Annotated in this window: 97 protein-coding genes, 1 riboswitch and 1 other annotated feature (1 of these 99 only partly in view); of the genes, 59 read left to right on the top strand and 38 right to left on the bottom strand. The window is 60.8% G+C overall.

What is annotated here, in order from left to right:
• Positions 1–232: 232 nt before the first annotated feature.
• The 5 genes from deoC to yjjJ all read left to right on the top strand — a co-directional run bounded on the left by deoC (position 233) and on the right by yjjJ (position 6,074).
• Positions 233–1,012 (top strand): deoxyribose-phosphate aldolase, encoded by a 780-nt coding sequence (gene deoC, locus REA38_RS24500; protein WP_033641793.1) that lies wholly within the window; start codon positions 233–235, stop codon positions 1,010–1,012.
• A gap of 66 nt (positions 1,013–1,078) precedes the next feature.
• Positions 1,079–2,401 carry a thymidine phosphorylase gene (deoA, locus tag REA38_RS24495; RefSeq protein WP_060388147.1) on the top strand — a complete coding sequence of 441 codons (1,323 nt, stop codon included), beginning with the start codon at positions 1,079–1,081 and terminating at the stop codon, positions 2,399–2,401.
• 70 nt (positions 2,402–2,471) lie between these two features.
• Complete coding sequence (gene deoB, locus REA38_RS24490) at positions 2,472–3,695, top strand: phosphopentomutase (RefSeq protein ID WP_308886790.1); 1,224 nt, start codon at positions 2,472–2,474, stop codon at positions 3,693–3,695.
• A 166-nt stretch (positions 3,696–3,861) separates the two neighbouring features.
• Positions 3,862–4,593, top strand: a complete 732-nt coding sequence (deoD, locus tag REA38_RS24485) for a purine-nucleoside phosphorylase (RefSeq protein WP_033652875.1) — start codon at positions 3,862–3,864, stop codon at positions 4,591–4,593.
• A gap of 137 nt (positions 4,594–4,730) precedes the next feature.
• Positions 4,731–6,074: a type II toxin-antitoxin system HipA family toxin YjjJ gene (gene yjjJ / locus REA38_RS24480; protein ID WP_308886789.1), complete on the top strand. Its 1,344-nt coding sequence runs from the start codon at positions 4,731–4,733 to the stop codon at positions 6,072–6,074.
• 1 nt (position 6,075) lies between these two features.
• Here yjjJ and REA38_RS24475 read toward each other — a convergent pair whose 3' ends face one another.
• On the bottom strand, positions 6,076–6,759 hold the full coding sequence (locus REA38_RS24475) for a YtjB family periplasmic protein (RefSeq protein WP_033637029.1): 684 nt from the start codon (positions 6,757–6,759) through the stop codon (positions 6,076–6,078).
• Positions 6,760–6,869: 110 nt separating this feature from the next.
• Between REA38_RS24475 and serB the strand changes: the two genes are divergently transcribed.
• The 4 genes from serB (at position 6,870) to REA38_RS24455 (ending at position 12,151) form a co-directional block, all read left to right on the top strand.
• Positions 6,870–7,847, top strand: a complete 978-nt coding sequence (gene serB / locus REA38_RS24470; RefSeq protein WP_016929162.1) for a phosphoserine phosphatase — start codon at positions 6,870–6,872, stop codon at positions 7,845–7,847.
• Between the two features lie 19 nt (positions 7,848–7,866).
• Positions 7,867–9,252: a DNA repair protein RadA gene (radA, locus tag REA38_RS24465; RefSeq protein ID WP_025159617.1), complete on the top strand. Its 1,386-nt coding sequence runs from the start codon at positions 7,867–7,869 to the stop codon at positions 9,250–9,252.
• A 58-nt stretch (positions 9,253–9,310) separates the two neighbouring features.
• Positions 9,311–10,585: a multifunctional transcriptional regulator/nicotinamide-nucleotide adenylyltransferase/ribosylnicotinamide kinase NadR gene (gene nadR, locus REA38_RS24460; protein ID WP_060422523.1), complete on the top strand. Its 1,275-nt coding sequence runs from the start codon at positions 9,311–9,313 to the stop codon at positions 10,583–10,585.
• 132 nt (positions 10,586–10,717) lie between these two features.
• On the top strand, positions 10,718–12,151 hold the full coding sequence (locus REA38_RS24455; protein WP_060439107.1) for a glycosyltransferase family 39 protein: 1,434 nt from the start codon (positions 10,718–10,720) through the stop codon (positions 12,149–12,151).
• Between the two features lie 31 nt (positions 12,152–12,182).
• Here REA38_RS24455 and REA38_RS24450 read toward each other — a convergent pair whose 3' ends face one another.
• Positions 12,183–13,184 (bottom strand): zinc-binding alcohol dehydrogenase family protein, encoded by a 1,002-nt coding sequence (locus tag REA38_RS24450; RefSeq protein WP_043148173.1) that lies wholly within the window; start codon positions 13,182–13,184, stop codon positions 12,183–12,185.
• Positions 13,185–13,281: 97 nt separating this feature from the next.
• Here REA38_RS24450 and REA38_RS24445 point away from each other — a divergent pair, with 97 nt between their 5' ends.
• On the top strand, positions 13,282–14,193 hold the full coding sequence (locus REA38_RS24445; RefSeq protein WP_033637033.1) for a LysR family transcriptional regulator: 912 nt from the start codon (positions 13,282–13,284) through the stop codon (positions 14,191–14,193).
• A 41-nt stretch (positions 14,194–14,234) separates the two neighbouring features.
• Here the strand turns inward: REA38_RS24445 and REA38_RS24440 are convergent, their stop codons facing one another.
• Positions 14,235–15,230: an NADP-dependent oxidoreductase gene (locus REA38_RS24440; protein ID WP_089187581.1), complete on the bottom strand. Its 996-nt coding sequence runs from the start codon at positions 15,228–15,230 to the stop codon at positions 14,235–14,237.
• A 13-nt stretch (positions 15,231–15,243) separates the two neighbouring features.
• Positions 15,244–16,212 carry an SDR family NAD(P)-dependent oxidoreductase gene (locus tag REA38_RS24435; protein WP_308886786.1) on the bottom strand — a complete coding sequence of 323 codons (969 nt, stop codon included), beginning with the start codon at positions 16,210–16,212 and terminating at the stop codon, positions 15,244–15,246.
• Positions 16,213–16,375: 163 nt separating this feature from the next.
• On the opposite strand from REA38_RS24435, the gene REA38_RS24430 reads away from it, so the two are divergent.
• Positions 16,376–17,281 carry an AraC family transcriptional regulator gene (locus REA38_RS24430; RefSeq protein WP_060419498.1) on the top strand — a complete coding sequence of 302 codons (906 nt, stop codon included), beginning with the start codon at positions 16,376–16,378 and terminating at the stop codon, positions 17,279–17,281.
• A gap of 29 nt (positions 17,282–17,310) precedes the next feature.
• Here the strand turns inward: REA38_RS24430 and ettA are convergent, their stop codons facing one another.
• The 4 genes from ettA to REA38_RS24410 all read right to left on the bottom strand — a co-directional run bounded on the left by ettA (position 17,311) and on the right by REA38_RS24410 (position 21,512).
• Positions 17,311–18,978 carry an energy-dependent translational throttle protein EttA gene (ettA, locus tag REA38_RS24425; RefSeq protein ID WP_025159620.1) on the bottom strand — a complete coding sequence of 556 codons (1,668 nt, stop codon included), beginning with the start codon at positions 18,976–18,978 and terminating at the stop codon, positions 17,311–17,313.
• A gap of 142 nt (positions 18,979–19,120) precedes the next feature.
• A complete protein-coding gene (locus REA38_RS24420) occupies positions 19,121–19,618 on the bottom strand; it encodes an OmpA family protein (RefSeq protein ID WP_033649136.1) in 498 nt (165 codons plus the stop codon).
• Positions 19,619–19,656: 38 nt separating this feature from the next.
• Complete coding sequence (locus REA38_RS24415; protein WP_033637037.1) at positions 19,657–20,904, bottom strand: diguanylate cyclase domain-containing protein; 1,248 nt, start codon at positions 20,902–20,904, stop codon at positions 19,657–19,659.
• Positions 20,901–21,512, bottom strand: a complete 612-nt coding sequence (locus REA38_RS24410) for a YfiR family protein (RefSeq protein ID WP_369783288.1) — start codon at positions 21,510–21,512, stop codon at positions 20,901–20,903. Before REA38_RS24410 ends, REA38_RS24415 begins: the two co-directional genes overlap by 4 nt.
• A 633-nt stretch (positions 21,513–22,145) precedes the next feature.
• Between REA38_RS24410 and sltY the strand changes: the two genes are divergently transcribed.
• Both sltY and trpR read left to right on the top strand, forming a co-directional pair.
• A complete protein-coding gene (gene sltY, locus REA38_RS24405) occupies positions 22,146–24,074 on the top strand; it encodes a murein transglycosylase (RefSeq protein ID WP_033637039.1) in 1,929 nt (642 codons plus the stop codon).
• A gap of 54 nt (positions 24,075–24,128) precedes the next feature.
• Positions 24,129–24,458, top strand: a complete 330-nt coding sequence (trpR, locus tag REA38_RS24400) for a trp operon repressor (RefSeq protein ID WP_004933017.1) — start codon at positions 24,129–24,131, stop codon at positions 24,456–24,458.
• Positions 24,459–24,469: 11 nt separating this feature from the next.
• Here the strand turns inward: trpR and yjjX are convergent, their stop codons facing one another.
• A complete protein-coding gene (yjjX, locus tag REA38_RS24395) occupies positions 24,470–24,988 on the bottom strand; it encodes an inosine/xanthosine triphosphatase (RefSeq protein ID WP_033637040.1) in 519 nt (172 codons plus the stop codon).
• A gap of 101 nt (positions 24,989–25,089) precedes the next feature.
• Between yjjX and gpmB the strand changes: the two genes are divergently transcribed.
• Positions 25,090–25,737, top strand: a complete 648-nt coding sequence (gene gpmB, locus REA38_RS24390) for a 2,3-diphosphoglycerate-dependent phosphoglycerate mutase GpmB (protein ID WP_025305227.1) — start codon at positions 25,090–25,092, stop codon at positions 25,735–25,737.
• On the opposite strand, the gene robA is transcribed toward gpmB, so the two are convergent.
• Entirely contained in the window at positions 25,734–26,603 is an 870-nt protein-coding gene (gene robA, locus REA38_RS24385) for an MDR efflux pump AcrAB transcriptional activator RobA (RefSeq protein WP_033637041.1), read from the bottom strand. The genes gpmB and robA overlap by 4 nt on opposite strands.
• Positions 26,604–26,945: 342 nt before the next feature.
• On the opposite strand from robA, the gene creA reads away from it, so the two are divergent.
• Complete coding sequence (creA, locus tag REA38_RS24380; protein ID WP_033637043.1) at positions 26,946–27,425, top strand: protein CreA; 480 nt, start codon at positions 26,946–26,948, stop codon at positions 27,423–27,425.
• A 51-nt stretch (positions 27,426–27,476) separates the two neighbouring features.
• On the opposite strand, the gene arcA is transcribed toward creA, so the two are convergent.
• Positions 27,477–28,193, bottom strand: coding sequence for a two-component system response regulator ArcA (arcA, locus tag REA38_RS24375; protein WP_004933003.1), 717 nt, complete (start codon positions 28,191–28,193; stop codon positions 27,477–27,479).
• Between the two features lie 629 nt (positions 28,194–28,822).
• Here arcA and REA38_RS24370 point away from each other — a divergent pair.
• From REA38_RS24370 to thrC, 5 genes are all read left to right on the top strand, one after another.
• The gene (locus tag REA38_RS24370) at positions 28,823–29,509 is read left to right on the top strand and encodes a tRNA/rRNA methyltransferase (protein WP_033637045.1); all 687 of its coding nucleotides are present in this window, start codon (positions 28,823–28,825) and stop codon (positions 29,507–29,509) included.
• 194 nt (positions 29,510–29,703) lie between these two features.
• Positions 29,704–29,790 carry a thr operon leader peptide gene (gene thrL, locus REA38_RS24365; protein ID WP_071525951.1) on the top strand — a complete coding sequence of 29 codons (87 nt, stop codon included), beginning with the start codon at positions 29,704–29,706 and terminating at the stop codon, positions 29,788–29,790.
• Positions 29,729–29,846 (top strand) — a sequence feature (Thr leader region). It overlaps the preceding gene by 62 nt.
• Before the next feature lie 24 nt (positions 29,847–29,870).
• The gene (gene thrA / locus REA38_RS24360) at positions 29,871–32,330 is read left to right on the top strand and encodes a bifunctional aspartate kinase/homoserine dehydrogenase I (RefSeq protein ID WP_033637046.1); all 2,460 of its coding nucleotides are present in this window, start codon (positions 29,871–29,873) and stop codon (positions 32,328–32,330) included.
• 1 nt (position 32,331) lies between these two features.
• Positions 32,332–33,261: a homoserine kinase gene (gene thrB / locus REA38_RS24355; RefSeq protein ID WP_049213070.1), complete on the top strand. Its 930-nt coding sequence runs from the start codon at positions 32,332–32,334 to the stop codon at positions 33,259–33,261.
• A 3-nt stretch (positions 33,262–33,264) separates the two neighbouring features.
• Entirely contained in the window at positions 33,265–34,554 is a 1,290-nt protein-coding gene (thrC, locus tag REA38_RS24350; protein WP_033649143.1) for a threonine synthase, read from the top strand.
• A 46-nt stretch (positions 34,555–34,600) separates the two neighbouring features.
• Here the strand turns inward: thrC and yaaA are convergent, their stop codons facing one another.
• Together yaaA and REA38_RS24340 are read right to left on the bottom strand one after the other, a co-directional pair.
• Positions 34,601–35,377: a peroxide stress protein YaaA gene (gene yaaA, locus REA38_RS24345; RefSeq protein ID WP_033638662.1), complete on the bottom strand. Its 777-nt coding sequence runs from the start codon at positions 35,375–35,377 to the stop codon at positions 34,601–34,603.
• 106 nt (positions 35,378–35,483) lie between these two features.
• Positions 35,484–36,920 (bottom strand): sodium:alanine symporter family protein, encoded by a 1,437-nt coding sequence (locus REA38_RS24340; protein ID WP_033637048.1) that lies wholly within the window; start codon positions 36,918–36,920, stop codon positions 35,484–35,486.
• Between the two features lie 383 nt (positions 36,921–37,303).
• On the opposite strand from REA38_RS24340, the gene tal reads away from it, so the two are divergent.
• The 3 genes from tal (at position 37,304) to REA38_RS24325 (ending at position 40,427) form a co-directional block, all read left to right on the top strand.
• Positions 37,304–38,257 (top strand): transaldolase, encoded by a 954-nt coding sequence (tal, locus tag REA38_RS24335; RefSeq protein ID WP_033637049.1) that lies wholly within the window; start codon positions 37,304–37,306, stop codon positions 38,255–38,257.
• Positions 38,258–38,407: 150 nt separating this feature from the next.
• Complete coding sequence (gene mog, locus REA38_RS24330; protein ID WP_004932980.1) at positions 38,408–38,995, top strand: molybdopterin adenylyltransferase; 588 nt, start codon at positions 38,408–38,410, stop codon at positions 38,993–38,995.
• A gap of 124 nt (positions 38,996–39,119) precedes the next feature.
• Complete coding sequence (locus REA38_RS24325; RefSeq protein WP_033637050.1) at positions 39,120–40,427, top strand: MFS transporter; 1,308 nt, start codon at positions 39,120–39,122, stop codon at positions 40,425–40,427.
• A gap of 44 nt (positions 40,428–40,471) precedes the next feature.
• Here the strand turns inward: REA38_RS24325 and satP are convergent, their stop codons facing one another.
• Entirely contained in the window at positions 40,472–41,071 is a 600-nt protein-coding gene (gene satP, locus REA38_RS24320; protein ID WP_033638663.1) for an acetate uptake transporter, read from the bottom strand.
• Between the two features lie 325 nt (positions 41,072–41,396).
• Between satP and dnaK the strand changes: the two genes are divergently transcribed.
• From dnaK to nhaR, 4 genes are all read left to right on the top strand, one after another.
• Positions 41,397–43,310 carry a molecular chaperone DnaK gene (gene dnaK, locus REA38_RS24315; protein ID WP_004932972.1) on the top strand — a complete coding sequence of 638 codons (1,914 nt, stop codon included), beginning with the start codon at positions 41,397–41,399 and terminating at the stop codon, positions 43,308–43,310.
• Positions 43,311–43,416: 106 nt separating this feature from the next.
• Positions 43,417–44,541, top strand: a complete 1,125-nt coding sequence (gene dnaJ, locus REA38_RS24310) for a molecular chaperone DnaJ (RefSeq protein ID WP_033637051.1) — start codon at positions 43,417–43,419, stop codon at positions 44,539–44,541.
• Between the two features lie 236 nt (positions 44,542–44,777).
• Positions 44,778–45,944 (top strand): Na+/H+ antiporter NhaA, encoded by a 1,167-nt coding sequence (gene nhaA, locus REA38_RS24305; RefSeq protein ID WP_308886783.1) that lies wholly within the window; start codon positions 44,778–44,780, stop codon positions 45,942–45,944.
• Between the two features lie 192 nt (positions 45,945–46,136).
• Positions 46,137–47,036, top strand: coding sequence for a transcriptional activator NhaR (gene nhaR / locus REA38_RS24300; RefSeq protein ID WP_004932962.1), 900 nt, complete (start codon positions 46,137–46,139; stop codon positions 47,034–47,036).
• 71 nt (positions 47,037–47,107) lie between these two features.
• Here the strand turns inward: nhaR and rpsT are convergent, their stop codons facing one another.
• Positions 47,108–47,371 carry a 30S ribosomal protein S20 gene (gene rpsT / locus REA38_RS24295; protein ID WP_004932960.1) on the bottom strand — a complete coding sequence of 88 codons (264 nt, stop codon included), beginning with the start codon at positions 47,369–47,371 and terminating at the stop codon, positions 47,108–47,110.
• Positions 47,372–47,761: 390 nt separating this feature from the next.
• On the opposite strand from rpsT, the gene ribF reads away from it, so the two are divergent.
• The 5 genes from ribF to ispH are packed head-to-tail and all read left to right on the top strand — an operon-like array spanning position 47,762 to position 53,478.
• Positions 47,762–48,700: a bifunctional riboflavin kinase/FAD synthetase gene (ribF, locus tag REA38_RS24290; protein ID WP_033649147.1), complete on the top strand. Its 939-nt coding sequence runs from the start codon at positions 47,762–47,764 to the stop codon at positions 48,698–48,700.
• A 32-nt stretch (positions 48,701–48,732) separates the two neighbouring features.
• Positions 48,733–51,549 carry an isoleucine--tRNA ligase gene (gene ileS, locus REA38_RS24285; protein WP_308886782.1) on the top strand — a complete coding sequence of 939 codons (2,817 nt, stop codon included), beginning with the start codon at positions 48,733–48,735 and terminating at the stop codon, positions 51,547–51,549.
• Between the two features lie 13 nt (positions 51,550–51,562).
• Positions 51,563–52,072, top strand: coding sequence for a signal peptidase II (gene lspA / locus REA38_RS24280; protein ID WP_041033196.1), 510 nt, complete (start codon positions 51,563–51,565; stop codon positions 52,070–52,072).
• 1 nt (position 52,073) lies between these two features.
• Positions 52,074–52,544 carry an FKBP-type peptidyl-prolyl cis-trans isomerase gene (fkpB, locus tag REA38_RS24275; RefSeq protein WP_033637057.1) on the top strand — a complete coding sequence of 157 codons (471 nt, stop codon included), beginning with the start codon at positions 52,074–52,076 and terminating at the stop codon, positions 52,542–52,544.
• Positions 52,525–53,478: a 4-hydroxy-3-methylbut-2-enyl diphosphate reductase gene (ispH, locus tag REA38_RS24270; RefSeq protein WP_308886781.1), complete on the top strand. Its 954-nt coding sequence runs from the start codon at positions 52,525–52,527 to the stop codon at positions 53,476–53,478. Before fkpB ends, ispH begins: the two co-directional genes overlap by 20 nt.
• Before the next feature lie 273 nt (positions 53,479–53,751).
• Here ispH and REA38_RS24265 read toward each other — a convergent pair whose 3' ends face one another.
• On the bottom strand, positions 53,752–54,657 hold the full coding sequence (locus REA38_RS24265; protein WP_230199958.1) for a LysR family transcriptional regulator: 906 nt from the start codon (positions 54,655–54,657) through the stop codon (positions 53,752–53,754).
• Between the two features lie 211 nt (positions 54,658–54,868).
• On the opposite strand from REA38_RS24265, the gene pvcA reads away from it, so the two are divergent.
• The 8 genes from pvcA to kefC all read left to right on the top strand — a co-directional run bounded on the left by pvcA (position 54,869) and on the right by kefC (position 66,604).
• Positions 54,869–55,834, top strand: a complete 966-nt coding sequence (gene pvcA, locus REA38_RS24260; RefSeq protein ID WP_033637062.1) for an L-tyrosine isonitrile synthase — start codon at positions 54,869–54,871, stop codon at positions 55,832–55,834.
• A gap of 96 nt (positions 55,835–55,930) precedes the next feature.
• Positions 55,931–56,794 (top strand): TauD/TfdA family dioxygenase, encoded by an 864-nt coding sequence (locus tag REA38_RS24255; protein ID WP_033649154.1) that lies wholly within the window; start codon positions 55,931–55,933, stop codon positions 56,792–56,794.
• 24 nt (positions 56,795–56,818) lie between these two features.
• On the top strand, positions 56,819–58,078 hold the full coding sequence (locus REA38_RS24250; protein WP_308886792.1) for a nucleotide disphospho-sugar-binding domain-containing protein: 1,260 nt from the start codon (positions 56,819–56,821) through the stop codon (positions 58,076–58,078).
• 263 nt (positions 58,079–58,341) lie between these two features.
• Positions 58,342–59,163: a 4-hydroxy-tetrahydrodipicolinate reductase gene (dapB, locus tag REA38_RS24245; RefSeq protein WP_060423323.1), complete on the top strand. Its 822-nt coding sequence runs from the start codon at positions 58,342–58,344 to the stop codon at positions 59,161–59,163.
• Between the two features lie 470 nt (positions 59,164–59,633).
• The gene (gene carA, locus REA38_RS24240; protein ID WP_071998166.1) at positions 59,634–60,782 is read left to right on the top strand and encodes a glutamine-hydrolyzing carbamoyl-phosphate synthase small subunit; all 1,149 of its coding nucleotides are present in this window, start codon (positions 59,634–59,636) and stop codon (positions 60,780–60,782) included.
• 17 nt (positions 60,783–60,799) lie between these two features.
• Positions 60,800–64,024: a carbamoyl-phosphate synthase large subunit gene (gene carB / locus REA38_RS24235; RefSeq protein ID WP_038873387.1), complete on the top strand. Its 3,225-nt coding sequence runs from the start codon at positions 60,800–60,802 to the stop codon at positions 64,022–64,024.
• A gap of 176 nt (positions 64,025–64,200) precedes the next feature.
• On the top strand, positions 64,201–64,758 hold the full coding sequence (kefF, locus tag REA38_RS24230; protein ID WP_033637069.1) for a glutathione-regulated potassium-efflux system oxidoreductase KefF: 558 nt from the start codon (positions 64,201–64,203) through the stop codon (positions 64,756–64,758).
• Entirely contained in the window at positions 64,751–66,604 is a 1,854-nt protein-coding gene (gene kefC / locus REA38_RS24225) for a glutathione-regulated potassium-efflux system protein KefC (protein WP_033637070.1), read from the top strand. The genes kefF and kefC overlap by 8 nt, the downstream gene beginning before the upstream one ends.
• 35 nt (positions 66,605–66,639) lie before the next feature.
• On the opposite strand, the gene REA38_RS24220 is transcribed toward kefC, so the two are convergent.
• Positions 66,640–67,254, bottom strand: a complete 615-nt coding sequence (locus REA38_RS24220; RefSeq protein WP_015376619.1) for a LysE family translocator — start codon at positions 67,252–67,254, stop codon at positions 66,640–66,642.
• Between the two features lie 127 nt (positions 67,255–67,381).
• On the opposite strand from REA38_RS24220, the gene REA38_RS24215 reads away from it, so the two are divergent.
• From REA38_RS24215 to REA38_RS24200, 4 genes are all read left to right on the top strand, one after another.
• On the top strand, positions 67,382–68,182 hold the full coding sequence (locus REA38_RS24215; protein WP_041033215.1) for a threonine/serine exporter ThrE family protein: 801 nt from the start codon (positions 67,382–67,384) through the stop codon (positions 68,180–68,182).
• Positions 68,179–68,643, top strand: a complete 465-nt coding sequence (locus tag REA38_RS24210) for a threonine/serine exporter (RefSeq protein WP_033649168.1) — start codon at positions 68,179–68,181, stop codon at positions 68,641–68,643. The genes REA38_RS24215 and REA38_RS24210 overlap by 4 nt, the downstream gene beginning before the upstream one ends.
• 143 nt (positions 68,644–68,786) lie before the next feature.
• Positions 68,787–69,269, top strand: a complete 483-nt coding sequence (folA, locus tag REA38_RS24205) for a type 3 dihydrofolate reductase (RefSeq protein WP_033637073.1) — start codon at positions 68,787–68,789, stop codon at positions 69,267–69,269.
• Between the two features lie 180 nt (positions 69,270–69,449).
• A complete protein-coding gene (locus REA38_RS24200; RefSeq protein ID WP_308886779.1) occupies positions 69,450–71,339 on the top strand; it encodes a PhoX family phosphatase in 1,890 nt (629 codons plus the stop codon).
• A 44-nt stretch (positions 71,340–71,383) separates the two neighbouring features.
• On the opposite strand, the gene apaH is transcribed toward REA38_RS24200, so the two are convergent.
• The 6 genes from apaH to lptD form a co-directional block, all read right to left on the bottom strand.
• Complete coding sequence (apaH, locus tag REA38_RS24195; protein ID WP_033637075.1) at positions 71,384–72,235, bottom strand: bis(5'-nucleosyl)-tetraphosphatase (symmetrical) ApaH; 852 nt, start codon at positions 72,233–72,235, stop codon at positions 71,384–71,386.
• Between the two features lie 2 nt (positions 72,236–72,237).
• Positions 72,238–72,615, bottom strand: a complete 378-nt coding sequence (gene apaG, locus REA38_RS24190; RefSeq protein ID WP_016929119.1) for a Co2+/Mg2+ efflux protein ApaG — start codon at positions 72,613–72,615, stop codon at positions 72,238–72,240.
• Positions 72,616–72,627: 12 nt separating this feature from the next.
• Positions 72,628–73,446 (bottom strand): 16S rRNA (adenine(1518)-N(6)/adenine(1519)-N(6))-dimethyltransferase RsmA, encoded by an 819-nt coding sequence (gene rsmA / locus REA38_RS24185; RefSeq protein ID WP_033637076.1) that lies wholly within the window; start codon positions 73,444–73,446, stop codon positions 72,628–72,630.
• Positions 73,439–74,431 (bottom strand): 4-hydroxythreonine-4-phosphate dehydrogenase PdxA, encoded by a 993-nt coding sequence (pdxA, locus tag REA38_RS24180; RefSeq protein ID WP_033649277.1) that lies wholly within the window; start codon positions 74,429–74,431, stop codon positions 73,439–73,441. Before pdxA ends, rsmA begins: the two co-directional genes overlap by 8 nt.
• Complete coding sequence (gene surA, locus REA38_RS24175) at positions 74,418–75,719, bottom strand: peptidylprolyl isomerase SurA (protein ID WP_033637077.1); 1,302 nt, start codon at positions 75,717–75,719, stop codon at positions 74,418–74,420. Before surA ends, pdxA begins: the two co-directional genes overlap by 14 nt.
• Before the next feature lie 65 nt (positions 75,720–75,784).
• Entirely contained in the window at positions 75,785–78,145 is a 2,361-nt protein-coding gene (gene lptD, locus REA38_RS24170) for an LPS assembly protein LptD (RefSeq protein ID WP_308886776.1), read from the bottom strand.
• Positions 78,146–78,372: 227 nt separating this feature from the next.
• On the opposite strand from lptD, the gene djlA reads away from it, so the two are divergent.
• On the top strand, positions 78,373–79,194 hold the full coding sequence (djlA, locus tag REA38_RS24165; RefSeq protein ID WP_033637079.1) for a co-chaperone DjlA: 822 nt from the start codon (positions 78,373–78,375) through the stop codon (positions 79,192–79,194).
• Positions 79,195–79,336: 142 nt separating this feature from the next.
• Here djlA and rluA read toward each other — a convergent pair whose 3' ends face one another.
• The 3 genes from rluA to REA38_RS24150 all read right to left on the bottom strand — a co-directional run bounded on the left by rluA (position 79,337) and on the right by REA38_RS24150 (position 85,564).
• The gene (gene rluA, locus REA38_RS24160) at positions 79,337–79,987 is read right to left on the bottom strand and encodes a bifunctional tRNA pseudouridine(32) synthase/23S rRNA pseudouridine(746) synthase RluA (protein WP_308886775.1); all 651 of its coding nucleotides are present in this window, start codon (positions 79,985–79,987) and stop codon (positions 79,337–79,339) included.
• 57 nt (positions 79,988–80,044) lie between these two features.
• Positions 80,045–82,951, bottom strand: a complete 2,907-nt coding sequence (gene rapA / locus REA38_RS24155) for an RNA polymerase-associated protein RapA (protein WP_070915012.1) — start codon at positions 82,949–82,951, stop codon at positions 80,045–80,047.
• Between the two features lie 246 nt (positions 82,952–83,197).
• Positions 83,198–85,564 (bottom strand): DNA polymerase II, encoded by a 2,367-nt coding sequence (locus REA38_RS24150; RefSeq protein WP_308886773.1) that lies wholly within the window; start codon positions 85,562–85,564, stop codon positions 83,198–83,200.
• 214 nt (positions 85,565–85,778) lie between these two features.
• Between REA38_RS24150 and REA38_RS24145 the strand changes: the two genes are divergently transcribed.
• Positions 85,779–86,549 carry a DedA family protein gene (locus tag REA38_RS24145; protein WP_033637083.1) on the top strand — a complete coding sequence of 257 codons (771 nt, stop codon included), beginning with the start codon at positions 85,779–85,781 and terminating at the stop codon, positions 86,547–86,549.
• A 26-nt stretch (positions 86,550–86,575) separates the two neighbouring features.
• On the opposite strand, the gene ilvN (REA38_RS24140) is transcribed toward REA38_RS24145, so the two are convergent.
• The 7 genes from ilvN (REA38_RS24140) to sgrR all read right to left on the bottom strand — a co-directional run bounded on the left by ilvN (REA38_RS24140) (position 86,576) and on the right by sgrR (position 94,016).
• Positions 86,576–86,869, bottom strand: a complete 294-nt coding sequence (ilvN, locus tag REA38_RS24140) for an acetolactate synthase small subunit (RefSeq protein WP_016929110.1) — start codon at positions 86,867–86,869, stop codon at positions 86,576–86,578.
• 3 nt (positions 86,870–86,872) lie between these two features.
• Positions 86,873–88,567, bottom strand: a complete 1,695-nt coding sequence (ilvB, locus tag REA38_RS24135) for an acetolactate synthase large subunit (protein ID WP_060388135.1) — start codon at positions 88,565–88,567, stop codon at positions 86,873–86,875.
• A 111-nt stretch (positions 88,568–88,678) separates the two neighbouring features.
• On the bottom strand, positions 88,679–88,792 hold the full coding sequence (gene ivbL, locus REA38_RS24130; RefSeq protein WP_154747116.1) for an ilvB operon leader peptide IvbL: 114 nt from the start codon (positions 88,790–88,792) through the stop codon (positions 88,679–88,681).
• Positions 88,793–88,880: 88 nt separating this feature from the next.
• Positions 88,881–89,585: a thiamine ABC transporter ATP-binding protein ThiQ gene (gene thiQ / locus REA38_RS24125; RefSeq protein WP_308886770.1), complete on the bottom strand. Its 705-nt coding sequence runs from the start codon at positions 89,583–89,585 to the stop codon at positions 88,881–88,883.
• Complete coding sequence (thiP, locus tag REA38_RS24120; RefSeq protein ID WP_308886768.1) at positions 89,572–91,179, bottom strand: thiamine/thiamine pyrophosphate ABC transporter permease ThiP; 1,608 nt, start codon at positions 91,177–91,179, stop codon at positions 89,572–89,574. The genes thiQ and thiP overlap by 14 nt, the downstream gene beginning before the upstream one ends.
• The gene (gene thiB, locus REA38_RS24115) at positions 91,155–92,141 is read right to left on the bottom strand and encodes a thiamine ABC transporter substrate binding subunit (protein ID WP_049196034.1); all 987 of its coding nucleotides are present in this window, start codon (positions 92,139–92,141) and stop codon (positions 91,155–91,157) included. Before thiB ends, thiP begins: the two co-directional genes overlap by 25 nt.
• 57 nt (positions 92,142–92,198) lie before the next feature.
• Positions 92,199–92,317, bottom strand: a riboswitch (TPP riboswitch).
• A 37-nt stretch (positions 92,318–92,354) separates the two neighbouring features.
• On the bottom strand, positions 92,355–94,016 hold the full coding sequence (sgrR, locus tag REA38_RS24110) for an HTH-type transcriptional regulator SgrR (RefSeq protein WP_308886767.1): 1,662 nt from the start codon (positions 94,014–94,016) through the stop codon (positions 92,355–92,357).
• Positions 94,017–94,104: 88 nt separating this feature from the next.
• Here sgrR and sgrT point away from each other — a divergent pair, with 88 nt between their 5' ends.
• From sgrT to REA38_RS24095, 3 genes are all read left to right on the top strand, one after another.
• Positions 94,105–94,281, top strand: coding sequence for a glucose uptake inhibitor SgrT (gene sgrT / locus REA38_RS24105; RefSeq protein ID WP_170310358.1), 177 nt, complete (start codon positions 94,105–94,107; stop codon positions 94,279–94,281).
• A gap of 154 nt (positions 94,282–94,435) precedes the next feature.
• On the top strand, positions 94,436–95,632 hold the full coding sequence (locus REA38_RS24100) for a sugar efflux transporter (RefSeq protein ID WP_033637091.1): 1,197 nt from the start codon (positions 94,436–94,438) through the stop codon (positions 95,630–95,632).
• A gap of 144 nt (positions 95,633–95,776) precedes the next feature.
• On the top strand, positions 95,777–97,249 hold the full coding sequence (locus REA38_RS24095; protein ID WP_033649188.1) for a DASS family sodium-coupled anion symporter: 1,473 nt from the start codon (positions 95,777–95,779) through the stop codon (positions 97,247–97,249).
• Positions 97,250–97,287: 38 nt separating this feature from the next.
• Here REA38_RS24095 and leuD read toward each other — a convergent pair whose 3' ends face one another.
• Genes leuD through leuA form a run of 4 tightly spaced genes read right to left on the bottom strand, consistent with a single transcriptional unit; the run spans position 97,288 to position 101,970 of the window.
• Positions 97,288–97,890 carry a 3-isopropylmalate dehydratase small subunit gene (leuD, locus tag REA38_RS24090; protein WP_308886764.1) on the bottom strand — a complete coding sequence of 201 codons (603 nt, stop codon included), beginning with the start codon at positions 97,888–97,890 and terminating at the stop codon, positions 97,288–97,290.
• A gap of 9 nt (positions 97,891–97,899) precedes the next feature.
• Entirely contained in the window at positions 97,900–99,300 is a 1,401-nt protein-coding gene (leuC, locus tag REA38_RS24085; protein ID WP_033637093.1) for a 3-isopropylmalate dehydratase large subunit, read from the bottom strand.
• Between the two features lies 1 nt (position 99,301).
• A complete protein-coding gene (leuB, locus tag REA38_RS24080; RefSeq protein ID WP_308886763.1) occupies positions 99,302–100,393 on the bottom strand; it encodes a 3-isopropylmalate dehydrogenase in 1,092 nt (363 codons plus the stop codon).
• Positions 100,394–100,395: 2 nt separating this feature from the next.
• Positions 100,396–101,970 carry a 2-isopropylmalate synthase gene (gene leuA, locus REA38_RS24075; protein WP_004932820.1) on the bottom strand — a complete coding sequence of 525 codons (1,575 nt, stop codon included), beginning with the start codon at positions 101,968–101,970 and terminating at the stop codon, positions 100,396–100,398.
• An 872-nt stretch (positions 101,971–102,842) separates the two neighbouring features.
• Here leuA and leuO point away from each other — a divergent pair.
• From leuO to cra, 5 genes are all read left to right on the top strand, one after another.
• Positions 102,843–103,790, top strand: a complete 948-nt coding sequence (gene leuO / locus REA38_RS24070) for a transcriptional regulator LeuO (protein WP_033649194.1) — start codon at positions 102,843–102,845, stop codon at positions 103,788–103,790.
• 466 nt (positions 103,791–104,256) lie between these two features.
• Positions 104,257–106,065, top strand: a complete 1,809-nt coding sequence (locus REA38_RS24065) for a long-chain fatty acid--CoA ligase (RefSeq protein ID WP_060439094.1) — start codon at positions 104,257–104,259, stop codon at positions 106,063–106,065.
• A 316-nt stretch (positions 106,066–106,381) separates the two neighbouring features.
• A complete protein-coding gene (gene ilvI, locus REA38_RS24060; RefSeq protein ID WP_041033253.1) occupies positions 106,382–108,100 on the top strand; it encodes an acetolactate synthase 3 large subunit in 1,719 nt (572 codons plus the stop codon).
• A 2-nt stretch (positions 108,101–108,102) separates the two neighbouring features.
• Positions 108,103–108,594, top strand: coding sequence for an acetolactate synthase small subunit (gene ilvN / locus REA38_RS24055; protein WP_004932806.1), 492 nt, complete (start codon positions 108,103–108,105; stop codon positions 108,592–108,594).
• Positions 108,595–108,812: 218 nt separating this feature from the next.
• Entirely contained in the window at positions 108,813–109,817 is a 1,005-nt protein-coding gene (cra, locus tag REA38_RS24050; RefSeq protein ID WP_004932801.1) for a catabolite repressor/activator, read from the top strand.
• Between the two features lie 37 nt (positions 109,818–109,854).
• On the opposite strand, the gene REA38_RS24045 is transcribed toward cra, so the two are convergent.
• The gene (locus tag REA38_RS24045; protein ID WP_033637098.1) at positions 109,855–110,295 is read right to left on the bottom strand and encodes an L-alanine exporter AlaE; all 441 of its coding nucleotides are present in this window, start codon (positions 110,293–110,295) and stop codon (positions 109,855–109,857) included.
• An 862-nt stretch (positions 110,296–111,157) separates the two neighbouring features.
• On the opposite strand from REA38_RS24045, the gene mraZ reads away from it, so the two are divergent.
• The 5 genes in view from mraZ to murE are tightly spaced (at most 42 nt apart) and all read left to right on the top strand, a layout consistent with a single transcriptional unit that may run on beyond the window.
• Positions 111,158–111,616, top strand: coding sequence for a division/cell wall cluster transcriptional repressor MraZ (mraZ, locus tag REA38_RS24040; RefSeq protein WP_025159638.1), 459 nt, complete (start codon positions 111,158–111,160; stop codon positions 111,614–111,616).
• A 2-nt stretch (positions 111,617–111,618) separates the two neighbouring features.
• Positions 111,619–112,560, top strand: coding sequence for a 16S rRNA (cytosine(1402)-N(4))-methyltransferase RsmH (rsmH, locus tag REA38_RS24035; protein ID WP_033637099.1), 942 nt, complete (start codon positions 111,619–111,621; stop codon positions 112,558–112,560).
• Positions 112,557–112,877, top strand: coding sequence for a cell division protein FtsL (gene ftsL / locus REA38_RS24030; protein ID WP_012005204.1), 321 nt, complete (start codon positions 112,557–112,559; stop codon positions 112,875–112,877). The genes rsmH and ftsL overlap by 4 nt, the downstream gene beginning before the upstream one ends.
• A gap of 42 nt (positions 112,878–112,919) precedes the next feature.
• A complete protein-coding gene (locus REA38_RS24025) occupies positions 112,920–114,683 on the top strand; it encodes a peptidoglycan glycosyltransferase FtsI (protein ID WP_004932790.1) in 1,764 nt (587 codons plus the stop codon).
• Positions 114,670–115,343, top strand: partial view of a UDP-N-acetylmuramoyl-L-alanyl-D-glutamate--2,6-diaminopimelate ligase gene (murE, locus tag REA38_RS24020; RefSeq protein WP_033652911.1) — the start only. The gene runs 814 nt beyond the window's last position; the window shows 674 of its 1,488 coding nt (coding positions 1–674); it begins with the start codon at positions 114,670–114,672; the stop codon falls past the right edge of the window. Before REA38_RS24025 ends, murE begins: the two co-directional genes overlap by 14 nt.

Below are 115,343 nucleotides of genomic sequence, written 5' to 3'. Positions count from 1 at the left end.
TTCTTCACATATAATTCCGGTCTGTTACAGTGCTATTTCATATAGTGTGACGATGAACGCGAATCGCCTCCGGCATTCGTGTTCAAATAGCTATTACTGGCCGGCCGCAAGGCGGGTGGCCATGTGCGGTGAGAAGGATCTCAGTTGCCGCCGCGGGAACGCCGTTCCCCAGCGCTATCTTCATGGAACCAAGTCCGCTCGCCAACACCCAGGTACTCAGTTGGAGAGTTTTATGACCGAATTAACCGCAGCAGCGCAACGTGCGCTGAACCTGATGGATTTAACCACGCTGAATGATGATGACACCGACGAGAAAGTGATCGCGCTCTGTCGTCAGGCCAACAGCCCGGCCGGCCACACGGCGGCCATCTGCATCTACCCGCGTTTTATCCCGGTGGCGCGCAAGGCCCTGCGCGAGCAAGGCACGCCGGACATCCGCATCGCCACCGTGACCAACTTCCCGCATGGCAACGACGATATCGACATCGCGCTGGCGGAAACCCGCGCGGCCATCGCCTATGGCGCGGATGAAGTGGACGTGGTGTTCCCTTACCGCGCGCTGATCGCCGGCAACGAACAGGTCGGCTTCGAGCTGGTGAAACAGTGCAAGCAGGCTTGCCAGGCGGCTAACGTGCTGCTGAAAGTGATCATCGAAACCGGTGAGCTGAAGCAGGCCGATCTGATCCGCAAGGCGTCCGAGATCGCCATCAAGGCCGGGGCGGACTTTATCAAGACCTCCACCGGCAAGGTGCCGGTCAACGCCACGCTGGAAAGCGCCGAGCTGATGATGTCGGTGATCCGCGATATGGGCGTGGCGAAGACGGTGGGCTTCAAGCCGGCCGGCGGCGTGCGCACCGCAGAGGATGCGCTGCATTATCTGCAGCTTGCCGATCGTATTCTGGGCGAAGGCTGGGCCGATGCGCGGCATTTCCGCTTTGGCGCTTCCAGCCTGCTGGCCAGCTTGCTGGCCGCGCTGGGCCACCAGACCCAGACCGCCGGCGGCGGCTACTGATCGATTTCGTTGGCGGGCGCCAGGCGCGCCCGCCTGCACCGACTCTCGGCGACACAGGGGGATGCCTTGTTCCTGGCTCAAGAAATTATTCGTAAGAAACGCGACGGCCAGCCGTTAAGCGAAGCGGAAATCCGCTTTTTCATCAACGGCATTCGCGACAACGTGGTGTCGGAAGGGCAGATCGCCGCGCTGGCGATGACCATTTATTTCCATGACATGAGCATGCCGGAGCGCGTGGCGCTCACTATGGCGATGCGCGATTCCGGCACCGTGCTGGACTGGAAAAGCCTGGCGCTGAACGGCCCGATCGTCGACAAGCATTCGACCGGCGGCGTGGGCGACGTGACCTCGCTGATGCTTGGCCCGATGGTGGCGGCCTGCGGCGGCTATGTGCCGATGATCTCCGGCCGCGGCCTGGGGCATACCGGCGGCACGCTGGACAAGCTGGAAGCCATTCCGGGCTTCAATATTTTCCCGGACGATAACGCCTTCCGCAAAATCATTCAGGACGTCGGCGTGGCGATCATCGGCCAGACCAGCTCGCTGGCGCCGGCGGACAAACGTTTTTACGCCACCCGCGACATCACCGCCACCGTGGATTCGATCCCGCTGATCACCGCCTCCATTCTGGCCAAGAAGCTGGCGGAAGGGCTGGATGCGCTGGTGATGGACGTGAAGGTCGGCTCCGGCGCCTTTATGCCGACCTATGCGCTGTCGCAAGATTTGGCGCAGGCGATCGTCGGCGTGGCCAACGGCGCGGGCTGCAAGACCACCGCGCTGCTGACCGACATGAACCAGGTGTTGGCCTCCAGCGCCGGCAACGCGGTGGAAGTGCGTGAAGCGGTGCGCTTCCTGACCGGCGAATACCGCAACCCGCGCCTGCTGGAAGTGACGCTGGCGCTGTGCGTGGAAATGCTGCTGTCCGGCGGCCTGGCGCAAGACGAGGCCGACGCGCGCGCCAAACTGCAGGCGGTGCTGGACAACGGCAAGGCGGCGGAGGTGTTTGGCCGCATGGTGGCGGCGCAGCAGGGGCCGATAGACTTCGTCGAACGCTACGATAGCTATCTGCCGGCGGCAACGCTGAGCAAGCCGGTGTATGCTGAAAAGCCGGGCATCGTCAGCGCCATGGATACCCGCGCGCTGGGCATGGCGGTGGTTGCGCTGGGCGGCGGCCGTCGCCGGGCGAGCGACGCCATCGATTACAGCGTTGGCCTGACCGAGGTGGCGCGCCTGGGCGAGAAAGTGGATGCCCAGCAGCCGCTGGCGATGATCCACGCCAACGATGAAGAGAGCTGGCAGCAGGCGGCCGATGCGGTGCGCAGCGCGATGATGCTGAGCGACAAGGCGCCGGAAGCGACGCCGGTGGTGTATAAGCGCATCACGGAATAACCCAAGAATCAGGAACGGCCGCGGCTTTTTCGCGGCCGTCCAAAGCGTGAGAACACGCAGGAGAGCACAGATGAAACGCACATTTATTATGGTATTGGACTCCTTCGGCATCGGCGCCAGCGAAGACGCCGAACGTTTTGGCGATCAGGGTTCCGACACCCTGGGCCACATCGCCGAGGTTTGCGCGCACGGTGAGGCCAACGTGGGCCGCCAGGGCCCGCTGACGCTGCCTAACCTGAGCCGTCTGGGCCTCGGCAAAGCGGCGGAAGAGTCCACCGGCAACTTCCCGCAGGGGTTGGATCGCAACGCCGACATCATCGGCGCTTACGCTTACGCCAGCGAACTCTCTTCCGGTAAAGATACGCCGTCGGGCCACTGGGAAATCGCCGGCGTGCCGGTGCTGTTCGACTGGGGCTATTTCAAGGACGAGCACAACAGCTTCCCGCAGGCACTGCTGGACAAACTGGTCGAACGCGCCAAGCTGCCGGGCTACCTGGGCAACTGCCACTCATCCGGCACCGTGATCCTCGATCAGCTGGGTGAAGAGCACATGAAAACCGGCAAGCCGATTTTCTACACCTCCGCCGACTCGGTATTCCAGATTGCCTGCCATGAAGAAACCTTCGGCCTGGATCGCCTGTACGAGCTGTGCGAAATCGCGCGTGAAGAGCTGACCGAAGGCGGGTATAACATCGGCCGCGTGATCGCGCGTCCGTTCGTCGGCGACAAGCCGGGCAACTTCCAGCGCACCGGCAACCGTCACGATCTGGCGGTAGAGCCGCCGGCGCCGACCGTGCTGAAAAAGCTGGTGGACGAGAAGGGCGGCGAAGTGGTGTCGATCGGTAAAATCGCCGACATCTACGCCAACGTCGGCATCACCAAGAAGGTGAAGGCGACCGGCATCGACGCGCTGTTCGACGCGACCCTGATCGAAATGGAAAAGGCCGGCGACAACACCATCGTGTTCACCAACTTCGTGGACTTCGACTCCTCCTATGGCCACCGCCGCGACGTGGCGGGCTACGCCGCCGCGCTGGAGCTGTTCGACCGCCGCCTGCCGGAGCTGCTGAAGCTGGTGAAAGACGAAGACATCATCATCTTCACCGCCGACCACGGCTGCGACCCGACCTGGCCGGGCACCGACCACACCCGCGAGCACATCCCGGTGCTGGTTTACGGCCCGAAAGTGAAACCGGGCTCGCTGGGCCACCGCGAGACCTTCGCCGACATCGGCCAGACCGTCGCCAATTACTTTGGCCTGTCGCCGATGGATTACGGTAAGAGCATGTTCTAAGCCCTGTCTTTCAAGCCGCAGCGTTGTTAGCTTCACGCGTGAACCCCAGTCACTTACTCAAGTAAGCTCCTGGGGATTCACCCGCTAGCTGCCTAGCTGCAACTCGAAATTCAAGGCTTAGATGTTTGACGTTTTTATTAAATAAGATTTCTAAAGGAAGAAAATTATGGCTACGCCGCACATTAATGCTGAGATGGGTGATTTCGCTGACGTAGTACTGATGCCGGGCGATCCGCTGCGTGCAAAATACATCGCCGAAACCTTCCTGGAAGGCGCGGTGGAAGTGAACAACGTGCGCGGCATGTTGGGCTTCACCGGCACCTACAAAGGCCGCCGCATCTCCGTAATGGGCCACGGCATGGGCATCCCGTCCTGCTCCATCTATGCGCGCGAGCTGATCGCAGAATTCGGCGTGAAGAAGATCATTCGTGTGGGCTCCTGCGGCGCGGTGCGTGACGATATCAAACTGCGTGACGTGGTGATCGGCATGGGCGCGTGCACCGACTCCAAGGTGAACCGTCTGCGCTTCAAGGACAACGACTACGCGGCGATCGCCGACTTCGACATGGTGCGCAACGCGGTCGACGCGGCGGCGGCGCAGGGCATCCCGGCGCGCGTGGGCAACATCTTCTCCGCCGATCTGTTCTACACCCCGGATCCGGACATGTTCCAGGTGATGAAGAAGTACGGCATCCTGGGCGTGGAAATGGAAGCGGCCGGCATCTACGGCGTGGCGGCAGAGCTGTACGAAGAGTTCGGCTGCAAGGCGCTGACCATCTGCACCGTGTCCGACCACATCCTGCGTCACGAAGCGACCACGGCGGCGGAACGCCAGACCACCTTTAACGACATGATCGTTATCGCGCTGGAATCCGTGCTGCTGGGCGACAAAGCGTAATACCCCGGCGGGCGTCATCCTGGCGCCCGCCCGTCAATCTATTCATTCCGCTTGGCCAGTTTTGGCTAACGCTTTACCTTTCTGCCATTTAACGCTATTACTTCCTTTATCAATCTATTCACCAATCTATTCATCCGATGCTCACCGTTGAACAAGTTTTGCGTCATGGGCCGGCTACGGCTCGTCAACTGACAGAAGCGTTAGGCATCAGCCAGCCGACGCTATCGCGCCGTCTCCGTGAACTGGCGGGCGCCGTATTGATCCTCGGTAAAGGTAAGGCGACGCGCTATGCGTTGCGGCGCGGGATCGACGGTGAGAGGCAGTTTCCGCTATATCGGGTTGATGAACGGGGTAAGGCGCACTTGTTTGCCACGCTTTGCCCGCTTTATCCTGCCGATAACTGTGTGGTGTGCGATGAGCGCAGCGGAGAGTGGCAGCTCTATGACGGCATGCCATGGTATTTGAACGACCTACGGCCGATTGGCTTTCTCGGGCGAGCCTGGGGAAAAGCAGCGGCGCGCGAGTTGAATTTGCCGGAGGATGTGCGGCGATGGGATGAAGGTCAACGCTTGTTGGCGCTCTGCCGTTATGGCGAAGACATGACCGGCGATCTGTTGCCTGGTGCCGACAGCTATCAGCGTTGGTTAATGCGGGATACTGCCGTCGCCATCACGATGGAAGATAAAATCGAGCGTTACGCCGCATTGTCTGTCCAGGCGCTGGCCGGGGAGCTGGTAGGCTCTTCCGCCGGTGGCGAGCAACCCAAGTTTGCCGCCTATGCTGAGCTGGCGCCAGGTCGCCGTGCGCATGTTTTGGTGAAGTTCAGCCTGGCGCCGACGCATGTCATTGCACAACGCTGGAGCGATTTGCTGATCGCCGAGTCGCTGGCGTTGCAGACGGTCGCCGCTGCGGGATTGCCTGCCGCATCGGCGCAAATCCTGTTCGGTGCTGACCGACAATGCTTTTTAGAGATCGAGCGCTTTGATCGCATCGGTGAAGAAGGGAGGGTAGCGATGGTGTCGCTGGAGGCGCTGGATGCCGAGTTCAGCGGCAGCGGCCACGCCAACTGGGTCGTGGCCGCTGAGCGGCTATTGCAGCTAGGGGTGATCGATCACTCAGTCTACCAACGGGTTGCCCTGTATTGGGCCTTTGGCCGGTTGATCGCCAACAGCGATATGCACCAAGGCAACCTGTCGTTCTTGCGGATAACCCAGCGGCCGGTCATGTTGGCGCCTTTGTATGATATGTTGCCGATGGCTTTTGCCCCGGCAAGCAGCGGTAATCTGCGCCACGACGCGCTGGAGATCCGTTTGAGCAACGAGGTGAGCGGCGCCGTCTGGCGGCAAGCGGAGCTATTGGCTCTCGAGTTCTGGCGGCGAACGGCGCAACATGACGACATCAGCGAGGCGTTCCGGGCGATTGCCGAGCAAATGTTGGTGCAACTGCAGAAGCTGCACGAGCGCATTCAGCGCCTGGCCTGAGTTACCCCTTCTTCGGCGCTTCCTGTTTTGCCTCAGGCGCATCCTCTTCGTCGTCTTCCACCGTATTTCCTTCTGCCAACGGCGTGTTGGCGGTCAACAGGTACGGCGACTGCTGCCAGCGGCTGCGGCGGTGTTGCAGCAGGGTGCGCGCCAGAATGATGCCGATCGCCAGCGCCAGCAGGATCATCAGGCGCAGCAGGTTGGTGGTGTTGTCCACCTGCTTGGATTCGGTCGCCAGCACGTGGGTGTCGAGGGTGATGCGGATAAAGCCGATCGGGCCGTCTTTGCCCTGAATGGATTCGACCAACTGGTGGTTGAAGTAGCTGCCGGCGCGCTTGCCGTCGAGCGACAGCCGATCGCGTATACTTATCTGCTCCCCGGCGTGGGAGACCAGCGTGCCGTCCAGCTGATACACGCTGACGTCGAGAATGCGGCTGTGATCGGTGAGCTGCTTGAGGATGGCGTCGATGCGCGGGTTGTTGCCGTCGTCGTCCAGCAGCGGCGCCAGGCTGTAGGCGACCTGTTTGGTCAGCGTCTGCGCCAGCTCTTCGACCTGTTCGGATCGCGCCATTTGGTGACTCAAGCTAAAATAAGAGGCACCCTGCATCAGAAGCACCAGCAAAGCCAGGCAAATCAGGATAATAGCGGTACGGTGCAGGCGAAATTTCAGTTTAGCGCGAGCCATGCAGGTTCCTTGGGCATCGGGGACACTTTATGTTGCCAGAACCGCTGGCGATAGGATAGCTTGATGCGTCGTTTTATCATGCAGCGTTTTTGTCCATTCAGGAGTCAATGATGTCAAACAGTCTGACCTATTGCGATCTTCCGGCGGAGATCTCTCAATGGCCGGGTCTTCCCCTTTCGCTCAGCGGCGACGAAGTGATGCCGCTGGACTACCGGGCGGGCAATACCGGGTGGCTGTTATACGGCAGAAAGCTGGACAAGGCGCGCATTACACAATTCCAACGCAAGCTGGGCGCGGCGATGGTGATCGTCACCGCCTGGGGCGTGGACGACTATCAGGTGGTGCGCCTGGCGGGCACCTTGACGCCGCGCGCCAAGCTGCTGGCGGCGGAGAGCGGGCTGGACGTGGCGCCGCTCGGCAAGATCCCGCACCTGCGCACGCCGGGGCTGCTGGTGATGGACATGGATTCGACGGCGATCGAGATCGAGTGCATCGACGAGATCGCCAAGCTGGCGGGCGTCGGCGAACAGGTGGCGGAAGTTACCGAACGCGCGATGCGCGGCGAGCTGGACTTTACCGCCAGCCTGCGCCAGCGCGTCGGCACGCTGAAAGGGGCCGACGCCAACATCCTCAAGCAGGTGCGCGACGAGCTGCCGCTGATGCCGGGGCTGACCAGCCTGGTGGGCAAGCTGCAGGCGATGGGCTGGCATGTGGCGATCGCCTCCGGCGGCTTCACCTACTACGCCGAATACCTGCGCAACCGGCTGCGGCTGGTGGCGGCGGCGGCTAATGAGCTGGAGATCCGTGACGGCAAGCTGACCGGCGAAGTGCTGGGGCCGGTGGTGGACGCGCAGTTCAAAGCCGATACGCTGCTGCGGCTGGCGGAGAAGCTGGAGATCCCGCTGGCGCAGACCGTAGCCATCGGCGACGGCGCCAACGATTTGAAAATGATGCAGGCGGCGGGGTTGGGCATCGCCTACCACGCCAAGCCGAAAGTGTATGAAAAAGCGCAGGTGGCGATCCGGCATGCGGATCTGATGGGCGTGCTGTGCATTCTCACCGGCAGCCTGAAACACGAAGTGCGATAACGAAAGATTGAGGTAAGACGTGGCAAAAGCGGCAAAACGGGCATTTGTGTGCAATGAGTGCGGGGCGGACTATCCGCGTTGGCAGGGGCAGTGCAGCGCCTGTCATGCCTGGAACACCATCACGGAAGTGCGTTTGGCCGCGTCGCCCGCAGCGGCGCGCAACGATCGCCTCAGCGGCTATGCCGGCGACGCCGGCGTCAGCAAGGTGCAGAAGCTGTCGGAAATCAGCCTTGAGGCGCTGCCGCGCTTCACCACCGGCTTTCTCGAGTTCGATCGCGTGCTGGGCGGCGGCGTGGTGCCCGGCAGCGCCATTCTGATCGGCGGCAACCCCGGCGCCGGCAAGAGCACCCTGTTGCTGCAGGTGCTGTGCAAACTGTCCGAACAGATGAAAACCCTGTACGTCACCGGCGAGGAGTCGCTGCAGCAGGTGGCGATGCGCGCTCATCGGCTGGGGCTGCCGACCGGCGGCCTGAACATGCTGTCGGAAACCAGCATCGAGCAGATCTGCCTGATCGCCGAGCAGGAACAGCCGAAGCTGATGGTGATCGACTCGATCCAGGTGATGCACATGGCGGACATTCAGTCTTCGCCGGGCAGCGTGGCCCAGGTGCGCGAAACCGCCGCCTACCTGACGCGCTTCGCCAAGACGCGCGGCGTGGCGATCGTCATGGTCGGCCACGTCACCAAAGACGGCTCGCTGGCCGGGCCGAAAGTGCTGGAACACTGCATCGACTGTTCGGTGCTGCTGGACGGCGACGCCGATTCCCGCTTCCGCACCCTGCGCAGCCACAAGAACCGCTTCGGCGCGGTCAACGAGCTGGGGGTGTTCGCCATGACCGAACAGGGGCTGCGCGAAGTCAGCAACCCTTCGGCGATCTTCCTCAGCCGCGGCGATGAAGTCACTTCCGGCAGTTCGGTGATGGTGGTGTGGGAAGGCACCCGGCCGCTGCTGGTGGAGATCCAGGCGCTGGTGGATCACTCGATGATGTCCAACCCGCGCCGCGTGGCGGTGGGCCTGGAGCAGAACCGGTTGGCGATCCTGCTGGCGGTGCTGCACCGGCACGGCGGGCTGCAGATGTCGGATCAGGACGTGTTCGTCAACGTGGTCGGCGGGGTGAAGGTCAGCGAGACCAGCGCCGATCTGGCGCTGCTGATGTCGTTGGTCTCGAGCCTGCGCGATCGGCCGCTGCCGAACGATCTGGTGGTGTTCGGCGAAGTGGGGCTGGCGGGAGAAATCCGTCCGGTGCCGAGCGGCCAGGAGCGCATCTCCGAAGCGGCCAAGCACGGTTTCAAGCGCGCCATCGTGCCGCACGGCAACATGCCGAAGAAGCCGCCGGCCAACATGCAGGTGTTTGGGGTCAAGAAGCTGGCGGACGCGCTCGACGTGCTGGAAGAGTTTTATTAATGTCGCCGACGGCGAGTAAGATATGCTATTTTGTTTAGCATACTAAACGGAGGTGGCCATGCCGCAATTTGATTACCTGAAGACGTCCATTAAGCAAAAGGGCTGTACTTTGCAGCAGGTGGCGGATGCCAGCGGCATGACCAAGGGCTATCTGAGCCAGCTGTTGAACGACAAAATCAAAAGCCCGAGCGCGCAAAAGCTCGAGGCGCTGCACCGTTTTCTCGGGCTGGAGTTCCCGCGTAAAGAGGTCAAAGTCGGCGTGGTGTTTGGTAAATTTTACCCGCTGCACACCGGCCACATCTATCTGATCCAGCGCGCCTGCAGCCAGGTGGACGAACTTCACGTTATCTTGTGCCACGATGAACCGCGCGACCGCGAGCTGTTCGAGAACAGTTCGATGTCGCAACAGCCAACGGTCAGCGATCGCCTGCGCTGGCTGCTGCAGACCTTCAAGTACCAGAAAAACATCCATATCCACTCGTTCGACGAGCAGGGCATCGAACCCTATCCGCACGGCTGGAACGTGTGGAGCGACGGCATGAAGGCCTTTATGGAACAGAAGGGCATCGTGCCGAGCTTCATCTATTCCAGCGAAGCGCAGGATGCGCCGCGCTACCGCGAGCATCTGGGCATCGAAACCATCTTGGTCGATCCCGAGCGTTCGTTCATGAACATCAGCGGCAATCAGATCCGCCAGGATCCGTTCCGCTATTGGGACTACATCCCGACCGAGGTGAAGCCGTTCTTCGTGCGCACCGTGGCGATCCTCGGCGGCGAGTCGAGCGGCAAGTCGACGCTGGTCAACAAGCTGGCCAACATCTTCAACACCACCAGCGCCTGGGAATATGGCCGCGATTACGTGTTTTCGCACCTGGGCGGCGACGAGATGGCGCTGCAGTACTCCGACTACGACAAAATCGCCCTCGGGCAGGCGCAATACGTGGATTTCGCGGTCAAGTACGCCAACAAGGTGGCGTTTATCGATACCGATTTCGTCACCACCCAGGCGTTTTGCAAAAAGTACGAGGGGCGTGAACACCCCTTCGTGCAGGCGCTGATCGACGAATACCGTTTCGATCTGGTGATCCTGTTGGAAAACAACACGCCGTGGGTGGCGGACGGCCTGCGCAGCCTTGGCAGCGCCGCCGATCGCCTGGCGTTCCAGCATTTGCTGGAGGAAATGTTGTGCGCCAACAACATCGAGTATGTGCACGTCGAGTCCAGCGATTACGAAGAGCGTTTCCTGCGCTGCGTCGAGCTGGTGCAGCAGCTGCTGGCGGCGGACGCCGGCCGGTTGGCGAATGCGCCCGCCCATCGCCACGCCGCAGGCTGAGAAAATTAGCGGAATGTGCGGTCGCGGCGGCAGAAACGCCTCTGTGGCGCACATTTAACGGCTTGTTTAAACATGGTTCATTCGGTAGCGACTAGGTTAAGATTTTCTTTACAATAACGCTCAGAAGAAGACATGTCTTATCGCTTACTCGCTCTCTGGTTGATCTGCTATGCCGCAGCCTGGACGCTGCTGACCGTTCATCTCGATCCCACCCTGCCTTACGACGCCGTCGAGGCGCTCAACTGGGGCCTCAACGCCGAGTGGGGCTCACCGAAAAATCCTTGGCTGGTCGGTGCGGCGATGCAGCCGGCGATCTGGCTCCCGTGGCTGCCGCTGAACCTGTACTGGTATGGCGGGCACTTCATCGCCATCGCCATCGGCATGTTGGGCGTCTGGCTATTGGCGCGCCGCCTGAGCGGCAGCACCTCGCTGGCCTGGATGGCGCTGCTGACGCTCAACCTGTCCGGCATCATCAATTTCGACATCATTCCCTACAACGACAATTACCTGTTGGTGATGCTGTGGCCGTGGATGGCGCTGTTCTTCCACCTGGCGATCTCGCGTTCGGCCAACTGGTGGCCGGCTTTCGCATTGGTGGCCGGTCTGGCGATGATGGCGAAATACTCGACCTTCGCCTTCGTCTATTTCGCGGCGCTGTCGACGCTGTTCGTACCGCAGATCCGCCGCTGCTATCGCCAGCCGCAGTTCTATCTGGCGGTGGCGATCTGGTTGGCGCTGGTGCTGCCGAACCTGTTCTGGCTGTGGAACCATGACTTCGCCGCCTTCAAGTGGGTGGATTCGCAGATCAAGATGCAGCTCAACCTCGATATGCTGCAGTCGCTGCTGCTGGTGTTCTATCCGTCGCTGGCGCTGTGGGTGATCCTGCGGCGCAGCGGGGCGGTGCTGGCCTGGCCAGCGGCGTTGCCGATGCGGGTGTTGCTGTGGGTCTACCTGTTGCCGCTCGGCATCATTACCTTCTGGTTCTCTTTCAACGTCGGCGGCCGGCTGACCGAGTGGCTGCAGCCGTTCTTCATGCTGGCGCCCGCGCTGCTGGTCGGCTGCGTGCGCCAGCCGCCGGTGCGTTCGCTGCGCGCGGCGACCATCGGGCTGATGTGCGCGGCGCTGGCGGTCTATCTGGGGTATGCCGCGGTGATGCTGGGCAACGTGCGCAACGCCGGCCAGAAAATGGTGGGTATCAAGGCGTTCAGCGTCGGAGTGGAGCGGCTGTGGCAGGAGCGGTATGGCGTCAGCCTGCGCTACGTCGGCGGCGAATACCTGTCGCAGTGGATGACGGTGTACGCCGGCTCCCGGCCGCAGACCATTACGCGCTGGTCCAATCATACGCGCCCGAATATCTACAACGTCAACATCAGCTATCCGCAGATTGCGCAGCACGGTGTCGCCCTGTTCGGGCGGTTGGGTGAAGACTGCGCGCACAGCGACTTCGGCGGCGAGCTGGCCCACTGGCCGAAGATGCGCCTCGATTGGCAGCAGACGCTGACGTTCCGCGCCGATCCGCATGCCGACGAGCAAGCGCTGTGCGTCGGCTTCGTTCGTCCGCAGTAACGGCGGCGCAAAACGCCGCCGCGATTCAGGCTTAGTAAGCGATAACCAGCTTGCCTTGCATATGGCCGCCGAGCAGCCGTTGATGCGCGGCGGTCAGCGTCTCTACCGACAGCCCGTGCAGGGTTTCGCTCAGCGTGGTGCTCAGCTTGCCCTCGTCCAGCAGCTGCGCCACCTGCTGCAGGATGCGCCCCTGCTGCGCGATGTCCGGGGTGGTGAACATGCTGCGGGTGAACATGAATTCCCAGTGCAGCGCGGCGCTTTTCAGCTTCAGCGCGTTTTGATCCAACGGCTGCGCGTTCTCGACGATGGTGCAGATATGGCCCAGCGGCGCGACCAGCTCGGCCATCGCCGGCCAGTGGCCGTCGGTATCGTTCAGGCACAGGATGTAATCCACCTGCTCGATGCCGTGCTGCGCCAGCTCGCCCTTCAGATCGCGGTAGTCCACCACCAGATCGGCGCCGCGCTCACGGCACCAGGCGGCGGATTCCGGCCTTGAGGCGGTGGCGATCACTTTCACCTTGCTGCGCAGCGCGGCCAGCGGAATGGCCAGCGAGCCGACGCCGCCGGCGCCGCCGATGATCAGCAGCGTCTTGTTCTCCGGCGCGTCCTGAATGTTCAGGTGTTCGAACAGCGCTTCCCAGGCGGTGAGGGCGGTGAGCGGCAGGGCGGCGGACTCGGCCCAGTTCAGGCTGCGCGGCTTGTGCGCGGCGATGCGTGAGTCGATCAACTGGTGGCTGCTGTTGCTGCCGGGGCGGGTGATGTCGCCGGCGTACCACACTTCATCGCCGGGCTTGAAGCCGCTGACGCCGCTGCCCACGTCTACCACCACGCCGCTGGCGTCCCAGCCGAGGATGCGCGGCTGCTGCAGGCCGCTCTTTTGCAGACCGGCGTGCACTTTGGTGTCCACTGGGTTGACCGACGCCGCTTTCACTGCCACCAGTAGATCGTACTGGCCGGGAACCGGCATTTCCGGTGAGATTTCGATGAAACCGGCGGGGTTCTGCGGGTCTACGGCAATGGCTTTTATCGACATGATTGTGCTCCTTTTAAATGATGCCCCCAGTGTAGACCCGCGGCAGTGGGGTGATAAGATGGACAATATCTAACGGAGTGTTCGTTTAAGGTGAACAATGGAATTCAAACAGCTGCAGGACATGGCGCTGTTCGCGCTGGTGGCGGAGTGCGGCAGCTTCACCGCCGCCGCGCAGCGCGTCGGGTTGCCGAAGTCCAGCGTCAGCCAGCGCATCAGCCAGCTCGAACAGACGCTGGGGCTGCGCTTGCTCAATCGCACCACGCGCCAACTGAACCTGACCTTCGCCGGTGAGCGCTATCTGGAACATTGTCAGGCGATGATGTCCGCCGCGGAACGCGCCGATCTGGCGTTGCAGCGGCTGCGCGATAACCCGAGCGGCCGCCTGCGCATTTCAACGCCCGCCGGGCTGGGGGCGACCCTGGTGGCGCGGCTGGCGGCGGATTTTCAGCGCCAATACCCGGACGTTTCGCTGGAGGTGTCGGTGTCCGATGCCATGGTGGATCTGGTACAGGAAGGCTTCGACGCCGCGCTGCGCACCGGCAAGCCGCAGGATTCTTCGCTGATCGGTCGCCGTCTCGGGTATGCGCCGCGCTATCTGTTGGCCGCGCCGTCTTATCTGGCGCAGCATCCGCCGATCGAACACCCGCAGCAGCTGCAACAGCATCGCTGCATTGCCCACCGCGCCTGGACGGCCTGGAACCTGCGCTGCGGCGATGACTATTACCGCTGGCAGCTGCCGCTGGCGCACACCACCGACAACCTGCTGTATGCGCGTGAATGCGCTATCGCCGGCGCGGGGATCACGCTGTTGCCGGCGTTTCTCAGCCGCGAGGTGGTGGCGCAGAAGCTGTTGGTGGAAGTCTTGCCGGCGTGGCGCGCGGAGGGCAACGAGCTGTATCTGGTTTACCCGAGCCGCAAGCTGAATTCCCCGGCGCTGGCCTGCTTCATAGATGTGGTGCTGCAGCATCCGGCGTTCGACGACTACGCCCGCGAGCTGCCGCGGGAATAAGAACCAAGGAAGCCCAGGCCACTCCTGGGTTAAACAAGATATTACGTCACTTGCACGATGCGCTTTCCTGTGTTTTCCCCCGCCAGCAGGCCAACCAGGGCCGCGGGCAGCAGCTCAAAACCGGCGATCAGATCTTCGATGACCGCTAATTTCTTCTCCGCGACCCAGGCCGTGAGCGCCGTCAGCGCCTGTTCTTGTCGGTGAAGGAAGTCGGCCAACAGGAACCCCCGCATCGTCAAGCTGTGGACGATCAGCAAACCGGGGATCCCGGCCGGCGCGGCCGGTGGGGAGGCCGTATCGTACTGCGACACCGCGCCGCAGCAAACAATGCGCCCCTGTTTCGCCATGTGCGGCAGGCAGGCCGCCAAAATATCGCCGCCGACGTTGTCGAACAGCACGTCAATGCCGTTGGGGCACGAGCGGCGCAGGCCGTCATGCAGATTCCCCGCCTTATAATCTATCGCCGCGTCGAAACCCAGCCTGTCCGTCAGCAGAGCCGTTTTGGCGGCGCCGCCGGCAATGCCCACCGTGCGGCAGCCGTGGAGCCGGGCGATTTGTCCGGCGAACATGCCTACCGCCCCTGCGGCGGCGGAAATGACGACGGTTTCACCGGCCTTGGGGCGTCCGCATTCCAGCAGGCCGAAGTAAGCGGTGAGTCCGGGCACGCCGTAAACGCTGAGCAAGTGCGTATGCGGAACGATGTCCGGCTGTTTGAGCGCCTCAGCCGCCGGCAGGGCCGTGAAGGTTTGCCAGCCGGTTTCCGCCAACACGATATCGCCGGCGGCCAGCAGGGAAGAGCGCGACGTGACGACTTCGGCCAGCGTCGTCGCGGCCATGATGTCTCCTGGCTGCAATCCGGAACGATAGGTGACGCCCTGCATCCAGGCTCTGCTGGCCGCATCCAAAGGCACGTAAAGCGTGCGCAACAGAACCTCTCCGGGGCCGGGGATCGGCATCGGGGTCTCGCGAGTCTGAAAACAATCGACGGTCAGCTTTCCCTGTGGGAGTTTACCGAGGATGATTTGGCGATTCTGCATAGGGGGCTCCTGTTTAAATCTTGCCGAAGATGTCGATGCCGGTGAGTTGCGCCGACAATTCCCACAGGCGTTGGGCCTGTTCAGGATCGACGGCGTAGCTTTTTACGCCGCTGAAGGAAAGGCCCTCGTCATCGTTGCGCCGGGCGATATCGCAGTCTTCGCAATACAATCCGCCAAGGCCATTGAGTTGAGGCGATGTCGCCGCCCACACCTGGGTTGCCGCACCCTGTTGCGGCGTTTTCAGCATTTCCGGGTGTGCGGGTTTGCCGTCGGCGTCGATCCAGTCCAATGCGAACATCTCTTCCTGCGAGAGGTAACGCTGCAGTGGCGTGGGGATCATGCCGGGATGCAGCGTGAAGGCGCGTACACCGGCGGCTCGTCCTCGTTTGTCGAGGTGCACGGCGAATAACGCATTAGCGGTTTTCGACTGGCCGTAGGCCCGCCACTTGTCATAGCCGCTGTGAAACTGCACGTCATTCCAGCGTATGGCGCTGGCATGGTGGCCGGAAGAGGAGATGACGACAACGCGGGCGCCGCCCGCCAATGCCGGCCAGAGGTGGTTCACCAGCGCGTAATGCCCCAGGTGGTTGATCGCGAATTGTGCCTCCCAGCCTGGGCCGATGCGGGTTTCAGGACAGGCCATGATGCCGGCGCCGCAGATCACCATATCGAGGTGGACGCCGGTCACCAGAAGATGTTGCGCGAACTCTCTGATGTTGCTCAGATCGGCCAAATCAAGCTTATAAATGTCGACGTTGCTGATACCGGCGAGGGCCAGACGAGTGCGGGCGATGACGGGATCGCGGGCGGCGACAATCACCTGTGCTCCCGCCTGCGTCAATGCGCGAGTCGTTTCCAACCCCAGGCCGGAATGGCCGCCGGTGACCAGCGCCGTCATGCCGGCCAGTTGACGATCTTTGAGCACGTCGGTGGCGGTGGTGGTGGCGTTGAAGCCAGAGCCGATGGGCGTTTGTTTGTTCATTGGGGATTCCTCGCTGTGGTTGGCTGTGACACAGGGAGTGTAAATCGGCGCTATCCGGCGGATGAATGCAACAAAAACCTAATTTCTGTCGCCATCGTCCTAAAGTCTTCGGCCAGCGCATCGCGCGGGTTATGCTCTTGCAAGATCTTTATGGGGAGAGGATATGGATCCTTTATCGGAAGTGCTGGCGCCACTGAACAGCCAGAATGCGTTTTTCGGCGGCCTGAAGGCCGGCGGCGACTGGGCCGTTCATTTTCCCGCTCCTCAAGGCGGGAAGTTCAACGCGGTGGTGCGCGGCGGCTGTTGGTTGGCGGCGGAAGGGCTGGCAGAACCGCTGTGGCTGGCGGCCGGCGACTGTTTACTGCTGACTCGCAGCCTGCCGCTGACCGTCGGCAGCGACTTGTCTCTTCCGGCGCTCGACGCCGACGCGCTTTATCTGCAGGCGCAAAACGGCGTGGCGCGCTGCGGCGAGGGGGACACGTGCCTGTTTATCGGCGGCCGTTTTAGCTTTGGCGAGGAGGTGGAGCGGCTGTTCGGCAGCCTGCCCGCGTTGATGGTGATCCGCGGGGGCACGGAAGAGGCAGCCGTGCTGCAATGGGCGCTGCAGCGGCTGGCGGATGAGCTGGTGAGGCCTTCGCCGGGCAGTACGTTGATGGCGCATCATCTGGGGCAAATCATGTTGACCCAGGCGCTGCGGATTTACCTGATGGGGGAGGAGAGTGCGGCGTCCGGCTGGCTACCCGCTTTGTTCGATCCGCGCATCGGCGCCGCGATGCAGGCGGTACATGCCGATCCGGCCCGGCGCTGGACGGTGGCGGCGTTGGCCGATGCGGCGAGCGTTTCCCGTTCGACGTTGGCGCTGCGCTTCAAGCAGAAAGCCGGCATGGCGCCGCTCGAGTACGTGTCGCGCTGGCGCATGCTGCTGGCGGCGCGGGCGCTGCGTACCGGCGGCGAACCGATCTCCGCTATCGCGCAGCGTTTGGGGTACGATTCCGACAGCGCTTTCAGCCACGCGTTCAAACGCGTGATGGCGTGCTCACCGCGCGACTATCGCCGGGCGCAGGCGTAAAAAAGGCGCCGCATGCGGCGCCTCGGGCATTACTTGGCGATCTTCTTGTACTTGATGCGGTGCGGCTCAAGCGCATCGGCGCCCAGCGTACGCTTTTTGTACTCTTCGTACTCGGTGAAGTTGCCTTCGAAGAATTCCACCTTGCCTTCATCCTGGTAGTCCAGAATGTGGGTGGCGATACGGTCGAGGAACCAACGGTCGTGCGAGATCACCATGGCGCAGCCAGGGAATTCCAGCAGGGCGTTTTCCAGCGCGCGCAGGGTTTCGATATCCAGGTCGTTGGTCGGTTCATCGAGCAGCAGCACGTTGCCGCCAACCTGCAGCAGCTTGGCCAGGTGCAGACGGCCACGCTCACCGCCGGACAGCTCGCCCACGCGTTTGCCCTGATCGACGCCCTTGAAGTTGAAGCGGCCGACATAGGCGCGGCTCGGCATCTCGGTGTTGCCGATGCGCATGATGTCCTGCCCGCCGGAGACTTCTTCCCACACGGTTTTCGAACCGTCCATGCTGTCGCGGAACTGATCGACGGACGCCAGCTTGACGGTGTCGCCCAGCACGATGCTGCCGGAATCAGGCTGTTCCTGGCCGGACATCATGCGGAACAGCGTGGATTTACCCGCGCCGTTCGGGCCGATGATGCCGACGATTGCCCCTTTCGGCACCGAGAACGACAGGTCGTCGATCAGCAGGCGGTCGCCGTAGGACTTGCGCAGGTTGCTGACTTCGACCACTTTGTCGCCCAGGCGTGCGCCAGGTGGAATGAACAGTTCGTTGGTTTCGTTACGTTTCTGGTATTCGGTGTTGTTCAGCTCTTCGAAGCGGGCCAAACGGGCCTTGCCTTTGGACTGACGGCCTTTGGCGCCCTGACGCACCCACTCCAGCTCTTTCTCGATCGACTTGCGGCGAGCGGCTTCGGCGGACGCTTCCTGCGCCAGACGCGCGTCTTTCTGCTCCAGCCAGGAAGAGTAGTTGCCTTCCCACGGGATGCCCTCGCCGCGGTCCAGTTCGAGGATCCAGCCGGCCACGTTATCCAGGAAGTAACGGTCGTGGGTAATCGCCACCACGGTGCCTTCGAAGTCGTGCAGGAAGCGTTCCAGCCAGGCCACGGACTCGGCGTCCAGGTGGTTGGTCGGTTCGTCCAGCAGCAGCATGTCCGGCTTTTCCAGCAGCAGGCGGCACAGCGCGACGCGGCGGCGTTCACCCCCGGACAGGTGGGCGATTTTGGCGTCCCAGTCCGGCAGGCGCAGCGCGTCGGCTGCGCGTTCCAGTTGGGCGTTGAGGTTGTGACCGTCGTGCGCCTGAATGATCTCTTCCAGGCGGCCCTGTTCGGCGGCCAGCTTGTCGAAGTCTGCGCCTTCTTCGGCGTACAGCGCGTACACTTCGTCCAGGCGTTTCAGCGCGCCGACCACTTCCGCCAGCGCTTCTTCCACCGACTCACGCACGGTGTGTTCGAGGTTAAGCTGCGGCTCCTGCGGCAGGTAACCGATCTTGATGCCCGGCTGCGGGCGCGCTTCCCCTTCGATATCGGTATCGATGCCGGCCATGATGCGCAGCAGGGTGGACTTACCGGCGCCGTTCAGGCCCAGTACGCCGATTTTGGCCCCGGGGAAGAAGCTCAGGGAGATGTTTTTCAAAATATGACGCTTCGGCGGTACCACCTTGCCGACGCGGTGCATGGTATAGACGTATTGAGCCACGTTGCTCTAAGCCTCTCTATATCAGTATTTATAGGATGTCTGGCGGCATGAGTGTAGCCCGTTTCGATCTCGGATCCCAGACATCGCTCAGCGATCGCTAAGTATAACCGTTTATGCGCCGATAAAGGCGCATATTGGTGGCTTATGGCGTGACGACGATCGCGACGCGGCGGTTTTCCGCGCGGCCGCTGGAGGTGCGGTTGTCGGCAACGGGATCGCGTTTGCCCATGCCGCGGGTTTCGATATTGGCGCGCGGAATGCCGACGCTGGCCAGCAGATCGGCCACCGCATCGGCGCGGCGCAGAGAGAGCTGGTCGTTATAGCTGTCTTCACCGTAGTTGTCGGTATGGCCGTCCAGGCGGAACTTGGTGATGCCGACGCTCAGCAGCGCGCGGCCCATCTTCTGCACCGTCTCGGTGCTTTCCGGGTTCAGCTTGCCGATGTTGTTGCCGAACAGCACTTTATCCGACAGGCCGAACTCCCAGCCGTTATCGGTCAGCTTGAAGCCCTGCGATTGCAGCAGCGCGATCTGCTCGGGCGTCAGGCCCTGCGGTTTGCTCTGGCAGCCGGCGAGCGCCAGCAGGGCGACGAACACCATCGTCAGCAGTGAAAAACGACCTTTAAACAGTTGCTGTATCATAGTCAAAATCCCTAGTTCAAGTGTTATAGCCGGGGCTCTTATTTATGTATAGCCAGCCGCCAGCCTCCGTTATAACGATGCTTTGCCTGATACATCGCATCGTCAGCTTCGTGCAAAAGACCCTGAGGCGTCGACGCGTGATCAGGGTACAGCGCAATACCGATACTCAGAGAGGTAATGACCGCCTCGTCGTTCGGCAAAATGACCGGTTGCGTCATGCAATCGATGATGTTGTCAGCGATCTGCAGGACATCTTCCGTGCCGTGTACCGGCGCCAGCAGCACGGCGAATTCATCCCCGCCCAGACGCGCGACCAGATCGGTCTCGCGCAGCTGCGCGCGAATGCGCCCGGCAATGGTGGTCAGCACCGCATCGCCTGCGGCGTGGCCGTAACTGTCGTTCACCTCCTTGAAGCGATCGCCGTCGATAAACAGCACCGCCAATTTCGCCGGCGGTTCGATATCGCCCAGCGCCCGGCTCAGCCGCCCTTCGAAGAAGGCGCGGTTCGGCAAGCCGGTCAGGCTGTCGTGCGTCGCCCGGTGAGCCAGCGAGTCGTTCTCCTGCTTCAGATGGGCCTGCCAGGCCTCCAGCTCGTCGAGCAAGCCGTTGAAATCGTTGCTGAGCTCATGCAGCTCGGCGATCGGCGCCGACGGCACCCGCAGGCCGAAGGTGCGATCGCGGCGCACCGCGTGCGCCACGTTGGCGATGTCGTCCAGCGAACTGACGATGCCGACCAGCATACGGCGCGACAACACCAGAGCGCACAGGGTGCTGAGCACCATGCAGGCGATCATGCCGACCAGGCCACGCAACAGGAAACGCAACAGGCTGCCGCCGTTGCCGCTCAACCAGACCTGGCCAACCTGTTTGCCCCCGTGAGAAATAGGCAGTATGACCGGTTCGGGCAGCGCCCAGTGCGCAACCATCTGCTCCAGACCGTGCAGCGGGCTGTCGGAGGGATGGCGCCAGCTGGCCAGCATCTTGCCTTTATTATCCAGAATGCGCGCCTCCAGGATCTCTTCGTTGGAGGCGATCAGCATCAGCGCCTCACGCGCGGCGACGCCGTCTTCAAACACCACGGCGGCCTCGACGGTATAGCTGATGGAGCGCGCGATCAGGTGCAGGTTGTGGTCGGCATAGGCGCGCAGCGCAAACAGCGCCACCAGCGTCAAAAAGATGCCGGCGGTGCCGACGGCGATCAGCGCCAGCCCAAGATGCACCCGCTGCAGCACTCGGCCCAGCGTCGGGCGCGCATTGCCGGCGCGGTTTCTGTGCAACAGCCTCATAGCGGCGGCGCCTGTTTGCGTGCCAGCTGCAGCACGTTGGGGTGAACGCGCACGCCGCTGCGCGCCAGAGCGTCCAGGTTGACCTTGAAACTGGCCTGGTCCCCATCGATCTGCAGGCAAAATGCGCTGCCGGCGGAGCATTCGCTATCGTTCTCGCTGATGCTGAGAATGGAGTTGCCGGAAATGCGCTGCATGAAATTTTGTCTCTGCGCGGCGGTGATGTTCCCTAAGTAGATGACATCGCAGCCGGTACTCAGCGTTGGGCTGTCGAACGGCACGCGCTCGGCTTTAATCGGACGCGGGGCGCTCAGCAGGATCGGATCGAACAGCCCTTCGGCATACTGGGTGGGTGCGGTCACGCACAAGCGGATCGGATTGGGTTCACGCGACCAGCGGGCGTAGCTGATGATGCCTACCACCACGGTCGTCACGGCGTGCGTGCGTTTTTGATAGGGATCATCGGCGGCGCGCGCAGGCCCGGACAACGTCAGCAGCACCAACAACACGATCAGCAGCAGGCGACCGATATTCAGACGTGCGCCAAGGAAGCCCGGCACGGGGCTTTTTGCGCAACGCATCGCTATCGCGGTCTTATTCGCCATCTTCACCCGCCATTCCGGCCTGATCCACCGCCCGCAGGCCGTGGCCTGACAAGGAAAAGTTCGGCCCGCTTGAAGGGACAATCGTTTTGCTGAAAGCTGTCAGTCGCACTGCCTAATGAACACTATCTCACCCATAATTGGCGCGGATTGTATTATAAGATGTCTTCGTTGGGCGCTTTATGTGCTGTTTTCTCGGAATTATCCTACTTATTTTTGATAGTATAAAAATGCCTACCCGGGTTTGCCACCGCTTTTCTGCAAAGTTGGCGCGTTTGGCCAGCTGTCAGGCGATTTGCGCAACGGCGGCGTCATCTCACAAATGCAATAATGTCATAGCTAATAATTAAAAATTATTTTACTTCTCTTATAAATGCCGGGGTGGCTAATAAAAATCCGGTGGCTGGAAATATCCCGTCGGCCTGATTTGTCAGCCAAAGTAAACGTTTTTTACCTGGCTCCCGTCATGGCGATACACTTCTTCTTCTACAGTATTGAATGGATGAGCGATTGCGCTGTCTATGGTAGATGTCTGCGTCCGGGCCGTGCGCCCGGCTTTATTTTGTCCCGCTGCGCCGTGGCGCGGCGGTCACCGGGGAGCTGGGCGGCTCCTGCGGTCCAACCAGTGAGGAAAGAGCGAGGATGGTCAAGGTGGACAAGCGACGGCTGTTGGCAATGGGCCTGTGCCTGACGGCGTTTTCAGGCGCGGCGCTGGCGGATTCTCTGGATGCGCAACGTCAGCGCTACCAGCAGATCAAACAGGCATGGGACGGCAATCAGATGGGCGTGGTGGCGCAGCTGATGCCGACGCTGCGCGATTATCCGCTTTATCCTTACCTGGAATACCGCGAGCTGACACAGGATCTGAGCCAGGCGGGGTTCTCCGAGGTGAACGACTTTATCAAACGCAACCCGACGCTGCCGCCGGCGAAATCACTGGCCCCGCGCTTCGTCAATGAGCTGGCGCGGCGCGAAGACTGGCGCACCCTGTTGGCCTTCAGCCCGCAGCCGCCCAAACCGGTGGCGGCGCGCTGCAACTATTACTACGCCAAATGGGCCACCGGCGATCAGCAGGCGGCCTGGAGCGGCGCCGACGAACTGTGGCTGAACGGCAAAACGCTGCCGGGCGCCTGCGATCGGCTGTTCAGCGTCTGGCGCGGCGCAGGCAAGCAGACGCCGCTGGATATTCTGGCGCGCATGAAGCTGGCGTTGAAGGAGGGCAACAGTTCGCTGGTCAGCAACCTCTACAGCCAGCTGCCGGCCGACTACCAGACCATGGGCAACGCCCTGGTGCGCTTGCAAAACGATCCGACCACCGTGGAAGCCTTCGCCCGCAGCGTGGGGCCGACCGACTTTACCCGCGCCGCCACCGGCATCGCCTTTGAGCGCCTGGCGCGGCAGGATGTGGAAAACGCGCGGGCGATGATCCCGACGCTCGCGCGGCTGCAGAAAATGAGCGACGACGAGCGGCTAGGGCTGGAAGAGGCGGTGGCCTGGCGCCTGATGGGCAGCGATGCCACCTATGAACAGGCGCAGTGGCGCGATCGGGTGATTCTGCGCAGCCGTTCGCCTTCGCTGCTGGAGCGCCGGGTGCGCATGGCGTTGGGCAACGGCGATCGGCAGGGCGTGGCGACCTGGCTGGCCCGCCTGCCGGAAGCGTCGCGCAACAAGGATGAGTGGCGCTACTGGCGCGCCAGTCAGTTGATGGACGAAGGCAAACGCGCCGAAGGCGAGGAGATATTGCGTAACCTGATGACCGAACGCGGCTTCTATCCGATGGCGGCGGCGCAGAAGCTGAACGCCACTTATCCCGTAATGGTGGCGGTGGCGGCCAAGCCGCGCGCGTCGCTGGTCGACGGGCCGGAGGTCGCCCGGGTGCGCGAGCTGATGTACTGGAACATGGACAACCTGGCCCGCAGCGAGTGGGGCTCCTACGTCGCCAGCCGCAGCCGGCCGGAACAAGAGGCGCTGGCGCGCTACGCCTTTGAGCAAAAATGGGCCGATCTGAGCGTGCAGGCGACCATCGTCGGCAAGCTGTGGGATCATCTGGAGGAGCGCTTCCCGGTCGCCTGGCCGCAGGAGTTCCGCCGCGCCACCGATGACAAGGGGATCACCACCAGCTACGCGATGGCGATAGCGCGCCAGGAGAGCGCCTGGAATCCGAAGGCGCAGTCGCCGGTTGGCGCTTCCGGCCTGATGCAGGTGATGCCGCGCACCGCGCAGCATACGGTGCAGATGTTCAATATTCCCGGCTACGTCGGCCCGAGCCAGCTGTTCGATCCGCAGACCAACATCACCATCGGCACCAGCTATCTGGAGTCGGTCTATCAGCAGTTCGGCCGCAACCGCATCCTGTCGAGCGCCGCCTATAACGCCGGCCCGTCACGGGTGAACACCTGGCTGGGCAACAGCGCGGGGCGTATCGATCCGGTGGCGTTCATCGAAAGCATTCCGTTCTCGGAAACCCGCGGCTACGTCAAGAATGTGCTGGCCTACGATGCGTTTTACCGTTATCTGACGCACCGGCCGGCCAAGGTGTTGACCGACGCCGAGTGGCAGAGACGTTATTGATTTTGACGGCCCTATGGTATGCTGCTGTACTAGTTAAATAGTATGGTGGCTGCCATGACGCAATTATCGTTAAACGACCCCGCTCTTTCAGAACAAGGCAATGAGGATTGGCTGCGCTTCGTCGCGCTGCTGCAGAATTCGTTTGCGCAAGAGCTGCATCAACCGCTGCTGCAGCTGATGCTGACGCCGGACGAGCGCACCGCGCTGGGCACCCGGGTGCGGATCATTCAGGAACTGATGCGCGGCGAGATGAGCCAGCGCGAGCTGAAAAATGAACTGGGCGCGGGGATCGCCACCATCACCCGCGGCTCGAACAGCCTGAAAGCGGCTTCACCCGAGCTGAAACAGTGGCTTGAGCAGCAGCTGTTGCACGACGCGCCCTAGCGGGATCGGTGCTATTGCTGATAGATGGCGTTGTGAAACGGCACCAGCGCCAGCAGCAGCGCCTGGTGGTAAACGCTGGTGCGGCTCAGCCGGCCGTCGGTGAAGACGCCGATGGCGCCGCCCTGGCGCTTCACCTCGGCATTGCCGGTGATCGCCGCCATTTCGCTGCCCAATTCGCGACCGGCGCGAATACCTTGTAAGATGACTTCCGGCAGCATCAGGCTCGCCGAGCGGGATTCGCCGCGGATGTGCGGGTTCTCGATGGTCATCCAGGCGAAGGTCATATTCTCTTCAATCCCGGCTTCCACGCCGACCCAAAAATCGGCCTCGGGCCTGACCTGGCGCGCTTCCATGACGCGTTGACGCGAGCCGGTGCGGGTTTCGTGGTTGCCTATTGGCTGCAGCGAGACGCCGCTGGCGACGTCAACGGATTCAATGCGGTATTGGTTCGCGCCAAAGACGTCATCGAAGGCCAGTTGAATAGCCTTGATCTTTGCCGGGTTGGTAGTTGCAGCGACAACATGGTACATAACGGGTTTGATATCCTTCTGGCCGATACGCCGGGCAGCGGCAAAAGCGCCGCCGGGCCGGGGATAAACACAAATTTCACGCAGTATAACGGAAAACAAAAATGTTACAGGTATACCTCGTTCGCCATGGCGAAACGGAATGGAACGCGGCTCGCCGCATCCAGGGTCAGTCCGACAGCCCGTTAACCGCCATGGGTGAACACCAGGCCCGTCTGGTCGCCAGGCGCGTCAGTAAGGAAGGCATTACGCACATCATTACCAGCGATCTGGGGCGCACGCGCCGCACCGCGCAGATCATCGCCGAAGCCTGTGGCTGCGAAGTGATAGGCGATCCGCGTTTGCGTGAGCTGCACATGGGGGTTCTGGAAGAACGCCTGATCGACAGTTTGACGCCGCAGGAAGAGCAGTGGCGCAAACAGATGGTCGATGGTACTCCTGACGGCCGTATCCCTCAAGGCGAATCCATGGAGGAACTGGGCGAGCGCATGCGCGCCGCGCTGGAGAGCTGCCTGATGCTGCCGGAAGGCAGCAAACCGCTGCTCGTCAGCCATGGCATCGCGTTGGGGTGTTTGATCAGTACGGTGCTGGGGCTGCCGGCCTATGCGGAACGCCGTTTGCGCTTGCGCAACTGTTCACTGTCGCGCGTCGATCACCAGCAGAGCCCGTGGCTGGCTTCCGGCTGGATCGTGGAGACCGCGGGCGATGTCACGCATCTGGACATGCCCGCGTTGGACGAACTGCAGCGTTAACGCCGAATCGGGATCAGGTAGTCGCACTTGATCTCGATAGGCGCCTGATGCGGACGGCGCTCGCCTTTCGGGTAGAAGCGTTCGATGTCGTGCCCTTTGCGGCGCGTCAGCTGGAGCGCCGGCAGGCAGGTGCCGTAGACCGTCAGAATAAAGTCTTGCAGGCCCTCAGTAGGCCCTTCGTAGCTGAACATCGCAAACTCACCGCCCGGCAACACCAGCGGCTGGCCTTCCTGCGCCTTGTCAGGCACCTGATCCGGCTCCAGCGCCGTGGTGTACAGCACTTCCTGTTCGTCGTCCTTTTCCTGGCTCGGCCGCGAGTGGTGCAGCCCGTACAGCACCGGCGGCAGGGTTTCGACGTCACCGAGGAACTGACGCCAGAACTGCGAGCGCAGCTCGGTGCGCACGGTGGTGATCTGTTCCAACGTACAGGAGTAGCTTTGGGTCAGGCCGACCAGGCGCTTGTCCGGCAGCGAGACGAATTCCGGCTGCGGCAGGGTGAAAGCCCCCAGACGGATCGGCGGGCAGATGCCGAATGCGTTCCAGTCCTCGGCGCGGCGGTACAGCGCCGGCGTTTGCGCAAACTGTTTTTTGAAGGCGCGGGTGAAGGTCTGCTGCGAGTCGAAGCGATACTGCAGGGCGATATCCAAAATCGGCCGGCTGGTCAAACGCAGCGCGACGGCGGCTTTGGACAGCCTCCTTGCCCGGATGTAAGCACCGATGGCGTTACCGGTAATATCTTTGAACATCCGTTGCAGGTGCCATTTGGAGTAGCCGGCCTTGGCCGCCACGTTATCCAGCGACAAGGGTTGGTCCAAATGGCTTTCCAGCCAGCTAAGCAGATCACGAATGATACCGGCTTGATCCATAGATCTTCCTCGTAAAGCTTGGGGGTAGGAACCCGAACTGTTGATTCGTCACGCTGGTGCTGCGCTATCAGACCGATCCATGAGCCATTATGCGTTGCACTCTTTGCCTCTGCTGCGCTTGCCGCGCCAGAGTTGGATTGGGGTACACCGTAGTGGGCGCAAAGAAATAACGACGCCGCATCATAGCAATTTTTTTACTCCGCGACTCTCAAAGATTTTTGTCACGCTCTGTGCTAAAACGGACGGTGCGGACCCGTAACAAACCGATTCCGTGAGCTTAGACATAAATAATGGCGATCGCCGAACCTATTTTTGCGGCAAGGTTATATCGGAGTTAAGTAAATGAAAAAAGGCTGGATATTTTTATTCGGTTTGGTTTGCGCAACCGTTGGCAGCGCGCAGGCGGAGCAGGTGGGCTCCGTTGATACCGTGTTTAAATTGTTGGGGCCGGACCACAAAATCGTGGTGGAAGCGTTCGACGATCCGGATGTTAAAAATGTAACTTGTTATATCAGCCGCGCCAAAACCGGCGGCATCAAAGGCGGCCTGGGGCTGGCGGAAGACACCGCCGACGCGGCCATTTCCTGCCAGCAGGTGGGGCCTATCGAGCTGAGCGACAAGATCAAAAACGGCAAGTCGGAAGGTGAGGTGGTATTCCAGAAACGCACCTCGCTGGTGTTCAAGAAGCTGCAGGTGGTGCGCTTCTACGACGCCAAGCGCAATTCGCTGATTTACCTGAGCTACTCCGACAAGGTGATCGACGGTTCGCCGAAGAACGCGCTGAGCGCGGTGCCGATCATGCCGTGGGCTGAGACGAAATAAAAAAACGGGGTTCAGCATGCTGAACCCCGTTTTCATGACGGCAGGCCGGAATTACTCTTCCAGATCGCCGCAGAAGCGGTAGCCTTCGCCGTGAATGGTGGCGATGATTTCCGGCGTGTCCGGCGTCGATTCGAAGTGTTTGCGAATGCGACGGATGGTGACGTCCACGGTGCGGTCATGCGGCTTCAGCTCGCGGCCGGTCATTTTCTTCAGCAGTTCGCCGCGGGACTGGATCTTGCCCGGGTTTTCGCAGAAGTGCAGCATGGCGCGGAATTCGCTGCGCGGCAGCTTGTACTGTTCGCCGGCCGGGCTGATCAGCGAGCGGCTGTTGATGTCCAGCTCCCAACCGTTGAACTTGTAGCTCTCGACCAGGCGGCGCTCTTCGCCGAGGCTGCCCAGGTTCATGGTGCGCGACAGCAGGTTGCGCGCGCGGATGGTCAGCTCACGCGGGTTGAACGGCTTGGTGATGTAATCGTCGGCGCCGATTTCCAGGCCGAGGATTTTGTCCACTTCGTTATCGCGACCGGTCAGGAACATCAAGGCGACGCTGGCCTGTTCACGCAGTTCGCGCGCCAACAGCAGGCCGTTTTTGCCTGGCAGGTTGATGTCCATGATGACCAGATTGATATCATTTTCAGACAGGATATTGTGCATCTCTGCACCATCATTGGCTTCATGAACAATGTAGCCTTCCGCCTCGAAAATGCTCTTCAGGGTGTTACGAGTGACTAACTCGTCTTCGACAATCAGAATGTGCGGGGTCTGCATATTTGCTACCTAAAATTGCCAACAAAATAGAAAATAGGAAGTACAGAAGTCTTTGTTTTCTTAGAGGAGGGCAGAGATAGCGCCACGTTCCCTCTCAGCAAATGACTAAAGTACGTAAACTCGTTCTTGATGCACTTTCCATCTCATGTCAACAAGATCGCTAGCCTGGTGGGGATGCTGTTCCCTACAACCCCTGGGGTGCCAAATTGGCGCATATCCTAACCCCATTAACAGCAATATAACAGCGCGTGCCGAATTCATCACCCAACAAAACTACGCTTTGTTGACATATATCAAATTCAATTGTAGCACGTTAACAGATTTGTGAAAAACACTTACAGAAATGCCAGTTTAAGTCACAGAACCTCAAATTCTGTGAACGATTCAGCATTATCCGGCCCGATAGGATACAATTATTCGCTTATTGATCATCGCCTTGTTTTAACTCATTGATAAATAAATGCAGTAAAACATAAGCACGAATAATGACTATTACGACGGGTTTATTAGCTCAACGAGCCGTTTAATCTTGTTTGTTGCTATTAACGCGTTTATTGTTACGCAATTGTAAATATAAGCGGGCGCTGCGCCATCGTCAAAAGCGCAGGCCTGCCTTCGGTGGAAGAGTGATGCAGCTTCATATTGTTTTAGTGGCTCCGGCGCGGCCGGAAAATGTCGGCGCGGCGGCGCGCGCGATGAAAACCATGGGCTTCACGTCGTTGCGCATCGTCGACAGCGAGGCGCACCTGCAGCCGGCGGCGCGCTGGGTGGCGCACGGAGCCGGCGAGATCCTCGACGGCGTGCAAACGTTCGCCACGCTGGAACTGGCGCTGGCGGACGTGGATTTCACCGTCGCCACCACCGCCCGCAGCCGCGCGCGTTTTCACTATTACTGCACGCCGCCCGAGCTGCTGGAACAGCTGAGCGAGCGCAAGCAGTGGGTCGGCCAGGCCGCGCTGGTGTTCGGCCGCGAAGATTCCGGCCTGACCAACGAAGAGCTGGCGCTGGCGGATTTGCTGACCGGCGTGCCGATGCAGGCGGACTATCCGTCGCTTAACCTGGGCCAGGCGGTGATGGTTTACTGCTACCAGCTGGCGAGCCTGATGGGCGTCAGCACGCCGCAGGAAACGGCGGCGTCGGAAGGGCAGCTCAAGGCGCTGCGCCGCCGCGCCGATGCCTTGTTGAACGCATTGGAGGTCGGCGATGACCAAAAATTGCGCGACTGGCTGCACCAGCGGCTCGGCGCGCTGCAACAGCGCGATACGGCGATGTTGCATACGCTGCTGCACGACATCGAAAAAAAACTCGCCAAGTGATAGCGGCTCCATCAGACGGTTACCCAGCGTGATCCACTGGTAAATCGGCTTTAAGTTGTTTTTTTGTTCTGTCGTTTTGCTTTTCACCTGTTGCATCGCGCATTACCGTCGCTGAACGGAAAATAAGCAAAAAAAAGAAATAGTTTGACTTGGGATAGCGATTGCTTTAACCAATAGAGGGGACAGAGTATTTCATGAGACAGACAGACAACATGCGCAACATCAGCCTGAAAACCACAATTATTACCACCACCGATACCACAGGTAACGGGGCGGGCTGACGCGCACAGGAAACACAGAAAAAAGCCCGCACCTAATCAGTGCGGGCTTTTTTTTCGGCTTAAATTCGGAGAGATCACACATGCGAGTGCTGAAATTTGGTGGAACCTCGGTGGCGAATGCAGAACGTTTTCTGCGCGTTGCCGACATCATGGAGAGTAATGCGCGTCAGGGACAGGTAGCCACGGTCTTGTCCGCCCCTGCAAAGATCACCAACCATCTGGTGGCGATGATCGACAAAACGGTGGCGGGCCAGGACATTCTGCCAAATATCAGCGACGCCGAGCGGATCTTTGCCGATCTGCTGAGCGGCCTGGCGCAGGCGCTGCCGGGCTTTGAATACGATCGCTTGAAAGGCGTGGTCGATCAGGAGTTCGCGCAGCTCAAACAGGTGCTGCACGGCGTTTCGCTGCTGGGGCAGTGCCCGGACAGCGTAAACGCGGCGATCATCTGCCGCGGCGAAAAGCTCTCCATCGCCATCATGGAAGGGGTGTTCCGCGCCAAGGGCTACCCGGTCACGGTGATCAACCCGGTGGAGAAACTGCTGGCGCAGGGCCACTACCTGGAGTCCACCGTGGACATCGCCGAGTCCACGCTGCGCATCGCCGCGGCGGCGATCCCGGCCGACCACATCGTGCTGATGGCCGGTTTCACCGCCGGTAACGACAAGGGTGAACTGGTGGTGCTGGGCCGCAACGGCTCCGACTATTCCGCCGCCGTGCTGGCCGCCTGCCTGCGCGCCGACTGTTGCGAGATCTGGACCGACGTCGACGGCGTGTATACCTGCGATCCGCGCACCGTACCGGACGCCAGGCTGCTGAAATCGATGTCGTACCAGGAGGCGATGGAGCTCTCCTATTTCGGCGCCAAAGTGCTGCATCCTCGCACCATCACGCCGATTGCCCAGTTCCAAATCCCTTGCCTGATTAAAAACACCTCCAACCCGCAGGCCCCCGGCACGTTGATCGGCAAAGACAGCACCGATGACGCGATGCCGGTGAAAGGCATCACCAACCTGAACAACATGGCGATGATCAACGTCTCCGGCCCGGGCATGAAAGGCATGGTCGGCATGGCCGCGCGGGTGTTCGCCGTGATGTCGCGCGCCGGCATTTCGGTGGTGCTGATCACCCAATCCTCTTCCGAATACAGCATCAGCTTCTGCGTGCCGCAGGGCGAACTGCTGCGCGCGCGCCGCGCGCTGGAGGAGGAGTTCTATCTGGAGTTGAAAGACGGCGTGCTGGATCCGCTGGACGTGATGGAACGCCTGGCGATCATCTCGGTAGTCGGCGACGGCATGCGCACCCTGCGCGGCATCTCCGCGCGCTTCTTCTCCGCGCTGGCGCGCGCCAACATCAATATCGTCGCCATCGCCCAGGGCTCTTCCGAGCGTTCAATCTCGGTGGTGGTCAGCAATGAATCCGCCACCACCGGCGTGCGCGTCAGTCACCAGATGCTGTTCAACACCGATCAGGTGATCGAAGTGTTCGTCATCGGCGTCGGCGGCGTCGGCGGAGCGCTGATCGAACAGATTTACCGCCAGCAGCCGTGGCTGAAGCAAAAGCATATCGACCTGCGGGTGTGCGGCATCGCCAACTCGCGCGTGATGCTGACCAACGTACACGGCATCGCGCTGGACAGCTGGCGCGACGAGCTGGCCGGCGCGCAGGAGCCGTTCAATCTCGGCCGCCTGATCCGGCTGGTAAAGGAGTATCACCTGCTGAACCCGGTGATCGTCGACTGCACTTCCAGCCAGGCGGTGGCCGATCAGTATGTGGACTTCCTGGCGGACGGTTTCCACGTGGTGACGCCGAACAAAAAGGCCAACACCTCGTCGATGAACTATTATCAGCAACTGCGCGCGGCCGCCGCCGGTTCGCACCGCAAGTTCCTCTACGACACCAACGTCGGCGCCGGTTTGCCGGTGATTGAGAACCTGCAAAACCTGCTGAACGCCGGCGATGAGCTGGTGCGTTTCTCCGGCATCCTGTCCGGCTCGCTGTCCTTTATCTTCGGCAAGCTGGATGAAGGGCTGTCGCTGTCGGCGGCGACCTTGCAGGCCAGGGCCAACGGCTATACCGAGCCGGATCCGCGCGACGATCTGTCCGGTATGGACGTGGCGCGCAAGCTGCTGATCCTGGCGCGCGAGGCCGGTTACAAGCTGGAGCTGAGCGATATCGAGGTCGAGTCGGTGCTGCCGCCGTCCTTCGACGCGTCGGGCGACGTGGAGCATTTCCTGGCGCGCCTGCCGGAGCTGGATAAAGAGTTCGCGCGCAACGTGGCCAACGCCGCCGAGCAAGGCAAGGTGCTGCGCTATGTCGGCCTGATCGACGAAGGGCGCTGCAAGGTGCGCATCGAGGCGGTGGACGGCAACGATCCGTTGTATAAAGTGAAGAACGGCGAGAACGCGCTGGCCTTCTACAGCCGCTACTATCAGCCGCTGCCGCTGGTGCTGCGCGGCTACGGCGCCGGTAACGATGTGACCGCAGCGGGCGTGTTCGCCGATCTGCTGCGCACACTGTCATGGAAGTTGGGAGTTTAATATGGTTAAGGTGTATGCACCGGCCTCGATCGGTAACGTCAGCGTCGGTTTCGATGTGCTGGGCGCGGCGGTTTCGCCGATCGACGGCACTCTGCTGGGCGACTGCGTCAGCGTAGAAGCCGCCGAGACGTTCAGTTTGCAGAATGCCGGGCGCTTCGTCAGCAAGCTGCCGGCCGAGCCGAAAGAGAACATCGTTTATCAATGCTGGGAGCGCTTCTGCCAGGAGATCGGCCGCGAAGTGCCGGTGGCGATGCGGTTGGAAAAGAACATGCCAATTGGATCGGGGCTGGGCTCCAGCGCCTGTTCGGTGGTGGCCGGGCTGATGGCGATGAACGAATTCTGCGATCGGCCGCTGGATGAGACGACGCTGCTCGGCCTGATGGGCGAGCTGGAAGGCCGCATTTCCGGCAGCGTGCATTACGATAACGTGGCGCCATGCTACCTGGGCGGCCTGCAGCTGATGCTGGAAGAAGAAGGCATCATCAGCCAGGAGGTGCCGTGCTTCGACGATTGGCTGTGGGTCATGGCCTATCCGGGCATCAAGGTCTCCACCGCCGAAGCGCGCGCCATTTTACCCGCGCAATACCGTCGCCAGGATTGCATCAGCCACGGTCGCTATCTGGCCGGCTTTATCCATGCCTGCCACACCCGTCAGCCGCAGCTGGCCGCCAAATTGATGCAGGACGTGATCGCCGAACCGTACCGCACCCGGCTGCTGCCGGGCTTCGCCGAAGCGCGCAAGGCGGCGCAGGAGATCGGCGCGCTGGCCTGCGGCATCTCCGGCTCCGGCCCGACGCTGTTCGCCGTCTGCAACGACGGCGCCACCGCGCAGCGCATGGCCGCCTGGCTGCAACAACACTATCTGCAAAACGACGAAGGTTTTGTTCATATTTGCCGTCTGGATACCGCAGGCGCTCGACTACTGGGATAACGCATGAAACTGTACAACCTTAAGGATCACAACGAGCAGGTCAGCTTCGCGCAGGCGATCAAACAAGGCCTGGGCAAGCAGCAGGGGCTGTTCTTCCCGCTGGAGCTGCCGGAGTTCGAACTGACCGAGATCGACCAGCTGCTGGAGCAGGACTTTGTCACCCGCAGCAGCCGTATTCTGTCGGCCTTTATCGGCGAGGAGGTACCGGAAGCGGCGCTGAAGAAACGCGTGCAGGCCGCTTTTGAGTTCCCGGCGCCGGTGGCGAAAGTGACCGAAGACGTCTCCTGCCTGGAGCTGTTCCACGGCCCGACGCTGGCGTTCAAAGACTTCGGCGGCCGCTTTATGGCGCAGATGCTGGCGGAAGTGGCCGGCGATCAGCCGGTGACCATTTTGACCGCCACCTCCGGCGACACCGGCGCCGCCGTGGCGCACGCCTTCTACGGCCTGAAAAACGTCCGGGTGGTGATCCTCTATCCGCAGGGCAAAATCAGTCCGCTGCAGGAGAAGCTGTTCTGTACTCTGGGCGGCAACATTCACACCGTAGCGATCGACGGCGACTTCGATGCTTGCCAGGCGCTGGTGAAGCAGGCGTTCGACGATCGGGAATTGAAGGACGCGCTGCACCTGAACTCGGCCAACTCGATCAACATCAGCCGCTTGCTGGCGCAGATCTGCTACTACTTCGAAGCGGTGGCGCAGCTGCCGCAGGAAGCGCGCAATCAGCTGGTGATTTCGGTGCCGAGCGGCAACTTCGGCGATCTGACCGCCGGGCTGCTGGCCAAGTCGCTGGGCCTGCCGGTGAAGCGCTTTATTGCCGCCACCAACGCCAACGACACCGTGCCGCGCTTCCTGACCAGCGGCCAGTGGCAGCCGCACGCCACGGTCGCGACGCTGTCCAACGCCATGGACGTCAGCCAGCCGAACAACTGGCCGCGCGTGGAAGAGCTGTTCCGTCGTAAGGTCTGGCAGCTGAAAGAGCTGGGCCACGCGGCGGTCAGTGATGAGACCACCAAGGAAACGATGCGTGAACTGGCCGAGCTGGGTTATATCTCCGAACCGCACGCGGCCATTGCCTATCGCGCGCTGCGCGATCGGCTGCAGGAAGGGGAGTTCGGTCTGTTCCTCGGCACCGCGCATCCGGCCAAGTTTAAAGAGAGCGTGGAAGCGATCCTCGGCCAAGAGCTGCCGTTGCCGAAAGCGCTGGCGCTGCGGGCCGATCTGCCGCTGCTGTCGCACACGCTGCCGGCCGGCTTTGCCGAGCTGCGCAAGTTCCTGATGGCGCTGCCGGCCTGAGGTTCGGCAGGCTAGAATGCGAAAAGCCGTCTTGCGACGGCTTTTTTTATGCCTGCTCCGGGCGTTTGAACACCAGTTCATTGCCCTGCGAGGCGGCTTCGTCGAAGGCGTAGCCTTCCAGGTTGAAGTCCACCAACTGCTCGCTGCGCGTCAGGCGATTTTTGATGATAAAGCGGCTCATCAACCCGCGCGCTTTCTTGGCGTAGAAGCTGATGACCTTGTACTTGCCGTTCTTCTCGTCGAGGAACACCGGTTTGATCAGCGCGCCGTGCAGTTTGGCCGGCTTCACCGCCTTGAAATACTCGTCGGACGCCAGGTTGACCACCACGTCGTCGCCCTGCTGCTCCAGCGCTTCGTTGAGTTTTTGGGTGATTTTATCGCCCCAGAAGCTGTACAGGTCTTTGCCTTTCGGGTTTTCAAGCCTGATGCCCATCTCCAGCCGGTACGGCATCATCAGATCGAGCGGGCGCAGCACGCCATACAGGCCGGACAGCATGCGCAGATGCTGCTGGGCGAAGTCGAAATCGGCTTCGCTGAAATCCTGCGCCTGCAGGCCGGTGTAAACGTCGCCCTTGAACGCCAGCAGCGCCTGACGGGCATTGTCTGGGGTAAATTTCGGCTGCCACTCGCTAAAGCGCGCGGCGTTCAGCCCGGCCAGCTTGTCGCTGATGCTCATCAGGCTGGCGATTTGCGCCGGTGTCAGCTCGCGGCAAATTTTGATCAGCTGTTTCGACTTGTCCAGCATTTCGGGCTGCGTGAAGCGTTCTGTCGCCAGCGGGCTGTCGTAATCGAGAGTTTTTGCAGGGGAAATAATAACGAGCATGGCCAGATCCTGTTTATCCAAGTGCGGATACTGTAGCAAAAAGCGCGGGAAAAAGGGGCAATCGGTCCAATAGGCAGGGGCGCGCACCGCACGCGCCCCGGAAAACTCAGCGCGGCGGCTTTTGGTCGTCCCACACGCCCGGCTCCAGCTGCGACTTCAGCTCCGGATAACGGTTGGCGTCGAAGGTCGGCAGCTTGCCCAGACGGCGTTGGCGATGGTAGTCGTCGGCCAGCTTAAGCGCCACCCGCGACAGCAACAGGATGGCCGTCAGGTTGGTGATGGCCATCAGCGCCATGGAGGTATCCGCCATTTTCCACACCAGCGGCAGCTCCGCCAGCGCGCCGAACATCACCATGCCCAACGCCACGCAGCGGAAAATCAGCAGGCCGCCCGGATGGTTGTGCTCGAGGAACACCAGGTTGCTCTCGGCATAGGCGTAGTTGGCGATGATCGAGGTGAAGGCGAAGAAGAAAATGGCGATGGCGACGAACGGCGCCCCCCAGCTGCCGACGGCGGTCGACAGCGCGCGCTGGGTCAGATCGATGCCGCTGATGCTGTCGGTCGGCTGATCGAGAATGCCGGAGGAGAGGATGATCGCCGCGGTGGCGCTGCAGATGACGATGGTATCGATAAACACCCCGAGCATTTGCACATAGCCCTGTGAGGCCGGATGCGGCGGATAAGGCGAAGCGGACGCCGCCGCGTTGGGCGCCGAGCCCATGCCGGCTTCGTTGGAGAACAGGCCGCGCTGCACGCCCTGGGTCATCGCCTGGGAGATGCCGTAACCGACGGCGCCGGCCGCGGCTTCCTGCAGGCCGAAGGCGCTTTTGAAGATCAGCGTCAGGATCGCCGGCATGTGTTCGATGTTATGGCCAATCACCCAGAGGGCCAGTAACAGGTAGGCGCCGGCCATCAGCGGCACCACCAGCTCGGCCACTTTGGCGATGGAGCGGATGCCGCCGAAGATCACCACGCCGCTCAGCAGCACCAGGCCGATGCCGACGTGCAGCGGCTGCAAATGGAAGGCGACGGCGGAGGCCTGCGCGATGGAGTTGGCTTGCACGGCGTTGAACACCAGGCCGAAAGCGATGATCAGGAAGATCGAGAACAGCACGCCCATCCAGCGCATGCCGAGACCCTTTTCCATGTAGTAGGCCGGGCCGCCGCGGTAGTTGCCGTTATCGTCTTTGGTTTTGTAGAGCTGCGCCAGCGAGCTTTCCACAAAGGAGGTGGCCATGCCGATAAACGCCACCACCCACATCCAGAAGATGGCGCCGGGGCCGCCGGCGGTCAGGGCGATGGCGACGCCGGTCAGGTTGCCGGTGCCGACGCGCGCCGCCAGCGTGGTACACAGCGCCTGGAAAGAGGAGATGCCGGCGCTGTCGCTTTTATTGCTGTTTTTCAACACCGAGAACATGTGGCTGAAGTGGCGGAGCTGGATAAAGCGGGTGCGCAACGTGAAGTAGATGCCGGTGCCGAGCAGCAGATAAATCAGCACCGACCCCCACAAAATGTTGTTTATAAAATTCATCAGGTCCGTCAAGGGATCCCTCCTTTTATCGAAATTTAATGCGCACCTTGCAGCATCCACCGCAGGTGAAAAACATTGGCCTATTTTTTACAAGAGCTTAGCTGGAATCTGTCCGGCGTCAGTCGATTAAGATTTTTCGCAGATTAGCGGACGAATTGCATCAATTTTTTCGAATTTAACATAATTTATTCGGACAATAGCACGTTATTGCCTTTCCATCCGCTCGGTAATGGCGAAAGATATCGGCGTAAACGGTTGCTCGCCCAAGGATAAAACAGATGCCTGCGCGCCGCGGTTTTCCAGCCTTGCACCGGGCTTGGCGCATGTTATTATCAGGGCAGGGCATGGTTGAACAATGCCAAAAGTTCATGCACAAACGATGAGATAATGCCAACATGACCGACAAATTAACTTCCCTGCGCCAGCTGACCACGGTGGTTGCAGATACGGGTGATATCGCGGCAATGAAGCTGTATCAACCGCAGGACGCCACAACCAACCCTTCGCTGATCCTCAATGCAGCCCAAATTCCTGAATACCGTAAACTGATTGACGAAGCCATCGCCTGGGCGCGCGGCCAGAGCAGCGATCGCGAGCAGCAAATCGCCGACGCCGCCGACAAGCTGGCGGTCAACATCGGTCTGGAAATCCTCAAACTGGTTCCGGGCCGCATCTCCACCGAAGTGGATGCACGTCTGTCTTACGACACCGATGCCAGCGTGGCCAAGGCCAAGCGCCTGATCAAGCTGTACAACGAAGCCGGCATCAGCAACGATCGCATTCTGATCAAACTGGCCTCGACCTGGCAGGGCATCCGCGCGGCGGAGCAGCTGGAGAAAGAAGGCATCAACTGTAACCTGACGCTGCTGTTCTCCTTCGCTCAGGCTCGCGCCTGTGCCGAAGCCGGCGTTTACCTGATCTCGCCGTTCGTCGGCCGTATCCTCGACTGGTACAAAGCCAACGGCGACAAGAAAGAGTTCGCCCCGCATGAAGATCCGGGCGTGATCTCCGTGACCGAGATTTACCAGTACTACAAACAGCACGGTTACAACACCGTGGTGATGGGCGCCAGCTTCCGTAACGTCGGCGAAATCATCGAACTGGCCGGCTGCGACCGTCTGACCATCGCCCCTGCGCTGCTGAAAGAGCTGGCGGAGAGCGAAGGCGCGCTGGAGCGCAAACTGTCTTACACCGGTGAAGTGAAGGCGCGTCCTGCCGCACTGACCGAACCTGAGTTCTACTGGCAGCACAACCAGGATCCGATGGCGGTTGAGAAACTGACCGACGGCATCCGCAAGTTCGCCGTAGACCAGGGCAAACTGGAAAAAATGATCGCCGACCTGCTGTAATTCCGGCAGATCGCGCAGTAAAAAGGTGGCTCAGGCCACCTTTTTTTATGCCCGACGCTCCCGCCGGCGGGGGAAGCCCTTATACTCTCGGCAATGACAACAGAACGGGGACGAACCCGTTCGAACCCCATCAGGCTGTAGAGGTTACGCATGGATATTTTACGTATTGGTTTGGTTTCCGTTTCCGACCGCGCTTCCGGCGGCGTTTACCAGGATAAAGGCATTCCGGCGCTGGAGGAATGGCTGAGCGGCGCGCTGGCGACGCCGTTCAAGCTGGAAACCCGGCTGATCCCCGATGAGCAGACGCAAATTGAGCAGACGCTGTGCGAGCTGGTGGATGAAATGGGTTGCCATCTGGTGCTGACCACCGGCGGCACCGGGCCGGCGCGACGCGACGTCACCCCCGACGCCACGCTGGCGATCGCCGATCGCGTGATGCCCGGCTTCGGCGAGCAAATGCGTCAGATCAGCCTACACTATGTGCCAACGGCAATTCTTTCTCGCCAGGTGGGGGCGATCCGCAAGCAGGCGCTGATCATCAACCTGCCCGGCCAGCCGAAGTCGATCAAGGAAACGCTGGAAGGGGTAAAAGATGAGCAGGGCAATGCGGTGGTGCACGGCATCTTCGCCAGCGTGCCTTATTGCATTCAACTGCTCGACGGGCCTTACGTCGAAACGCACGCCGCGGTGGTAGCAGCATTTCGGCCAAAGAGCGCGCGTCGCGAGATAAACCTCTAAATTTCAGCGTTCTGCGAGATCGGCTTCAGCCCGTCTGGTGTGAAAATAATTTGCCGCTATAGTAAGGATTCTTTTACAGAAAGCCTGCGGCTTTTATTTTTACAGCCTTTACCGACGGTGCCCTATGCCTCACGACAATAATCGCCGGCTGAACCGGCAAGACTACAAAACGCTGACGTTGGCCGCGTTGGGCGGCGCGCTGGAGTTTTACGACTTCATCATCTTCGTGTTCTTCGCCGCCGTGGTCGGCGATCTGTTCTTCCCGGCGGACATGCCGGAATGGCTGCGGCTGGTGCAAACCTTCGGCATCTTCGCCGCCGGCTATCTGGCCCGTCCGCTGGGCGGCATCGTGATGGCGCACTTTGGCGATCTGGTCGGCCGCAAAAAGATGTTTACCCTGAGCATTCTGCTGATGGCGTTGCCGACGCTGGCGATGGGCCTGCTGCCGACCTACGCCAGCATCGGCATCGCTGCGCCGCTGCTGCTGCTGTTGATGCGCGTGCTGCAGGGGGCGGCGATCGGCGGTGAGGTGCCGGGCGCCTGGGTCTTCGTCGCCGAACACGTGCCGCGCCGGCGCATCGGCTTCGCCTGCGGCACGCTGACCGCCGGGCTGACGGTGGGCATCCTGCTGGGCTCGGTGGTGGCGACGGTGATCAACACCACGCTCAGCCCGCAGAGCATTGCCGGCGGCGGCTGGCGCATTCCTTTCCTGTTGGGCGGCATGTTCGGCCTGGTGGCGATGTACCTGCGCCGCTGGCTGCAGGAAACGCCGATCTTCATCGAGATGCAGGCGCGTAAAGCGCTGGCCGAAGAGCTGCCGCTGAAGTCGGTGGTGCTCAACCACAAACGGGAGGTGGCGGTATCGATGCTGCTGACCTGGCTGCTCTCCGCCGGCATCGTGGTGGTGATCCTGATGACCCCGACCTATCTGCAAAAGCAGTTCGGCATCGCGCCGGCCTTGACGCTGCAGGCCAACAGCATCGCCACCATCATGCTGATCGCCGGCTGCATCGTCGCCGGTTTGTCGGCCGATCGCTTCGGCGCCAGCAAAACGCTGGTGGTCGGCAGCGTGCTGCTGGCCGGCTGCAGTTGGCTGTTCTATCAAACGGTGGGTGTGCGCCCGGAAATGCTGTTCGCCTGCTATGCCTTGGTGGGGTTCAGCGTAGGCGTGGTGGGGGCCGTGCCGTACGTGATGGTGCGAGCTTTCCCGGCGGAAGTGCGGTTTACCGGTATCTCGTTCTCATATAACGTCTCGTACGCTATTTTTGGCGGTCTAACCCCTATTTTTGTGACGCTGATCATGAAATTAACCCCGTTAGCACCCGCTTACTACGTGTTGGCGCTGTCGCTCATCGGGCTGTTGCTCGGTGTCTACCTGCATCGCGACCTGAACAGCGAAGCCGGGGAGCGGCAAGCCGATTCCTACAGCTAAAAAAAAGCCCTGCAATGCAGGGCTTTTTCGTCAGGGAAGGGCGATTATGCGGTGACCGGTGAGGTCGCGACGCGGGCCGGGGCCGGTTCGCCAATCGGCAGCACGGTGCGGCCGTATTGCTCGTTGAGCACTTCGGCCATCGCCAGGTAAATGGCGCTGGCGCCGCAGATGATGCCTTCATAACCGGCGAAGGTCAGCAGCGCGTGGTTGCCGGTGATGTTGCCGACGGCCAGCAGGGCGAACAGCAGCGTGAGGCTGGCGAACACGAACTGCAGTACGCGGTTGGCGCCCAGGGTGCCGAAGAACATGAACAGGGTGAAGATGCCCCACAGCGCCAGGTAGATGCCCAGCACGTGCGCCTCGGTGGCCTCAGCCAGGCCCAGACGCGGCAGCAGCAGCAGGCCGACCAGGCTCAGCCAGAAGCTGCCGTAGGCGGTGAAAGCGGTCATGCCGAAGGTGTTGCCCTTCTTGTATTCCAGCAGACCGGCCAGGATCTGGGCCAGGCCACCGAAGAAAATCCCCATGCTGATGATGGCGGAGTTCAGTGGGAAAAAGCCCGCGTTGTGCAGGTTCAGCAAGACGGTGGTCATCCCGAAGCCCATCAGGCCGAGAGGGCCGGGATTCGCCAACTTGTTGGTGTGCATAAGTCCTCTGCGATAACAGAAAATTAACGGAAACAGCGAAGTAAAATAATAAATGGTCTGAATGGCCAAAAAATCGAAGTTTTCCACCAGAGCGCGCGCATCATAATGATCCCCGCAGCCGGAAACAATGATCTGAATGACGATAAAAAAAAGAAATTTTTTTCGCCTTGCCCCTTGATGCCGGATTGGATGGCCCCATCTTATTTGCAACCGCAGCTGCTAACCGCGGGTCGCACTGAGATATCGGGCAGTTGAAAAGCAAAAAATCGCCCGCATATAGGTTAGCAACCTGACTGATTATGAATTTTTTAGTGGAGACGTTTAGATGGGCAAAATTATTGGTATCGACCTGGGTACTACCAACTCTTGCGTAGCAATTATGGATGGTGCCAAGGCACGCGTGCTGGAAAACGCCGAGGGCGACCGCACCACTCCTTCTATTATCGCATATACCCAGGACGGTGAAACTCTGGTTGGCCAGCCGGCTAAGCGTCAGGCAGTGACCAACCCTGAAAACACCCTGTTCGCCATCAAGCGCCTGATCGGTCGCCGCTTCCAGGATGAAGAAGCGCAGCGCGACAAAGCGATCATGCCGTACAAAATCGTCGAAGCCGACAACGGCGACGCCTGGCTGGAAGTGAAAGGCCAGAAAATGGCTCCGCCGCAGATCTCTGCGGAAGTGCTGAAAAAAATGAAGAAAACGGCGGAAGATTACCTGGGCGAACCGGTAACTGAAGCGGTTATCACCGTACCGGCTTACTTCAACGACGCCCAGCGTCAGGCGACCAAAGACGCCGGCCGCATCGCGGGTCTGGAAGTAAAACGCATCATCAACGAACCGACCGCTGCGGCCCTGGCCTACGGCCTGGACAAAGAAGTCGGCAACCGCACCATCGCGGTTTATGACCTGGGCGGCGGTACTTTCGATATCTCCATCATCGAAATCGACGACGTTGACGGCGAAAAAACCTTCGAAGTGCTGGCGACCAACGGTGACACCCACCTGGGTGGCGAAGACTTCGACAGCCGTCTGATCAACTACCTGGTGGAAGAGTTCAAGAAAGATCAGGGTATCGATCTGCGCAACGATCCGCTGGCGATGCAGCGCCTGAAAGAAGCCGCTGAGAAAGCGAAGATCGAACTGTCTTCCGCTCAGCAGACCGACGTTAACCTGCCGTACATCACTGCAGACGCGACCGGTCCAAAACACATGAACATCAAAGTGACTCGCGCCAAACTCGAGTCGCTGGTTGAAGATCTGGTTGCGCGCTCTATCGAGCCGCTGAAAGTGGCGCTGAAAGACGCAGGCCTGTCGGTTTCCGACATTCAGGACGTGATCCTGGTGGGCGGCCAGACCCGTATGCCAATGGTGCAGAAGAAAGTCGCAGACTTCTTCGGCAAAGAACCGCGTAAAGACGTGAACCCGGACGAAGCGGTTGCCGTGGGCGCGGCGGTACAGGGCGGCGTGTTGGCCGGTGATGTGAAGGACGTTCTGCTGCTGGACGTGACCCCGCTGTCGCTGGGTATCGAAACCATGGGCAGCGTGATGACGCCGCTGATCACCAAAAACACCACGATCCCGACCAAGCACAGCCAGGTGTTCTCTACCGCTGAAGACAACCAGTCTGCGGTAACCATCCACGTGCTGCAGGGTGAGCGTAAGCGCGCCAGCGATAACAAATCTCTGGGCCAGTTCAACCTGGACGGCATCCAGGCGGCACCGCGCGGCATGGCGCAGATCGAAGTGACCTTCGATATCGATGCCGACGGCATCCTGCACGTGTCTGCCAAAGACAAGAACACCGGCCGTGAGCAGAAGATCACCATCAAGGCATCTTCTGGCCTGAACGAAGACGAAATCCAGAAAATGGTGCGCGACGCCGAGCTGAACGCTGAAGCTGACCGCAAGTTCGAAGAGCTGGTGCAGACGCGTAACCAGGCGGATCACCTGATCCACGGCACGCGCAAGCAGCTGGAAGAAGCGGGCGACAAACTGCCGGCGGAAGACAAAACGGCGATCGAAGCGGCGCTGAAAGATCTGGAAGCGGCGGTGAAAGGCGAAGACAAAGCCGAGATCGAAGCGAAGACTCAGGCTCTGGTGCAGGTTTCCGGCAAACTGCTGGAAATGGCTCAGGCGCAGCAGGCTCAGCAGGGTGCTGACGCCGGCGCGGACAACGCGGCGCAGAAAGACGACGACGTGGTTGACGCTGAGTTCGAAGAAGTTAAAGACAAAAAATAATCGCCCTTAAGCGGGCACGGGGCGGCCGAGGTGCCGTTCCCGGAAACCAGCACGGGCGTCGAGGCAACTCTGCGCCCGTGCACGCATGTTAAGGGTAAGCAAAAGAATGGCGAAGAAAGACTATTACGAGATTCTCGGCGTCAGCAAGACGGCGGATGAACGTGAGATCAAAAAGGCGTACAAACGCCTGGCGATGAAATACCATCCTGACCGCAACCAGGAACAAGACGCCGAAATCAAGTTTAAAGAAGTTAAAGAAGCTTATGAAGTCCTGACCGACGACCAGAAACGCGCGGCCTACGACCAGTATGGGCACGCGGCCTTTGAACAGGGCGGCATGGGCGGCGGCGGCTTTGGCGGCGGTGCCGACTTCAGCGATATCTTTGGCGACGTGTTTGGCGACATCTTCGGCGGAGGCCGCCGTCAGCGCGCCAGCCGCGGTTCCGATCTGCGCTATAACATGGAGCTGACCCTCGAGGAAGCGGTACGTGGCGTCACCAAAGAGATCCGCATCCCGACGCTGGAAGAGTGCGACGTCTGCCACGGCAGCGGCGCCAAGCCGGGCAGCTCGCCGGTGACCTGCCCAACCTGTCACGGCCAGGGCCAGGTGCAGATGCGCCAGGGCTTCTTCACCGTGCAGCAGGCGTGTCCGCACTGCCATGGCCGCGGTCAGATCATCAAAGATCCGTGCAACAAGTGCCACGGCCACGGCCGGGTAGAGAAATCCAAAACGCTGTCGGTGAAAATTCCGGCCGGCGTCGATACCGGCGACCGCATCCGCCTGGCGGGTGAAGGCGAAGCCGGCGAGCACGGCGCACCGGCGGGCGATCTGTACGTTCAGGTGCAGGTGAAGGCGCACCCGATCTTCGAGCGTGAAGGCAATAACCTGTACTGTGAAGTGCCGATCAACTTCGCCATGGCGGCGCTGGGCGGCGAGATTGAAGTGCCGACGCTGGACGGCCGGGTGAAACTGAAGGTGCCTTCGGAGACCCAAACCGGCAAGCTGTTCCGCATGCGCGGCAAGGGTGTGAAATCGGTGCGTGGCGGCAGCCAGGGCGACCTGCTGTGCCGCGTGGTGGTGGAAACCCCGGTCAATCTGAACGACAAGCAGAAGCAGCTGCTGCGTGAGCTGGAAGAGAGCCTGGGTGGCCCGTCCGGTGACAAGAACAGCCCGCGTTCGAAGAGCTTCTTCGACGGGGTGAAAAAGTTCTTTGACGATCTGACTCGCTAACCTGCTGTTTCTGTTGGTTTATGTTCTAACCCCGGGCGTTTTTCCCGGGGTTTTTATTTGCACGCCACGCCCCTAATCCCCTATAAATAATGTGACTTATTCGTGCTTTTGATCGGTTTTATCGAGCTATTTAGCATTTATAAACTTATTTTTTCGAACTAAAACGCCCTCTATACTCACTTCATGACTGTGGTTTGCAGGGCGCTACGCCCTGCACAGATTTGGAGAGACGTACTGTGACCAATATCATTCGTCAATTTTTACGTCAGGAAGCTGCGGGCGGCATCATTCTGATCGCGGCGGCAATCGTCGCCCTGATCATGGCCAACACCCCGGCGCAGGGGATCTATCAGGCATTCCTTAACCTGCCGGTGATGGTGAAGATTGCTTCGCTGGAGATCGCCAAGCCGCTGCTGCTGTGGATCAACGATGGCCTGATGGCCATTTTCTTCCTGGTGGTGGGGCTGGAGGTCAAGCGCGAGTTGATGCAAGGCTCGCTGTCCGGGCGCGACAAGGCGGTGTTTCCGGCGATCGCCGCGCTGGGGGGCATGCTGGCGCCGGTGCTGATTTACCTGCTGTTCAACGGCGCGGATGAAGTCACCCGCCAGGGCTGGGCTATCCCGGCCGCGACCGATATCGCCTTCGCGCTGGGCGTAATGGCGCTGCTGGGCAACCGGGTGCCGACCAGCCTGAAAGTGTTCCTGCTGGCGTTGGCGATCATCGATGACCTGGGCGTGATTATCATCATCGCGCTGTTCTACACCCACGAAGTGTCGATGGTGGCGCTGGGCGTGGCGGCGGCGGCGACGGTGCTATTGGCGGTAATGAACTGGCGTGGCGTGGGTAAAACCTCGCTGTATATGATGGTCGGCCTGGTGTTGTGGGTAGCGATCCTCAAGTCCGGGGTGCATGCGACGCTGGCCGGGGTGATCGTCGGCTTTATGATCCCGCTGAACGTGAAGAAGGGGCCGTCGCCGTCGGAAACGCTGGAACATGAGCTGCACCCCTGGGTTGCGTTTATGATCCTGCCGCTGTTCGCTTTCGCCAACGCCGGGGTTTCTTTGCAGGGCGTATCGCTGGAAGGATTGACGTCGCTGCTGCCGGTTGGGATTGCGGCCGGCCTGTTTATCGGTAAGCCGCTGGGGATTTTCCTCTTCAGCCTGCTGGCGGTGAAAATGGGCATCGCCCGTTTGCCTGAAGGCATCGGCTTCAAACAGGTGTTTGCCGTTTCGGTGCTCTGCGGCATTGGTTTCACCATGTCGATTTTTATCGCCTCGCTGGCGTTCGGCGATGCGGATGCGGCGCTCAGCACCTATTCCCGCCTGGGGATCTTGTTGGGCTCCACCGCTGCGGCGGTGGTAGGGTATGGATTGCTGCGTCTGGCGTTGCCGCGCGTACGTTAATCCTGAATGTGCCCGGTAAGGGCACATAATAAAATGGCTGGTCGGAGCTGCACGGTATAAAATATGTGCAGCTTCGGCCGTTGTTCGTTGGGACTAATGGGGCTATACGTTGTCTGAAGCAGGGAAAGGAAGTTTGTCGCTCGTCACGGCACACCGTTTGCCGCTGCGAAACGTTGTTAAGGAGAGCCGCTCGTGAGGATGTCGCATATCAACTTTAATCACCTTTACTATTTCTGGCAGGTCTGCAAGGCCGGTTCCGTGGTCGGTGCCGCCGAAGCGTTGTTTCTGACGCCGCAGACCATCACCGGCCAGATCAAAGCGCTGGAAGAGCGGTTGGACGGCAAGCTGTTCAAACGTCAAGGGCGCGGGTTGGTGCCTTCGGAGCTGGGGCAACTGGTGTTTCGTTATGCCGACAAGATGTTTATGCTCAGCCAGGAAATGCTGGATATCGTCAACTACCGCAAAGAGTCGAATCTGCTGTTCGACGTCGGCGTGGCCGATGCGCTGTCGAAGCGCCTGGTCAGCCAGGTATTGGAAACGGCGGTGGTGGTGGACAACGAACAGATCCACCTGCGTTGCTTTGAATCGACGCACGAGATGCTGCTGGAGCAGCTCAGCCAGCACAAGCTGGATATGATCCTGTCGGATTGTCCGGTGGACTCCAGCCAGCAGGAAGGGCTGTTCTCGCTGAAGCTGGGCGAGTGCGGCATCAGCTTCTTCTGCCGCCAGCCGGCGCCGGAGCTGCCGTTCCCGGCTTGTCTGGAGCAGCGTAAACTGCTGATCCCCGGCCGCCGCTCGATGCTGGGGCGCAAGCTGCTCAACTGGTTCAATACGCAGGGCATTCAGGTGGAGATCCTGGGCGAGTTCGACGATGCGGCGCTGATGAAGGCCTTCGGCATGTATCACAATGCGATTTTCGTGGCGCCGACGTTGTATGCGCAGGATACCTACAACGATGACAACGTGGTGGAGATTGGGCGCATCGACAGCGTGCAGGAGGAGTATTACATCATCTTCGCCGAGCGCATGATCCAGCATCCGGCGGTGCAGCGCGTGTGCAATAAAGATTTTTCTGCGCTGTTTTCCTGCTAGCGGTTCACTGAACGCAGGACGTAAAAAAACCGGCCTGAGCCGGTTTTTTTATCAAGCAGATAACGAAATGCTTATTGCATTGCGTTGATGCGTGCAGTCAGGTTTGACTTATGACGCGCTGCTTTGTTTTTGTGGATCAGGCCTTTAGCTGCCTGACGGTCCACCAGGGGCTGCATTACCAGGAATGCATTTTGTGCTGCTTCTTTGTCGCCAGCTGCGATAGCTGCGTCTACCTTCTTGATGAAGGTACGCACCATTGAGCGACGGCTTGCGTTATGCTTGCGGCGTTTCTCAGACTGTACGGCGCGTTTCTTAGCTGATTTGATATTAGCCAAGGTCCAACTCCCAAATATATTCTATTGAGGACAATTCAAAGGCCGAGGAATATGCCCTTTTAGCCTTCGTTTGTCAATGGATTTGTGCAAATAAGCGCCGTTTGTACAGGCGGCACTCGCTACGTTGTGATGGCGCAGGATTTTACCAGCTTCGCTCTTGGGAATACAGTGTTTCGCGAGAAAATTCGCCAATGTTTTGCCGCGGCGGGCGCAAGCCGTTGGCTGCGGTCGAGAATCGGCCCGGCGGCGCCGGATAAACTGCGGCGAAGCCGTTTCACGCGCAGATTATCTCCGGTATGGTGTGTCTATTACATAAAGGCACCAATCGCGGGTTAACCTTACCGGCTGTACAAGGTATAATCCGCCGATTTCCACTGTTTTGAGCCAGCTATGGAGCTAATTCGCGGCATTCACAATATCCGGGCGCGCCACCATGGTTGCGTGCTCACCATCGGCAACTTTGACGGCGTGCATCGCGGTCATCAGGCGTTGCTGGAGCAGTTGAAGCAACAAGGGCAACGCCTCGGGCTGCCGGTGATGGTCATGATCTTTGAGCCGCAGCCGCTGGAGATGTTCGCCGCAGACAAGGCGCCGGCCCGCTTGACGCGCCTGCGCGACAAGGCCAACTACCTGGCGCAGGCGGGCGTCGATTACCTGCTCTGCGTCAAGTTCGATCCGCGTTTTGCCGCCAACACCGCGCAGGCGTTCGTCGCCGAGCTGCTGGTGGAAAAGCTGGGCGTCAAATTCCTGATGGTGGGGGATGATTTTCGCTTTGGCGCCGGGCGCCAGGGCGATTTTCCGCTATTGCAGCAGGCCGGAAAAGAGTACGGCTTCGAGGTGGTCAGCACCCCGACCTTCCGCGAAGGCGATCGGCGCATCAGCAGCACCGCGATCCGCACCGCGCTGAGCGAGGACGATCTGCCGCTGGCGGAGACCCTGCTGGGTCACCCGTACAGCATCTCCGGGCGCGTGGTGCATGGCGACGAGCTGGGCCGCACCATCGGCTTCCCGACCGCCAACCTGCCGCTCAAGCGCCTGGTGGCGCCGGTGAAAGGGGTGTATGCGGTGGAAGTGTACGGCCTGGGGCCGCAGCCGCTGCCGGGCGTGGCCAATATCGGTACGCGCCCGACCGTCGCCGGCGTGCGCCAGCAGCTGGAAGTGCATCTGCTGGATGTCACAATGGATCTTTACGGGCGCCATATTGAGGTGGTGCTCCGCGCAAAATTGCGCAATGAACAGCGGTTTGCTTCGCTCGATGCCCTGAAGCAGCAAATCGCCAATGATGTGGTGACGGCCCGGAAGTTCTTCGGGCTACAGACACCGGTTTAATCTCTATAGCCGAAAACGGAACCGAGAATCTAATGAGTGACTACAAGAATACCCTGAACTTGCCGGAAACAGGGTTCCCGATGCGCGGCGATCTCGCCAAGCGCGAACCTGGCATGCTGCAACGTTGGTATGAACAGGATCTGTACGGGATTATTCGTACTGCCAAAAAGGGCAAAAAAACCTTCATTTTGCATGACGGCCCTCCGTATGCGAACGGCAGCATTCACATTGGTCACTCGGTTAACAAGATTCTCAAAGACATTATCATCAAGTCGAAAGGGATGGCCGGCTTCGACTCGCCTTATGTGCCGGGTTGGGACTGCCACGGCCTGCCGATCGAACTGAAGGTTGAACAGCTGTACGGCAAACCGGGCGAGAAGCTGACGGCGGCCGAGTTCCGCCAGAAGTGCCGCGAGTACGCGGCCGAGCAGGTTGAAGGCCAGAAAAAGGACTTCATCCGCCTGGGCGTGCTGGGCGACTGGGATCGTCCGTACCTGACCATGGACTTCAAAACCGAAGCCAACATCATCCGCGCGCTGGGCAAGATCATCAGCAACGGCCACCTGCTGAAAGGCGCCAAGCCGGTTCACTGGTGCACCGACTGCGGATCGTCGCTGGCGGAAGCGGAAGTGGAGTATTACGACAAGACTTCGCCGTCGATCGACGTGACTTTCCATGCGGCCGACGCGGCTGCCGTGGCGGCCAAGTTCGGCGTGAGCAACTTCAGCGGCGCCATCTCCCTGGTTATCTGGACCACCACCCCGTGGACACTGCCGGCCAACCGCGCGATCTCGCTGCACCCGGACTTCACCTATCAGCTGGTGCAGGTTGACGGCCAGTGCCTGATCCTGGCGGCCGAGCTGGTGGAAAGCGTGATGAAACGCGCCGGCATCACCGAATGGGCGGTGCTGGGCAGCTGCAAAGGCGCCGATCTGGAGCTGCTGCGCTTCAAACACCCGTTTATGGGCTTCGACGTGCCGGCCATTATGGGCGAGCACGTGACGCTGGACGCCGGTACCGGTGCGGTGCATACCGCAGGTGGCCACGGTCCGGATGACTTCGTCATCAGCCAAAAATACGGTCTGGAGATCGCCAACCCGGTAGGGCCGAACGGCTGCTACCTGACCGGTACCCATCCGCTGCTGGACGGCAAGTTCGTCTTCAAGGCCAACGATCTGATCGTCGATCTGCTGCGCGAGAAAGGCGCGCTGCTGCACGTCGAGAAGTTCCTGCACAGCTATCCGTGCTGCTGGCGCCACAAGACGCCAATCATCTTCCGCGCCACGCCGCAATGGTTCATCAGCATGGATCAGAAAGGCCTGCGTCAGCAGTCGCTGGAAGAGATCAAAGGCGTGCAGTGGATCCCGGATTGGGGCCAGGCGCGCATCGAAATGATGGTGGCCAACCGCCCGGACTGGTGCATCTCGCGTCAGCGCACCTGGGGCGTGCCGATGTCGCTGTTCGTGCATAAAGAAACCGAGCAGCTGCACCCGCGCAGCGTTGAGCTGATGGAAGAAGTGGCCAAGCGCGTCGAGCAAGACGGCATTCAGGCCTGGTGGGATCTGGACGCCGCCGACATCCTCGGCGCGGACGCCGCCGACTACGTGAAAGTGCCGGATACGCTGGACGTGTGGTTCGACTCCGGTTCCACCCACGCTTCGGTGGTCGACGTGCGTCCTGAGTTCTACGGCCACAGCGCCGACATGTATCTGGAAGGCTCCGACCAACACCGCGGCTGGTTTATGTCATCGCTGATGATCTCCACCGCGATGAAAGGCAAGGCGCCTTATAAAGAAGTGCTGACCCACGGCTTCACCGTCGACGGCCAGGGCCGCAAGATGTCCAAGTCGATCGGCAACACCGTCAGCCCGCAGGACGTGATGAACAAGCTGGGCGGCGACATTCTGCGCCTGTGGGTGGCGTCGACCGATTACACCGGCGAAATCGCGGTGTCCGATGAGATCCTCAAGCGTTCCGCCGACTCTTATCGCCGCATCCGCAACACCGCGCGCTTCCTGCTGGCCAACCTGAACGGGTTCGAGCCGAGCACCGATTGCGTGGCGCCGGAAGACATGGTGGTGCTGGATCGCTGGGCGGTCGGCCGTGCGCTGGCGGCGCAGCAGGATATCGAGCAGGCTTACGCCAACTACGATTTCCATGAAGTGGTGCAGCGTCTGATGCAGTTCTGCTCGGTCGAGATGGGCTCCTTCTACCTGGATATCATCAAGGATCGTCAGTACACCGCGAAGAGCGACAGCGTCGCCCGCCGCAGCTGCCAGACCGCGCTGTATCACATCGTGGAAGCGCTGGTGCGCTGGATGGCGCCGATCATGTCGTTCACTGCGGACGAGATCTGGGGCTTCATGCCGGGCAAACGCGCGCAGTACGTGTTCACCGAAGAGTGGTACGACGGCCTGTTCGGGCTGGCGGAAGGCGAGCCGATGAACGACGCTTTCTGGGCCGAGCTGCTGAAAGTGCGCGGCGAAGTGAACAAGGTGCTGGAGCAGGCGCGCGCCGACAAACGCCTCGGCGGTTCGCTGGAAGCGGCGGTGACGCTGTATGCCGACAGCGAGCTGGCGGCGCGCCTGAACAGCCTGCAGGATGAGCTGCGCTTCGTGCTGCTGACCTCTGCGGCAAGCGTGGCGCCATTGGCGGAGGCGCCGGCCGACGCGCAGGCTTCCGAGCTGCTGAAAGGGCTGAAGATCGCCTTCAGCACGGCGCCGGGTGAGAAGTGCCCGCGCTGCTGGCATTACACCACCGATATCGGCCTGGTGGCGGAGCACGCAGACATCTGCGGCCGCTGTGTAAGCAACGTCGCCGGTGACGGCGAGAAGCGTAACTTTGCCTGAGAACTCGCGCCTGATGAGTAAATCAATTTGTTCGACCGGCCTGCGTTGGCTGTGGGTTGTGGTGGCGGTGCTGGCGCTGGATTTCGGCAGCAAGCAGTGGATCCTCGCTAACTTTACGCTGGGGCAGTCCCAGCCGTTGATCCCGTCGTTCAACCTGTTTTACGCGCGCAACTACGGCGCCGCGTTCAGCTTCCTCGCCGATCACGGCGGCTGGCAGCGCTGGTTCTTCGCCGGCATCGCCATCGCCATCGTTGCGGTGCTGCTGGTGATGATGTACCGCAGTGCGGCGCAGCAGAAGCTGAACAACATCGCCTACGCCTTTATCATCGGCGGGGCGCTGGGCAATCTGTTCGACCGCCTGTGGCACGGTTTCGTGGTCGATTTCATCGACTTCTACGTCGGTGACTGGCACTACCCGACCTTCAATCTGGCGGACAGCTTTATCTGCGTGGGCGCGGCGATGATCGTGCTGGAAGGTTTCCTGTCGCCGGCGAACAAAAGCGCAAAGAGTAAAGGTGAGTAATATGACGGCTCAGGTTATCAGTGACAGCGCGGTGCTGGTTCACTTTACGCTGAAACTGGAAGACGGTTCGACCGCCGAATCCACCCGCAGCAGCGGCAAGCCGGCGCTGTTCCGCCTCGGGGACGGCAGCCTGTCGGCACCGCTGGAAGCGCAGCTGCTTGGCCTGCGCGCGGGCGACAAATGCGCCTTTACCCTGCAGCCGGAAGCGGCGTTCGGCGCGGAGAACCCGGATCTGGTTCAGTTCTTCTCGCGCCGCGACTTCGCGGAAACCGGCGTGCCGGACGTGGGCACCATCATGCTGTTTACCGCCATCGACGGCAGTGAAATGCCGGGCGTGGTGCGCGCGGTGGCGGAAGATTCGATCACCGTCGATTTCAACCATCCGCTGGCGGGCCATCCGGTGACCTTCGATATCGAAGTGCTGGAGATCGATCCGCAGCAGGAGGAGATGCATGCAAATATTGCTGGCTAACCCGCGCGGCTTCTGCGCCGGGGTTGATCGTGCGATCAGCATCGTGGAACGCGCGCTGGAGCTGTATGGCGCGCCGATCTACGTGCGGCATGAAGTGGTGCACAACCGTTACGTGGTCGACAGCCTGCGTGAGCGCGGCGCGGTGTTTATCGAAGAGATAGCCGAAGTGCCGGACGGCTCTATCCTGATCTTCTCGGCGCACGGCGTTTCTCAGGCGGTGCGTGCCGAAGCCAAGGCGCGCGATCTGACCATGCTGTTCGACGCCACTTGCCCGCTGGTGACCAAGGTGCATATGGAAGTAGCGCGCGCCAGCCGCCGCGGCACCGAAGCGATCCTGATCGGCCACGCCGGGCACCCGGAGGTGGAAGGCACCATGGGCCAGTACAGCAACCCGCAGGGTGGCATGTACCTGGTCGAATCGCCGGAAGACGTGTGGAAGCTGCAGGTGAAAGACGAAAACAATCTGTGCTTCATGACGCAGACCACGCTGTCGGTGGATGATACCTTGGACGTGATCGACGCCTTGCGTCAGCGTTTCCCGAAAATTATCGGGCCACGTAAGGATGATATCTGCTACGCCACCACCAACCGTCAGGAAGCGGTGCGCAACCTGGCCGGCGATGCGGACGTGGTGCTGGTGGTGGGGTCGAAGAACTCCTCCAACTCCAACCGTCTGGCGGAACTGGCGCAGCGCGTCGGCAAACCGGCTTATCTGATCGACTCGGCGGCGGATATTCAGGAAAGCTGGCTGAGCGAAGCGCGCAATATCGGCGTTACCGCCGGCGCCTCGGCACCGGACGTGCTGGTGCAGGAGGTGATCTCTCGCCTGAAAGCGCTGGGTGGCCTGGACGTGCATGAAATCAGCGGGCGTGAAGAGAACATCGTGTTTGAAGTGCCTAAAGAGCTGCGCGTGGACGTTCGTCAGATCGATTGACATGCGCCGGCGGGTGACAACGGGGAGCTTAGGCTTCCCGTTTTTTTTGGAAAGCGCGCCGCGTAAAAAATAATATTCCATGCATATTCAAATTTTCTGCTAACTAAAGCCAAATTTATTCTGAGTATTTGAAATAACGTCGGTGTGATTAATTATATAGGCTGGCGAAAAGTTATTAATAAAGATATCATTAGGCTGCAATCTAAATAGGACCCGGTGTTGGTAAGGTGATTACAATAATTACAATAATAGATATTGCAGATGTTTCTTATTTTATTCCTGACGGATATGTTCTACGGCGCTTAATCCCTTCTCCTGCAAATAGAGTTTCATATGCTCCAGCAATCGTCTGACTTTTAATGGCTGGCTCTCCCTGCGCGGCATAATGGCGTAGCAATTAATTTCCGGTAACCGCCAATCGGGCAATATTTCAATCAGCTCGCCGCTGCGCAATTCACGTTCAACGTTGGCGAAGAAATTGCGAATGATACCCTTGCCGGTCAGCGCCAACTCCTTCATCGCCATACCGCTGTTGGTGAACAAGCGCCCGGTCATGCGCATGCGGTGTTCACCGCCGTTACGATGGATCAGACGGACAAACTGCGGGTTGCCGAGCGGCGTAAAGGTGACCCATTGGTGGTGCGTCAGCGCCTGTGGCGAATCCGGCACGCCGTGATGCGCCAGGTAAGCCGGCGAGGCGCACAGCACTTCGCGGCAGCACGCCAGCCGCGTGGAAACGTAGCTGGAGTCGGCCAGCACGCCGCCGCGTATCGCCAGATCGATGCGCTGCGTGATGAGATCTATCTTCTCATCGTGGATTTCCAGCCGCAGCGTGAGACGGGGATGTTCGTCGAGAAAACTTTGCAGCGCAGGCACCAGGTAGTGAGTGGCGAATTCGGTGGAGGTGGCGACGCGCAGCTCACCGACCAGTTCGCCGCGCAGCGCGGCGATCCGTTGTTGGCCACGTTCGGCGGCGTGGATCATCAGCAGGCAATCTTCATAAAAGCACAATCCGGCTTCGGTCAGACTCAATGAACGCGTCGATCGCAGCAGTAATTGAATGCCCAGATGTTCCTCCAACTGGCGAATATGCTGGCTGACGGCGGAAGTCGTCATGCCCAATTCTTTTGCCGCCATGCTGAATGCGCCGCAATCGACCACTTTTGAGAAAATGGCCATGCGTTTTAAAATATTGCTCATAGTTTGTTAAGCACAACTTAACCAAGATTGTGAATTATACGGGCTAATAATATAGCACTATCTCTTCTATATTGCCTGAAGCACATAAACGCCGGGCTGATTATTATTTCGCAGGGTTTTTTCTCTTTTTGATAAATCTTATTGCGCTTATCAATAATTCACCCGCGCCACATCGCAACAGGAGCTCATTGTGGACAGCGCTCAGAAAGAAGAAATATCGTTAAAAATTCTACGTGAATTATTGCAATACCGCCGCCGCTTCCCCGGTGACGATACCTCGATTGCCGAAGAAGAACGGCGGGTCACTCAGGTGCAATTGCCGCGCATTCGGGCATTCATTGAAAACGAGCAACGTATCGAATTCGTGCTGCCGGCCTTTCCCACCAAGTCGCCCAACACCAACAAGGTGATCGGCGCGGTGCCGGACATGGCGGAGCGGCTGTCGCTGATCTTCCTCAACTCGCTGTGCCAGCGCATTCAACTCTATTACCCGCCGGGGGCGCATATCGTTATCTGCTCCGACGGCCACGTGTTCGGCGATCTGATCCGCGTCAGCGATGAAGCGATCAACCACTATCAGCGTGAGATTGAAAGCCTGCTGCATGAAGTGGGCGCGACGCACCTGAGCGTGTTCAACCTCGGCGACGTCAAAGGCCTGGCGGAACATACCGATGATTACGATCTGCTGCGCCGGCTGTTGGTGGAGGGCTATGCCGAATCGGAAGAGGCGATCAAGCAACAGCTGATGCAGGACGAACAGGGCCTCTTGCTGTACCGCGCCATCACGCGATTCCTGTATGAAGACAGCCAGCTGCCGGGCTACAGCGGTTCCAACGCCGCGCTGCAGAAAGACGCCAAACAACGCGCCTGCGGCGTGATCCAGCGCAGCTGGGCCTGGGGCAACCTGCTGGCGCAGCATTTCCCGGCGGCGATCCGCCTGTCGATTCACCCGCAACCGGCCGACAGCCTGAAAATGGGCATCCACATGATGCCGACCAAAGACGACTGGCTGACGCCGTGGCACGGCGTGGCGGCCAACGTGAACGGCCAGTTCGTGCTGATGAAGCGTAAAGACGCGCAGAGCCTGGACGGCGAACTGGTGGAGATCCGCGGCACGCCGAGCCATTACCTGATCGAACAACCGCAGATGGCCTGAGGCCGTGGCGGGCTTTTGCGCCCGAAATCCTGGCGGGCGCGTTTTTGACGGCACGTTGCCGTGTGAGCAGCACATTCGATGCAAGGAGAATCACCGATGAACAACCAACCGCTTAATTGCCATATTCAACCGAATACCCCGTTTGGCGCGATCCTGACGCCGCAGCATCCGGGACAAAAGATCGGCGAGCTGCCGGTGGCGGCGCTGCGGGCGCTGGCGCAGGAACACCACTTGCTGGTGCTGCGCGGATTCGACTCGGGTTTCAGCGAGGCGGAAGTTCTGACTCGCTACGCTGAGCAGTGGGGCGAGATCATGATGTGGCCGTTCGGCGCGGTGCTGGACGTGAAGGAGCATCCGGACGCCAAGGATCATATCTTCGACAGCAGTTACGTCCCGCTGCACTGGGATGGCATGTATAAGCCGACCATCCCCGAGTTCCAGCTGTTCCACTGCGTGGCGGCGCCGTCGCCGGACGAAGGCGGATGCACCACCTTCGTCGACACCACGCGGCTGTTGGCCAATGCGGACGAAGCGCTGCTGGATCAGTGGCTGTCGGTCTCGATCACCTACCGCATCAAGCAGGTGGTGCATTACGGCGGCGAAGTCTGTTCGCCGCTGGTGGTGCAGCACCCGAACGGCAGGGGCTTAATCATGCGCTACAATGAACCGCCGACGGAAGGAAAAAAATTCCTCAATCAACATGCGCTGGAATACCACGGCGTGCCGGAACACCAGCAGGAACAGTTCCACCACACTCTGCAGCAGCACCTGTACGATCCGCGTCACTATTATGCCCATCAGTGGCAGCAGGGCGACGTGGTGGTGGCGGACAACTTCTCGCTGCTGCACGGCCGTGAAGGTTTTACCGCCCGTTCCGCGCGTCATTTGCAGCGCGTGCATATTCAGAGCAACCCGGTGTGCGCCAATCTGGCGCTGAAGCCGGCCAACGCAGAAGCGTAAAGGAGCATTATGGCAAGGATACTGATGGCGGCGGTCGCCACTCCGGGGCACGTCTACCCGATGTTAGCCATCGCTCGCCACCTGATTGCCCAAGGGCATCAGGTGCGGGTGATGACCGGCGCGCTGTTTCACGAACGCGCCGAGGCGGCGGGCGCGAGCTTCGTGCCGTTCGACGCGCAGGTGGATTTCGATTACCGCCACCTGGAAGAGCACTTCCCCGAGCGCGCCGCGCTGCCGCCGGGCAATGCGCAGATGGCGCTGGCGCTGAAGGATTTCTTCGCCGCGCCGATCCCGTTGCTGGATCGGCAGCTGCGTGCGGCCATCGCCGCCGAAAAGACCGATCTGCTGATGGTGGAGAACTGCTTCTACGGCGTGCTGCCGCTGCTGCAGTCCGCCGAGCGGCCGCCGGTCTTCGGTATCGGCGTTACGCCGCTGTCGTATTCTTCGCGCGATGCTATTTTTTATGGCCCGCGTATCCCGCCGGCGCTGCTGCCGCAGGCGTTGACCCGTGAGCAGTTGGTGGATGAGGAAACGCGCGTGCTGATCGATGACGTGCAGCAGAGCTTCGATGCGGCGCTGCTGCAGGCGGGCGGGCGGGCGCTGGATCGCCCGTTCACCGACGCGCTGATCGGTGGCTGCGAGCGTTTCCTGCAGCTGGCTACCACGGCGCTGGAATATGAGCGTGACGATCTGCCGAGCGGCGTGCGATTCGTCGGCCCGCTGCGCAGCGGCGGCCAGCCAGCGGCGGAAGAGACGCTGTGGGAGGCGGACGATCGTCGGCAGCTGGTGATCGTGTCTCAGGGCACGCTGGCCAATGTCGATCTGCATCAGCTGATCGTGCCGACGCTGCAAGCGCTGGCGCATCTGCCGGTGCGGGTGCTGGCCACCACCGGCGGACGGGCGACGGAAGGGCTGATGGACGCGCTGCCGGGCAATGCCAGAGTGCGGGAGTTTATCTCCTTCGAACGCTGGCTGCCGGAGGCGGCGCTGCTGATCACCAACGGCGGCTACGGCTCGATCAACTATGCGCTGGACAGCGGCGTGCCGCTGATCGTCGCCGGCACCGGCGAGGACAAGCTGGAGGCGGCCGCGCGCGTGGTGGCCGCTGGCTGCGGCATCAGCCTGCACACCAGCACGCCAAGCGCCGAACAGATCCTGGCGGCGGCGACGCGCATTCTGCAGCAGCCGATCTATCGGCAACGTGCGGCGCTGGTGCGTGAGGACTATGCCCGCCACGACGCGCTGACGGCGATCGCCAACGAAGTGGCCGCTATCACCGCCTGACCTCGCCGTTCTCCTTTCCGCAGGCGCCGTTTTCGGCGCCTTTATCCCGCATTTTTTTGCCATGGAAACTGCATGATTATGTACAATCGTCGCAGGCCGCCAAATCGGTTGAATGTTAATCTCACGACAGCGCCGCTGATGAAAGCGGGGGAATATCATAATTTTCTAATTATGAAATGAATCCTCTGGCGACGCTGAAGCGGGGCGGTTACCCTGAATCGATAGCCTAATGGGATAGGCGTCAAATCAAGAAGAGAGCAAGCATGAGTGATACACAAATCCGCATTGCGATTGCGGGCGCCGGCGGCCGGATGGGCCGTCAGTTGATCCAGGCGGTGCAGCAGGCGGAAGGCGTGGTATTGGGGGCGGCGCTGTCGCGCCCGGGTTCCAGCCTGATCGGCGTCGACGCCGGTGAGCTGGCGGGCATTGGCGCGCTGGGCGTCAAGGTGAGCGACAGTCTGGAGAAGGTGGCGAACGAGTTCGATATTTTGATCGACTTCACCCGCCCGGAAAGCACCCGGGGCTACCTGGATTTTTGCGTGGCGCACCACAAGGCGATGGTGATTGGCACTACCGGCTTCGATGACGCCGGCAAGCAGGCGATCCGCGATGCGGCGCAGCATATCGGCATCGTGTTCGCCGCCAACTTCAGCGTCGGCGTCAACCTGGTGCTGAAACTGCTGGAGAAGGCCGCGCAGGTGATGGGCGACTATACCGATATCGAAATCGTTGAGGCGCACCACCGCCACAAAGTGGATGCGCCGTCGGGCACGGCGTTGGCCATGGGCGAAGCGATCGCCGGCGCGCTGGGGCGCGATCTGAAAAGCTGCGCGGTCTATGCGCGCGAAGGCCATACCGGCGAGCGCGATCCGAAAAGCATCGGCTTTGCCACCATTCGCGCCGGAGACATCGTTGGCGAGCACACCGCGATGTTCGCCGACATCGGTGAACGGGTGGAAATCACCCATAAAGCCTCCAGCCGTATGACTTTTGCCAGCGGCGCGGTGCGCGCGGCTTCCTGGTTACATAACCGTGATAAAGGTCTGTTTGATATGCGCGACGTGTTGGATTTGGACCAATTATAATTAATTTGCATACCATCGTGATGTGGTTGTGTTTATCATAATGCTATGATAATCGGACAATAAATCTATTGTCCTTTTTTTTAACATGAAAAATGAAGTGTTGGTGTGTTTTTGTTGTCGTGATTGTTATTTATCGATGATTATCTCGCTAATCACCCCGTTTTCATCCACCAGATCCCATTTCAGCGTCTTTTTAAGCCCATTCTGGCGCCATTTTCCGTCATTCAGCTTCGCAACCGTTTTCCAGCCTCGGTTTTCTGTGTTTTTATCGACGCTCAAGCCTCATGAGCGCCGAGAACTGCAAAAATAAAACAAAAAACGGCAGTTTGGGTAGACAAGCCGGGCACTCATCATTAAAATGCGCCCAATTTGCCAAAAATTGGCCTCGCGGACGGTTTTTGCATTGATTTAGATCGCGATATCTGAATTAATATGCAAATATTGTGATTGATTATTCCTCGGAGGATGTTTTGATAAAGTCAGCGCTATTGGTTCTGGAAGACGGAACCCAATTCCACGGTCGGGCCATCGGGGCAGAGGGAACGGCAGTGGGGGAAGTGGTCTTCAATACGTCGATGACCGGTTATCAAGAAATCCTCACTGATCCTTCCTATTCCCGCCAGATCGTTACTCTTACTTATCCTCATATCGGCAATGTCGGCACCAATGCTTCCGACGAAGAATCCTCCGCAGTACACGCCCAAGGCCTCGTCATTCGTGACCTCCCGCTGATCGCCAGCAACTACCGCAACGAAGAAAGCCTGTCCGACTACCTCAAGCGTCACAACATCGTGGCGATCGCCGATATCGATACCCGTAAATTAACCCGCCTGCTGCGCGAGAAGGGCGCCCAGAACGGCTGCATCATCGCCGCCGACTCGCCGGACGCCGCGCTGGCCCTGGCCAAGGCGCAAGGTTTCCCGGGGTTGAAGGGCATGGATCTGGCGAAAGAGGTCACCACCCAAGAGGCTTACAGCTGGCAGCAAGGCAGCTGGACGCTTGAAGGCGACCTGCCCGAAGCCAAAACCGCCGCGGAGCTGCCGTTCCACGTGGTGGCTTACGACTACGGCGCCAAGCGCAACATCCTGCGCATGCTGGTGGATCGCGGCTGCCGCCTGACCGTGGTGCCGGCGCAGACCCCGGCCGAGGACGTGCTGAAAATGAATCCGGACGGCATCTTCCTGTCCAACGGCCCGGGCGACCCGGAGCCGTGCGACTACGCCATCGCCGCCATCAAACAGTTCCTGGAAACCGACATCCCGGTGTTCGGCATCTGCCTGGGCCACCAGCTGCTGGCGCTGGCCAGCGGGGCGAAAACCATGAAGATGAAGCTCGGCCACCACGGCGGCAACCACCCGGTGAAGGATCTGGACAACAACACCGTGATGATCACCGCGCAGAACCACGGCTTCGCCGTCGATGAAAACAACCTACCGGCGAACCTGCGCGTCACGCACAAATCGCTGTTCGACCACACGGTGCAGGGCATTCACCGCACCGACAAGGCGGCGTTCAGCTTCCAGGGTCACCCGGAAGCCAGCCCAGGCCCGCACGATGCCGCGCCGCTGTTCGATCACTTTATCGAACTGATTGAGACTTACCGTTCTAACGCCAAATAATCAGGAGCAGTAAAAAAATGCCAAAACGTACAGACATAAAAAGCATCCTGATCCTCGGCGCTGGCCCGATCGTTATCGGCCAGGCGTGTGAGTTCGACTACTCGGGTGCCCAGGCGTGTAAAGCGCTGCGCGAAGAGGGTTACCGCGTCATTCTGGTCAACTCCAACCCGGCGACCATCATGACCGACCCGGAAATGGCCGACGCGACCTACATCGAGCCGATCCACTGGGAAGTGGTGCGCAAGATCATCGAAAAAGAGCGCCCGGATGCGGTGCTGCCGACCATGGGCGGCCAGACGGCGCTGAACTGCGCGCTGGAGCTGGAGCGTCAGGGCGTGCTGGCCGAGTTCGGCGTGACCATGATCGGCGCCACCGCCGATGCGATCGACAAGGCCGAAGACCGTCGCCGTTTCGACGTGGCGATGAAGAAAATCGGGCTGGACACCGCGCGTTCCGGCATCGCGCACACCATGGAAGAAGCGCTGGCGGTCGCCGCTGACGTCGGCTTCCCGTGCATCATCCGTCCTTCCTTTACCATGGGCGGCACCGGCGGCGGCATCGCCTACAACCGCGAAGAGTTCGAAGAGATCTGCGAACGCGGTCTGGATCTGTCGCCGACCAACGAGCTGCTGATCGATGAATCGCTGATCGGTTGGAAAGAGTACGAGATGGAAGTGGTGCGTGATAAGAACGACAACTGCATCATCGTCTGTTCTATCGAAAACTTCGACGCCATGGGCATCCACACCGGCGACTCGATCACCGTCGCACCGGCCCAGACCCTGACCGACAAGGAATACCAAATCATGCGCAACGCCTCGATGGCGGTGCTGCGTGAGATCGGCGTGGAAACCGGCGGCTCCAACGTGCAGTTCTCGGTCAACCCGAAAACCGGCCGCCTGATCGTTATCGAAATGAACCCGCGCGTGTCGCGCTCTTCGGCGCTGGCGTCGAAAGCCACCGGCTTCCCTATCGCCAAGATCGCCGCCAAGCTGGCGGTGGGCTACACCCTCGATGAACTGATGAACGACATCACCGGCGGCCGCACCCCGGCATCGTTCGAACCGTCCATCGACTACGTCGTGACCAAGATCCCGCGCTTCAACTTCGAGAAGTTCGCCGGCGCCAACGACCGCCTGACCACCCAGATGAAATCGGTCGGCGAAGTGATGGCCATCGGCCGCACCCAGCAGGAGTCGCTGCAAAAAGCGCTGCGCGGCCTGGAAGTGGGCGCCACCGGCTTCGACCCGAAAGTGAGCCTGGACGATCCGGAAGCGCTGACCAAAATCCGCCGCGAGCTGAAAGACGCCGGCTCTGACCGCATCTGGTACATCGCCGACGCCTTCCGCGCCGGTCTGTCGGTTGACGGCGTCTTCAACCTGACCAACGTCGACCGCTGGTTCCTGGTGCAGATTGAAGAGCTGGTGCGCCTGGAAGAGCAGGTGGCCGAAGCGGGCATCAACGGCCTGAACAAAGCGTTCCTGCGCACCCTGAAGCGCAAGGGCTTCGCCGATGCGCGTCTGGCCAAGCTGGCCGGCGTCGCCGAGAGCGAAATTCGCAAGCTGCGCCACAGCCACGGCCTGCATCCGGTGTACAAGCGCGTGGATACCTGCGCGGCGGAATTCGCCACCGACACCGCCTACATGTACTCCACCTATGAAGAAGAGTGCGAGTCCAACCCGACCAACGACCGGCCGAAAGTGATGGTGCTGGGCGGCGGGCCGAACCGTATCGGCCAGGGCATCGAGTTCGACTACTGCTGCGTGCACGCCTCGCTGGCGCTGCGCGAAGACGGCTACGAGACCATCATGGTCAACTGCAACCCGGAAACCGTCTCCACCGACTACGACACCTCCGACCGTCTGTATTTCGAGCCGGTAACGCTGGAAGACGTGCTGGAAATCGTGCGCATCGAGAAGCCGAAGGGCGTGATCGTGCAGTACGGCGGCCAGACCCCGCTGAAGCTGGCGCGTGAGCTGGAAGCCGCGGGCGTGCCGATCATCGGCACCAGCCCGGACGCCATCGACCGCGCCGAAGACCGCGAGCGCTTCCAGCAGGCGGTTAACCGTCTGGGCCTGAAGCAGCCGGCCAACGCCACCGTCACCGCCATCGAGCAGGCGGTGGAGAAGGCGGCGGGCATCGGCTATCCGCTGGTGGTGCGCCCTTCCTACGTGCTGGGCGGCCGGGCGATGGAAATCGTCTATGACGAAACCGACCTGCGCCGTTACTTCCAGACTGCGGTCAGCGTGTCCAACGATGCGCCGGTGCTGCTGGACCGCTTCCTGGACGACGCGGTGGAAGTGGACGTCGACGCCATCTGCGACGGCGAGCGCGTGCTGATTGGCGGCATCATGGAGCACATCGAGCAGGCGGGCGTGCACTCCGGCGACTCCGCGTGTTCGCTGCCGGCGTACACCCTGAGCCAGGAAATTCAGGACGTGATGCGTCGCCAGGTGGAAAAACTGGCGTTCGAGCTGCAGGTACGCGGCCTGATGAACGTGCAGTTCGCGGTGAAAGACAACGAAGTCTACCTGATTGAAGTCAACCCGCGCGCCGCGCGCACCGTGCCGTTCGTCTCCAAAGCGACCGGCGTGCCGTTGGCCAAGGTGGCCGCGCGCGTAATGGCGGGCAAAACGCTGGTCGAGCAGGGCGTGACCGAAGAAATTATCCCGCCGTACTACTCGGTGAAAGAAGTGGTGCTGCCGTTCAACAAATTCCCGGGCGTCGACCCGATTCTGGGGCCGGAAATGCGCTCTACCGGGGAAGTGATGGGCGTGGGCCGCACCTTCGCGGAAGCCTTCTCCAAAGCGATGCTGGGCAGCAACTCGGGCATGAAGAAACAGGGCCGCGCGCTGCTGTCGGTGCGTGAAGGCGACAAGGCTCGCGTGGTCGATTTGGCCGCCAGCCTGCTGAAGCAAGGCTTCGAGCTGGACGCCACCCACGGCACCGCAGTGGTGCTGGGCGAAGCGGGCATCAACCCGCGCCTGGTCAACAAGGTGCACGAAGGGCGTCCGCACATTCAGGATCGTATCAAGAACGGTGAGTACACCTACATCGTCAACACCACGGCCGGTCGTCAGGCGATTGAGGACTCCAAGCTGATTCGCCGCAGCGCCCTGCAGTACAAGGTGCACTACGACACCACGTTGAACGGCGGCTTCGCCACCGCGATGGCGCTGAAAGCGGATCCGACCGAGCAGGTGACGTCGGTGCAGGAAATGCACGCGCGCATCGGCAAGTAACCGCGCGATAACACTACGCCAGGGGCGCTGCAGTTCAATGCAGCGCCCTTTTTTTATTCAGCGAATTTGTCGGCAGGCGTTAAAAATTTCCGCTATCAATCAGTGGGCAAACTGTCACCCTGTGTGATTGGTATATGCTTGGTGTATTGGCAAGGAACGAAGGAACGACGATAAGAATGATTCTGATAATTTACGCTCACCCGTATCCCCGGCATTCGCATGCCAATCAGCGCCTGCTGCAGGCGGTGAGGGATCTCCCCGAGGTAGAGGTGCGCTCGCTGTATGAGCTGTACCCCGATTTCAATATCGATATCAACGCCGAGCAGCGGGCGCTGGAGCGCGCCGACCTGGTGGTGCTGCAGCATCCGATGCAGTGGTACAGCTTCCCGCCGCTGTTGAAGCTGTGGATCGACAAAGTGCTGGAGCACGGCTGGGCCTACGGCCACGACGGCAACGCGCTGGTGGGTAAAGACTGCCTGTGGGCGGTGACCAGCGGCGGCGACGAGCACCACTTCGAGCTGGGCGACTTTCCCAACTTTGCTGCGCTGGCGCAGCCGCTGCAGGCCACGGCGATCTACTGCGGCATGAACTGGCAACCCTATTTTGCCGTACATAATACTTTTACCTGCAACGAACCGGCGCTGCTCGCCGCCGGCGAAGCCTACCGGCAGCGGTTGGTCGACTACCTGATGGAACATGCCGAAGCGGAAACTCGGGAGGCCAGCCATGGATAACCACCACATGATGATCGAGGGGCTGATCTACCTCGGCTCCGCCGCGCTGTTCGTGCCGATCGCGGTGCGTCTGGGGCTGGGCTCGGTGCTCGGCTACCTGATCGCCGGCTGCATCATTGGCCCCTGGGGGCTGAAGCTGGTGTCGGACGCCGAATCGATCCTGACCTTCGCCGAGATCGGCGTGGTGCTGATGCTGTTTATCATCGGCCTGGAGCTGGATCCCAAGCGGCTGTGGACGCTGCGCGCCTCGGTGTTCGGCGGCGGCAGCATTCAGATGGTGGGCTGCGGCCTGGCGCTGAGCGCCTTCTGTTACTTCCTCGGCCTCAACTGGAAGGTGGCGCTGCTGATCGGCCTGACGCTGGCCCTCTCATCCACCGCCATCGCCATGCAGGCGATGAGCGAACGCAATTTGACGCCGTCGCCGATCGGCCGCAGCGCGTTTGCGGTGCTGCTGTTCCAGGATATCGCGGCGATCCCGCTGGTGGCGATGATCCCGCTGTTGGCCAGCAGCGGCGCCACCACCACGCTGGGCGCTTTCGTGCTGTCGGCGGCCAAGGTGGTGGGCGCGTTGACGATGGTGGTGCTGCTCGGCCGCTACGTCACCCGCCCGCTGCTGCACTTCGTCGCCCGTTCGGGCATGCGCGAAGTGTTCAGCGCCGTGGCGCTGTTCCTGGTGTTCGGTTTCGGCATCCTGCTGGAGATGGCCGGGCTTTCGATGGCGATGGGGGCGTTCCTCGCCGGGGTGCTGCTGGCGAGTTCGGAATACCGCCACGCGCTGGAGAGCGATATTCAGCCGTTCAAAGGGCTGCTGCTGGGGCTGTTCTTTATCGGCGTCGGCATGTCGATCGACTTCGGCACGCTGTTCCATCACCCGCTGCTGATCGCCTCGCTGTTGCTGGGCTTTATGCTGATCAAGGCAGCGCTGCTGTGGCTGATTGGGCCGCTGCTCGGCGTGCCGAAGCGCCAGCGCGGCCTGTTTGCCATTCTGCTGGGGCAGGGCAGTGAATTCGCCTTCGTGATCTTCAGCGCCGCGCAGCTGGCCGGCGTACTGCCGGTCGAATGGGCCAAGTCGCTGACGCTGGCGGTGGCGCTGTCGATGGCGGCCACGCCGCTGCTGTTGGTGATCGCCGCGCAGCTGGAGAAAAATGCGCCGAAAGAGGAGCGCCCGGCGGACGTCATCGACGACGAAAATGCCAGCGTGATCATCGCCGGCTTCGGCCGTTTCGGCCAGATCGCCGGCCGCTTGCTGCTGGCCAACGGCGTACACACCGTGGTGCTGGATCACGATCCGGACCATATCGAAACGCTGCGCAAATTCGACACCAAGGTGTTCTACGGCGACGCCACGCGCGCCGATCTGCTGGAGGCCGCCGGCGCCGCCCACGCCAAGGTGCTGATCAACGCCATCGATGACGTGGAAGATAGCCTGGCGCTAACCGAGCTGGCCAGGCAGCACTTCCCGCATCTGAAGGTGGTGGCACGGGCGCGCGACGTCGATCACTGGTATCAGCTGCGGCAGCTGGGGGTGGAAAAACCGGAGCGCGAAACCTTCGAAAGCTCGCTGCGCGTCGGCCGTGAAACGCTGGAGCTGCTGGGGCTGGACGCCTATGAGGCGCGCGAGAAGGCGGACACGTTCCGCCGCTATAACCTGAAGATGCTGGAAGACACGCTGGAGAATTATCAGGACACCGAGTTCCGCATCGCCAGCCTGCAGCGGGCCAAGGAGATGCTCAGCGCGGCCATCGAGCAGGATCAGAATCGGCTGGCGCGGGTGCAGCAGACCGGCTGGCGCGGCAGTATCGACGGCAAGGCGCCGGAGGACGAGGTGGTGGAAGCCAAAGGATAAGAGTAGGGGCGCCAGATCGGCGCCCCTTCTTTTGCTTAGCTCAGCGCGACCTTGATGCCCAGGGCGATCAGCATGCCGCCCAGCAGCTTGTCGACGATCTTCTGGGTCTTTTCCAACCCGCGGCGCACCGGCCCGCTCTGGATCAGGAACACCAGCAGCGGCCACCAGATAACCGACAGGCCGAGAATAATCCCCGCGTACCACAGCTTGTCGCCCAGACCGGAATCGATCTGCAGCACCTGGGTGAACACCGCCAGGAAGAACAGGGTGGCCTTCGGGTTCAGCAGGTTGCACAGGTAGCCTTGCGCAAAGGCGCTCTTCAGGCTGACCTGCTGCTGCGGCAGATTGCTGACGTTCATCTTGCCGCCGCCGCGCGACAGCAGCGCCTGGATGCCGATCCACACCAGATAGACCGCCCCGGCGTATTTCAGCAGGTTAAACAGCCACGGCGTGGTGGTGATCACCACCGCCAGCCCGGCGACGCAGTAGGACATGTGGGTGGCGACGCCGCAGATCACGCCGAAGGCGGTCATCATGGCGGCCAGCCGCGGATAGCGGGCGGCGTTTTTGATCACCAGGAAAAAATCCGGGCCGGGGGAGAGCATGCCGAGGGCGGCAATGCCGGCGACGAACAGCGAAGTTTCAAGCATGGGAGCGTCTCGCGCAAAAGACAGAGTTCTGGCGATAATAACGCCGCTTCCTCTGATGCGCATCAACCCAATGAGGTATTGTTAGGCTCTATGATAATAATTCATCTACCGCCAGCAACGGAGCACCATGCAGCAGACTAACGCCACAGACCGGCCGGAGCCGCACCGGCAACAGCGTGAAATTACCCGCCTGTGCATTCAATGCGCGCTGCTGCTGTTGCAGCACGGCGCCGAGAGCACGGTGGTGGAACAGCTGTCGACCCGCCTGGGGCTGGCGCTGGGGATGGACAGCGTGGAAAGCTCGATCTCCGCCAATGCGGTGGTGTTGACCACCCTCAGCCACGGCGCCTGCCTGACCACCACCCGCAAGAACGTCGATCGCGGCATCAATATGCAGGTGGTGACCGAAGTGCAGCATATCGTGATCCTCGCCGAGCACCACCTGGCGGATGCGCACGACGTGGCGCGCCGCTTTGACAGGATCCGGCCGCTGCGTTACCCGCGCTGGCTGGTGGTGCTGATGGTGGGGTTGTCCTGCGGGTGTTTCAGCATGCTCAACGGCGGCGGCGGCGATGCTTTCCTGGTGACCTTTATCGCCAGCGGCGCGGCGATGCTGGTGCGTCAAATCCTCACCGCCCGCCATATGAATCCGCTGATCAATTTTTGCCTGACGGCGTTTGTCGCTACGTCGATCTCCGGACTGCTGCTGCGCCTGCCGGCGTTTAAAGACACCTCGAGCGTGGCGATGGCCGCCAGCGTGCTGTTGCTGGTGCCGGGCTTCCCGCTGATCAACGCGGTGGCAGACATGTTCAAGGGGCACGTCAATACCGGGCTGGCGCGTTGGGCGATGGCCAGCCTGCTGACGCTGGCGACCTGCATCGGGGTGGTGATGGCGATGTCGCTGTGGGATCTGCGGGGGTGGTCATGAGTCTGCTGTGGGCCTTGTTGCAGGAGATGCTGTTGGCGGCGGTGCCGGCGCTGGGCTTCGCCATGGTGTTCAACGTGCCGCTGCGCGCGCTGCGCTATTGCGCGTTGCTCGGGGCTATCGGGCGCGGCTCGCGCATGCTGATGATGCACGGCGGCATGAACATCGAGTGGGCCTCGCTGCTGGCGGCGATCCTGATCGGTATCATCGGCATCTACTGGTCGCGCTGGCTGCTGGCGCACCCGAAGGTGTTCACCGTGGCGGCGGTGATCCCGATGTTCCCCGGCATTTCCGCCTATACCGCGATGATAACGGTGGTGGAGATCTCGCATCTGGGCTACAGCGAAGCCCTGATGGAGACCATGATCACCAACTTCCTCAAGGCCAGTTTTATCGTTGGCGCATTGTCGATCGGCCTGTCGTTGCCGGGCCTGTGGCTGTACCGCAAACGCCCCAGCGTGTGAAATGACCTGGCGGGAGATCGTTGGTTATTAGATATACTGATAAGAGCTATCTTATATATTCATCTTGCTTGATTAGCCTATCGACGGCACTCAGGCCTTTACGTATAGTGTCACCAATTTTGCTGCCTACACAGGGTTAAACAATGATTATCAGCCTGATCGCTGCCTTGGCGGCGGATCGCGTTATTGGCATGGAAAACGCCATGCCGTGGCACCTGCCGGCGGACCTTGCGTGGTTTAAACGCAACACGTTGAATAAGCCGGTTATTATGGGCCGCAAGACCTTCGAGTCCATCGGCCGCCCGCTGCCGGGCCGCCACAATATCGTTTTGAGCAGCCGCCCGGGCAATGCCGCCGGGGTGACCTGGGTGACCTCGCTGGATGAAGCGCTGGCCGCCGCGGGCGAGGTGGAAGAAGTGATGGTGATCGGCGGTGGGCGCATCTATACCCAGCTGCTGCCGCGCGCCGATCGCCTGTACCTGACGCACATCGACGCCGAAGTCGGCGGCGATACCCACTTCCCGGATTACGAGCCGGACGAGTGGGAAACCACGTTCAGCGAATTCCACGACGCCGACGATCTGAACTCGCACAGCTACTGCTTCGAAATCCTGCAGCGCCGCTGATTTAAGCGCGTTAGCCAACTATCCCCGGGGGCGCAAGCAATTGCGCCCCCGGCCTTTTTGCGCCCGTCGTTTGTAACCTTTCCGTCACATTACCTGATTAGTATGAAGCCCAACTCCGAGCGCCACGGCAACTCTGGTGAATCTTGACTGCGGCGCCATAACTAAAAAGGTAACCACGCTATGACCAAGCAAATTGAGCAATTAGACGCCGACCGCCTGATCGATCCCACTCGCCGCAAACTGCTGCTCGGCAGCGCCGGCGCCGTCGGCCTGGCCGGTTTTCTCGGCGGCGGCATCTGGTCGGTCTCCAGTGAGGCGTTGGCCGAGGATCTGCCGCCGAACAAGCTGTTGGGCTTTCAGGGCATCGCCGCGTCTACCGCCGATGAGGTGACCATCGCGCCGGGCTACCGCGCCGAGGTGCTGATCTCCTGGGGTGAGCCGCTGGTAGACGGCGCGTCGGCCTTCGATCCGCAGGGCAACAACAGCGCCGCCGATCAGGAAAAACAGTTCGGCGACAATAACGACGGCATGAGCTTCTTCCCGATCGATGACAATCACGGCGTGATGGCCATCAATAACGAATACGTTAACGAGCAGTACCTGTTCGCTCACGGCGGCGCCAAGGCCACCAGCCTGGAAGAGGTGCGTAAATCGCAGGCGGCGCACGGCGTCTCCATCGTGGCGGTAAAGCGCGTCGGCGACGGCCAGCGCTGGGAGGTGGAGCGCCCGTCGCGCTATAACCGCCGCATCACCGCCAATACCGAAATGCAGTTCAGCGGCCCGGCCGCCGGGCACCCGCTGCTGCAGACCGCCGCCGATCCGAGCGGGCGCAAGGTGCTGGGCACTTTCGGCAACTGCGCCAACGGCAAGACGCCGTGGGGCACCTACCTGACCTGCGAAGAAAACTTCGATACCTACTTTGGCACTCATCAGGCTGATTACAAAACCACGCCGGAACAGAAGCGCTACACGCTGAAGGCCAGCGAACCGGAGCGCAACTGGCCGGACTATGACGAGCGCTTCGACGTGGCGAAGAACCCCAATGAATTCAACCGCCACGGCTGGATCGTCGAGATTGACCCGCTGAATCCGACCTCGACGCCCATCAAGCACACCGCGCTGGGCCGCTTCAAGCACGAGAACGCGGCGGTGACCGTGGCCAAAGATGGCCGTTTGGTGGTGTACATGGGGGACGACGAGCGCGGTGAACATATCTATAAGTACGTTTCCAAAGGCGTGGTCGACGCCGCCAATCCGGCCAACAACCGCACGCTGCTGGACGAAGGGACGCTGTACGTGGCGCAGTTCGACGGCGATGAGACCGGCACGCCGCTGAAGGGCAAAGGGCGCTGGATTGCGCTCGAGTTCGGCAAGAACGGCCTGACGCCGGAGAACGGCTTCCGCGATGAGGCCGAAGTGCTGATCTTCGCCCGCAAGGCGGCGCAGCAGGTCGGCGCCACCAAAATGGATCGTCCGGAGTGGATCGCGGTGAACCCGCATGACGGCCGCGCGTACTGCACGTTGACCAACAACAGCAAGCGCGGCGAGGAAGGGATGCCGCTGAACGCCGCCAACCCGCGGCCGAACAATATCTATGGCCAGATCATTCGCTGGGACGAGGGCGGCGACGCCACCGCCGGCACCTTCGCCTGGGACATCTATGCGCTGTGCGGCAACCCGATCGCCCATCCGGAAGGCGTCAATCGCGGCACGCCGAACATCACGGCGGAAAATACCTTCAACAGCCCGGATGGGCTGGGCTTCGATCGCGCCGGCCGCCTGTGGATCCTCACCGACGGCAAGTACAGCAACAAGGGCGATTACGCCGGGCAGGGCAACAACCAGATGCTGGTGGGCGATCCGATCAGCGGCGAAATTCGCCGTTTCATGGTGGGGCCGAAGTCCTGCGAACTGACCGGCATCACCTTCACCCCGGACTACAAGACGATGTTCGTCAACGTGCAGCATCCGGGAGAAGAGGGCGATTCGCACTTCCCAAACAACAGCCCGCGCCCGCGTTCATCGGTGTTGATGATCACGCGTGAAGATGGCGGGGTGATTGGGGCGTAAGGCGCTAAAGAGAGCAAAGGCGGCCTGGGGCCGCCTTGATGTTTTCAGAACGCGGCCAGCCTGCCGGCGTGGTCGGGCGCCTCGCCGCGATTAGCGGGCTGCGTGAAGTAACGGCGGTCTTCCCAGCGCAGCATCGTCAGATCGCCGCCCCAGCAGCAGCCTGTGTCCAGCCCGATCACGCCTTCCGGCGTGCCCTTGCCTTCCAGCGAGGCCCAGTGGCCGAAGACGATGGTGTATTCCGGATCCACCAGGCGCGGCAGCTCGAACCACGGTTTCAGCGGCGCGGGGGCGGTGCCCGGCGCATCTTTGCAGATCATGTCGAGCTGGCCGTTGGGGAAGCAATAACGCATGCGCGTCAGCGCATTGGTGCTGAAACGCAGGCGCGCCAGGCCGCTCAGCTCCGGCGTCCAGTTGTTCGGCATATCGCCGTACATGGCGTCGAGGAACAGCGGGTAGCTGTCGCTGCTTAATACCGCTTCCACTTCGCGCGCGCACATTTTCGCGGTGTCGATATCCCACTGCGGGGTGATGCCGGCGTGCGCCATCACCAGCTTTTGCTCATCGTCCACCTGCAGCACCGGTTGGCGGCGCAGCCAGTTGATCAGCTCGTCGGCGTCCGGCGCCTCCAGCAGCGGGGTGATGCGATCTTTGGGTTTGTTGCGGCTGATGCCGGCGTAAACCGCCAGCAGGTGCAGATCGTGGTTGCCCAGCACCATGCGCACCGCCGGGCCGAGCGAGCGCACGAAGCGCAGCACGTCCAGCGAGGCGGGGCCGCGCGCCACCAGATCGCCGGTCAGCCACAGTTGATCGCGCTCGGGATCGAACGCAACCTGAGCCAGCAGCGACTTCAGTTCATCGAAACAGCCGTGAACGTCGCCGATAAGGTATGTCGACATAATTAATGGATCAGCGTTGGAATGGCTAAGCGAAACACGGGAATAGCGGTGCGGAACGGCTGACCCTGGTGGTCAACCATTTCGTAATGGCCTTCCATGGTGCCCAGCGGCGTTTCCAGAATCGCGCCGCTGGTGTACTGAAACTCTCCGCCGGGCGGAATGACGGGCTGTTCGCCGATCACGCCTTCGCCCTGAACTTCGGTTTGGCGGCCGTTGCTGTTGGTGATCAGCCAGTAACGGCCCAGCAGTTGCACGTCGGTCCGCCCCAGATTGCGGATGGTGATGGTATAGGCGAAGACGTAACGCTCTTCTTCAGGGATCGACTGTGATTCCACATAGATGCTCTGAACCTGAATACACACGCGGGGCGAATCAATCATGACAACAACTCCTTATTGCTGCGGCGCCGGATTGGCTGACAGCCAGTTCGCCAGCTTGCAGTACTGCGCCACAGAAATATTTTCTGCTCTGAGCGAAGGATCGACGCCCAGCTCCGTCAGCTGCTCCGGCGTGAACAGGTCGCCCAGGCTGTTGCGGATGGTTTTCCGCCGCTGGTTGAACGCCTGCGTGGTGATGCGGCTCAGCATGCGCACGTCGCCCACCGGATTCGGCAGCACGCTGTGCGGCACCAGACGCACCACGGCGGAATCGACCTTCGGCGGCGGCGCGAACGCGGTCGGCGGCACTTCCAGCACCGGAATGACGTTGCAGTAGTACTGCGCCATCACGGTCAAACGCCCGTAGGCCTTGCTGTTCGGGCCGGCCACCAGACGGTTGACCACCTCTTTTTGCAACATAAAGTGCATGTCGCGGATTGCCTGAGTATAGCTGAAAAGGTGGAACATCAGCGGCGTCGAAATATTGTACGGAAGGTTACCAAATACGCGCAGCGGTTGGCCAGCTTCCTCGGCAAGTTCGGCGAAATTCACCGTCATGGCGTCCTGCTGGTGGATGGTCAGCTTGTCTTTCAGCCGCGGGTGGTTCTCCAGCCGGGTGGCCAGATCGCGGTCCAGTTCGATCACCGTCATGCGGTCCATGCGCGCGCCGACCGGCTCGGTCAAGGCGCCGAGGCCGGGGCCGATCTCGACCACCGCTTCGCCCGGCTGCGGGTGAATGGCGGAGACAATGCTATCGATGACAAACTGATCGGTTAAAAAGTTTTGTCCAAAGCGTTTGCGGGCAAAGTGCCCTTGGTGGACTCTGTTATTCATTACAATTAATTATCATTTTAATGGCGAGATTCAGGGCCGTTTGGAAACTGCCGACATCGGCGGTGCCGGTGCCGGCCAGTTCCAGAGCGGTACCGTGGTCGACCGAGGTGCGTATGAAAGGCAAACCGAGGGTGATATTCACCGCGCGGCCGAACCCTTGGTATTTTAGCACCGGCAGCCCCTGATCGTGATACATCGCCAGCACCGCATCGGCATCTTGCAGATATTTGGGCTGGAACAGGGTGTCCGCCGGCAGCGGGCCGACAAGATGGATGCCCTCAGCGCGCAGCGCGTCGAGCGCCGGGATGATGGTGTCTATCTCTTCGTGCCCCATATGGCCGCCTTCCCCGGCGTGGGGGTTCAGGCCGCAGACGTAAATGTGCGGCCGGGCGATGCCAAATTTGGTTTTCAGATCGTGGTCGAGGATGCGGATGACTTCGAACAGGCTCTGTTGCGTGATGGCGCCCGGCACCGCCAGCAGCGGCAGGTGGGTGGTCGCCAGCGCCACGCGCAGCTCTTCGGTCGCGAGCATCATCACCACGCGATCGCAGCGGCTGCGATCGGCAAAGAATTCGGTATGGCCGATAAACGGCACGCCGGCGTCGTTGATCACGCCCTTGTTCACCGGGCCGGTGATCAGCGCAGCGAATTCGCCGTTGAGGCAGCCGTCGCAGGCGCGCGCCAGGGTTTCCACCACGTAGGCACTGTTGCCGACGTTCAGCTCCCCGGCGGTGACCGGGTGAGCGAGCGGGACCGGCAGTACGGTCAGCGTGCCGGCGCGTTGCGCTTCGGCCGGTTGCTGCGGCTGGTAGTCGCGCAGCGTCAGCGGCAGGCCCAAACGCTTGGCGCGTTCAAGCAGCAGGGCCGGATCGGCGCACACCACCAGCTCAACAGGCCAATCCTGTTGCGCCAGCGCTGCCACCAAATCCGGCCCTACCCCGGCGGGTTCGCCGGGGGTAATGACGACGCGTTTATTGCTGTGCATCGCTGCCATCGAGGATCTTCACGTAAGCCTGGGCGCGCTGTTCCTGCATCCAGGTCTGCGCTTCTTCGGCGAATTTACGGTTGAACAGCATGCGGTAAGCGCGATCTTTCTGCGCGGCGTCGGTCTTATCCACCTGACGAGTGTCCAGCAGCTGAATCAGGTGCCAGCCGAAGGAAGAGTGGACCGGCGCGCTGATTTCACCCTTGCTCAGCTTCAGCAACGCATCGCGGAAGGCCGGATCGTAGATGTCCGGGGAAGCCCAGCCCAGATCGCCGCCCTGCATGGCAGAACCCGGATCCTGCGACAGCTGTTTGGCTTCGTCGGCAAACTTGGCGCGGCCGCTCTTGATCGCTTCCGCCACGGATTGCAGTTTGGCGCGCGCCTGATCGTCGGTCAGCACCACCGAAGGTTTCAGCAGGATGTGACGGGCGTGCACTTCGGTGACCGACACCGACTGGCTGGCGCCGCGGATGTCGTTCACTTTCAGGATGTGGAAGCCGACGCCGGAACGGATTGGGCCGACGACGTCGCCTTTCTTGGCGCTCACCAGACGTTCCGCGAACAGGGTCGGGATCTCTTGCAGCTTGCCCCAGCCCATGTTGCCGCCTTTCAGCGCCTGAGAATCGGCGGAGTAGGTGATCGCCAGCTTGCCGAAGTCGGCGCCGCTGTTGATCTCACCCACCAGGCGTTTGGCCAGCTCTTCGGCTTTGTCGACCTGCTGCTGCGACGGATTCTCCGGCAGCGGGATCAGGATGTGGCTGATGTTCATTTCGGTGTCGCTGCCGTTCTGCGCGCCCACCTGCTTGGCCAGCGCATCCACTTCCTGCGGCAGGATGGTGACGCGACGGCGCACTTCGTTGTTACGCACTTCGGAGATCAGCATCTCTTTGCGGATCTGCGAACGGTAGGTGTTGTAGTTCAACCCTTCGTACGACAGGCGGCTGCGCAGCTGATCGACGCTCATCTTGTTTTGCGCGGCGATGTTGGCGATCGCCTTGTCCAGATCGGCGTCGGACACGGTGATGCCCATTTTCTTGGCCATCTGCAGCTGGATGTTATCCATGATCAGGCGTTCGATGATCTGATGGCGCAGCGTCTTGTCGTCCGGCAATTGCTGGCCGGCCTGCTGGGCGTTGAGCTTCACTGACTGCAACAGACCGTTGACGTCGCTTTCGAGTACCACGCCGTTATCCACGACGGCGGCGACTTTATCCACTTCTTGGGGTGCTGCGAACGCGGCATTGGCGCAAACCACCAATCCGAGAATAAGCGTTCTCCAGTTCTTCATACATTTCCCATTATGTAATCCGCAAATGCGGGTGAAAGTTCTCGTTTTCAAAGTGTTGCAAAGCGTCAGAATGCGCGCTGATACGGCAGAATGCCGGAGCGCAGCATTTCTGCGGAGCCGAGACTATGATCGCTGCTCAGGCCGCGCAGTTCGACGTTGAACGAAACTCTGTTGTCGTAAACGCTGGTATTGTTGCTGTTGTTCCAATCGGTGATCTTGCGCTCATAGCCCAGGGTCACCGCCCAGCAGCAGGTGTTGTACTTCAGCCCCACCAGCTGATCGGCGGATTGCTTGGCGCGGGTGTCGTAGTAATACGCCCCGACCACCGCCCAACGATCGGCGATCGGCCAGCTGCCGGTGATGCCCACCTGCGAGATGCCGTCCTGGAAGGCCGGAACCGTTTTGGTGTTCAACGCCGTCTGGATGTATTCCGGCGTGGCGTAACGGTAGTTCAACTGCACCACGCGCTCGGCGTCCTGGCGGTATTCCACCACGCCGTTGCCCAGCGAGACGCTGTTCAGGCGGGTGTCGTACTGCAGGCCGCCGCGCAGGCCCCAACGATCGTCGATTTTCCAATAGGTATCGCCGGCCCAGGCCACGCTGCCGGTATCGTCGTTGTTGTCGTACCCGGTTACCTGATCGCCGGTGCGCGAACGGCTGAAGTAGTAGATTTGACCCACGGAAGCGTTAAAACGTTCAACCAGCGCGTCATCATAAATGCGGGTGGTCAAACCGGTGGAGACGCGGTTCTGCGAAGCGATGCGATCCAGGCCGCTGTAGGTGCGGTCGCGGAACAGGCCGGAGTAGTCGGTCTGCAGCAGCGTGGTGTCGTAGGTGTAGATGTTGCTCTGGTCGCGGTACGGCACGTACAGGTACTGTACGCGCGGCTCCAGCGTCTGGGTGGCGCCTTCGGCCCAGATCATCGGGCGTTCGAACACCAGCTTGCCGTCGACCTTGAACTGCGGCAATACGCGGTTGACCGAATCATCAAGATCCGGTGCAGCGGTGCCTTTGCGGCTCTGGTAGTTGGCGGCGAAACCGTCAGGAATATCCTGCTGGTAGTGGGTCGCCATCACCTTGGCTTCGGTGTTGAGGCTGGCCCAGCCGTTGGTCAGCGGCAGGTTGAGCGTCGGCTCCATATGCAGACGGGTGGCGTCCGGGCTGTATGGGTTGACGCTGGTGAACTTGGCCGCCTGGCCGTAAATATGGAAATCGAACGGGCCGAGGTCGTTTTTGTAGTAGTTCAGATCCAACTGCGGCTGAACTTTATACGATTCCGACTGCGAGCGATCGGTATCGTCGTAAATCTGGAACTGCTTGGAACTCAGCGTGGCGTTCCAGTTCTCGTTGGCGTAGCCGAGGCTGAATTTCTGCGTGGCATAGCCGTCGGTGGTGGAACCGTACTTGGAGTCCAGATCGGTGAAGTATTTGGAATCGCTGACCTTGGTGTAGTCGACGTTGAAGCGCCACACCTGATCCATGACGCCGTTGTGGTTCCAGTAGAACAGCCAGCGCTTGCTGTCGTCATGATCTTTGCCGTATTCCTTGTCGTCCGGCAACCAGTCGAACTCCATCAGGCCGAGGCCCGGCTGCACCAGATAGCGGAACTCGGTCTGCCACTGCAGGCCGCGCTTGGACATATAGTGCGGCGTGATGGTGGCGTCGTAGTTCGGCGCGATGTTCCAGTAGTACGGCAACATGAACTCGAAGCCGTTGTTGCTGCCGTACTTGGCGTTCGGGATCAGGAAGCCGGAACGGCGCTTGTCGCCGACCGGCAATTGCAGGTACGGGCTGTAGAACACCGGCACGCCGCCGATGCGGAAGCGGGCGTTCCACACTTCCGCCACCTGCTCTTCGCGATCGTGGATCACTTCGGAGCCGACCACGCTCCAGCTGTCGTCGCCCGGCAGACAGGAGGTAAAGGTGCCGTTTTCCAGAATGGTGTAACGGTTGGCGCCGCGCATTTTCATCTTGTCGGCGTCGCCACGCCCCTGACGGCCTACCATTTGGTAGTCGCCTTCATAGACGTCGGTATCTTTGGTGGTCAGGTTCGACCAGGCCTTCGGGCCTTTCAGTTTGATCTGATTGTCGCTGTAGTGCACGTCGCCGGTGGCGGTGACGGTGCGCACCGGCTCCGCCTGGCCAGGGTTTTGCGTCTGGTTCAGCTCGACTTCTTTGGCGGTCAGGGTGCTGTTGCCCTGCTCGATATGCACGTTACCGCTGAACAGGGCGCTTTTCGGATAGTCGGCGCGCGAGTCATCGGCATTGATGGTGACCGGCAGGCTGTTCGGATCGCCGCTGACCAAAGGTTTGTCGTAAACGGGAACGCCAAGCATGCATTGCTCGGCCAGATCAGCCAGCGCGTGCTGACTGTAGAGTGCCGTCCAAATCATCGTGGCCAGCAGTGTTGGGAAACTTTTTTTCATACGCGGTTTTGGTGTTCCGTCATCAGAGGCGTCATGTCCGGCAAACGGTCAGAGACTATATTACTCATCTGCGTTGCGCTAGTGCTAAATCCAGCCGTTTACTTGCGTCGTCGTTAGGCGCAAAGATAAATGACAGGTATGATAATCCAAATTCTGGGAAAAATCGCCTGCGCCCTTTCCTGAAGCGAAGGGGGCGGGCGGCTTTCGGCATGATAATTGAGGAGTATATGCAGTATTGGGGAAAACTGCTCGGCGTCATCGTCGCCATTTGGTCTGGCGCGGGATTCTGGGGTGTAGTTCTGGGGCTGATTATCGGTCATATGATCGATACGGCGCGCAGCAATAAGCGCAGCCGGGGTTTCTTCACCGACCAGCAAACGCGGCAAACGCTGTTTTTCCGCACCACTTTTCAGGTGATGGGCCACCTGACCAAATCCAAAGGACGCGTTACCGAGGCAGATATCCAGATCGCCAGCCTGTTCATGGATCGCCTGCAGCTGCACGGCGAAGCGCGCACCGCGGCGCAGCAGGCGTTCCGCGAGGGGAAACAGAGCCAGTTCCCGCTGCGTGAGACGCTGCAGCAGTTCCGCAGCATCTGTTTTGGCCGCTTCGATTTGATTCGGATGTTTCTGGAAATTCAGATTCAGGCGGCGTTCGCCGACGGCTCGCTGCACCCGAATGAACGCCAGGTGCTGTATGTCATCGCCGAAGAGCTGGGCATTTCGCATGCGCAGTTCGATCAGTTTCTCAGCATGATGGAGGGCGGGCGTCAGTTCGGCGGCGGTCAGCAGGGCGGGTATTCGCAGGGCGGCTATCAGCAGGCTCAGCGCGGCCCGACGCTCGACGATGCGTGCAAGGTGCTCGGCGTGCGCAGCAGCGACGATGCCGCCACCATCAAACGCGCCTACCGCAAATTAATGAGCGAACACCATCCGGATAAGCTGGTGGCGAAGGGCTTGCCGCCGCAGATGATGGAAATGGCCAAGCAGAAAGCGCAGGAAATTCAGGCGGCGTACGATCTGATCAAACGCGAGAAAGGCTTCAAATAACGATACCCGTCATACTTCGAGCTGCAGGTGTGTTGGCTGCCTGCGCTTACCCCGGTTACGTACTTTTTGTACGCTCCCGGGGCAGCGCTTAGTTGCCGTCTTCCTGCAACTCGAATTATTTAGGGTATCCCTGAGATTAGCCTCAGAAATCCGGTTCGGCGCGAAAGTGCATCGGCGTCTGGAAGGCGGGGTGGGTGATGCGCAGCTCTTGCGCATGCAGCTGCAGCCGCGGCGCCATCGCCTTGGCCTCCGGTGGGGCGTAGAAACCGTCGCCGAGGATCGGATGCCCCAGCGCCAGCATGTGCACCCGCAGCTGGTGCGAGCGGCCGGTGATCGGCGTCAGCTTTACGCGCGTGCTGCCGTCGGCGTCGCGCGACAGCACCTGATACTCCGTCTGCGCCGCTTTGCCGGTGTCAAAACACACCTTTTGCAGCGGCCGGTTCGGCCAGTCGCAGATCAGCGGCAAGTCCACCAACCCTTCGTCATGCGCCATATGCCCCCAAACGCGGGCGATATAGGATTTCTTCGGTTCGCGTTCGCGGAACTGACGCTTCAGCTCGCGCTCGGCGGCCTTGTTGAGCGCCACCACGATCACCCCGCTGGTGGCCATGTCCAGCCGGTGCACCGACTCGGCGTCCGGATGATCGGCCTGAATGCGGGTCATCAGGCTGTCTTTGTTTTCCGGCGCGCGGCCGGGCACCGACAGCAAGCCACTGGGCTTGTTAACCACCATGATGTGTTCATCCTGATACAGGATGTGCAGCGGGTCCTGCGGGGGATTGTAGGGTTCCATCTTGGCTCCGCGAAAAGGGCCGAACGGGGAGGCGGTTGCCGCCCCGCGTCGCGCCGGTTACTGGTGGGTGACCACCACCAGACGAATGGCGTCAAGACGCCAGCCGGCTTCATTAAGGTTGGCCAGCACCTGACGGCGGTTGAACTCCAGCGCTTCGACTTCGTCGTCGCGGATGTTCGGGTTGACCGCCTTCAGCGCTTCCAGACGCGCCAGCTCGGCGCTCAGCTTGTCGTCCGCCTCTTGCTTCGCCTGTTCGATAAGCGTGCGCGCCTGCGCTTCCACCAGGCTTTCCGCCTGCTGCAGCATGGCGTGCACGTCTTGCTGCACGGCGTTGACCAGCTTGCTGGAGGTGTGGCGGTTGACCGCGTTCAGCTGGCGGTTGAAGCTTTCGAACTCGACCTGCGCCGCCAGATTGGTGCCCTTGCGATCCATCAGCATGCGGATTGGCGTCGGCGGCAGGAAGCGGGTCAGCTGCAGGTGCTTCGGCGCCTGAGCCTCCACCACGTACACCAGCTCAACCAACAGGGTGCCGACCGGCAACGCTTTGTTTTTCAACAGGGACACCGCGCAGCTGCCGGTATCGCCGGACAGGATCAGATCCAGGCCGTTGCGGATGATCGGGTGCTCCCAACTGACGAACTGCGCGTCTTCGCGCGACAGCGCCCGATCGCGATCGAAGGTGACGGTGCAGCCGTCCTGCGGCAGGCCCGGGAAGTCCGGCACCAGCATATGGTCGGACGGCGTCAGCACGATCAGGTTGTCGCTGCGGTCTTCCTGGTTGATGCCGACGATGTCGAACAGGTTGAGCGCGAAGCCCACCAGATTGACGTCGTTATCCTGCTCGGCGATGGCGGCGGCCAGCGCCTGGGCTTTGTCGCCGCCGTTGGAGTGCATCTCCAGCAGGCGGTCGCGGCCCTGTTCCAGCTGCGCTTTCAACTGATCGTGCTGCTGGCGGCAGGCGTGGATGAATTCGTCGAAGCCTTCCTGTTCGGTCGGCGCGGCCAGATAGCCGATCAACTGCTCGTAGCAGCTGTCGTAGATGGTGCGGCCGGTCGGGCAGGTGTGTTCGAAGGCATCCAGCCCCTCGTGGAACCAGCGGCCCAGCACCGCCTGCGCGGTGTGTTCCAGGTAAGGCACCATGATTTGGATATCGTGCATCTGGCCGATACGGTCCAGACGGCCGATACGCTGCTCCAGCAGGTCCGGGTTGAACGGCAGATCGAACATCACCAGCTGGCTGGCGAACTGGAAGTTGCGGCCTTCGGAGCCGATCTCGGAACACAGCAGCACCTGCGCGCCTTCCTCTTCGGAGGCGAAGTAGGCGGCGGCGCGGTCGCGCTCGATGATCGACAGCCCTTCGTGGAACACCGCGGCGCGGATCGCTTCACGCTCGCGCAGCACCTGCTCCAGCTGCAGCGCGGTGTCGGCCTTGGCGCAGATCACCAGCACTTTTTCGTTGCGGTTGGCCAGCAGGTAGTCCAGCAGCCACTCGACGCGGGGGTCGAAGTTCCACCAGGTGGCGTTTTCGCCTTCGAATTCCTGGTAGATCTGCTCCGGGTACAGCATGTCGCGCGCGCGCGCTTCGACGGACTTCTTGGCGCCCATGATGCCGGAGACTTTGATCGCGGTCTGGTACTGGGTCGGCAACGGCAGCTTGATCTGGTGCAGGTTGCGGTGCGGGAAGCCCTTCACGCCGTTACGGGTGTTGCGGAACAGCACGCGGCTGGTACCGTGGCGATCCATCAGCATGGAAACCAGCTCCTGACGCGCCTGCTCGGCGTTGTCGCCTTCGCTGTTGGCGGCTTTGAGCAGCGGTTCGATGTCCTGCTCGTCGATCAGCTCGCCCAGCAGGTTCAATTTGTCGTCGGCCAGGCGCTCACCGCTCAGCAGCAGGGTGACGGCGTCGGCCACCGGGCGGTATTTCTGCTGCTCGGCGACGAACTCGCCGTAGTCGTGGAAACGGTTTGGATCGAGCAGGCGCAGGCGCGCGAAGTGGCTCTGTTGGCCAAGCTGTTCCGGGGTGGCGGTCAGCAGCAGCACGCCGGGGATATGCTCGGCCAATTGCTCGATCACCTGATATTCGCGGCTCGGCGCTTCTTCGCTCCAAGCCAGGTGGTGCGCTTCGTCGACCACCAGCAGATCCCACTGGGCGTCCGCCAGCTCTTCCAGGCGCTGCTTGTTGCGGCGCACGAAGTCCAGCGAGCAGATCACCAGCTGTTCGGTTTCGAACGGGTTGCTGCTGTCGAGCTTGGCTTCGGCGTAGCGGCTGTCGTCGAACAGCGAGAAGTAGAGGTTGAAGCGGCGCATCATCTCCACCAGCCACTGGTGCTGCAACGTTTCCGGCACCACGATCAGCACGCGCTCGGCGCGGCCCGCCAGCAGCTGCTGGTGGATGATCATGCCGGCTTCGATGGTTTTGCCGAGGCCGACTTCGTCCGCCAGCAGCACGCGCGGCGCATGGCGCTGGCCGACTTCATGGGCGATGTGCAGCTGGTGCGGGATCAGGCTGGCGCGCATGCCGCGCAGGCCGGCGAACGGCAGGCGATACTGCTCGCTCTGGTACTTGCGCGCGCGAAAACGCAGCGCGAAACGGTCCATGCGGTCAATTTGGCCGGCGAACAGGCGATCCTGCGGCTTGCTGAAGGTCAGCTTGCTGTCCAGCAGGACTTCGCGCATCGCCACGCCGCTCTCCTGGGTGTCCTGGCGGGTGCCGATATAGGTCAACAGACCGTTTTCCTCTTTCACCTCTTCCACCTGCAGCTGCCATCCTTCGTGGCTGCTGACGGTATCGCCCGGGTTGAACATCACGCGGGTGATCGGCGAATCGTTTCTGGCATAGAGGCGGTTTTCACCGGTGGCGGGGAAAAGCAGGGTAATCATGCGCGCGTCCAGCGCCACGACGGTGCCCAGTCCTAATTCGCTTTCCGTGTCGCTGATCCAGCGTTGACCAAGAGTAAAAGGCATATATTGTCGGCTCGATTCTTTGTAAGTAAGTCTTGTTACCGGGCGGGAAGGGCCGCGGCACCTGTACTGAACGTCTGCTATCCCGGTTTGTTTTAAATTTGACGGGCAATAGCCGTTCACGCCATGCAGACGTCGCGAGACGGCAGGGCTAAGCGTGGTTCAGTTTTGGGAAGGGCGCTATGGTAATGGAAGGCGGCGCGTTCGTCACCTGCAAAACCGGATGATTTTTCTTAACCTGGCGCAATCTCAAAACAGCCCCATCTGCCCGGTGACCAGCGTGGTGAAATCGTCGTGCAAGAAAGGGAGTATAGCGTCTGCCACCGGTTGCAGCTGGCGTTCGAGGTAATGCTGATAGTCGATGGGCGAATGGCGCGTTTCCAGCGGTTCCGGCCCGGCGACGGTCATCACGTAGCTGATCCAGCCGCCGTTCTGATACTGCAGCGGCCGCCCCTGGCTGCGGTTGTAGTCGTCGGCGATGCGCGCGGCGCGGGCGTGCGGCGGCACGTTGCGCTGATAGTCGTCGAGTTTCCTGCGCAGGCGTTTGCGGTACACCAGCTGATCGTCGAAGTCGCCGTTCAGGGTTTTGCCGACGTAGTCGCGCACATAGTCCTGGTAGGGTTGCCGTTTGAAGATGCGCTGATAGAGCTGCTGCTGGAACTGCTGCGCCAGCGGCGTCCAGTCGGTGCGCACCGTTTCCAGGCCTTTGTACACCATCTCTTCCTCGCCGCCGGCGCGCGCAATCAGGCCGGCGTAGCGCTTCTTGCTGCCCTGTTCGGCGCCGCGAATGGTCGGCATCAGGAAGCGGGAATAGTGGGTTTCGAACTCCAGCTCCAGCGCGTTCTCCAGCCCGAACTGCTGCTGCAGATGCTGCTGCCACCAGGCGTTGACCCGCAGCACCAGCGCCCGGCCGATCTGCGCCGCCTGCTGCTCGTCATGCGGCTGTTTCAGCCACACGAAGGTGGAGTCGGTATCGCCGTAAATCACCTTATAACCTTCGGCTTCGATCAGCTCGCGGGTTTGGCGCATGATCTCGTGGCCGCGCAGGGTGATCGACGACGCCAGCCGCGGATCGAAGAAGCGGCAGCCGCTCGATCCCAGCACGCCGTACAGCGCGTTCATGATGATCTTCAGCGCCTGCGACAGGGGCTTGTTGTGTTGGCGCTTGGCGGCCTCGCGCCCTTGCCAGATCTGCTCGACGATCGCCGGCAGGCAGTGTTTGCTGCGCGAGAAGCGGGCGTTGCGAAAGCCGGGCACGGAATCGGCGTCGTTTGGGTGGCGCATGCCTTCCACCAGTCCGACCGGATCGATCAGGAAGGTGCGGATGATCGACGGGTACAGGCTTTTATAGTCCAGCACCAGCACCGAATCGTACAGGCCGGGCCGGGAGTCCATCACGAAGCCGCCGGGGCTGTGTTCCTCCGGCTGTTCGCCGAGGTTGGGGGCGACAAAGCCCAGGCGGTGCATGCGCGGCATATAAAGGTGGCTGAAGGCCGCCACCGATCCGCCGCTGCGATCGGCCGCCAGCCCGGTGACGGTGGCGCGTTCCAGCAGGAAGTTGAGCAAATCGGCCTTGGCGAAGATGCGCGTCACCAGCTCGCAGTCCTTCAGGTTGTAGCGGGCCAGCGCCGGCTTGTCTTCGGCGAAGCGCCGGTCGATCTCCGCCATGCGTTGATAAGGGTTGTCGATCGCCTTGCCTTCACCCAGCAGTTCCTGCGAAACGTATTCCAGGCTGAAGGAGGGAAAATTCCAGGTGGCGGACTTCAGCGCTTCGATGCCGTCGATGATCAGGCGGCCGGCGGCGGCGGCGAAAAAGTGGTTCTGTTTGAAGCCGTGCTCGCGCCACTCCAGCAGGTTGCCGCCGCGCCCCAGCCGCAGCGGGATTTGGTAGCGTTCGGCGTGCTTTTGCAGCACCCGCAGATCGAACTGCACCAGGTTCCAGCCGATGATGGCGTCGGGATCGTGGCGCTCCAGCCACGCGTTGAGTCGTTCCAGCAGTTGGGGGCGGCTGGCGCAGTATTCCAGATCGAAATCCAGCGGCGCATCGCCGCCGTTGGCCGGCCCCAGCATGTAGACCTGCCGCTGGCCGCAGCCTTCCAGCGCGATGGAGTAAAGCTCGCCGTGGGCGGTGGTTTCGATATCCAGCGACACCAGCCTGAGCGTCGGGCGGTAGTCCGGCGCCGGCTTCATCTGGCCATTGAGCAACGGCCCGCCGCCGTTGGCCTGGCCGTTGAACCACACCGGCGCGGTGATGAAGCGCTCCATCAGATAGCGCTCGGGCGGGCGAATGTCGGCCTCGTAGACCGTAACGCCGCCTTCCCGCAGCAGTTTTTCCAGCTTGATGAGCTGACGGTGCTGGCGGCAGTACAGCCCCAGCATCGGGCGGTGATGAAAATCCGTCAGTGCCAGCGGTTTTAGTTCCACCTGCCGTTCTTCGCGCAGCAGCAGTTCCGCGCGCGGCTTTTGTTCGGCGGGGATAAACGCCACCGAGATTTGCGGCGGCAAGCGCAGCTGACGCGGGCCCGCGTCGGTCGCCAGCCAAAATTCGACCTCGGTGCCGGCGGGCGTGTCGCGCCAGTGGCGAGTGAGCAGGAAACCCTGTTGCAGTGCTGTCATAACCCCTTCGTCTTCGGCCGGGCGGCGTGCGCGACATTCAGCGAGATGTCGGTTTTGGCGCTAATATAGATAAATTATAGTATGTGTTTTTATACAGTCATTGTCCATCGGCGTTCGGCGCTGCCAAATACGCATACAATTCATCGATTGACTCGCCAGCGGCGGCGCTGGAAAATCCTCGGCCCCGTTTGGCCGAATAATCCGCAGAGGTGTAATGGAAGCCTATTTACAAGATTTGATCACCCAGTCGCTGGCTTTCACCCTGATGGTCGTCCTGCTGGTCGCTTTTCTCGAGTCGCTGGCGCTGGTGGGGCTGCTGCTGCCCGGCACGGTGATGATGGCCAGCATCGGCGCGCTGATCGGCAGCGGCAAGGTGGACTTCTACTACGCCTGGGCGGCGGGGATCGTCGGCTGCCTGCTCGGCGACTGGATCTCTTATTTCGTCGGCCGCGCCTTCAAGGGGCCCTTGCACCGCTGGTCGTTCCTGAAGAAGAACAAAGCGCTGCTCGACAAAACCGAGCACGCCTTGCACCAGCACAGCATGGCGACCATTCTGATCGGCCGCTTCGTTGGCCCGACGCGCCCGCTGGTGCCGATGGTGGCCGGCATGCTCGATCTGCCGCCGTACAAGTTTGCCTTGCCGAACATCATCGGTTGCCTGACCTGGCCGCCGGTCTATTTCTTCCCCGGTATCCTGGCGGGCGTGGCGATCGACATTCCCGCCGGCGCCAACAGCGCGATGTTCAAGTGGCTGCTGCTCGCCGCGGCGCTCACGATCTGGCTGGCTGTGTGGCTGAGCTGGCGCTGGTGGCGTGAGGATAAGCGCAGCGCCGATCGGCTGAGCCGTTGGCTGACGCCGCTGCGGCTGCGCGTGGTTTGCGGATTGAGCTGGCTGGCGGCGCTGGCGGTCGGTTATCTGCTGAGCCAGCAGCCCTTGATGCCGGTGTATCGGCACCTGCTGTGGCAGGTGCTGTCCGGGCAATGATTGCGGGGGCGTAAGCCCCCTTCGTATTACTGAAAGAACGCTTCCAGCTGTTCAAATACCCGCACGTCTTCGCTGTGGCGCTTCACCTGCAGCACGTCTTCCAGCTTTTCCACCTGGCTGATCATTTGCTCCAGCCGCTGATCGTCGGCGACCAGTAGCCAAATGCGGCTCTGCTGGCCGTCCTTCAGCGGCAGACACAGAATGCCTTCGACGTTGAACGCGCGGCGAGCGAACAGCCCGCAAACGTGCGACATGACACCGGGATGGTTGCGCACGGCCAGCTCCAGGATCACCTGGGGTTTATCTTGTGGTTGCAGCATGGCTTATTCTCCAATCATGTCGATGTTGGCGGCGCCCGGCGGCACCATCGGGAACACTTTTTCGTTGATATCGATCAGCGCGTGGATCAGGCAGGGACCCGGGCGTTGGATCGCTTCGGCCAGCGCCGCCTGCGGATCTTCCGCGGCGTTCAAATCGCAGGTATCCAGCCCGAATCCGGCGGCGATCTTCAGGAAGTCGGTGCGCTTCGGATAGGCGGCGGCGAAGATGCGCTGCTGGTAGAACAGGGTTTGCTGCTGGTGCACCAGCCCCAGCGCCTGGTTGTTCATCAAAATGATTTTCACGTCCAGATCGTGTTCGACGGCGGTGGCCATTTCCTGAATGTTCATCATCAGGCTGCCGTCGCCGGAGAAGCACAGCACTTTACGCTCGGGCTCTGCCAGCGCCGCGCCGATCGCCGCCGGCAGACCGAAGCCCATGGTGCCCAGGCCGCCCGACGTCAGCCACTGGCGCGGCCGGCTCAGCGGATAGGCCTGCGCCACCCACATCTGATGCTGGCCCACGTCGGTGGTGATAATGGCGCTGTCGTCCACGCAGCGCGCGGCGGCCAGAACCAGGCCGTAATGGCTCAGCGGATCGTCGGCGTTCGGCATGTTGAACGGGAACTCGCGCTTCAGGTCGTTGACGGTGCTCAGCCACGCGCTGCGCGGCTGCGTGTCGATCTGCGGCAGCAGCTGTTGCAGTACCTGGCCGACGTCGGCATGGATCGCCACGTTGGCCTGCTTGACCTTGCCCAGCTCGGCGCGGTCGATATCCACGTGAATGATGGCGGCGTTAGGGCAGAACTGCTCGGTTTTGCCGATTGCCCGATCGTCGAAGCGTGCGCCCAGCACGATCAGCAGATCGGCCTCCTGCAGAATGAAGTTGGTGCTGCGCGCCGCGTGCATGCCCAGCATGCCCAGCGACAGCGGGTGTTCCACCGGCATCGCCCCCAGCGCCATCAGCGTCATGGTGGTAGGCAGACCGGCGCGTTCGGCCAGTTCCAGCGCCTGCCGGTGAGCCTCGGCGCAGATGATGCCGCCGCCCAGGTAGAGGATCGGGCGTTTCGCCTGGTTGATCATCGCGGCGGCCTGCGCAACCAGCGCCGGATCGAAGGTTGGGGCGGCGTCCGGCACGGCGATCGGCGGCAGCTCTTCCAGGGTGATGGTGGCGGTTTGCACATCTTTCGGCACATCGATCCAGACCGGGCCGGGGCGGCCGGATTCGGCGATGCGGAACGCGTCGCCGATCACCTGCGGCAGCTCGCGGATATCGCGCACCAGATGGTTGTGCTTGGTGATCGGAATGGAAATGCCGTAGGTGTCCACCTCCTGGAAGGCGTCGGTGCCGATCATTGAGGAGGGCACCTGACCGGTGATGCACACCAGCGGAATGGAGTCGAGCTTGGCGTCGGCGATGGCGGTGACCAGGTTGGTGGCGCCCGGCCCGCTGGAGGCGATGCACACCGCCGCTTTGCCGTTGGCGCGCGCCATGCCCTGCGCCATAAAGCCCGCGCCCTGTTCGTGGCGCGCCAGCACGTGGTGAATGCGGGTGCTTTGGCTCAGCGCGTCATACAGCGGCAGCGCGGCGCCGCCGGGGATGCCGGCGACGGTGGTGATGCCCTGCCGCTCCAGCAGATGAACGATCAATTGTGCGCCGGTGAAGCTGGTGCCCGGTTGAGGCGTGCCCGAAGTTGCCATGTTCCTGTCCTTTCTCAAGGCCGGTGAGCTTTGCTGGGCAGGGTGCTAAAACAAGAAACCCCGCCCGGTTTGCGCCGGCGGGGTTTGGGAATCGATGCGTTGATTCGGACCCTACGGCGCATTGCCGACGACCACCACCACACGCACGACGACCACCGCGGCTGGTAGCGCGGTAACTAGTAGGGTCGAAGTCAGCGAGGATGCGATCACAGGGAACCTTATCATCAGTAAAAAGAGTCAGGTTTTTATAAAAACACAGGCGCAAAATTCGCACAACAGGTTTATTGGCGCAGCATAAAAAACGCGCGTCAGATCACGCTTTACCCGAAATGCCCAGCACGCGCGCTTCGGGCGCGCTGCCGTCCAGCAGCGCCTGCGTCGGGCCGTCGTAATAGATGCGGCCGTCGACCACCAGCAGCGTGCGCGGGGCGATGCGCGCCGCGTCGTCGAGGTTGTGCGACACCATCAGCAGCGTCAGGTTGCGCTGTTCGCACACCGTCTGCAGCAGCTGCAGCATCTCGTTGCGCAGCGCCGGATCGAGCGCCGAGAAGGGCTCGTCGAGCAGCAGGATCGGCCGTTGGCGAATCAAACAGCGCGCCAGCGCGGCGCGCTGACGCTGGCCGCCGGAAAGCTGCGACGGCAGGCGATCCAGGTGCTCTTCCAGGCCGACCTGACGAGCGATATGCGCCCGCTGTTGGCGCTGCTGTTCAGTCAAGCGCAGACCGGGATCCAACCCCAGCCCGATGTTCTGCGCTACCGTCAGGTGCGCGAACAGGTTGTTTTCCTGAAACAGCATCGACACTGGCCGTTTGGCCGGCGGTGTGGCGGTGTGGTCTTCGCCGTTCAGCAGCAGCCGGCCGCTGGCCGCCGGCAGAAAACCGGCGATCAGGCTCAGCAGGGTGCTTTTACCGGCGCCGCTGGGGCCGAGCACCGCGACGCGCTCGCCCGGCTGGATGCGCAGATCAAAGCGCATCGGCAGGTGTTCATACAGATAGGTCAGTTTTTCAAGCGTCAGCATGGCGCCCCGGTAAGCGTTCGATCAGGGTAAACAACAGGAAGCACAACAGCAGCAACAGCAGCGCGGTCACCGCCCCGTCGTTGCTGCGGTAGGCGCCAATCTGCTGATACAGGTAAAAAGGCAGGGTACGGAAATGCTCGTTGCCAAACAAGGCGACCACGCCGAAATCGCCGATCGACAGCACGCAGGCGAAGGCCAGCGCCTGCGCCAGCGGGCGGCGCAGCGCGCGCAGTTCGATCAGCCGCAGCCGTTGCCAGCCGTGGATATCCAGCGACAGGCACAGTGGATTGTAACGTTCGGCGAGGTCGCGCATCGGGTTCTCCAACACCTTCAGCGCATAGGGCACCGCCATCAGCGCATTGGTGAGGATCACCAGCGCATAGGGTGACTGCGGCAGCCCGATCGTATCGCTCAGCAGCAGGAAGAAGCCGGTGGCCAGCACGATACCCGGCATCGCCAGGATCACCATGCCGCTCAGCTCCAGCGCCTGGCCGCCGCGCAGATGCTGCCGCAGCTTCAGCTCGCGGCTGCTCCACAGCAGCATCATCGTGAGCGCCACGCACAGTAGCCCGGCGCCGAGGGCGATGCGCAGCGACGTGAACAGCGCCTGCCACAGCACCGGCTGGCGCAGCACGCTGACGATAGCCTGATTGGCGCCGTCGGCGATCACCGCCAGCAGAGGCGGCAATAACAGCAACAGCGCGGCGGCGATCAGCAGAAAATCGCCGACGCGCCGCCACAGGCTGTCTTCCGGGTTGCGCCAGCGCTGGGCGTGGGTATGGCCCACCGGCAGCGCCTGGCTCAGCCGCTGGCTGAGCAACACCAGCCCCAGACAACAGCTTAACTGGATCAGCGCCAGCATGGCGGCGCGACCCAGATCGTAGTCGTAACTCAGCGCCTGGTAGATCGCCAGTTCGATGGTGGTGGCCTGCGGCCCGCCGCCCAGCGACAGCACGGTGGCGAAGCTGGCGAAGCACAGCATGAAGATCAACGCGCCGCTCGGCAGGATCTGGCGGCGCAGCGCCGGCCATTCGACGAAGCGGAACTGCTGCCAGCCGTTCATGCCCAGCTGGGCGGCCAGCTGGCGCTGCTCCACCGGAATGTTCTCCAGCGCCTGCAGCAACAGGCGGGTGGCCAGCGGCAGGTTAAAGAACAGGTGCGCCAGCAGAATGCCCTGCAGGCCGTAGGGCGAAAAGCCATACTCGACGCCCAGCCAGCCGCACAGCGTCGCCAGCCAGCCCTGGCGCCCATAGACGCTGAGCAGGCCGAACACCGCCACCAGCACCGGCAGCACCAGCGTCATGGCGCACAGCCGCAGCAGCAGCTGCCGGCCGGGGAAACGGCGGCGATAGAGCGCGCGTGCCAGCAGAACGGCGGGCAGCACCGAAATCAGCGCCGACAGCAGCGCCTGCCAGAAGGTGAATCGCACCACGTGCCACAGGTAGCTGTCCTGCCACAGGCCGCGCCAGTCGCTGCCCGGCGCGTGACGCCACAGCGAGCCCATCGCCAGCGCGGCGACCAGCAGGATCACGCCGGCGGCCAGCAGCCCCGGCCAGAGCCAGCGGGGTATCAGCGGCTGACGGCGGTTTGCCATGCCCGGATCCAGCCGCCGCGTTGTTTGGCCACCTCTTCGGCGCTGTATTGCAGCGCGGTCTGCGGCACGCTCATCTGCTCAAAGCCGACGGGCAGTGGGGTGTTGATCACCGGGTACATCCAGTTGCCGGTCGGGATGGTGTTCTGGAACGCCGGCGTCACCATGAACTGCATGAAGCGCTCCGCCAGCTCAGGCTGTTTGGCGGCCTTCAGCTTGCCCGCCACTTCCACCTGCAGGTAGTGCCCTTCGCTGAACGTGGCGGCGGCGTAGAGATCTTTTTTCTCTTCGATCAGGTGATAGGCGGGAGAGGTGGTGTAGCTGAGCACCAGATCGCCTTCGCCTTTCAGGAACAGGCCGTAGGCTTCGCTCCAGCCTTTGGTGACGGTGACGGTCTTCTTCGCCAACTGCTGCCAGGCGGCCGGCGCCTTGTCGCCATACACTTTTTGCATCCACAGCAGCAGGCCGAGGCCCGGCGTGCTGGTGCGCGGATCTTCGTAGATCACTTTCCAGTTGCGATCGCTGCTGACCAGCTCCTGCAGGCTTTTCGGCGGGTTCTTCAGTTTTTCTTTGTTGTAGACGAAGGCGAAGTAACCGTAGTCGTAAGGCACGAAGGTCGCGTCCTGCCAGCCGCCCGGCACCGTCAGTTTGGCGGTGTCGACGCCGCTCGGCGCGAACAGGCCGGTTTGCTGCGCCGCCTGCAACAGGTTGTTGTCCAGCCCCAGCACCACGTCGGCGGCGCTGTTCTTGCCTTCCATGCGCAGGCGGTTCAGCAGCGAGACGCCGTCTTCCAGCGCGACGAACTTCAATTCACAGTCGCACTCGGCTTCGAAGGCTTTTTTCACCGCCGGGCCGGGGCCCCAGTCGGCGGCGAAGGAATCGTAGGTGTAAACCGTCAGCGTCGGCTTGGCGAACACCGGCGCGGCGCACAGCAGCAATAAGCAGGGCAGATATGTTTTGACCACGTTGCACTCCTGAAAAATAAGGGGGCAAGGGCATCTGAGGGGGCGAGGCGGCGTCGCCGGTTCGCTGGGCTCAAATCCCTCCGCCGGTATTGACCGGATCAGGTTCGACGGGTGTGCTCTCAGCGGAAAATCGGGCTTATCACGCGGCCCGACTTACCGCACCCCGTTGAGACGGCGCTATTGTAAAGATTAACCGACCCGGGCGAAAGGCGCTTATGCCTCCGGCGGGGCAAACCAGGCGGACTTGAAGTCAAACCAGCCGAGGGTGTTCATCCGCACGCCGCGCATGCTGCGCTGGCCGTGCAACTGCAGCCAGTGGTGGAACAGCGGATGCAGCTGGTGGTTGCTGACCAGACGCTGGCAGAACTCCGCCAGCGGCAAGCGGTTGGCGCGCCACAGCGCCGCGTCCTGCGCCAGATCTTCGTTCATGCAGTGCTGCACCAGCGGCAGTTCGTACAGCGTGGCGAACAGCGAAAACTCCAGCGGCAGATAGAAGTTGGCGCTGCCGAGCCACAGATCGCTGCGCGCGTCGCCCTGGTGCCAGGTGGCGTAATCCACGCTTTGCACAATCAGGCGGATGCCGTGCTGCGCCAGCAGCGGTTCGATCGCCTGGCGAATGGCGTGAAACTCCGAATGCTCATTGAAGTGGGTCATCGTCAGTTCGGTCAGGCCCGCGGGCTTGGACTGCTGCGCCAGCGTGCGGTTGTGGTGCCAGCGCGGCAGCAGGCCGTACGCCGGCGACCAATAGCGCTGGTAGAGCGGCCCGGCGTGGCTCAGCAGCGAAATGGGGTTGATCAATTCGCACAGCCAGCTGCGAATGGCGGGATCGGCGGCCAGCGGGGAGCGCTGATCGAACAGCAGGAAATAGCAGCCCTCTTCCAGCCGGCTTTCCAGCTCGCTGTTGCCGGTTTCATCGCCCTGCAGCTGCACGCCGGAGTGCACCAGCTCTTCGGAAAACTCCGGCAGCACCCAGATGTTCACCTCGTCGATCAGCGCCCGGTAGCCGAAATAGTCGTCGAAGGCGTGGATCTTCATCTGGCTGGGATGGTTGCGCACCATGCGGTAGGGGCCGGTGCCGACCGGATGGCGGGCGAAATCAGGCAGTTCGCGCCATTCGCGCGGCAGGATCATGGCCTGCACGCTGCCCAGCAGCCAGGGCAGCCAGTGGTCGGGGCTGCGCAGCTGCACGTCGATCACGAACGGCGTCGGCGAGGTGACGCTCTCGATATGCGAGAACAGCGGTTGCGAGGTCAGACGTGAGAGGGAAGTGATGACGTCCGCCATCTCCAGCTCGCGGCCGTGATGAAAATGGATCGCCGGGCGCAGGTAAAACCGCCAGTGCAGCGGCGTCAGCGCCTGCCAATGGTGGGACAGATCGGACTCGAGTTCCCCGTTTTCCTCATTTATGCGCGTCAGGCCGTTGAAGATCTGGCGCGCCAAATGGGTTTCCGAACGCCGCAGCGCCGAGCCGGGCAGCAGGTTGTACAGCTGCCGGTAGTAGAGCACCCGCAGGATATGTTTCCCCTGGCGGAAGCTGCGCCCCAGCTGCGACAGCAGCATCTGGCGCACCACGTTTTTGTCGCCCACCAGCTGCACCAACTGATCGATGCGGTCCTGTTCCAACAGCTCCTCGGCCCGCTGTTGCTGCAGCGCCAGGCCGGTGTAGTGGAAGGTTAGCCGCGAACGTTTGCCGCGCCCCGACTCCGCCTGCCAGGTGAGCCAGCCCTCTCGCTGCATGGCGCTCAGCAGGGATCGCACGTGGCGCCGCGAGCAGCTCAGCACCTCCGCCAGATCCTGCAGCGTGGTGTCGGTGGTTTCACCGTGGCAGCGCTGCCACAGGCGGATGAACTGCTGCTGCAATCGGGACGTGGACATAAAAGAGGAACGCTCCTGCCTCAACTCGTCAATTTTTCTTTCCCTATATTACGCCGATAATTTTCATCAATGAAAGGGGGAGGGCGTAATGATGAAAGCTTTCTTATCCAGACAGTTCTACCAGCGCTATTTCAGCGCGGTGCGCCGCCAGCGCGCAGACTGGCTGAGCGTGGTGCCCGAGCAGGCGCGGCTGGCGATGCTGGCGCACCTGACGCAATGGGACATCAAAGAGATGACCGATAAGCAGTATCGCGAGCACCTGTAGGGGCTCCGGCAACCAATTTCTGAGTAATGGTGCTGTTTCACCAGCCAGTGGGGCGACCCACTGGTTTTTTTATGCGTGGTCATGGCAATGCGCTTGCATTTTTCTCGCCGTGGCCTAAGGTTCTTTTTTCTGCTTTGAGGTCAGGGAAGACGATATGCAACGCCTGAGCCGGTTGTCACAGCGCATCAATCCCATCTTTGCCGCATTCCTGCTGATTGCTTTTCTTTCTGGCATCGCCGGCGCGTTGCTGACGCCGACGCTCAGCCTGTTTCTGACCACCGAGGTCAAGGTGCGGCCGCTGTGGGTCGGGCTGTTTTACACCGCCAACGCGGTGGCCGGCATCGTCGTCAGTTTTCTGCTGGCCAAACGCTCCGATACCCGCGGCGATCGGCGCAGGCTGATCCTGCTGTGCTGCCTGATGGCGGTCGGCAACTGTCTGCTGTTTGCCTTTAACCGCGACTACCTGACGCTAATCACCGCCGGGGTGCTGATGTCCGCCGTTGCCAACACCGCCATGCCGCAGATTTTCGCGCTGGCGCGGGAATACGCCGACAGCGAGGCGCGTGAAGTGGTGATGTTCAGCTCGGTGATGCGCGCCCAGCTTTCGCTGGCGTGGGTGATCGGCCCGCCGCTGTCGTTTGCGCTGGCGCTCAGCTACGGGTTCACCGTGATGTTCCTGATCGCCGCCGCCACCTTCGCGGTCTGCGTGCTGCTGGTAGGATTCATGCTGCCTTCGGTGCCGCGCGCGGCGGATGGCGAAGGGTTGCGGGAAGGCGCTTCCGCGCCGATTGCGCCCGCCAGCGCCTGGCGCAATCGCGATGTGCGGCTGCTGTTCATCGCCTCGATGCTGATGTGGACCTGCAATACCTTGTACATCATCGATATGCCGCTGTATATCACCGCCGATCTCGGCCTGCCGGAAGGGCTGGCCGGGGTGCTGATGGGCACCGCCGCCGGGTTGGAGATCCCGGCGATGCTGTTGGCCGGTTATTACGTCCAACGCTTCGGCAAACGCAACATGATGCTGCTGGCGGTGGCGGCGGGCCTGCTGTTTTATCTCGGGCTGACGGTGTTGGAGAGCAAGCCGGCCCTGATCGCGCTGCAGTTGCTCAACGCGGTGTTTATCGGCATCGTCGCCGGTATCGGCATGCTCTATTTTCAGGATTTGATGCCGGGCCGGCCGGGCGCCGCCACCACGCTGTTCACCAACAGCATATCTACCGGGGTGATCCTGGCCGGGGTGCTGCAGGGCGCGCTGGTGGAGAATTTCGGTCATGGCTCGGTGTATTGGATGGCGGCGCTGTTGGCGCTGGCGGCGCTCGGGATGAGCGCCAAAGTGCGTGAAGTGTGAGGTCAAACGACGGCATTCTTGATGCAAGTCATTGAGAAGGCTGAACCGGACGCCCAAGCTGAAGACATATGGCGCGCGATCGTTGCGCCCACGCCCATCTCGCTATTGAGATGCCGCCTTGTCGTTTAGAACAGTGGGAACGTTATGGATAAACTCACACCGCTCAAACCGCTTCCTTCCCTGTGCGCCCTTGCCGCCACGCTAATTATCTGGTTCCTCATTCCCGTGCCGGAGGGCGTCGCGCCTAATGCCTGGCAGCTGCTGGCGCTGTTTATCGGCACCATCATCGCCATCATCGGCAAGGCGATGCCGATCGGCGCAGTCTCGGTGATCGCCATCGCCCTGGTGGCGGTGACCGGCGTCACCAATCCCGGCAAGCCGGGCGCCGCGCTGGACGACGCGCTCAGCGGCTTTTCCAACCAGCTGATCTGGCTGATCGGCTTTTCGATCATGATCTCTCTCAGCCTGAATAAAACCGGGCTGGGCGCGCGCATCGGCTATTACTTTATTTCGCTGTTCGGCAAAAAAACGCTGGGCATCGCCTATGCGCTGACGCTGGCGGAAACCACGCTGGCGCCGGTGACGCCGAGCAACACCGCGCGCGGCGGCGGCATCATTCACCCGATCATGAAGTCGATCGCCGACAGCTTCGGCTCCAAACCCGAGCTCAATACCTCCGGCAAAATCGGCCGCTACCTGTCGCTGGTGAACTACAACATCAACCCGGTCACCTCGGCGATGTTTATCACCGCTACCGCGCCTAACCCGCTGATTGTCAGCCTGATCGCCAAAGGCACACACGGCAGCTTCGAGCTGTCCTGGTCGATGTGGGCAGTCGCCGCTCTGGTGCCGGGACTGTGCTCGCTGATCGTGATGCCGCTGGTCATCTATCTGCTGTATCCGCCGGAGGTGAAAAGTACCCCGGACGCGCCGCGCTTCGCGCGCGAAAAACTGCAGGCGCTGGGGCCGGTAACGCTGCCGGAGAAAATCACCCTCGGGGTGTTCGCGCTGTTGCTGGTGCTGTGGGCCGGCATTCCGGCGATGATCTTCGGCCCGGCGCTGGCGGTCAATCCCACCACCGCGGCGCTGATCGGCCTGGCGGTGCTGCTGGCCACCGGGGTGCTGAGTTGGGAGGATGTGCTCAAGCATAAAGGTGCCTGGGACACCGTGGTGTGGTTCTCGGCGCTGGTGATGATGGCCAGCTTCCTCGGCAAGCTGGGGCTGATCGGCTGGCTGTCGCAAACCGTGGGCAACGGCATCGACCATATGGGCATGAGCTGGGTGGGCGGCACGATCTTGCTGACCCTCATCTATTTGTATTCGCACTATTTCTTCGCCAGCACCACCGCGCACGTGACGGCGATGTTCGCCGCCTTCTTCGCCGCCGGCATCGCGCTCGGCGCGCCACCGGCGCTGCTGGGCCTGATCCTGGCGTTCTCTTCCTCGCTGATGATGTCGCTGACGCATTACGGCACCGGCACCGCGCCGATCGTCTTCGGCTCCGGCTACGTGACGCTGGGGGAATGGTGGAAAGCGGGATGGGTGATGAGCGTGGTTAACCTGCTGATCTGGATAGTGATCGGCGGAGCATGGTGGAAGCTGCTGGGCTACTGGTGAGGAAAAAAACTCACCCGCCGGGCGGCGGGTGAAGGGGATTAATTCAAAAACGCCGGCTGCTGCGCTTCGTAGCGGGAGATGTCCGCTTCGTGCTGCAGCGTCAGGCCGATGCTGTCCAGCCCGTTGATCATGCAGTGGCGGCGGAAGCTGTCGATTTCGAACGGATAGCTTTTGCCGCCGGCGTTGACCGTCTGGTTCTCCAGATCCACCACGAACTCCGTTCCCTCGTTGGCGTCCACCAGCTTGAACAGCTCATCCACCTGCTGTTCGCTCAGCGTCACCGGCAACAGCTGGTTGTTGAACGAGTTGCCGTAAAAGATATCGGCGAAGCTCGGCGCGATCACCACTTTGAATCCGTAATCGGTCAGCGCCCAGGGCGCGTGTTCGCGCGAGGAGCCGCAGCCGAAGTTCTCGCGCGCCAACAGGATGCTGGCGCCTTTATAGCGCAGTTTGTTCAGCACGAATTCCGGGTTCGGCTGCTGGCCGGCGTCGTCGAGGAAGCGCCAGTCGTTGAACAGGTGCTGGCCGAAGCCGGTGCGGGTGACCTTCTGTAAAAACTGCTTGGGAATAATGGCGTCGGTGTCGACGTTGGCCGCATCCAAAGGCACCACTAAGCCGGTATGTTGAGTAAATTTAGCCACGTTAGCCCCTTAGTGAATATCACGGATGTCGGCGAAGTGACCGGCAACGGCGGCCGCGGCGGCCATCGCCGGGCTGACCAGGTGGGTGCGCCCACCGCGGCCCTGACGCCCTTCGAAGTTACGGTTGCTGGTGGATGCGCAGCGCTCGCCCGGATTCAGACGGTCGTTGTTCATCGCCAGACACATCGAGCAGCCCGGCAAACGCCATTCGAAACCGGCTTCGATAAAGATTTTGTCCAACCCTTCGGCTTCCGCCTGGGCCTTCACCGGGCCGGAGCCCGGCACCACGATGGCCTGCACGCCGCTGGCGACCTTGCGCCCCTTGGCGATCGCCGCCGCCGCGCGCAGATCTTCGATGCGCGAGTTGGTGCAGGAGCCGATGAACACTTTGTCGATCGGCACGTCGGTCAATTTGATGCCCGGTTTCAAGTCCATGTAGGCCAAGGCTTTTTCCGCGGAGGCGCGCTCGACCGGATCGCTGAACGATTCCGGCGCCGGGATCGCCTGATTGACGGCGATCACCTGGCCGGGGTTGGTGCCCCAGGTGACCTGCGGCGCGATCTCTTCGGCGCGCAGCGTCACCACGGTATCGAATTGGGCGTCGGCATCGGACTTCAGCGTGCGCCAATAGGCGACCGCCTGCTCCCAATTTTCGCCGGTTGGCGCGAACTGACGCCCCTTCAGGTAGGCGAAGGTGGTGTCGTCCGGCGCGACCAACCCGGCCTTGGCGCCCATTTCGATCGCCATGTTGCACAGGGTCATGCGGCCTTCCATGCTCAACGCTTCGATCGCCTTGCCGCAGAACTCCACCACGTGGCCGGTGCCGCCGGCGCTGCCGGTTTTGCCGATCACCGCCAGCACGATGTCTTTGGCGGTAATGCCCTCGGCGGCGTCGCCGGTGACCTCAATCTTCATGGTCTTGGCGCGGCCCTGCTTCAGGGTCTGGGTCGCCAGCACGTGTTCCACTTCGGAGGTGCCGATGCCGAACGCCAGCGAGCCGAAAGCGCCGTGGGTGGCGGTGTGCGAGTCGCCGCAGACGATGGTCATGCCCGGCAGCGTCATGCCTTGCTCAGGCCCGATCACGTGCACGATGCCCTGGAACGGGTGGTTCAGGTCATACAGCGAAACGCCGAATTCCGCGCAGTTCTTGATCAGCTCCTGCATCTGGATGCGCGCCATCTCGCCGCTGGCGTTGATGTCTTTGGTCTGGGTCGACACGTTGTGATCCATGGTGGCGAAGGTTTTGCCGGGCTGGCGCACCTTGCGGCCCATGGCGCGCAGGCCGTCGAACGCCTGCGGCGAAGTGACTTCGTGCACCAGGTGACGGTCGATATACAGCAACGGCGTTTCGTTCGGCGCTTCGTGCACTACGTGGGCGTCGTACAGCTTCTGGTATAAGGTCTTGGCCATGTTATGCCCCCTGAGCTACAAAGCGAGCGATGATGTCGCCCATTTCATCGGTGCTGACGGCTTTGCCGTCACCGGCCAGATCGGCGGTGCGGTAGCCCTGTTCCAACGCCTGGTTGATGGCGCGCTCCACGGCGTCGGCCGCTTCATCGGCGCCCAGGCTGTAACGCAGCAGCAGGGTGGCGGACAGGATCTGCGCAATCGGGTTGGCAATGCCTTTGCCGGCAATATCCGGCGCGGAACCGCCCGCCGGTTCGTACAGGCCGAAGCCTTGCTCGTTCAGGCTGGCGGACGGCAACATGCCCATCGAGCCGGTGATCATCGCGCATTCGTCGGACAGAATGTCGCCGAACAGGTTGGAGCACAGCAGCACGTCGAACTGGGACGGATCCTTGATCAGCTGCATGGTAGCGTTGTCGATATACATGTGCGACAGCGACACGTCCGGGTAATCCTTGGCGACCTGATTGACCACTTCACGCCACAGGATGGAGCTTTGCAGCACGTTGGCCTTGTCGATCGACGTCACCTTGTGGCGGCGCTTGCGGGCGGATTCGAAGGCGATGCGCGCGATGCGTTCAATCTCGAAACGGTGATACACCTCGGTATCGAAAGCGCGCTCCTGCATGCCCTGGCCTTCGCGGCCCTTCGGCTGGCCGAAGTAGATGCCGCCGGTCAGTTCGCGCACGCACAGAATGTCGAAGCCGCGGGCGGCGATGTCGGCGCGCAGCGGGCAGAATGCTTCCAGCCCTTGATACAGGCGTGCCGGGCGCAGGTTGCTGAACAGTTTGAAGTGCTTGCGCAGCGGCAACAGCGCGCCGCGTTCCGGCTGCTCGGCCGGCGGCAGGTGTTCCCATTTCGGGCCGCCTACCGATCCGAACAGGATGGCGTCGGCCTGCTCGCAGCCGGCGATGGTCGCCGGCGGCAGCGGGCTGCCGTGGCGATCGATGGCGATGCCGCCGACGTCGTATTCGGCAGTGGTGATGCGAATGTCAAAGCGTTGACGCACCGCGTCCAACACTTTGCGCGCCTGAGCCATTACTTCCGGGCCGATGCCGTCTCCGGGCAAGACGGCAATGTGATAAGTCTTCGTCATGTTCACACCGTTTCCTGATTATTTTGATGTTTGTTTTGCTGCAGGCGCTGCTTTTCTTTTTCTACCTGCTGTGAGCGCCAAATATTGTTCAACACGTGCACCATCGCCTTGGCGGAAGATTCGACGATGTCGGTCGCCAGACCCACGCCGTGGAAGCGGCGGCCGTTGTAAGAGACCACGATATCCACCTGGCCCAGCGCGTCGCGGCCATGGCCCTTGGCGGTCAACTGGTACTTCACCAGCTCGATCGGGTAGTCGGTGATGCGATTGATTGCCTGATAAACCGCATCGACCGGGCCGTTGCCGGTGGCGGCTTCGGCTTTCTCTTCGCCGCCGCAGATCAGTTTCACCGAGGCGGTGGCCATGATGCTGCTGCCGGACTGCACGCTGAAGTAGCCCAGGCTGAAGTGCTCCGGCTCTTCCTGCTGTTTGTTGATGAAGGCCAGCGCCTCCAGGTCATAGTCGAACACCTGGCCCTTCTTGTCGGCCAGCTTCAGGAAGGCGGCGTACAGGGTATCCAGGTTATAGTCCTGCTCCTGGTAGCCCATCTCTTCCATGCGGTGTTTCACCGCCGCCCGGCCGGAGCGGGAGGTCAGGTTCAACTGCACGTCCTTCAGGCCGATCGACTGCGGGGTCATGATTTCGTAGTTTTCGCGGTTTTTCAGCACGCCGTCCTGGTGAATGCCGGAGGAGTGGGCGAAGGCGTTGGAGCCGACGATCGCCTTGTTGGCCGGGATCGGCATGTTGCACAGCTGGCTGACGATCTGGCTGGTGCGGAAGATTTCCTGATGATTGATGTTGGTGTGCACGTTCATGATGTCCTGGCGCACCTTAATCGCCATGATCACCTCTTCCAGCGAACAGTTGCCGGCGCGCTCACCGATGCCGTTCAGGGTGCCTTCCACCTGACGGGCGCCGGCCTGAACCGCGGCGATGGAGTTGCCGACCGCCATGCCCAAATCGTCGTGGCAATGCACGGAAATGATGGCTTTGTCGATGTTCGGCACGCGGTCATACAAGGTGGTGATGATGCCGCCGAACTGGTTCGGCGTGGTGTAACCGACGGTGTCCGGAATATTGATGGTGGTGGCGCCGGCGTTGATGGCGGCTTCGACCACGCGGCACAGATTGTCGATCGGCGTGCGGCCGGCGTCTTCACAGGAGAATTCTACGTCGTCGGTGTAGTTGCGGGCGCGTTTGACCGAGCGCACCGCCATCTCCAACACTTCGTCGAACGAGCGTTTCAGTTTCGATTCGATGTGCAGGGTCGAGGTGGCCAGGAATACGTGGATGCGGAATGCTTCGGCGACGCGCAACGCTTCGGCGGCCACGTCGATGTCTTTGTCCACACAGCGGGCCAGGCCGCAGACGCGGCTGTTCTTGATCTGGCGCGCGATGGTTTGCACCGACTCGAAGTCGCCCGGCGAAGAGACCGGGAAGCCGACCTCCATCACGTCGACGCCCATTCTTTCCAGCGCCAGCGCAATCTGAATCTTCTCTTTTACGCTCAGGCTGGCCTGCAACGCCTGTTCGCCATCACGCAGCGTGGTATCGAAAATAATGACTTGTTGGCTCATCGGTGCATTCCTTATCGTGTTGATTTCACGCTAAGCGGGCAAAAAAAAACCCGCGCAGTAGCGCGGGTTTCTTATGGGTGATCGGCTGAGTCAGCTCCGAACTTCGTCCACAGGCATACCGCGCAAACAAGATGCGTTGAGTAGTAGGCCTAGTAGACGATGAGTACGGATCATAAGGGTTCAGCTTCTCTTAAATTGGGTGTCTGCCTAATTTGATACGTGATTGGCCTGGCGATGTCAACACCTGATTGAATGCGGGGACAATGCACCAGCCCATTGGCCAAACAGAGGATCATTCGGCAAAAAAGCGACGCCTTAGAGAAAAAATGGGGCCAGTTTGCGTGCTGCTTAGCATAAACGAATCGAATATATACTGCGCTAATTGCTTCTGGATTTCGTTGCGTTAAGATTTGCGATGAAAAAATAAGAGGGATTAATCACGGGGGGCAACAAAATAACATTTTTTATACAAATGATTTAAATTGAATTCATATGATTAATTGATTATTTTAGTCATAATATAACAAAATAATGTAATTTTACACAAAGTGAGCGGTGTTTTTAGATGGTTTGATTGCTTATGATGTGTTTTTATAGTTTGTCTCATACAGTGCAGCTATGTTGTTTAGTTGTATTAATCATTGTTGATACCTAATTATTAGTACTACCCAGGTGGCATTCTTCCCGCTGACGGGAGAAACTACTGACATGTATTCCATATACGACTTATATCGTGTCGATAACACGAGGTTTTTTATCGGTTGATGACGGTAATGGCAGGATTTGTCGTGCAAAGATATGACAATGCGGCGTTTCATTGTTTGTCGAGCATAAGGATTAGATTATCTACACAGGATTTAGTGGAGTGAAATATGGCTGAATATGATTCAGAAATCACTATGGTCAAAGAGCCGGCGGACATTCATTTGCGCAGCGTCGATCTTAATTTGCTAACGGTGTTTGACGCCGTGATGCAAATGCAAAATATTACGCGAGCCGCTAATTCGCTAGGGATGTCGCAGCCGGCGGTGAGCAACGCGGTAGCGCGCCTGAAGGTGATGTTCAACGACGAACTGTTCGTGCGCTGCGGGCGCGGGATCCAGCCCACCATGCGGGCCAGGCAGCTGTTTGGCCCGGTGCGGCAAGCGTTGCAGCTGGTGCAGAATGAATTGCCGGGCGCCGAGTTCGAGCCGCTGACCAGCACGCGAGCGTTTTCCTTGTCGCTGTGCAGTCCGCTCGATTTGCGCCTGGGCGCCGGGATAATCAATCACGTCAAACAGATCGCGCCGCAGCTTAACCTGCAAATAAAGTCATACATCAACAATAATATCGAACATCAATTGCGTTATCAGGACGTCGAGTTTGTCATCGGCTACAGCCGTTTCGAATCGGCAGAGTTTCGCAGTTTGGCGATGTTCGACGACGAATTAGTGCTGGCGGCCGCGCAGGCGCACCCGAGAATGGGCGAGGAGGCGACGCCGGAGCAAATGCTGGCCGAACAGCACGCGGCGGTATCCCTGGAAAGTTTTGGATCGTTCAGTAAGCCTTTTTATTTAGAGGAACCGATGCTGCGCGCCGTGACGCAGCAGTGCACGGATCTCTACAGCGTGTTGAATATGGTGTCGCAAACGGAGATGGTGGCGATTGCACCCGCCTGGCTGGTGAGACAACAGACGGAGGCGTTGAAAATAAAGGCGGTTCCTTTGTGCGCCAATCACAATAAAGCAACCTGCTATCTTTCTTGGCATGAATCCTCCGAGCGGGATAAAGGGCACCAGTGGATGAAATCCGTCCTGATTGAGGCGGGTAACCCAAAGTAAATCGATAAAAAATGGGAGCCATATAAAGATAATATTCAACTGAGCGTTTTTTTCTCATGATAAAAACTAAGAACTATCTGTGTTTTTATTAAGATGTTTCTTGGTTTTACGGCGATAAAATAACTTATTTTCATAGTGGGTTTGTTCGTTCAGCAAAAATAATTAATATAAATTAATATTCTGATTTTTACTTTCCGGCTAGTATTTTAAACTAACTCGATGCGGCGGCCCGGATGGGCCGCGTTTTATTGCCGCCGTCAAACCTTTTCCTTCCCGTTCTGTCCAACTGATGAAAGCGCGAAAGCCGGCCTGAGTTTTGGCTCACACTTCTACGCTGAAATCGCTTTTCCCCCTGCCTGAGAGTAGGTAGACTGCGCGGAAAAAAGTAAACACGTGTAAGCTGAGATGAGGGCCGCAAGGCGTCGTTCAGGCTTAACTGTATGATTCATTTCAGGCTTAGAGCACTATGATCACTAATCTGCTGCAATACCATCTGATCCATCGTATACAGCATCAAATCACCCACCGAGCCGATCGCACAGCTTTTCGCCAATGGTCGCCCAACGGCGAGTTGCAACTGACCTGGGGAGCGGCCGCCGCCCGCATTGATCGCATCGCCGCCGGGCTGCTGGGGCTGGGCGTCGAAGTGCAAGAACGCATCGGTATTTTCGCCAATAACACGATGGCCTGGTCGTTGACCGATCTCGCGATCCTGCACCTGCGTGGCGTCAGCGTACCGCTCTATTCCACCAATACGCCGGCGCAGGCGGCGTTTGTCACCAACGACGCCGACATCCGCATACTGTTCGTCGGTGAGCAGGCGCAGCTTGACGCCGCCATCGCGCTGCGCGGCGTCTGCCCACAGCTGCGGCACATTATCGTCTTCGACGAGGGGGCCGATCTGCGCGGCTGCGAGATCGCACAGCATCTGAGCGCCTTCGAGCGCGCTGCCGATCCGGCGGCTTTTGCCGCTCAACGTCGGCAGCGTATTGAAGAGTGCGACCTGCAGGATCTCTTCACCCTGATTTATACCTCGGGTACTACCGGCGAGCCGAAAGGGGTGATGCTGGACTACCGCAACCTGGCGGCGCAGCTCTACCTGCATGATGAAAGGCTGACGGTCGGCGAAGAGGATGTGTCGCTCAGCTTCCTGCCGCTGTCGCACGTGTTCGAGCGGGCCTGGAGCTTCTTTGTGATGCATTCCGGCGCGCAGAACGTCTTCCTGCCGAATACCGACTGGGTGCGGGAAGCTATGGGGCAGATCCGCCCGACGCTGATGTGTGCGGTGCCGCGTTTCTACGAGAAGATTTTCAGCGCGGTGCATGAAAAAGTGGCGCGCGCCCCTTGGCTGCGCCGTGCGTTGTTCCACTGGGCGATCGTCTGCGGCGAGCGCAAATTCCTGCAGGAGCGGGCCGGCAAACCGTTGGGCAAAGTGTTCGACTTCACCCACCGCTGGGCCGACAAGCTGGTGTTGAGCAAGCTGCGCGGTATCCTCGGCGGCCGGGTGCGCTTTTTGCCGGCGGCGGGCGCCAAGCTGGACGACAATGTGATCCTGTTTTTCCAGGCGATGGGCGTCAACATCAAGTACGGTTACGGCATGACCGAAACCTGCGCCACCGTCTCCTGCTGGGAAGAGGGGCATTTCCGCTTCGGCTCTATCGGCAAACCGCTGCCTGAGGTCGAGGTGCGCATTGGCGAGGAAAATGAAATCCAGGTGCGCGGGCCGATCGTGATGCGCGGCTATTTCAACAAACCGTTGGAAACCGCCGCGACCTTTACCGAGGACGGCTGGCTGAAAACCGGCGACGCCGGGGCGATCGATGAAGAGGGCAACCTGTTCATCACCGAACGGCTGAAGGATTTGATGAAAACCTCCGGCGGCAAATACATCGCGCCGCAGATGCTGGAAGGCACGCTGGCGCAGGATCGCTTTATCGAGCAGGTGGCGATCATCGCCGATGCGCGCAAGTTCGTTTCCGCGCTGATCGTGCCGTGCTTTGAGTCGCTGGAAGAGTATGCGAAGTCAGTCAATCTGAAGTATCAGGATCGCCTGGAGCTGCTGCGCAACGGTGAAATCCTCGAGATGTTCGAAAAGCGTCTGCGCGAGATGCAAAAGGAGCTGGCGCGCTTCGAACAGGTGAAGAAGTTCACGCTGCTGCCGGCGGCCTTTTCCATGGAGCTGGGAGAGCTCACGCCAACGCTGAAGCTGCGCCGCAAAGTGATCCTGCAGCGCTATCAGCGCGAAATCGATTCAATGTACCAGGAACAGGCATGACGCCGCCGCCGGGCCATGTGCCCGGCGAAAAAATCGGCATATCCTTCACCTGATTTAGTTCTGTAATTTTCCCTCTGTTCGAAACAATGCCTAGCCTGACAACCCTGCGGCTAGCGCATTGTTTTTATAATGCCGTGATATCCAGCCGCTTGGCAATAACCATGCCTCCGCTAAGCCATTTTGTCGTTTGCCTGCCCCAAATTCTGACGTTATGTTAATTCGATAGCGACAACCCATAAAAACTTTGGGGCATTGCCCCGCAGCAGGCGCTACGTTCCGGCGCCAGAGAAGAATAAGCAAGCCTGGAGGCAAACCCATGGAGATGTTGTCAGGAGCCGAGATGGTCGTCCGATCGTTGATCGATCAGGGCGTTAAGCATGTATTCGGCTACCCCGGCGGGGCGGTGCTCGATATCTACGACGCCCTGCATACGGTTGGAGGGATCGATCATATTCTGGTGCGCCACGAGCAGGGGGCGGTGCACATGGCCGACGGCTACGCACGCGCCACCGGTGAAGTGGGCGTGGTGCTGGTGACCTCTGGCCCCGGCGCCACCAACGCCATTACCGGTATCGCCACCGCCTATATGGACTCGATCCCGATGGTGGTGCTGTCGGGGCAGGTGCCCAGCTCGCTGATCGGCTACGACGCCTTCCAGGAGTGCGATATGGTGGGGATTTCGCGCCCGGTGGTGAAGCACAGCTTCCTGGTAAAACGCACCGAAGACATCCCGGCGGTGTTGAAGAAGGCGTTCTACCTGGCTTCCAGCGGCCGCCCCGGCCCGGTGGTGATCGATCTGCCGAAAGACATCGTTGGCCCGGCGGTGCGGATGCCTTATGCCTATCCGCAGGACGTGAGCATGCGTTCTTACAACCCGACGGTGCAGGGCCACCGCGGGCAGATAAAACGCGCGCTGCAAACCATTCTGGCGGCTAAAAAGCCGGTGATGTACGTCGGCGGCGGCGCGATCAACGCCGGTTGCGAAGCCGAACTGTTGGCCTTGGCGGAACAGCTGAACCTGCCGGTGACCAGCAGCCTGATGGGGTTGGGCGCTTTCCCTGGCACCCACCGCCAGAGCGTCGGCATGCTCGGCATGCACGGCACCTATGAAGCCAACAAAACCATGCATCACGCTGACGTGATCTTCGCCGTCGGCGTGCGTTTCGACGATCGCACCACCAACAATCTGGCCAAATACTGCCCGGACGCCACCGTGCTGCATATCGATATCGATCCGACCTCGATCTCCAAAACGGTGGACGCCGATATTCCGATCGTCGGCGATGCCAAACAGGTGCTGGTGCAGATGCTGGAGCTGTTGGCACAGGACGAGAAAGCGCAGGATCACGACGCGCTGCGCGACTGGTGGCAGTCTATCGAGCAGTGGCGTGCCCGCGACTGCCTGGGTTACGACAAGCACAGCGGCACCATCAAACCGCAGGCGGTGATCGAAACCTTGCACCGCCTGACCAAAGGCGATGCGTATGTCACCTCGGACGTCGGCCAGCACCAAATGTTCGCCGCGCTCTATTATCCGTTCGATAAACCGCGCCGCTGGATCAACTCCGGCGGCCTCGGCACCATGGGCTTCGGCCTGCCGGCGGCACTGGGCGTCAAGCTGGCGTTGCCGGAGGAAACCGTGGTGTGCGTGACCGGCGACGGCAGCATTCAGATGAATATTCAGGAGCTGTCCACCGCGCTGCAATATAACCTGCCGGTGGTGGTGGTGAACCTCAACAACCGCTATCTGGGCATGGTAAAGCAGTGGCAGGACATGATTTATTCCGGCCGTCACTCGCAGTCCTACATGGATTCGCTGCCGGACTTCGTCAAGCTGGCCGAGGCTTACGGCCATGTCGGCATCGCCATCCGCACGCCGGATGAGCTGGAAAGCAAGCTGGCGCAGGCGCTGGCGGAAAAAGAGCGGCTGGTGTTCGTCGACGTGACCGTCGATGAAACCGAACATGTTTACCCGATGCAGATCCGCGGCGGAAGCATGGACGAAATGTGGCTTAGCAAAACGGAGAGGACCTGATCATGCGCCGTATTTTATCTGTCTTGCTGGAAAACGAATCCGGCGCCTTGTCGCGCGTGGTCGGGCTGTTCTCCCAGCGCGGTTATAACATCGAGAGCCTGACGGTGGCGCCGACCGACGATCCGACGCTGTCGCGCATGACTATCCAGACCGTCGGCGACGAGAAAGTGCTGGAGCAGATTGAGAAACAGCTGCACAAGCTGGTGGACGTGCTGCGCGTCAGCGAGCTGGTGCAGGGCGCCCACGTTGAGCGCGAGATCATGCTGGTGAAGCTGCAGGCCAGCGGCTACGGCCGTGAAGAGGTGAAGCGCTGCGCCGACATTTTCCGTGGCCAGATCGTGGATGTGACGGCGACGCTGTACACGGTACAGCTGGCTGGCACCAGCGACAAGCTCGACGCCTTCCTGAGCGCGGTGCGTGAAGTGGCGGAGATCGTGGAAGTGGCCCGTTCCGGGGTGGTCGGCGTGTCGCGTGGCGACAAAATCATGCGCTGAGTGCGGTCTGGCGGTGAATAATCAGGGGCGCGGCGTGGCTGCGCCCTTTGTTTTTCGGTATTTTTTGCCCGATTGCTGGCACCTTTCGGCAAAAGCGGTTGCTAGGCAGTGTTTTCTGCTGTTAGATCGCAGAGGCTGGATTGAATAACCGCACGGGATGTCATGGTTAATCCGAGCACAGCCTTCACTTCTATTTTCAGCGTCATTAAGGGGTTCATGTGAAACTGGATGAAATCGCGCGTCTCGCGGGCGTTTCGCGCACGACGGCCAGTTACGTCATCAACGGCAAGGCGAAGCAGTATCGTGTCAGCGATAAAACCGTCGAGAAAGTGATGGCCGTGGTCAGGGAGCATAACTATCACCCGAATGCCGTCGCGGCGGGGCTGCGCGCCGGGCGTACCCGTTCTATCGGTCTGGTGATCCCGGATCTGGAAAATACCAGCTATACCCGCATCGCCAACTACCTGGAGCGCCAGGCGCGCCAGCGTGGTTACCAATTGCTGATCGCCTGTTCCGAAGATCAGCCGGACAACGAAATGCGCTGTATCGAGCACCTGCTGCAGCGCCAGGTGGACGCCATCATCGTCTCCACCGCCTTGCCGCCGGAGCATCCTTTCTATCAACGCTGGGCCAACGATCCGCTGCCGATCATCGCGCTGGACCGCGCGCTGGATCGCGAGCATTTCATCAGCGTCGTCGGGGCCGATCAGGAAGACGCCTTTGCACTGGCGCAGGAGCTGCGCACCTTCCCGGCTGAATCGGTGCTGTATCTGGGCGCCTTGCCGGAGCTTTCGGTGAGCTTCCTGCGCGAGCAGGGCTTCCGTCAGGCCTGGCAAGAGGATCCCCGCCATGTCGATTACCTGTACGCCAACAGCTATGAACGTGAAGCCGCCGGCGCGCTGTTCGCCGAATGGCTGAAAACGCACCCGATGCCGCAGGCGCTGTTCACCACCTCATTCTCGCTGTTGCAGGGCGTGATGGACGTGACGCTGAAGCAACGCGGCCGTTTGCCTACCGATCTGGCGATTGCCACCTTCGGCGACCATGAACTGTTGGATTTCCTCGAGTGCCCGGTGCTCGCGGTGGCGCAGCGCCATCGCGACGTGGCCGAACGCGTGCTCGAGCTGGTGTTGGCCAGCCTGGACGAACCGCGTAAACCCAAGCCGGGTTTGACGCGTATTCGCCGCAATCTGTTCCGCCGCGGCAGCCTGAGCCGCAAATAGTTCGCTCTACGGGAGCTCGCTTTGGCGGGCTCCTGGTTTAGACATAGCCCGCCACCCGGAACAGCCGCCTGCAATATTCCAGGAAATAGCCATACACCACGCCCATCGCCATGGAGACCAGCGCATTACTGGTCACCGCCGCCAGCATTTGTGGGCCGTCGGCGCCTACGCTCCACAGAATGGCGGCATAAACCGGCGACTGGAAACTGACGTAGGCCAGCAGATCGGCGAGGTTGCGCAGCACGAACTGGCCGCGCGGGCAGCGGCGCGCCGTGCGGATAAACAGATCGCGATAGCGGCCGTAGGGCCAGGCGATCAGGATGTTGACCGGAATCGACAGCAGGCGCGAAGAGAGGGATTGCTGAAAGCTCATGCCGGAGATCAACACTTCTATCGCCATGCCGGCGATAAAGCAGTACACCACCAGTGCGAACGTATCGGCAGCGGCGCTACGCCAGTGAGCGGCAGGCGAAAGCATGTGTCATCCCCTTTGGTTAAACTGCTGTTAAATTATTAATAATTGGATGTTAAGTCTGGGTTTTTGCGTTTTTTATAGTGTACTAAGCTGCATTGTGTTTTTTAACTAGGTTTATATTTTTATTTTTAACATTTGTTCGGTTTTTGTCCCGCGGAACCGGGGAAGAGGTGAGGGCGGAGGGATTAAAATCGGCATTTTAAAATAAATTCATTAAAAACATGTGGTTGCGATTTTTTGCTTCAAGTGAAGATTTTTTCCGGCAGAAATTGTGGAAATAAAGGTGTAAGAAAATGAAACCATAATTGTAAACAGGTATTTTGGGAATAATCTTACCAAATTGATTTAAATCGAAATTACTTCTGCTCGTAATATCCGAGCCATTTATTTTTTTCGCGGCCTCATCACGGCCGTGCAAATTGAAGTAAAATAGCGCCCGGTTTTACGGTGAATAACGATTGAGCGTTATTAACTCAAGGAGTTATGGCCTTATTCCGCGATCGATTCGCCAGGCGCCGAGCCTTGGCGGGCGCGGCTCGCCAGCGGTTACCGCACTGAGATTGCCGAGCTGAAAAATGAGACATGGCTTGCAGAAGGAAGTAATGAGTTAATTAATCGCCAGTTCGTCAGGTTTTTAATCAGATTCTTTCCGCTTAGAAAATTCTCTCCGTTTATCATGGTGTTAATTTTTAATCGTCGAATAATCAGAGTTTCTTTCGCGAGTCAGCTCCCAAAATGACCAGAGAAATATTGCCAAAGCGCTGGCGCTCTGGCTTGACAAGGTTTTCATACCCTCCGTAAACTCCATTGTGTGGGAATTTGTGGGGTAAAGTGGTGAAAACGGTCACTAAGGGGTAGCTCAGGAATGTTCCGTGGAGCGACGATGGTCAACCTCGACAGCAAAGGGCGGCTCGCCGTACCTACCCGATATCGGGAATTGCTCAACGAGGAATCGCAAGGCCAAATGGTCTGTACCATTGACCTCCATCAGCCCTGCCTGCTGCTTTATCCTTTGCCCGAATGGGAAATTATTGAACAAAAATTATCACGTCTGTCGAGCATGAATCCCGCCGAGCGCCGCGTTCAGCGCCTGTTGCTGGGGCATGCCAGTGAGTGTCAGATGGATAGTGCCGGTCGTTTGCTGCTCGCCAATACGCTGCGGCAACACGCCGGACTCACGAAAGAAGTGATGCTGGTCGGTCAGTTCAACAAGTTTGAACTGTGGGATGAACAGACCTGGTATCAACAAGTCAAGGATGATATTGACGCTGAACAGTCGACTCAGGAACCGTTGTCTGAGCGGCTACAGGACTTGTCGCTATAAGCATGTTGGAAAACTATAAACACACCACCGTCCTGCTGGACGAAGCCGTCAACGGCCTCAACATCCGCAGCAACGGCATATATATCGACGGTACTTTTGGTCGCGGTGGCCATTCTCGTCTGATTCTGTCCCAGCTGGGGCCGGAAGGGCGCTTGCTGGCGATTGACCGTGACCCTCAGGCGATTGCAGCCGCCAAATCTATTGAAGATCCTCGTTTTACCATCGTACACGGCCCATTCTCCGAGTTGTCGCACTACGTGCGGGAACGTGAATTGGTGGGCAAGATCGACGGCGTTCTGCTCGATCTGGGCGTTTCTTCGCCGCAGCTTGACGACGCAGAGCGCGGGTTTTCCTTTATGCGCGATGGCCCGCTGGACATGCGCATGGATCCCTCCACCGGTTTGTCCGCCGCCGAGTGGCTGATGAAGGCCGAAGCGGACGACATCGCCTGGGTGCTGAAAACCTTTGGCGAAGAGCGTTTCGCCAAGCGCATCGCGCGCGCCATCGTGGAAAGAAACCGCGTGGAGCCGATGACGCGCACCAAAGCGTTGGCGGATCTGATTGCCGATGCCAGCCCGTTCCGTGAAAAGCACAAGCATCCGGCGACGCGCAGCTTCCAGGCGATCCGCATCTATATCAACAGCGAGCTGGAAGAGATCGAGCGTGCGCTCGACGGCGCGCTGGAAGTGCTGGCCCCACGGGGCCGTTTGTCGATCATCAGCTTCCACTCGCTGGAAGACCGCATCGTCAAACGCTTTATGCGTCACCACAGCCGCGGCGCCCAGGTGCCGGCGGGCATTCCGTTGACCGAAGAGCAACTGCGCAGCATGGGCGGGCGAACGCTGAAAGCGCTGGGCAAAATGATGCCGTCGGAAGCGGAAGTGGCGGACAACCCGCGTGCGCGCAGCTCGGTGCTGCGTATTGCTGAGAGGATGCCCGCGTGATTGGCAACGAACGTCACGGCCTGGTCGGGGTGATTGGCGGCGATCTGCTGCGCAATGCCAAGATCCCCCTGATTTTACTGATTGCGTCACTGGTCTCCGCGGTTTTCGTGGTGACCACCGCGCACCGCACCCGCCTGCTGACCGCCGAGCGCGAACAGCTGGTGCTGGAGCGCGATGCGCTGGATATCGAGTGGCGCAACCTGATTTTAGAAGAGAACGCCCTCGGCGATCACAGCCGGGTTGAACGTATCGCGACAGAAAAACTGCAGATGCAACACGTTGATCCATCGCAGGAAAATATCATCGTTAAACAATGAATGGTTTAACCGGAATAATGACACGGAGTAGAAAGGAAACGCATGAAAGCAGCGCGCCCCGGTAAGTTGAGACGCCAGGAAGATCAGGCCAGCTTTGTCAGCTGGCGTTTTGCGTTGCTGTGCGGCTGCATTTTGCTGGCGATGGTTGGCCTGATGCTGCGCGTCGCGTACCTGCAGGTCATCAACCCCGATCGTCTGGTGAAAGAAGGCGACATGCGTTCGCTACGCGTGCAGGAAGTGCCGACCGCGCGCGGCATGATCAGCGATCGCGCCGGCCGGCCGTTGGCGGTCAGCGTGCCGGTCAATGCGGTGTGGGCGGATCCGAAAGAGCTGAACGAGCGCGGCGGCATCACGCTGGACAGCCGTTGGAAAGCGCTTTCCGATGCGCTGAACATCCCGCTGGATCAACTCTCAAACCGCATCAACGCTAACCCGAAAGGGCGCTTCGTTTATCTGGCGCGCCAGGTGAACCCGGCGATCGGCGACTACATCCACAAACTCAAGCTGCCGGGGATCTACCTGCGGCAGGAGTCGCGCCGTTACTATCCGGCGGGGCAGGTGACGTCGCATATCATCGGCGTGACCAATATCGACGGGCAAGGCATCGAAGGCGTCGAGAAGAGCTTCGACCGCTGGCTGACCGGGCAACCGGGCGAGAGAACGGTGCGTAAGGACCGCTTCGGCCGGGTGATCGAAGATATTTCCTCCGTCGACAGCCAGGCGGCGCACAACCTGGTGCTGAGCGTCGATGAACGCCTGCAGGCGCTGGTGTATCGCGAGCTGAACAACGCGGTGGCGTTCAACAAGGCCGAGTCGGGCACTGCGGTGCTGATCGACGTGAACACCGGCGAAGTGCTGGCGATGGCCAACAGCCCGTCTTACAACCCGAACAACATGGCCGGTACGCCGAAAGAGACCATGCGTAACCGTGCTATCACCGATATTTTTGAACCCGGTTCAACCGTGAAGCCGATGGTGGTGATGACCGCGCTGCAAAACGGCGTGGTGAGAGAAAACAGCGTGCTGAACACCATCCCGTACCGCATTCAGGGCCACGAGATCAAAGACGTGGCGCGATACTCGGAGCTGTCATTGACCGGGATCTTGCAGAAGTCGAGTAACGTCGGTGTTTCAAAGCTGGCGTTAGCGATGCCGTCCTCAGCGTTAGTAGATACTTACTCTCGTTTTGGGCTGGGAAAAGCGACCAATTTGGGGCTGGTCGGAGAAAGCAGTGGCATATACCCAAAAAAACAACGGTGGTCTGACATAGAGAGGGCCACCTTCTCTTTCGGCTACGGGCTGATGGTAACTCCGTTACAGTTGGCGCGAGTCTATGCAACGATCGGCAGCCTGGGCGTGTATCGCCCATTGTCGATCACCAAGGTTGACCCTCCGGTCGCCGGCGAGCGCGTTTTCCCTGAACCTCTGGTGCGCACCGTGGTGCACATGATGGAAAGCGTGGCCTTGCCGGGCGGCGGCGGCGTGAAAGCCGCCATCAAGGGATACCGTATCGCCATCAAAACCGGTACCGCGAAAAAAGTGGGCCCGGACGGCAAATACGTCAACCGATACATCGCTTATACCGCCGGCGTCGCGCCGGCAAGTAACCCCCGTTTTGCCCTGGTGGTCGTCATCAACGACCCGCAGGGTGGGAAATACTATGGTGGCGCAATCTCCGCGCCGGTGTTCGGCGCCATCATGGGTGGCGTATTGCGCACCATGAACGTCGAGCCTGACGCGTTGCCTACCGGTGACAAAAGCGAATTAGTGATTAACAAGAAAGAGGGTTCAGGTGGCAGATCGTAATTTGCGCGACTTACTCGCCCCGTGGGTGCCGACGGCACCCGGGCGCGCGCTGCGGGAAATGACATTAGACAGCCGTGTGGCGGCTGCCGGGGATCTGTTTGTCGCCGTTGTCGGCCATCAAACGGATGGACGCCGCTATATTCCGCAGGCCATCGCGCAGGGCGTCGCCGCCGTGATCGCCGAAGCTGACGGTCAGGCCGAAGACGGCGCCATCGTTGAAATGCACGGCGTGCCGGTGATCTACCTGAGCCAACTGAACCAGCGCCTTTCCGCGCTGGCCGGGCGTTTTTACCACCAGCCGGGCGAGCGTCTGCGTCTGGTCGGCGTGACCGGCACCAACGGCAAAACCACCACTACGCAGCTGCTGGCGCAGTGGAGCCAACTGCTGGGCGAAACCAGCGCGGTGATGGGCACCGTCGGCAACGGCCTGCTGGGCCAGGTGTGCCCGACCGAGAATACCACCGGTTCTGCGGTGGATGTTCAACACGTATTAAACGAGCTGGCGGAACAGGGCGCGACCTTCGCCGCCATGGAAGTTTCTTCGCACGGTCTGGTGCAACACCGGGTGGCGGCGCTGCCGTTCGCCGCGGCGGTCTTCACCAACCTGAGCCGCGATCACCTGGATTACCACGGTGATATGGCCAATTACGAGGCGGCCAA

Origin of the sequence: Serratia sp. MF1(2023), assembly GCF_030954545.1 — a bacterium.
In the GTDB taxonomy this organism is placed as follows: Bacteria; Pseudomonadota; Gammaproteobacteria; order Enterobacterales; family Enterobacteriaceae; genus Serratia; species Serratia sarumanii.
The sequence above is the reverse complement of the archived record's forward strand: the minus strand, read 5'-3'. Positions and strand labels throughout refer to the sequence as shown.

Bases quoted from the DNA above. Each gene is read 5' to 3' on its own strand.
- deoC (WP_033641793.1), top strand. From the start codon at position 233: ATGACCGAATTAACCGCAGCAGCGCAACGTGCGCTGAACCTGATGGAT.
- deoB (WP_308886790.1), top strand. From the start codon at position 2,472: ATGAAACGCACATTTATTATGGTATTGGACTCCTTCGGCATCGGCGCC.
- deoD (WP_033652875.1), top strand. From the start codon at position 3,862: ATGGCTACGCCGCACATTAATGCTGAGATGGGTGATTTCGCTGACGTA.
- yjjJ (WP_308886789.1), top strand. From the start codon at position 4,731: ATGCTCACCGTTGAACAAGTTTTGCGTCATGGGCCGGCTACGGCTCGT.
- REA38_RS24475 (WP_033637029.1), bottom strand. From the start codon at position 6,759: ATGGCTCGCGCTAAACTGAAATTTCGCCTGCACCGTACCGCTATTATC.
- serB (WP_016929162.1), top strand. From the start codon at position 6,870: ATGTCAAACAGTCTGACCTATTGCGATCTTCCGGCGGAGATCTCTCAA.
- nadR (WP_060422523.1), top strand. From the start codon at position 9,311: ATGCCGCAATTTGATTACCTGAAGACGTCCATTAAGCAAAAGGGCTGT.
- REA38_RS24455 (WP_060439107.1), top strand. From the start codon at position 10,718: ATGTCTTATCGCTTACTCGCTCTCTGGTTGATCTGCTATGCCGCAGCC.
- REA38_RS24450 (WP_043148173.1), bottom strand. From the start codon at position 13,184: ATGTCGATAAAAGCCATTGCCGTAGACCCGCAGAACCCCGCCGGTTTC.
- REA38_RS24445 (WP_033637033.1), top strand. From the start codon at position 13,282: ATGGAATTCAAACAGCTGCAGGACATGGCGCTGTTCGCGCTGGTGGCG.
- REA38_RS24440 (WP_089187581.1), bottom strand. From the start codon at position 15,230: ATGCAGAATCGCCAAATCATCCTCGGTAAACTCCCACAGGGAAAGCTG.
- REA38_RS24435 (WP_308886786.1), bottom strand. From the start codon at position 16,212: ATGAACAAACAAACGCCCATCGGCTCTGGCTTCAACGCCACCACCACC.
- REA38_RS24430 (WP_060419498.1), top strand. From the start codon at position 16,376: ATGGATCCTTTATCGGAAGTGCTGGCGCCACTGAACAGCCAGAATGCG.
- REA38_RS24420 (WP_033649136.1), bottom strand. From the start codon at position 19,618: ATGATACAGCAACTGTTTAAAGGTCGTTTTTCACTGCTGACGATGGTG.
- REA38_RS24415 (WP_033637037.1), bottom strand. From the start codon at position 20,904: ATGAGGCTGTTGCACAGAAACCGCGCCGGCAATGCGCGCCCGACGCTG.
- sltY (WP_033637039.1), top strand. From the start codon at position 22,146: ATGGTCAAGGTGGACAAGCGACGGCTGTTGGCAATGGGCCTGTGCCTG.
- trpR (WP_004933017.1), top strand. From the start codon at position 24,129: ATGACGCAATTATCGTTAAACGACCCCGCTCTTTCAGAACAAGGCAAT.
- yjjX (WP_033637040.1), bottom strand. From the start codon at position 24,988: ATGTACCATGTTGTCGCTGCAACTACCAACCCGGCAAAGATCAAGGCT.
- gpmB (WP_025305227.1), top strand. From the start codon at position 25,090: ATGTTACAGGTATACCTCGTTCGCCATGGCGAAACGGAATGGAACGCG.
- robA (WP_033637041.1), bottom strand. From the start codon at position 26,603: ATGGATCAAGCCGGTATCATTCGTGATCTGCTTAGCTGGCTGGAAAGC.
- creA (WP_033637043.1), top strand. From the start codon at position 26,946: ATGAAAAAAGGCTGGATATTTTTATTCGGTTTGGTTTGCGCAACCGTT.
- arcA (WP_004933003.1), bottom strand. From the start codon at position 28,193: ATGCAGACCCCGCACATTCTGATTGTCGAAGACGAGTTAGTCACTCGT.
- REA38_RS24370 (WP_033637045.1), top strand. From the start codon at position 28,823: ATGCAGCTTCATATTGTTTTAGTGGCTCCGGCGCGGCCGGAAAATGTC.
- thrL (WP_071525951.1), top strand. From the start codon at position 29,704: ATGAGACAGACAGACAACATGCGCAACATCAGCCTGAAAACCACAATT.
- thrA (WP_033637046.1), top strand. From the start codon at position 29,871: ATGCGAGTGCTGAAATTTGGTGGAACCTCGGTGGCGAATGCAGAACGT.
- thrB (WP_049213070.1), top strand. From the start codon at position 32,332: ATGGTTAAGGTGTATGCACCGGCCTCGATCGGTAACGTCAGCGTCGGT.
- thrC (WP_033649143.1), top strand. From the start codon at position 33,265: ATGAAACTGTACAACCTTAAGGATCACAACGAGCAGGTCAGCTTCGCG.
- yaaA (WP_033638662.1), bottom strand. From the start codon at position 35,377: ATGCTCGTTATTATTTCCCCTGCAAAAACTCTCGATTACGACAGCCCG.
- tal (WP_033637049.1), top strand. From the start codon at position 37,304: ATGACCGACAAATTAACTTCCCTGCGCCAGCTGACCACGGTGGTTGCA.
- mog (WP_004932980.1), top strand. From the start codon at position 38,408: ATGGATATTTTACGTATTGGTTTGGTTTCCGTTTCCGACCGCGCTTCC.
- REA38_RS24325 (WP_033637050.1), top strand. From the start codon at position 39,120: ATGCCTCACGACAATAATCGCCGGCTGAACCGGCAAGACTACAAAACG.
- satP (WP_033638663.1), bottom strand. From the start codon at position 41,071: ATGCACACCAACAAGTTGGCGAATCCCGGCCCTCTCGGCCTGATGGGC.
- dnaK (WP_004932972.1), top strand. From the start codon at position 41,397: ATGGGCAAAATTATTGGTATCGACCTGGGTACTACCAACTCTTGCGTA.
- dnaJ (WP_033637051.1), top strand. From the start codon at position 43,417: ATGGCGAAGAAAGACTATTACGAGATTCTCGGCGTCAGCAAGACGGCG.
- ribF (WP_033649147.1), top strand. From the start codon at position 47,762: ATGGAGCTAATTCGCGGCATTCACAATATCCGGGCGCGCCACCATGGT.
- ileS (WP_308886782.1), top strand. From the start codon at position 48,733: ATGAGTGACTACAAGAATACCCTGAACTTGCCGGAAACAGGGTTCCCG.
- lspA (WP_041033196.1), top strand. From the start codon at position 51,563: ATGAGTAAATCAATTTGTTCGACCGGCCTGCGTTGGCTGTGGGTTGTG.
- fkpB (WP_033637057.1), top strand. From the start codon at position 52,074: ATGACGGCTCAGGTTATCAGTGACAGCGCGGTGCTGGTTCACTTTACG.
- ispH (WP_308886781.1), top strand. From the start codon at position 52,525: ATGCAAATATTGCTGGCTAACCCGCGCGGCTTCTGCGCCGGGGTTGAT.
- REA38_RS24265 (WP_230199958.1), bottom strand. From the start codon at position 54,657: ATGGCCATTTTCTCAAAAGTGGTCGATTGCGGCGCATTCAGCATGGCG.
- REA38_RS24255 (WP_033649154.1), top strand. From the start codon at position 55,931: ATGAACAACCAACCGCTTAATTGCCATATTCAACCGAATACCCCGTTT.
- REA38_RS24250 (WP_308886792.1), top strand. From the start codon at position 56,819: ATGGCGGCGGTCGCCACTCCGGGGCACGTCTACCCGATGTTAGCCATC.
- dapB (WP_060423323.1), top strand. From the start codon at position 58,342: ATGAGTGATACACAAATCCGCATTGCGATTGCGGGCGCCGGCGGCCGG.
- carB (WP_038873387.1), top strand. From the start codon at position 60,800: ATGCCAAAACGTACAGACATAAAAAGCATCCTGATCCTCGGCGCTGGC.
- kefF (WP_033637069.1), top strand. From the start codon at position 64,201: ATGATTCTGATAATTTACGCTCACCCGTATCCCCGGCATTCGCATGCC.
- kefC (WP_033637070.1), top strand. From the start codon at position 64,751: ATGGATAACCACCACATGATGATCGAGGGGCTGATCTACCTCGGCTCC.
- REA38_RS24220 (WP_015376619.1), bottom strand. From the start codon at position 67,254: ATGCTTGAAACTTCGCTGTTCGTCGCCGGCATTGCCGCCCTCGGCATG.
- REA38_RS24215 (WP_041033215.1), top strand. From the start codon at position 67,382: ATGCAGCAGACTAACGCCACAGACCGGCCGGAGCCGCACCGGCAACAG.
- REA38_RS24210 (WP_033649168.1), top strand. From the start codon at position 68,179: ATGAGTCTGCTGTGGGCCTTGTTGCAGGAGATGCTGTTGGCGGCGGTG.
- folA (WP_033637073.1), top strand. From the start codon at position 68,787: ATGATTATCAGCCTGATCGCTGCCTTGGCGGCGGATCGCGTTATTGGC.
- REA38_RS24200 (WP_308886779.1), top strand. From the start codon at position 69,450: ATGACCAAGCAAATTGAGCAATTAGACGCCGACCGCCTGATCGATCCC.
- apaH (WP_033637075.1), bottom strand. From the start codon at position 72,235: ATGTCGACATACCTTATCGGCGACGTTCACGGCTGTTTCGATGAACTG.
- apaG (WP_016929119.1), bottom strand. From the start codon at position 72,615: ATGATTGATTCGCCCCGCGTGTGTATTCAGGTTCAGAGCATCTATGTG.
- rsmA (WP_033637076.1), bottom strand. From the start codon at position 73,446: ATGAATAACAGAGTCCACCAAGGGCACTTTGCCCGCAAACGCTTTGGA.
- pdxA (WP_033649277.1), bottom strand. From the start codon at position 74,431: ATGCACAGCAATAAACGCGTCGTCATTACCCCCGGCGAACCCGCCGGG.
- surA (WP_033637077.1), bottom strand. From the start codon at position 75,719: ATGAAGAACTGGAGAACGCTTATTCTCGGATTGGTGGTTTGCGCCAAT.
- lptD (WP_308886776.1), bottom strand. From the start codon at position 78,145: ATGAAAAAAAGTTTCCCAACACTGCTGGCCACGATGATTTGGACGGCA.
- djlA (WP_033637079.1), top strand. From the start codon at position 78,373: ATGCAGTATTGGGGAAAACTGCTCGGCGTCATCGTCGCCATTTGGTCT.
- rluA (WP_308886775.1), bottom strand. From the start codon at position 79,987: ATGGAACCCTACAATCCCCCGCAGGACCCGCTGCACATCCTGTATCAG.
- rapA (WP_070915012.1), bottom strand. From the start codon at position 82,951: ATGCCTTTTACTCTTGGTCAACGCTGGATCAGCGACACGGAAAGCGAA.
- REA38_RS24150 (WP_308886773.1), bottom strand. From the start codon at position 85,564: ATGACAGCACTGCAACAGGGTTTCCTGCTCACTCGCCACTGGCGCGAC.
- REA38_RS24145 (WP_033637083.1), top strand. From the start codon at position 85,779: ATGGAAGCCTATTTACAAGATTTGATCACCCAGTCGCTGGCTTTCACC.
- ilvN (WP_016929110.1), bottom strand. From the start codon at position 86,869: ATGCTGCAACCACAAGATAAACCCCAGGTGATCCTGGAGCTGGCCGTG.
- ilvB (WP_060388135.1), bottom strand. From the start codon at position 88,567: ATGGCAACTTCGGGCACGCCTCAACCGGGCACCAGCTTCACCGGCGCA.
- ivbL (WP_154747116.1), bottom strand. From the start codon at position 88,792: ATGATAAGGTTCCCTGTGATCGCATCCTCGCTGACTTCGACCCTACTA.
- thiQ (WP_308886770.1), bottom strand. From the start codon at position 89,585: ATGCTGACGCTTGAAAAACTGACCTATCTGTATGAACACCTGCCGATG.
- thiP (WP_308886768.1), bottom strand. From the start codon at position 91,179: ATGGCAAACCGCCGTCAGCCGCTGATACCCCGCTGGCTCTGGCCGGGG.
- sgrR (WP_308886767.1), bottom strand. From the start codon at position 94,016: ATGTCCACGTCCCGATTGCAGCAGCAGTTCATCCGCCTGTGGCAGCGC.
- sgrT (WP_170310358.1), top strand. From the start codon at position 94,105: ATGATGAAAGCTTTCTTATCCAGACAGTTCTACCAGCGCTATTTCAGC.
- REA38_RS24100 (WP_033637091.1), top strand. From the start codon at position 94,436: ATGCAACGCCTGAGCCGGTTGTCACAGCGCATCAATCCCATCTTTGCC.
- REA38_RS24095 (WP_033649188.1), top strand. From the start codon at position 95,777: ATGGATAAACTCACACCGCTCAAACCGCTTCCTTCCCTGTGCGCCCTT.
- leuC (WP_033637093.1), bottom strand. From the start codon at position 99,300: ATGGCCAAGACCTTATACCAGAAGCTGTACGACGCCCACGTAGTGCAC.
- leuB (WP_308886763.1), bottom strand. From the start codon at position 100,393: ATGACGAAGACTTATCACATTGCCGTCTTGCCCGGAGACGGCATCGGC.
- leuA (WP_004932820.1), bottom strand. From the start codon at position 101,970: ATGAGCCAACAAGTCATTATTTTCGATACCACGCTGCGTGATGGCGAA.
- leuO (WP_033649194.1), top strand. From the start codon at position 102,843: ATGGCTGAATATGATTCAGAAATCACTATGGTCAAAGAGCCGGCGGAC.
- REA38_RS24065 (WP_060439094.1), top strand. From the start codon at position 104,257: ATGATCACTAATCTGCTGCAATACCATCTGATCCATCGTATACAGCAT.
- ilvI (WP_041033253.1), top strand. From the start codon at position 106,382: ATGGAGATGTTGTCAGGAGCCGAGATGGTCGTCCGATCGTTGATCGAT.
- ilvN (WP_004932806.1), top strand. From the start codon at position 108,103: ATGCGCCGTATTTTATCTGTCTTGCTGGAAAACGAATCCGGCGCCTTG.
- REA38_RS24045 (WP_033637098.1), bottom strand. From the start codon at position 110,295: ATGCTTTCGCCTGCCGCTCACTGGCGTAGCGCCGCTGCCGATACGTTC.
- mraZ (WP_025159638.1), top strand. From the start codon at position 111,158: ATGTTCCGTGGAGCGACGATGGTCAACCTCGACAGCAAAGGGCGGCTC.
- rsmH (WP_033637099.1), top strand. From the start codon at position 111,619: ATGTTGGAAAACTATAAACACACCACCGTCCTGCTGGACGAAGCCGTC.
- REA38_RS24025 (WP_004932790.1), top strand. From the start codon at position 112,920: ATGAAAGCAGCGCGCCCCGGTAAGTTGAGACGCCAGGAAGATCAGGCC.